Here is a 115343-nt window from a genome sequence, read left to right on the forward strand (position 1 = left end):
ACCGGGTTGGGCCGCAGGGAATATCATCAATCCAGATTTAACCTGGGAGAAGTCACGAACCTTTGATGTCGGGTTAGATTTCGCCTTATTCCGTTCACGTTTATCAGGATCCTTTGATTGGTATACCAGAACGAGTAGCAATTTGTTGTTAAATGTTCCTACGATGTGGGCAACAGGATTTGGTTCCTTATTGGACAATGCCGGCGAAGTGCAAAGCCGCGGTTGGGAACTGGAGATCAACTCGCGCAATATACAGCGAGACCATTTTACCTGGTCTACTTCTCTTAATCTGAGTCATAATACCAATAAGGTGACGAAGTTAATAGGCAACCAGCAAGAAATTCTCATACCATCTTCTTTTGATATAGAGCACTCTATCTTACGGGTCGGTCAACCCATGTATAGCATATATGTGGTACAACAAGACGGTATTCTCTCGCAGCAAGATATCGATAATGGCGCTGCGCTTTATGGTACACAGGTCGCCGGTGATCCTCGTTATGTAGATGCGAATGGGGATAACGTAATCGATGCAGATGACCGTGTCATCGTGGGGCATCCGAATCCAGATTATGTATGGGGTATTACCAATAACTTTAAGTACAAAAATTTCGATCTAAGCTTCTTAATCCAAGGCCAGAATGGCGGACACCTGTACTCCCTCTTGGGACGTGCTTTGGGCCGTACAGGGCAGGGTGCGAGCGATAACGCTTTAGGTTTTTATCGAGACAGATGGCGTTCTGCTGAAGATCCGGGCGCAGGTGAGGTCGGAAAAGCATATTCTACATTTGGTCGGATTAAAAATACCGATTGGTTGTACTCATCCGACTATTGGCGTCTGCGTAATGTAACGCTAGGATACAATTTTAAAGATTTACGTTTGGCAGGACAGTCGTGGTTAAATTCGGGTCGTATCTACATGACGTTAGAGAACTTTTGGGGTAACGACAAATACGATGGTGGATTGAACCCGGAATCGGCGAATACCAACCTGAGCGGCAGCAGTACGTTTGCAGAACCAGGGGACTATGGAGGGCTGGCTTTGCCGAAGACAATTACTTTTGGTGTAAACTTGACTTTTTAAGACAATGAAAAAGATATTATATTTTGTAATAAGTTTGGGACTATTGTCATCCTGCGATATGGATTTAGGGCAACAACCGATATCGGACCCGGCAACAGAAACCTATTTTCAAACGTTAGACGATTTTAATCAAGGCTTAAATGCCGTGTATAGTTCGGCGAGGGGATATCCTGATCGTTTGATGAATTTATCCGAAACGAGATCCGATAATTTATATGCAGTTTCCGATGGAGGGGTGCGTGATTGGGAAGGAATTAATAGCTTTCATCAAAACATTGTAGCTAATCCCTACATAGTAGAGGCTTGGCAAGCGAATTTTACCGGCATCTTTCGCGCTAATAACTATTTAGAACAGTTAGCGAGCAAAGGAGAGTCGGTAATTTTAGACGAGGTAGTACGCCGACGTATGGAAGGACAAGCACGTTTTTTTCGGGCGTTTTACTATTTCGACTTAATCCGTTATTTCGGAAAAGTGCCGTTAATCGATCGGGTGGTAGATGCGCCAGAAGCTAAAACTATTCCACGTAGCCCGGTGAGTGAGGTATACAACTTAATTATCGACGATTTAAACAAAGCAATCGATTATTTGCCCGCTCCAAGTGAGTACGCTGCTGCGGAACGAGGCCGGGTAAATAAATATAGTGCAAAAATGTTACTGGGCTTAGTGTACATGACACGATCAGGACCAGATTTGGGTATAGCGGGTGCTGGCTTAAATACCAATGAATGGGCGGAAGCAGTCAAGCAATTTAATGACATTATTGCGAGTAATGCATTTGAATTTTTGCCGTCTTATGCCAGTATTTTCGATTATGCAAACGAAAATAATGAAGAGGTTATTTTCAACATTGAGTATGCTACGGGTAGCAATCCGGCGGTAGGCTCTACTTTTCCCTGGGTGTTGGTGCCCGATACCTGGTTTCGTTCTTTGGGTTTTGGAGCACAGGGCGGATTGACGATACGACCGGTTTCGATGGAACTCATGGACAAATACGAAGCAGATGATTTGCGCCGTAGTTTTAGTATTCAAGAAGGTTATAAAGATGGAGACAATGTAGAAACCAGGCCGTTTGTTAAGAAGTTCGTGGATATTAGCAGAGTTCCCACAACTAGTAGAACGGATTGGCCGATCAATTATATTGTTTTCCGGTATACGGACCTCCTGATGCTAAAAGCGGAGTGTGTCCTGAATGGAGCTCCAGGTTCGCGAGAGACGGATGTCGATGCCGTCATCAACCAAGTGAGAGCTCGTGCGGGGGTAGGTTCTACACCGCTGACTAATGTAACCAAAGCGCAATTGCTGGAGGAGCGTCGTCGTGAATTTATTGGCGAAGGCGTACGTTGGTTTGACCTCATCCGTTCAGGAACAGTAGAAAATACGATGAAAGCATGGATCGAAGCAGAAGATGGGGGAGGACAAATGCGCGAGTTTAAGAAGGAATATGTGTTGTATCCGATTCCTCAATCGGAAATGAATACCACCCCTGGTCTTTACGATCAAAATGACGGATATTAGTTTTTATTAGGTGTATCGTGTAAAGCTGCTTCATTTCGATGAAGTAGCTTTTTTTGATAATGGTGCAGGATAGTCCATGACAGCACGACGAAAATATTTTTGTATATTGCACGTAGCTAATACATTATAAAATACCTTATAGACCTATCCTATGGCTAGAAGTGCAGTTAATCCGATACTCATCGACCGTCTTCGTCAAGGTGATGAAGCCGCTTTTGAAGAGATATTCCGACTTTGCCATCGGCAATTATTTCACTTTGCCCACACGTTTTGTAAGGAGAAAGAGCTGGCTCAGGAAATTGCCCATGAAGCCTTTGTGCAGTTGTGGGTCAACAGAGAAAAATTATCGCCGGATCTTCCGCTATATCCCTATTTATTTACGCAGGTTCGCCGGATGACGATTGACGCTTTTCGCAAAAAGATGCATGCGTATAAATTCCAAAATGAACAGCAACAGTTGCAAGCTCATTTAGGTGTAGAAGAAACGGCGAATACCGTAGCATGGAGGGAGCTGCAAGCGATCGCTGAAGCAGCCATCCGGCGTCTGCCGGAACATCAACAATCTGTTTTCGAAATGAGCCGTGTACAGGGGCTCTCTTACGAAGAAATCGCGGAGCGGCTTCATATTTCCAAAAATACGGTGAAGTATCACTTAGTAAATGCCTTGAAAAATCTTCGTAAAGCATTAGGACATTACGAGTTATCGTCGATTTTACTTTTTGCACTACCCATTTTACTCCGTTAGCCGTTACTATTTTAATACATCGATATGCTGAACGGGATGGAAGAACAACGAATTAATTATTTATTAAAGAGCTATGTAAACGATACCCTCTCCGCTCCGGAAAAGGAAGAACTTTCACATTTGTTACGCTGTAGTACGGATGACCGAAAGCTCGGTGAAGATATGCAAAAAGTCGTCGATGAATTGTTGGAACAAGGCAAGATGAATGACGTCCCCACTGAGCAGTTATGGGCGTCCATTTTAGAAGATTCCCGCATGGACTGGCAGGCATCCCCTCCCGAGTCTGGGAGACGATCGCGGCTTCTTGTATATTATGCAGCTGTAGCGGCTGTTTTTATAGCTGTTATCGGGTTCTATTATTTTTCAACCCCACGTAATCCGCAGGATGTAGGTCAGGCAGATGCTGCGTTGGTTTCAACGGCGGAGCAAACGGAGGAGGTGATTCATCCGGGAACGCAACAAGCCACACTTACCTTACCGGATGGAAAAGTGATTGCACTGGACGATTTGACAGAAGGCCGTCTGATAGATGGTGAAGATTATGCGTTACGACTCGTAGACGGTGTACTCCAATGCACCGGCGAAGAGGCACAAGCTGTACCGCTAATGGCTACGCTTAATACCCCACGTGGTGGAGAGTACCAGATGGAATTACCGGACGGTACACAGGTATGGTTAAATGCGAGTTCATCCATTCGCTATCCGATAAGTTTTACTGGAAATCAGCGTGAGGTATATATAGCAGGCGAGGTATATTTTGATGTGAAAAAGGATGTTAATCGTCCTTTTGTCGTCCATGCAGCGGAAACTAAAATTACCGTATTGGGCACGGCGTTCAATGTGTCCGCTTATGCCGATGCATCGCAAATACAAACCACTTTGATAGAAGGTAGTGTCCGTTTAGAAAAAGGATCAGCTGTGCGGAAGCTGCGTCCGGGCCAGCAAGCGAGCACTTCAAGAGGAAAAAATTCTCAAATCGCCGTTAGAACCGTTGATGTAGAGGAAATGGTGGCTTGGAAAAATGGATATTTCTATTTTCACAACGAACATATAAAAAGTGCGATGGAGAAGATTGCACGTTGGTATGACGTAGATGTGGTATACGTGGGTGCGATGTCAAAGAAAGGTTTGGACGGTACGATCTCCAGGATGGAAAATCTGAATCAATTACTTGGAGCCTTAGCGTTAACCGGCGCCGCCAAATTCACTCTGAAAGGACGTCAGATTATCGTGCAGGAATAATAAAATGAAACCGGCTTGACCGGTTTCATTTTATTATTATATAGGATTTGTTAATCAGTGTTGGTCGCGTTTTTACTACTTAACTTATATACTTTTCCTTTCTCGGTTGGAAAAGAATACAAATAGTGAATACCGTCACGTTTTTCCTGTACATTTTTTACCGCGCTCACATCTAACGGTGTTTGCGTGCGAACAGTACACCAACCGCCTTGGATCGACAGTACCGTGGCTTTTTCCAGCTGACTATCTTTCCAATTGATATCGACTTCAAAATTTCCACGGGCTTTCAATCCTTTCACACTGCCTGAAGGCCAGGCTGCAGGCAATGCCGGCAGCAAGTGCAATTCTTTAAGATGACTTTGCAATAGCATTTCTATAAAACCCGCTGTAGCCCCAAAATTTCCATCAATCTGAAAAGGTGGGTGTGCATCGAAAAAATTCGGATAAGTGCCACCGGTCTGATGGCCCGTTGGTTCGCAGTAACGTAATATTTCCCGTATCATTTTATAGGCATGGTCACCGTTATGCAGTCGGGCAGCGAAATTTATTTTCCATCCTTTGCTCCATCCTGTTCCTTCATCTCCGCGAAGTGCGAATGTTTGCTCGGCCGCTTTCGCTAGTTCAGGTGTCGTTAGGGGAGAAATATCTTTACCGGGATGCAACCCGAATAAATGCGAGAGATGCCTGTGGTGAGGATCCACTTCTTCATAATCGTCCTTCCACTCCTGGAGTTGGCCCTTGCTGCCTATTTTATAGGGATAAAGTTTAGCTGACGTGATTTCAAGCTGTCTACGTAGTTTTTTATCTTTACCCAATATTTCACTTGCCGCTATTACATTCCGGAAAAGATCTCGAATAATCGCCATGTCCATTGTGGTTGCTTCCGACACAGAAATTTGTTTGCCGTTATGCCAAAATAGATTTTCCGGGGTCGTGGATGGTGATGTAAGGAGATAGCCGTCCCGCTCTATCAACCAGTCCAAGCAGAATAGAGCAGCGTCTTTCATGATCGGATACGCTTCTTCTTCTAGAAATTGTAAATCTCGATTAAAGTCATAGTGTTCCCAAAGATGTTGGGAGAGCCAAGCACCGCCCATGTACCAATTGGCCCAAAGCGGGTCTCCGTCGCCGACATTCCCTACCGCGTTGCTGAGCGCCCATATATCGGAATTGTGATGGGCGACCCATCCATTCGCTTTATAATATTCGGTTGCGGTCTTACGTCCGGTCTTTGACAGATCCTGAATAAAAGCTAACAATGGTGCATGTAGCTCGGAAAGGTTGCCGCTTTCCGCCGGCCAGTAGTTCATCTGTGTGTTGATGTTGATCGTATAATTGGAGCTCCAAGGTGGGCGCATTTCCTTATTCCAAATGCCTTGCAGGTTGGCGGGGGCACCTCCTGCTCTTGAGGAAGAAATCAGTAGGTAGCGCCCATATTGGAAAAAGAACTGTTCCAATGCCAGATCTTTATTTCCAAAAGCGTACAATTTTAGCCGCAGATCCGACGGAATTTTGGCATTTATCGGATTAGGGTTGCGATCTTCGAGATCTAAAGATACGCGATCAAACAACGCTTTATAGCGCTGAACATGGCGGGCTTTGAGTTCTTTATAACTCTTTTGAGCAATGCCGGCAAGCGTTGCTTCAGACAATGCTTTCTCATCTTTACCATCTTTGTCCGGGCATTTGTCAAAGCCATTAAAGCTCGTCGCAGAACCGAGATAAAAGATAACTTCACTGGCATCACGGACATGTAGCCCGTCTTGATCCGCCGTTACCGCGCCGTCGGAGACCACTCGTAGAATCGTTTGTACGCGCATCCCGTTACAGCCCGAAACGTCTTCCCATTCAATGGGTTCACGTTCTTTTTTGTTATAATACGAAGGGTCTACGCGAGCTGGCACTTTGCCGTTCATATAAAGCCGATCATTCCCGAGAGGAGCAATCGAGGTGCGAAGTTGGCTGGAGAGGTTCGCGTGCAAAGTCAACGCGCCGGGCTGATCGGCCGAGACTCGTACGACTAAAACATTGTCCGATGCGGATGTGAAAATCTCCCGTTGATATTTCGTGCCGCCCTGTTCGTAGCGGATGGATGCGATAGCGTTGCTTATATTGAGGTCTCTGTAATAATTGTTCGCTTGCCCTCCTGATTTGAATGTCTGTTTAATTTTGAGGTCACCTAGCGGCAAGAAACTTTCGCTGTAGTGTCCTTGCATCTTTTTTGTCAATTCTTGAGCCTTTTCAAATTCTTTATTTGCCAAAGCTTGACGGATAGGCGATAGGTAGGTATAAGCTTCTGGATTGACATCATGTTTCCGCGGTCCGCCAGACCAAAGGGTAGATTCATTCAGCTGAATAAGCTCTTCATCTACCTTCCCAAATATCATGGCGCCTAGTTGCCCATTGCCTATAGGCAATGCTTCTACCCATTCCTTCGCAGGTTTGTCATACCAGATCGTTAAATTATCCTGCGCCTGTACTACCGTATAGGCGTAGATGAAAGCCATCCCTAAAATTAATCGTCGTAACATAGTTTATATCGTTGTGTTTACCGTTTCTGATTTTCTGACTACTGGTTTATAATAGCGACGCTAAAATAGTAAATTTTATTTTCTCACTACCCATCTTCCTTCCTGACGCGTTAACCCTTTCAATAAACCTTAAATCACAATAAATATGGAAGGAGGCATACGGTGAGCGACTAACTGATGACAATAGTAGGAGCTTGTAAAAAATATTGGAGGTGCGGGAACACCTCCAAAAAATAAAGCTCATTTTATTAATTTGTGTTTAACCAATTTAAAGCTTCGTTTAAATGTATAAAAAAATACTAGAAAAGACAACTTTGGTGTATAACCGAGGGCTGTTACAATGCATATTAATTATGAAACTAATTTTGTTTCTGACTTTGTTGAATCTCCACGCTGCCGTCGCTATTGGCTACGGACAAAGGATTACGATCGACAAAAAACAGATCTCTCTTCAGGACGCATTTCGCGAAATCCGAAAGCAAAGCGGCTATAATATCATTGCGAATACACATCTGCTTCAGCATGCATCAAAAATCGATTTGAATTTGCGACATGCCACCGTAGAGGAGGCCATTGCTACCTGTCTCGCCGGCCAACCGTTGGGTTATGAGATGATCGCTAAAAATATTGTGGTGACACCACTGAAAGAGAACGAAACGCCCCAGCAGCGTGTGGTGACGGGTGCGGTGCGCGATGCGAGCGGTGCGCCTATTATCGGCGCCTCGGTAACGGTGAAAGGTAATGCGGCCATCGGCACGAAAACAGATGCGCAAGGTCGTTTTTCCCTGGAAATTCCGAATGACGCGACCTTGGTCATAAGCTTTGTGGGTATGGAAAGCCGTGAAATAGCTGTAGGAAACCAAAGCAATTTGACGATAGCGCTTCAACAAGTCGATACGGGATTGGATGAGGTCGTGGTAGTTGGGTATGGAACGGCTAAAAAAAGTGATGTCACGGGCGCTATTATCCGTATCAGTGAAGAGGATTTAAAAGATAGACCGGTAGCGAATGCGTTCGAAGCGATGCAAGGTAAAGCGGCAGGTGTGGATATTACATCTAGTGAGCGGCCGGGAGAAATCGGCGAAATAAATATTCGCGGTGTCCGTTCGTTGACGGCCAGCAATACCCCTTTGTACGTGGTGGATGGCGTGCCTTTGATGTCCTCGTCGGGTATCGAAACCTTGAACCCTGCGGATATCGCGACGATTGATGTGCTAAAAGATGCCTCCGCTACCGCCATTTACGGTTCTCGTGGAGCCAATGGCGTTATTATCGTAACCACAAAAAAAGGTACAGCTGGTAAAACAACGCTAAATTATGCGGGAAACCTCATCACCGAGAGCTTGCAAAACCATATGCAAATGATGGGCGCAGATGAGTACCTCACGTGGCGTCGCTGGGCTTATTATTATGCGGATCCGACTAAGTATCCACGGGGAGATCAACCTACAAAAGAAAACGACCATCAGATATTTTTAGGGGCAAACGATCCTACGGCCTGGAATAATATTCTAAAGGGCTGGGAAGGCGGCACATGGGACGGGTCAAAAGTGACTTCCACCAATTGGACCGATATGGTCACCCGTACCGCATTTACCAACGAACATAACCTTAGTGTGAGCGGTGGCTCGGAAAAAAGTACAGCTTTCGCGTCATTTGGATATTGGAATAATCAAGGAACGCTAAAGGGGCAAGGCTATCGCCGATTCTCGTCGAAGATCAACGTGGATGTCAAACCCTATGCTTGGTTTGAGATGGGCGCGAGTATTAATGCCACGTTTAGTAATCAACAATATGGCATGTCGACCGTAGGCGGGCAGACCTCGGGTCCAGGCGATATCTATGCCGCATCGCGCGGTGTTTTTACATATGCCCTACCTTATGACGAAGCGGGTAACCGGATTGTTAATCCGGGTGGAGACGATGTCGTACGGACGGTGGCAGAAGAATGGAACTTTACAGACAACGAGCGTAAGATGTTCCGCGCACTGGGCAGTTTCTATACGCAGTTTAATATCTTGCCCGGCCTGCGGTACCGAGTTAATTTTGGACCTGACTTCCGGAACTTTAAAAACGGCGTATTTGTGGATGATAAATCTGTTGCTCGCGTAGGTTCACCGAATTTCGCTTCCTTGCAGAACCAAAATGATTTTTCATGGACGCTAGACAACCTTATTTTCTATGATAAAACATTTGATAAACATAGTCTGGGTGTAACGTTATTACAAACAGCATCATCGTGGAATATTAACTCTTCGTACATGCAGGCAATTGGTATACCGTTGGCTAGTCAAAAATGGAATGCGTTGAATAAAGCCAATATTGCCTCGTTGAACGACTGGGATTCTGGTCTTATCGAGCGTCAATTAATGTCCTATATGGGGCGGATAAATTACGGTTATGCCGATAAATATTTAGTTACCCTATCGGGGCGGTGGGATGGAGCCTCGCAATTAGCGGAAGGACATAAATGGGCATTTTTCCCTTCGGCGGCAGTAGCTTGGCGCATGGAGCAAGAAGATTTCTTAAAAGAAACCGCATGGGTAAACCAGATGAAAGTACGATTTGGTGTGGGAACGACGGGGAACTCGGCGATAGATCCTTATCAGACCAAAGGCGGTATCGTATCGTTGTTTTACCCATTTGGGGGTTCAGCTAATAGTGGTTATGTACCGTTTGAGTATCAAATGGCAGATGGACAGGTGCCGATGGCGAATCCGGCCTTAGGTTGGGAACGGACCACCCAATACAATCTAGGCGTAGACTTCGGTTTGTGGAATAACCGCGTATCGGGTGTGGTGGATGTATATGCGTCGCACACCAAAGACTTACTCATGGAGATGACGATACCCTCATTGACCGGTTATACACTTACCTATGCGAACGTAGGAGAAACCAAAAATAAAGGCGTGGATCTTAGCTTGACGACCGTCAATATTCGGAAGGATAAATTTTCTTGGGAAACCACTTTAAATGCTGGTTGGCAGAAAGAAGAGATCGTTGCCTTATCGAACGGCAAGGAAGACGATATCGCCAATACTTGGTTTATTGGTGCGCCTATAGGGGTCATCTATGGTTACGATTCGAATGGCCTGTGGAAAGAAGAAGATGCGGCGGAAATGGCAAAATTTAATGCCAATGGTTTGCATTTTCAAGCAGGAATGGCGCGACCAGTGGATCAAAACGGAGATTATCGTATTAACCCGAATGATGATCGTATTATCGTAGGACATACCCGTCCACGTTGGACGGTGGGCATGAACAATAATTTTTCCTTTGGGAATTTTGACTTCAGCTTCTTCATTTATGGTCGCTTAGGCTATACATACAATACGGATGGCGAATGGCAAGGAGGTCGTTATATGCAACGCAGTATCAGTTATTATAATGAGAATAATAAGAATGCCGAATACCAGAAACCTATTTACAACGTAGCAGGAGGAGATCCGTATTATAATATTTTAGGATATAGAAGTGGGTCTTTTTTGAAACTCCGGAATGTAAACCTAGGTTACCGCTTGCCAAGTTCGCTCACCCAACGATGGGGTATCGAGAACATGAAGGTATACGTACAGGCTCGGAATCCAGCTATTCTCTATTCCAAAATCGATTGGATAGATATGGATATGGTAAACAATTTCTCCAATCGAGGATTTGTGTTTGGAGCGGCAATAGGGTTTTAATTAGGGCTTGTTTTAATAAAAAAGGAAACGATGAAAATCTATCATAAATTGAGCATAAAGATTATTGTCATCTTATTGACAATACCGGCGTTCTTCGGATGTACGAAATTTTTGGATGAAGAACTGACAACGCAACGCGATACGGAATATTTTAAAACGCCGGAAGGTATTGAAGACCTGGCAACAGGTTTGTATTATAACTTACGGATACACTTCGCGTCGGAATGGGGATTTGCCACCACGAATTACGGGACGGATGAGTTTCGGGTCGGTGGCGATGCATCCAATGGGATGTGGGATAGCTATGCGGGGAGTTTTAGTTCACTTATCACGGCTGTCAACGTTAATACGGTTATGGCCAACACCTTGTGGGATAACATGTACGTAGGGATCAACGCCGCAAATTTGCTTATCGAAAATGCACAGGCATATTTACCCGATGGTGCACAAAAGGATCGGTATTTAGGCGAAGCGTATTTCATGCGGGCATTTAACTATCAAAAACTGGTTCGGCAGTATGGAGGAGTTCCACTCAAAGTCAGCGCTAGCACATCCGTAGAGCGGGAGTTTAGCCGCAATACGGCGGAGGAGGTCATGGCGCAAGTCATTACCGATTTTACAGCAGCTTACGGATTGTTGCAACCGACCGCTTCTGAAACCGGACGTATTACGAAAGATGCCGCTGCCCATTTTTTAGCGAAGGCCTATCTGTTTAGGGCAAGTGAGATCAATGATAATTGGAACGGCGCAACGAAACAGGCTGATTTGACGGAAGGATTGCGGTATGCTGATGAGGTCATTGGGGGCCGACAGCTAGCAAATAATTTCTCGGATTTGTGGAATTACACGAAGGTGGATGGACCTAATGAGACGCTGAACGAGATCATTCTTTCGGCTCAGTTTACGTTCGACCGTTCGACACGAGGAAGCTATGGTAATCAAATGCATTTGTTTTATCTCTCGCAATACCTCAATCTCCCGCAGATGGAACGGGATATTGCCGGCGGAAGAGAATATCAGCGATTGCGTACCAATTATTATGCGTACGATGTCTATGATCGCGTAAACGATTCGCGGTTCTGGAAAAGTTTTAAGACGAAATATGCGGTGAATAAACCAGCAGCCGGATCGGACTATGTTTTGGGCGACCTGTCTATCCTATATATTATCAACGGGAAAAATGACACGCGCTTTCCCGATGCACAAGCGTTGCAAAACGTACGGGATTACAAGACAAATAAGGTTATTCCGTCAGTATTTGCGGCTCGCGTAGGCGGTAACGATTATTTAGATTCGGATGGCTTCCAAAATCGCTTTCCGCCGCTTAATAAGTTTATTGATGGCTCGCGCGAAGCGGTGGCTGATGTAATCGGGTATAGAGACGGTATTTTAGCGCGCCTAGCCGATACGTATTTAACGGCGGCAGAGATTTGTATCCGGCAAGAACAGTATGCAAAGGCGTTAACTTACATCAATGCCGTACGGGAAAGGGCTAGTTATAAGCAGGGTGAAAATCGCCGGGCATATACGGATGGCGGAGCGGCTTATAACGCGGAAGCGAATCCGGCTGGTTACGCGCGTTTCGGTGATCGGAATTCTTTTTATCCCGAAAATTCCTATTATGAATCGAACAATATTGCAGAAACTACGGCGGAAACAGACCTGACGATTACTAGTTTCGCATCGCTGCCAGCCGAAGACGAAGCGATAATACAAAAACTGGGCTACGCTAGCAGTTATGACCGTGCGCTCTGCTTTTTGTTAAACGAGCGATCCCGCGAACTGATGGGAGAATTCTACCGCTGGGAAGATCTATCGCGGACCAAAACGTTAGTCGCACGAGCGAAAGCATATAGTAAAACTGCCGCACCTAATATTCAAGATCGACACCTGTTACGTCCTATACCGCAAAGCCATTTGGATGCCATTCAAAAGGATGGGCGGGCGTTAACACCGCAAGAAAAGCAGGCAGAACAAAACCCTGGATATTAATATAGAAGATGGGATACTTCAGCACAGGATGCGGCATGACGCCATTATGGGATGCTTTTCCTACATTGCAACATCAACTGTGTTATAAATTGAAAACATGAGAAAGACGTATTTATCTTGGGGGATCATCTCCATATTGGGCATGACGGCCTGCCAGGAAGCTAGCAAACCAGAAACGAAGATCAATGATTCGAATACGCCGCTACATCTGTTAACACCGGAGTATACGACGCCCTATAGGGGCTGGACAGCGGAAGAGATCAAACAGGATCTCGATCGGATATTCGTGTATTTAGACGAAGAAACGCCAACACGTGTGCTGGATACACTCACCGGGAAGGAAATTACGGATTATTCGCAACTGAATGCACATGCGCAATTGGAGAAAGGTGATTTCCGTCTAGCAAGCTACGAATGGGGCGTAACGTATACCGGCATGTTGGAAGCTGCAGAAGCTACCGCGGATTCAAAATATCGGGAATACGTAGCGAGACGCTTTGATTTTCTATCCGAAGTAGCGCCGCATTTTCGTAAGTTATATGAGGAGCATCGCACGGTAGATGCGCAAATCCGCCAAGTTATCATGCCGGGTGCGCTTGATGATGCGGGGGCGATGTGTGCGGCGATGGTAAAGTTTAGTAAGTCTGCCTCTGGCGTAGATTACAAGGGTTTGATCGATAATTATATGGATTTTATCGAGCATAAAGAACACCGATTAGCAGATGGTACATTTGCGCGTATGCGTCCGCAAGCGAATAGTTTATGGCTCGATGATATGTATATGGGTATCCCCGCGCTTGCCTATATGGGTAGCTACACGGGCGAGCAGCGTTATTTTGATGAAGCGGTGCGCCAGATCAAGCAATTTACGGATCGGATGTTCGTTCCGGAAAAAAACTTATACATGCACGGTTGGATAGAAAGTTCGGATACCCATCCGGCCTTCCATTGGGCGCGCGCTAACGGCTGGGCTTTGCTGACCCTCACCGAAGTGCTGGATGTGTTACCATCCGATCACCCGGAACGTGCAGATCTTCTAAAAATTTATAAGCAACATGTACAGGGTATCACGGCTTACCAATCGGGTAGCGGCTTCTGGCATCAATTACTTGATAAAAATGATTCTTACTTAGAGACATCCGCAACGGCTATTTATGTGTATTGTATTGCACGGGGCGTTAATAAAGGCTGGTTAGATGCGATAGCTTACGGGCCGGTTGCCCACTTAGGATGGAGTGCGGTATCCACTCAAATAAATGAAAAAGGGCAGGTCGAAGGCACCTGTGTAGGTACCGGCATGGGCTTTGATCCCGCATTTTATTACCACCGCCCGGTGAACCCCTATGCAGCACATGGTTATGGACCAACCTTGTTGGCTGGGGCGGAGATGATTCGCTTAATTCAAAAAAGTTATCCAAAAATGAATGACAGTGCCATTCAGTACTATGAAACGGATCCTAAAACGGATGCAGCCATTTTCGGCGTCGACGGACAAACGTATTAAACGGATAAACTGATTACATAACAGGTGCCCCAAAAGGCACCTGTTTCTTTTAACTACCCTCCCTTCGGGCAGGATGCGGCAGGTTGCCATCCTTGTATGCTTTGCCTAACTTGCCCCTATAAACGCTAAGAAAATAGTAAAAAAGAAAATGATTTGGTTTTCCCCGCTCTGGAGACGGGATGAAAAGTGGGTCATGACATGTTAACTAATTAGTAAAATGCACATAGAAAAAATGATGAAAAAGAAGAGAATGGATCTGTCGAACAGGTGTCTTCTGGTGATCTGTATGATCTGTTTGTGGACGTTCCCTGCATGGGCGCAGACAACAGTGACGGGAACCGTAAATGATGCCGCAGGAAATGCGTTACCCGGTGTAACAGTCCAATTAAAGGGGACGACGGTGGCGACGACGACGAGTGGTAATGGTACATTTCAAATCAATGCGCCGTCAACAGGAACCATAACATTTTCCATGATTGGTTATGGTACGCAGGAGGTAAATATAAATAACCGAACGTCACTGTTCGTCATTCTAGAAAGTGAAAGCGAATTAGTGGAAGAGGTGGTCGTTGTAGGTTATAACGTGGTGAAAAAAAGTGATCTAACAGGCTCTGTAGTATCGGTGAGTAGCGAAGATATTACTGCGATGCCCGTACAAAACCCGTTACAGGCGTTACAAGGACGTGCAGCCGGACTGGATGTAACATCGAATGAACGACCAGGTGAAATGGGATCTATACGCGTTCGTGGTGAGCGTTCTCTATTAGCATCAAATTCTCCGTTATATGTGGTCGACGGTGTGCCACTAAGTTCAGGTGGTATTGAGTTTTTAAATCCCAAAGATATTGAAGCAATAGATGTGTTAAAAGATGCATCTGCGACAGCTATCTACGGATCTAGGGGAGCTAACGGTGTGATTATTGTCACCACGAAACGTGGCGTGGCAGGGCGTACGACACTCAACTATTCCGTAACTTCCACGGTCGAGAACTTAACCGATCGAACGAAAATGATGGACGCAGATCAGTATATTGATTTCCGTCGGGATGCTTATCGCTTTATTGGGCAGTATCCCGATGCGCCGAATAAGGAACGTGACGAGGAGATCTTTGGGGGAGACCCTTATGCTTGGGAAAACGTCGAGAAAGGCTGGGCAAACGGCCAATGGGATGGTAGCTTGGTGCCTACAACGGATTGGAGTAGTTATGTTACAAAAACCGGTGTCACACATGATCATATATTATCGGCGAGCGGAGGTACAGAAAAATTACAAGCCTATGGTTCGGTTGGTTACTTAAAGCAAGACGGTACACAAAAAGGACAGGACTACGAACGTTTTTCCGGTAAGTTGACCATTGATATAAAACCTAAGGACTGGTTTAAAATGGGAGCTGTATTGAATACTACGTTGGGTGATCAGAACTATGGCTATCAAACATCGAACGCGACAGGTCCGGGTAATCTATATGCGGCAGCCCGAGGTATGTTGCCGTATGCTGTACCTTATGATAATGACGGGAATCGCATCAATCTGCCAGGAGGAGATGTAAATATTCTGAACCCTGTAGAAGAGCCATATTTTAATGTGAATGAACGAAGAGTCTGGCGGAATTTCGGTAATATCTATGCGGAAGTGGAACCGATCAAAGGGTTGCGCTATCGTGTTAATTTCGGCCCTGATTACTACCATAATAGAAACGGACGTTTTGCCGGAGCGAACTCGGTAAACAGAGGGGGTGGAGAACCCGGATCAACGAGCGAGGCACGGCTAGATCAAACTACGCGTTTTTCCTGGACATTGGACAATCTGATTTATTACGACCGCTCGTTTGATAAGCATAACATGGGATTAACCCTATTGCAGAGTGCTACCTACAACCGGACGGAGACACAGGGCATGACAGCAAATGATCTGCCTTGGGAAAGTCAAAAGTGGTACCAGATGAACTCGGTAGATCAACTTCAGGGATTTAACTCAAACTTGGTAGAAACACAACTGACGTCTTATATGGTCCGAGGCAATTATGATTTTGATGGTAAATACCTGTTTACCGGCTCCCTGCGTTGGGATGGCGCTTCCCAATTGGCGGATGGAAACAAATGGGATTTGTTCCCTTCGGCAGCGGTAGCATGGCGTTTGGATCGAGAGAGCTTTCTGGAGGATCTGGGTTGGATCAATAGTCTGAAAGCCCGCGTTGGATTTGGTGTGACAGGAAATTCCGCTGTCGATCCGTACATGACTTTGGGGATATTGACGCCGTTGTATTATAGCTGGGGAAATATAGTAGAAGATGGCTATGTACTTAGTGATCCATCATTGCGTGACCCCCTTCCAATGCCCAATAGAGCGTTGGGCTGGGAAAAGACTGCACAAATAAACTATGGGGTAGATTTTGCTTTATTCAATAACCGTCTGTCCGGATCAATTGATTACTTTACATCCCGTACAACGGATCTGTTGATGAACCGAGCGATACCTTCTGTATTGGGATACGTGTCAACATGGGATAATATAGGTATATCTGCAAACCGAGGTATTGACGTCACGCTAAATACCGTGAATATCTCAAATGAAAACTTCTCTTGGGAATCAACGGTTAACTTTACGCACAGCATTGATCGGATAGTCGAATTACAAAATGGAAAATTAGACGATGTGGGGAATTCTTTTTTTATAGGAAGAAGGATTGGAGTTTATTACGATTTCGTGAAAGAAGGTATCTGGCAAGACACGCCAGAGGATCTGGCAGAAATAGCAAAGTTTAATGAAAATGGACATGAATTTAGACCTGGTACGATTCGGGTAAAGGATGTGAACGGAGACTATAGGATCAATGCGAATGATGACCGGGAAATCCGCGGGCATTCTGCGCCGAATTGGAACTTCGGATTCAATAACTCCTTTTCATATAAAAATTTTGATCTCAATTTCTTCATTTATGGTCGGATGGGATTCACGATTGAAAGTGGTGCAGAATCTTTGCAAGGACGTTACGCACAGCGTGTACTGGATTACTGGATGCCGGATAATCCGACAAATGACTATCCTGCACCTAATTATAATAGTGCTTCAGGAGATCCTTACAGAAGTGCGATGAATTATCAAGACGGTAGTTTCATAAAACTTAGAAATGTATCGTTAGGCTACACACTGCCACAACATTATACAGATCGGATCAAGTTGGCTAATCTACGGATCTACGCACAGGTAATGAATCCGGGGCTGTTGTATTCTAAAGTGGATTGGGTAGACCCTGATACCAATAACTCCTTCTTTAACAGAGGTTTTGTTTTTGGTTTAAATGTTGGATTTTAAATTTACAATGATGAAGATTGTCAAAAATAAGTATACATATTTATTACTTGCTGCTGTTCCGTTCATGGGTTTGCAGGGCTGTAAAAAAGATTTTCTGAACGAAGAAATGATTACGGCGAGAAATACGCAGGATTTTGAAACAACGGAAGGACTGGATGGTTTGGTAACGGGAATGTACCAAACCCTAAAATTTCACTTCAATTATGAATGGGCTTACGCGTCGACTAATTACGGGACAGATGAATTTTGGGTAGGGGGAGACCGGGCAAAAGAAATGTGGGGGACTTATAGTGCGAATTTTAATAGTTTTGACGGCGATGTGACAGCAATATGGGACAATATGTACGGCGCGATCAACTCGGCAAATACAGTTATCGCGAATGTGCCTGAATTTTATCAGAATGAGGAGACCAAAGATACCCGGTTAGGGGAAGGATATTTCATTCGTGCGTTTAATTATTTTAAACTCGTGAAACAGTTTGGTGGCGTTCCTGTTAAGTTGGAGCCTTCCTATACCGTTGAATTGGAGTTTTCTCGAGCATCCTCCGAAGAAGTGTACAAGCAGGTGATTGAAGATTTCACACAGGCCTACGAGCTATTGCCTACTACGGGTGCACAAACGGGACGTATTACGAAATGGGCCGCAGCACACTTTTTGGCAAAAGTCTATTTGACCCGTGCGAGTGAACTATATGCAGATTGGAATGGAAGTACTCGGGAGGCCGATCTGGAGCAGGCTATAAAATATGGCCGGGAAGTGATTGAACAGAGTTCGCATAGCTTGGCTCAAAACTTTAGGGACTTGTGGAATTATACGGAACCCAATAGTGTCAATGAGACTTTGCCGGAAATTATCTTGGCAGCACAGTTCTCGAACAATGATGCCACGATAGGCCGGTATGGAAACCAACTGCATTTGCATTACCCGTCGGTATACCAAAATCTGCCGGGTATGCAACGGGACATTCCCGGGGGGCGTGAATTTCAACGCCTCCGTACTTCCGATTACGCGGTAGACGTTTATGACCGGGTAAATGATTCCCGTTTTTGGAAGAGCTTTAAGACAGAATATCGGAGTAACAATCCCGGATCAGCCCCGCTGTGGGAAACAAGTAATGCGCCAAGCCCTGATCTGGTGGGACGGCCGAAATTCCAAGGAGGAGAAGTTTCTATTAAATATATAGTGAACGACGCTGGTGATGATCGGTACACAACGGCGAATATTCGAAATCGTGCGCCACATATGTTTGTACGCTACTTCGCGGGCAATACGCAGAATTACAAAGGAGATCACGGAAATTATGATGCTAGCCGATACGTAACCATGTCTAAATTTGCCGATGGATCCCGGAACTCTGTGGCATCTCAATTTGGCTATCGGGATGGTATTTTGGCGCGTTTGGCGGAAACCTATCTTATTGTAGCCGAAGCGTACGGTCGCCAAGAAAAATATGATCAGGCCTTACCTTACATCAATGAAATTCGTAAACGTGCAGCTTATAAAGAGGGTGAGGATCGTTCGGATTACGTAGATGGGGGTGTCGCATATAAAAATAATTCAGTTGTTCCTCCAACTGCGTTTGTATCCTATTCGGATAAAAACACCTACTACGAATCTAATAATATAGCGGAAACGACGGCAGCTACGGAAAATGCGATGGTACTGAGTTCAGTGGCAGATATTTTGGATGCAACCGATCAATTCTATGATGTGTTAGGCGCAAGTTCCAGTAAAGATAAATTCTTAGCGTTTATTCTAAATGAGCGATCGCGTGAACTTATGGGCGAACTGATGCGTTGGGAAGACTTAGCTCGTACCAAAACATTGGTTAAACGAAATGAAGTATTCCACAACGAAGCTCGACCACAGGAAAACAAACACTACGTTCGTCCTATTCCGCAGAGCTTTTTGGATAATATCCACGTAGACGGTAGACCGTTGACAGCACCTGAAAAAACAGCCATGCAAAACCCAGGTTATTAATACTAGATTCATAGTAAGTAGATTGATTTATAACCCTACAGGCTGCACAGAAATGTGCAGCCTGTTTTTGTTAGGTATCTCCGAGCAGGATAGCACATGATGGGTAGTGTCGGGTAATGATTTATATTTAGAAATTGTAAACCACGATGACAACAGCATTGGAGCCGATATAAATGACTGCAAAAATTAAAAGAGCTTGGGGAGCAGTGATATTGATACTGTTTATCCATGTGTTTTATATGTCGGGAACAGCGCGTGAGCCTCGATTTAAACGCTATTCGACCGAAAATGGACTATCTCACGATGGTGTTTCCTGTATTTTAGAAGATAGGGAGGGTTTTATATGGTTCGGAACATGGGATGGCCTAAATCGGTATGACGGCAATAAATTTGTTGTGTATAAATCTAGGCCCGGAGACCAGTCCACCTTAAAAAACAATAAAATAAGGGACATCATTGAAGACCAACAAGGATATTTATGGATAAAAACATACGATAAGAAAGTATATCGATTTGACAAGCGTAAAGAAGAGTTTCTGCCCATTACAAAAACAGATAAAGGCGGAAGCTTGGAGCATGCTTTTATTTCCGATATAATTCCCCTGTCGAATGGAGACGTGTGGTTAACGACCGAAGACAGTAGCGCGATATGCATTTCGGCGCTGGCTGATGGAAAGGTTCAGGTTGTGAACTATAGTATGGAAACGGCCTATCTGGGAAGTAACGTTAATTTCATACACGAAGACTCAACGCACCGGGTCTGGTTTGGTACGAAACGCGGTTTAATCTGTTTAGCTAAAAACAAGGAAGGATACGTCCCAGCTCCCTACCTAAAATCGCAAAGTCACGTTTACAGTCCCGCATATAACTTTACGGGCCTGGCAAGCGACACGACAGGCAATATCTTCTTTTCGACTGCACAAGGCATTCTAGTGTCGTATGACTCCAAATTAGAGGTGTTTTTACAAACACGGATCGGAGAAGAAGAGATTACGGACATGTTGGTTTCCCGGAAAGGTAGCGTCTATTTAACGATGCCCGGTCAGGGGTTGAAAATTTATGACCCCAAAAATACAACGCTACAGCAAAAAAATGGTCAAGCAACCTACTTAACGATGTATGAAGACCAGATAGGTAATATTTGGTTAGAGCCGGAAAAAGATGGCGCAGTTTTATATAGCCCAGCCGCGGACAAATTCCGTGTCTTCGTACATAAAAAAGAACATAATTTACCCTTTCTGGCACGAGAAGGGTTTATAAACGACCGGAGTTTTAAAATAGTCGAGGATATTAAGGGAACAGTATGGGTTAGTTTAAAAGGGGGCGGCTTTGGTTCTTACGAAAAAAATACAAATAACATAGCCTATTTCTATAATGATCCCGATGATGCGAATAGATTGTTTTCCAACAATGTTGTTGCGGTATATTCAGATAAAAAAGGCGTATTGTGGTTCTGCACCAGAAATGGAGGCGTAAATAAAGCTACCTTTTTTTCTGATAACTTCCGACATACGCGCTTAGTGGATGCTGCTCCAGATCGCTTCGATAATGAAATACGCGCTTTATTACAGGATTCCGACGGTAAGATATGGATAACGAATAAGCGAGGCGAAGTGTATTTTCATAAGGATGGCGATGTTAGAGTTTTCACAAGTAAACAGGTGCCCGGCAGTATCTATTGTATCACAGAGGATCGGCATAAAAACATCTGGATGGGCACCAAAGGTTACGGATTGATTAAGCTCGAGCCGGAAAACGAACAGCGAACAAAATATAAGATTGTTCGATATGAGCACGACCCCGAGGACCTAACAAGTCTGAGTAGCAATCAAATCTATAATATTACCGAGGATTACAAAGGGAGATTATGGATATGTACGTTTCAGAAAGGTCCCAATCTCTTGGTCGAAAAAGAGGGGCATATTCATTTCAAAAACATCAATAATTCTTTTAAACATTATCCCAAGCGTGCTTTTCAGGTCATACGACATGCTATGGAGGGGCCGGATAAGAAAATATGGCTAGGAACTACGGATGGTCTACTGCGTTTTGATCCCGATGAAGATCCCGACAACATGACCTTTATACCCACCGTGAAGATATCGGGAGATAAAAGCAGCTTGGGCAACAACGATATTACTTATCTTTTTAAATCGAGCGATGATCAAGTTTGGGTAGGCACTTTTGGGGGAGGTTTGAATAAAGTCCTGAATAAGCCAGGTCAATTTCATGAGGAACTCCGGTTTAAAGCATTTACCAAAGAGCAGGGCTTGCCCAATGATATCATATTAAGTATCATTGAAGATAATCAGCAAAACCTATGGATGGCAACGGAGAATGGTATTGCAGTAATGGATATCGCTACAGCAGATCTTCGAAACTACAACACGTACAACGGTCTCCCTAGAATAGGTTTTTCGGAGGCAGCCTGCCTCAAGACAAATAGTGGTGCGATTCTTTTTGGAGGAATAGACGGTTATATATCCTTTAACCCCGATCAGATTGTGAGTGAGAAGTTTCCCGGGAATATGGTTTTCACCGGTAGTCAGTTATACAATGCTGAGATCGACATTAAGGATCCCGACTCACCGTTGAAAATAGCCATTAATTATGCCCAAGAAATCATACTGGAGCATGATCAGGACGTGATTACCATCGAATATACGGTGTTGGATTATCGAGCGCCCGATGATATCTCCTACGCTTATATCCTGGAAGGGTATGACAAAGACTGGCATTTCGTGAAAAACCAAAAAAAAGCCACCTATACGAAAATTCCGCCGGGGCGTTACACCTTTCGGGTAAAAGCGACCAATAATGGACACTTTTCTAACGTGCCGGAAAAAAGTATTGCCATCATCGTAAACAAACCTTGGTGGTTAAGTGGTTGGGCCATATTTTTTTATGTGGTTTTGATTTTTGCAGGGTTGGAGGTTGTAAGACGCATCGCTTTTACGATGATAAGATTGAAACATAAAGTGGCTCTCGAAAAGAAAATAGCGGAGTTGAAAATACAATTTTTTACCAATATTTCCCATGAATTGCGGACACCTTTAACGTTGATTGTTAATCCCTTGCTGAAATTAAAGCAAACCGAGACGTTATCGAAAAAAGGTCTCCGGTACTTGGATGTCGCCAATAAAAACACCAGTCGTATGGTGCGGTTCGTTAACCAATTACTTGACTTCCGTAAGATTCAAGAGCAAAAGGCGGAGCTGCATGTAAAAGAAGTAGAATTGGTGAGTTTTCTAACACAGATGTTAGATAATTTTGCAGACATCGTAGGAGATAAAGATCTATCCGTTGGGCTGAGCGCCGATACCCCCGAAATTCAGGTCTGGTGTGATGAAGAAAAGATGGATATTGTGTTTTTCAATATACTATCCAATGCGGTTAAGTTTTCTCCAGCCGGAGGGCGGGTCGAGATCCGGATCTCGCGGGAAGCCAACCACGTCATGGTGCAAGTATGTGATGAAGGAGACGGCGTCCCGTCAGATCAACTCGAAGTCATTTTTGAACCGTATTATGAAGGCGGAAAAGGACAAGATAAGGCCTTCAAAGGCACGGGGATAGGGTTGGCCTTGTCGAAAGACATTATGAAGTTGCACAAGGGCACCATAGCGGCAAGCATAAATGAAACAAAGGGAATGACTTTCACGATTACGCTTTTAGCAGGTAATACCCATTTCGGGGAGGATAGTTTTGTCCCGAAACATTTCGTGGAGCGTGATAAAAACGAAGAGGTCGTGGCGTCTACCGAAATGTCGCCCGAGGAAATTGAATCGGGAACACAACTTCCGAAATTGCTGTTGGTGGAAGATAACCCAGAGTTAAGACGTTTTATAACAGAAGAATTCCAAACGACCTATACGGTGGCAGAAGCAACCAATGGGCGAGAAGGATATGAGAAAGCACGAGCATGGATGCCAGATATCATTATCTCGGACGTCATGATGCCGGAAACGGACGGTATTCAAATGCTGGAGATGATAAAAGATGATGTAGAAACGAGCCATATTCCATTTGTTTTATTAACCGCAAAATCAGCAGTCGAGGATCAAATAAAGGGCTTATCTTACGGAGCAGATTTTTATATCACTAAGCCCTTTCATATCGATTATGTTAGACATTTGTTAAAGAACCTTTTAAAAAGCCGGCAACAAATGGTTGCCGCTATGGTAGATAAGCAAACGATCCTTAAATTGGAGCCCACGGAAGTGGTTATCACCTCTAAAGACGAAACATTTTTGCGGGAGGTTATTCAAATTGTTGAAACTCAAATGTCAGACACGTCCTTCACGATTGATGTTGCGGTGAGTGCCATGGCCATGGGAAGGACCACTTTCTACAAGAAGCTAAAAAGTCTAACGAACATGTCTCCGGTGGAATTCATTCGGGACATTCGATTAAAAAGAGCTAAACAGTTGCTCGACACTGGTGAATTAACCGTAACAGAAGTCGCTTACAAAGTAGGGTTCAACAGTTCCGGTTATTTTAGTACGTGCTTTAGAGAGATGTACCAAGTTTCTCCTTCAGATTATTTGAAAAAAATGGGATGATTGCTGGTGTATCGTTTCATAATACACCAGCGCTTTAGCAGCAATTTTCGGTTAAGTCATTAAAAAAAAGCGTTTTGTCAATTTTTAGATAGATTTTGTCAATTTTTGAATGTAAAAAAAATGTACTCCCCCTACATTTGACAATGTGTAGTAACACATACATCGTTTTATAGAAAACAGATGTAACCATTAAACGCCAAAACATAAACAATAAAATATGGACTTTTTTAAGTCCATCTTAAACTAACTACTAAGATGAGGAGAGATATAAACCTAATCAGAGGATTATTTGTTGGTGTCTTGTTCACCTTAAGTTCCGTGTTACAGGCGCAATCATTGCTGTCTTTTCCGGGAGCCGAAGGGTTTGGACGTTTCGCAAAAGGAGCGAGAGGATACGGCGAACCGCGCGTTTATGCCGTTACTACGCTTGCGGATGACGGGCCGGGCTCCTTCCGAGATGCAGTAAGTCAGCCGGGACGTTTTGTTATTTTTAAAGTGGATGGGATCATACGTTTAAAAAGCAGTATAACCGTCGCGCCTTACACAACGATAGCGGGACACACTGCCCCAGGAGATGGAATTGTGTTGTACGGTAGGAAAGTTTCCTTTTCGGGCGCTAACGAAACCATAGCGCGTTTTTTGCGCATTCGCTTAGGGACCAACGCCGGGGCGGGAAAAAATGATGACGCATCAGGCATCGCAAATGGTAAGAATATAATCTTGGATCACATGTCGTTTTCATGGGGGCTAGATGAAGTTTTCTCCGTCAGTTGGGATAAGAAGGGAGTAGAACCTGATAGTATAACCCTCCAGAACTGCATTATCGCGCAGGGGCTTCATCGGTATAATCACTCCGCAGGCGGGTTGATGCAAACAGGCGGTAGACTCTCTATATTGAAATCACTTTACATAAGTAATAAGACCCGTAACCCGAAAGTAAAAGGAGCCAACGAGTTTGTAAATAATGTCGTTTACAATTTTGGTAATGCCAATAAAACACAGGATGAACATCAGCTGTCTGCAGACGCATATATTCTTGGTGGCGGTTCAGAGATGGTGTCTAACGCCCTGATATCAAATAACTATTTTATTGGCGGTCCTGCCACCCCCAAGGACAAACAAAGCCCGTTTTCAAGAGGGAATGAAAACTTTAATCTGTATCAAACAGGCAATTATTATGATAACAATCAGAATGGGCAGTTAGACGGGGTTGCTATCCAAGGTAACGCCCAGTGGTATCCCGGGTTGCAGCCTGAAAATTTCAGAACCCGAACCGATTATGCCAATTATCCTTCCATATCTTCCTGGTTGTCGGCAGAAGAACTTGTTCCGTACTTGATCGCGCGGGTGGGTGCAACAAGGCCAAAGCGAGATCAGGTAGATGAGCTCTTGATCCAAGAACTCAAAAGCCTGGGCAAGTCCGGACGTTACGTATACGAGGAAACTGACCTACCATTAAGTAATGGAGGATTAGGCGATATCGCGACAGCGGTAGCACCGACGGACGCGGACCAAGATGGTATCCCTGACGAGTGGGAAGTTCGTTTAGGATTAGATAAAGATAATGCTACCGATGCGCTTCAAAAAAGTACAGATGAACGGTATCAAGGATATTTGAATATAGAAGTTTATTTGCATCAGCTCGCGGCTGACTAAGATATACGAGAATAAGTACAATAATCACTAACAATTTAGTAAACCGATTAATCAATGAGAAAACTGTTATTATACACGTTAAGTGTGTTTGTAGCCTGTTTTGTAGCTTGTTCTAAAAAAGAACTAGTTTCGCATTACGAGCGTCCCGATTGGCTCAAGGGCAATAGTTGGGAAGTGTTGGAGGATAGGGGGCAATTTTCCTTGTTTTTGGAAGGAGCGCAGCGAGCAGGATTTAAAGAAGTCCTCGACGGAAAAACCATTGCAACTGTATTCGCGCCCTCTGATGACGCGTTTCAGCGGTATCTGGCAGAAAACAATTGGTCGTCTATCGCTCAAGTCCCTCAGAAAGAACTAAAAAAGCTAATTGGCTACCATTTGGTCTATTACGCCTATAGCCGAGACATGTTGGTCAACTATCAACCCAATGGTAGCGAAGCAAGAGAGCTCAATATGGCAGGTCTTTACTATAAACACCGTACGCGAAGTTCAGACTCTATAAGCGTTGAATTAGATCCCATTACGGGCAAGCAACAGAAGGTATTCAACAAAGACCGATTCTTACCCGTTTTGTCACAGACCCATTTTCAAACCAAAGGAATTGATGCCGCGAGCAATTATGAATATTTCTTCGGTGCCGGAACATGGCAAGGAGACGGCGGCTTTAACGTAGCCAATGCCCGCGTGGCAGAATATGCCATTCCAACCGATAACGGGTACATCTACATTGTCGACGAAGTTTTGAAACCGTTGAAAACTATACACGCTACCATAGCAGAGTTGCCCGACTATGCAGACTTTTTAACCGTATATGATAGATACCGCACCTTCACCTATGATGAGGAAACAAGTCGAGACTACGCGATGGCGGGCGATTCACTTTATAACGTGTCCCACGGCCTGTTGCCGTCCATTGCATCGGAATGGACCACTTATGGTTTATCTGATGCAGTAGCCTATTTTGACCTAGCTGGTCTAACCTATAGGGGTTTCAATGTGTTTGCGCCTAGTAACCAAGCCTTTCAAAGCTTTTTTAACACCTACCTGTCGGCCCATTACGCCTCCTTAGACCAGGTGGATCTACTACCGCTGTTATTAGTTTTATATAATCACGTATACGAAGGTAATGTGGTGTTCCCGTCTGAAATTGGGAAGAACCCCGATATTAAAACAGCTTTTGGTACCCCCATCATGTTTAATCCAAATAGCGATGTGAAGCAAAAAGCAATCGCTTCGAATGGTGCATTTTATGGTCTGGATAAAGTGCTGGTGCCAGACATGTTCAATAGCGTCACGGGGGCAGCATTCCGGAATCCAGACTACCGGATTTTCATGTATATGCTATTTAGAACGGGCCTAAATCAAACCCTGGCGAGCAAGGACATTGACTTTACCCTTTTCATCCCCAGCAACGAAGTTCTATTAGAAACATTTATTGGAGATAGCCAGCTATTCTGGACCGAGGGACACCCCGATGCGTTCGGCGATGAGAACATTCTCGTCGAGAACTCGGACGGCGTGCTGGTGCCATTGTCCGAAAACCAGATGGCGAACTTTGTTTCAGACCATATCGTTTACGATAGAATAACATCCCTTCAAGGAAAACAAGTGTACCGCACCCGGAACTCTTTTAACTATGTCTATGTAATCGATGGCAAAGTACACTCCACGTCGACCTATAATGGTGTAGAAGATGTTGCCGCAGAATTTATACCAGGTACCTGGTATAACGGAGCGAGCATGGAAACACAGGTCGCGATGACCGGAGAAACACGAACTATCAAATTTACCTTGATCGGTGCAGAATCTTCGGCAAACGTGTTGCATCCATATGCCGAATTTTCCAAACTACTTGCTCGGGCAGGCTTGATGGAAGTAGGGAATTCCCTATCCTTTCTATTCGGAAATCGCTTCTTGCTTTTCGCTCCCGATAACGCGACGGTATTGGCAGGACTGAACGATGGGACCATCCCGACTGAAAAAGCAGCGCTTGCCGATTACTTGAAATCATACTTTGTATCTGTACCCGACAACGCGTTAGGAGATTATCCATTTGCTGGGTTAGGCATACAGGGCACATGGGATACTGCGAAGCGACTCGGGGCCACCCAGTATCGGCAAATCAGTCTGGCCGACCGGGGAAATAAGCTCGAACTAATTGATGCAGATGGAACGATTATTCCCGTTTTGGGGGATTTCCCACAAGTATTCAGTGACGGCGCTGTTTACCGGATAAACAAGTTGTTAAAAAGATAAGCGATTGAATTTTAGGTTTAGCATTTAAATAAAGATAAATGAGGCGATATATATTAACCTTAATAACATGTTTCAGCGTTATCTCCCTCGTCGTAGGACAGTCTTCCCGGGTATTAACCGGGAATATAAAAGGCCAGGGAAATGCAGCGCTACAAGGAGCTTCGATTTTTGTCGAAAACAAAGATAACAGAAATCTACGCGGAGCTTCCACGGATGCTCAAGGGCAGTACAGTGTCGAAGTGCCTGTCGAGAATGATTTGACGATAGTAGTAGCTTGTATAGGCTACATATCACAACGTATTCCTTACACCGGGCAGTCGGAAATCAATGTCACCCTACAAATAGACGACAAGTCGATTGAAGAAGTGGTCGTGACCGGAGCAGGAGATCAGCAGCGCAACGCGATGGGCATTTCTTACCGCAATCAAGTATCTGCAACCGAGAGCATCGATATGAAAGCATTAGAGACCATGCCCTTTGCTTCTATTGAAAGCGGATTGCAAGGTCGCTTAGCGAACGTCGACATCATCTCCAGTGCGGATCCGGGGGCCCGCAGTTCTATCCGTATACGCGGAACCTCATCGCTTAATGGAAATTCCGAACCCTTGATTGTCGTCGACGGCGTACCCTATCCCACAGAGATTTCGACCGATTTCAATTTTTCTACGGCCAACGATGAGGATTTCGGAGCGCTGATTAATATTTCACCGATGGATATCGAGTCAATCGAGGTATTGAAAGATGCCGCTGCAACCGCTATATGGGGTTCCCGTGGCGCTAATGGTGTTCTTCTTTTCACGACGAAAAAAGGCCGTCAGGGTAAAACCCGGTTTGCATTTTCAAGTAAAGTTGATGTTAAACGTGAGGCAGAAACCATCCCTATGCTGGACGGGGGTCAGTACGTGGCGATGATCCAGGACGCGATCTGGAATTCGGTGAACGACCGCGGCTATCAACAGGCCCTTCCCTACTTGTCTTTGTTATACAATACCCAAGAGATTAATTACGATCCATCGTGGGTGTACTTCAAAGAATACAATCAAAATACCAACTGGTTGGACCAGGTTACCCAGGTCGGACACTTTGTCGATAATTCCCTGTCGATCAGTGGAGGAGGAGATAAAGCCACGTACCGCGTTTCGTTAGGGTATCTTAATGATGTTGGAACGACGAAGGGCACCGCGCTAAACCGTTATAACACGTTGGTGAGTGTCAACTACAAGTTCTCCAATAAATTCAATATCAACGCTGATATGTCCTATTCGCTGAGTAACCGGGACAATTTTTGGACGGGTAGAATACAAACGCCGCGAGGCATGGCTATGACTAAGATGCCGAACATGAGCCCCTATTTTATCGACGAATATGGTAATTACACGGACGAGTATTTTACACCGCGGCTCAATTTTCAAGGAAGTTTCATTGGAGATGAAAAAGGAAGTACCTATAATCCCGTGGCGATGGTTAACGAATCCGTTAACAAAACAGCGGGTGAACAGGCCCGCGTCATTTTTAGGGCACAATACCAAGTGTTGCCCGAGTTGCAATATACCGGTACAGTAGGTTTTGACACGCGGTCCACGAAAAACACGAAATACTTACCGCAGTCGGTGACCGGCGTCATCTGGACAGATCCATTTTTCAACCGGGGCACCGATGCGTTAACTGATAACCTGTACATCTCGACAGAGAACAAATTTATATACAACAAAACCTTTCAAGAGAAGCACAGTATCGTAGGTGCCGCTTTAGTACAGACCCGCGAATCCCGAAACTTTAGCTATGCCAGCGAGACTTCTGGAAACGCATCTTCCTCCCTAAGCGATCCTACATCGGGCGGCGCCGTTGCCAAAATGGGATCCGGTAATTCGATGGGGCGGGATATCGGTGTGATATCGAGTTTGCATTACGGTTTCAAGAATAAATATCTCATCAATGGTACCTACCGTTGGGAAGCGAGCACGGCCGTATCCGCACAGCATCGGTGGAAAGGCTTCCCCGCACTCGGCGTTGCGTACCATTTAGGAGAGGAAGAGTTTATTAAAAAGCTCGGTATTGCCGATATGGTCAAGCTTCGTTATAGCTGGGGTAAAACCGGTAACTCACCTAGGGGTAACTATACTTATCTTGGCGTATTCGAACCCATTACCCCTGGTTATGTCGATATGGCGGCGATCCGCCCCGTGTCCATGCAATTGGATAACCTCAAATGGGAGACCGTTACGCAAACAGACTTTGGGGTTGATTTGGCTTTCTTTAAAAACAGGCTCACCATTACGGGGGAACTATACAACCGGGTAACGACCGATCTGCTTCAGAAGGACGTGAAGCTTCCCTCGTCTACCGGCTTTGCAGAGATGAGTTTCTATAATTCCGGAAAGATGGAAAATAAAGGGTGGGAGCTTATCATGAACGTCGAAGCCATTCGTAGCAAAGACTTTGGTCTGAGCTTTAGCCACCTGAATATTTCCAGAAATAGAAATACCGTACTCGAACTACCGGACAATATGGAGTTTGAACGCTACGATTTCGATAACGAAAACTATGCACATAAAATCGTAGAAGGGAATCCCTTAGGCTCGTTCTACGGCTATCGGTACCTTGGCGTATACCAGAACATCGAAGATACCTATGCCCGTGATCTGAATGGCGAAATTATCCGGGATTTAGCCGGAGAAGCAGTATACGCACGCAATGGAGATCGACGGGTTTTTGCCGGTGATGCGAAATATCAGGATATCGACGGCAATGGCGTGATCAATCAATATGACATTGTTTACTTAGGAAATGCTATGCCCCTCTTTACAGCCGGTGGTGGTATCGACGTCCATTACAAAGGATTCCGCTTGAGCACCTTCTTCCACGGGAGGTTTGGGCAAAAGGTGGTGAACAAAGTGCGGATGAGTACAGAAAGCATGCGCGGAACAGGCAATCAGAGCACCGCCGTGTTAGGAAGATGGCGGAATGAAGGGGACGCTAGCATGATTCCGAGAGCGCTGTATGGCGAAGGTTATAATTACCTCGGATCAGATCGTTTTGTGGAAGATGCTTCCTTCCTAAGGCTTAAAATGGTTTCGTTGCGCTATTCGCTTCCTAAACCGCTGATCGAGCGCTTCGGACTCACCCGATTTGACGTATTTGCAACGCTTCAGGATGTTTACACGTGGACCAAATACTCTGGACAGGATCCGGAAGTCTCGCTTTCCAGTGATGTATACATGTTGAGTCAAGATAATGCTAACACACCTCGCCCACGGCGATTTGCGTTGGGAATTAATGTTAACTTTTAATAAAGAGATTATGAAAATATGGTATAGCGTTCTAATGGTCTCGGTACTGTTTCTGAGCAGCTCCTGCCAAAAATGGCTGGAATTGAAACCAGAGAACCAACAGGTGACGGATGACTATTGGGCCAATAAAGAAGAAGCAGAAGCCGTTTTGGGAGCAGCTTACGTCGGGCTACAAAAAGCCGTTCCGGATATCCTCAACTTTGGGGAGGCACGCGGGAACACGTTGAGCTTAGCCGGTTTGGTCGATGTAGATCTTGTGCGATTGAAAGGCTTTTCTATTTTACCGTCCAATAAGCTGGTAAAATGGAGCAACTTTTATCAAATTATCAATTATGCTAACATGGTTATAAAATACGCACCCGACGTGGTGGAACGAGACCCATCCTTTAACCAGGCCGTCATGCAGTCTTATTTGTCGGAAGCGTATTTTCTTCGAGCGTTGAGCTACTTCTATATCGTTCGGACCTTTGGAGATGCCCCCCTCATCCTAGAACCGTATATGAACGATCATGAAGCGTATGAAATAGCAAAATCATCGAAAGCGCAGTTGCTCCTACAGATCGAACACGATTTGACAACAGCATTAACGAACAGCAAAGAAATATGGCCTACCGTATGGGAAACAAAAGGTCGTGCGACCAAATGGGCGATCCACGCGGCGTTGGCCGATGTATACCTATGGATGGAAGAATACGACAAAGCCATTATATCCTGCAATGCTGTGTTGGAGTCGGGACGAGTGGGCCTAATCCAAGGACGCGTAAATACGACAAACAACTGGTTTACTATTTTTAGCGAAGGAAATACCAACGAGGGCATCTTTGAAATACAGTTTGATAATTCGAAAGCCCAAAACAATAAATTGATGGATCTATTCGGAGCTTCCTACAATTGGATTATCTCGAATTATGCGTTGACACTCTTTGCACAAGATGCCGAAGACCTTCGTGGACAGGGTGCATCCTACGCGAATGACCTTAAAATTTGGAAGTATCTCGGCGCAGAAGCGGGAACGGGAATAGCTCGCTCCTTTAGTGATCAGAATTGGATTGTATACCGTATGGCCGACATTTATCTAATGAAAGCAGAAGCTTTGATCATGAAGGGCGAAAGCTTCTACCCAGCCGCCATAGAGCTTATCACGGCGGTGCGTTCCCGCGCGGGCGTATCGAGGCCCCTAGATGCCGGGAATACCGAGCTACAGTTACTGCATGCCCTGCTCGAAGAAAGAGGTAAAGAATTCGTGGCAGAAGGGAAACGCTGGTTTGATCTTTTACGTATCGCGCAGCGGAACGATTACCGGTATAAAGACTATTTTATCGAACAGGTGTTGGCCGGAAATGCGGGTGCTTCCGCACCGGTCATCCGTGCCCAGTTGATGGACGAGAATGCCCATTACCTGCCAATTCACATCGACGAGTTGCGGTACAATAGGCTGTTAGTTCAAAACCCTTATTACGAACATTTAAATTAATCGAAAGATGAAAACAAAAAGACAATATTGGAACTGGGGGCTCCTGATCTTTATGGGTTGGGTGCTGACTTTGGTAAGCTCCTGTAAAGACGCTTTCGAAGAAAATACGTACACCGCTTTTGAAGAAACACCTATCGGACTCTACTTGAAAAATAATGAAGAACAGTACGGTCTTTGGGTAGAAATCCTTCAAAAAGCAGATCTATACAATACATTAAATCTGGATGCGATTTATACCCACTTCGTGCCAACAAATGAGGGGGTGAAAAGGTATTTAGCCGCTTCGGACCTGACCGCTGTTTCAGATATAACCCAAGAAGAGGCCGCTCTTTTAGTCAAATATCATTTAATTGCAGGAGCGGAAGTGGGTTTTGCACAATTTCAAAGTGGTGCGATAAGCCAATTAAACGCGACGGACGATAATCTTTTCGTCGAATTTAGAGACGGCGGAACGGACGCTATCTATTTGAACGGCGTGTCCCGGTTCAATAGCTACGATATCAAAGCAACCAACGGTATTATTCATACCATAGATGATGTGCTCGTGCCGCTGGTCGAGACGATCTACGACCGATTGGAAGAGGAAGAACGGTGGAGTCTGTTTGCTCAGCTGGTCGAACTTACGGGGTATCAGGAAAGGTTGGCAACCGTCTATACCGAGACGACCGATCCACTCGGTAATCCCATTCAACAAAGGTTTAAATATACGGCCTTCGTGGTCAGCAACGAAACCTACACGAAAGAAGGGATAAACGGGCTGCCGGACCTATTGGAGAAACTCGGCGTCGTAGCGGGAACAGATTATACAGACCCATCGAACGGACTAAACAAATACGTCGCTTACCATTTGCTAGCGCAACAGCGTTCGTATAGCGATTTAGGCCAATTCCCCGAAGGCATAACCAAAATGAATCTACAAACGATGGCGCCGAATGAACTACTCAAAGTATCTGAAAGTGGCGTAGGCTTGGTGCTTAATAAGAACGAGGAGACGGGAGAGTCCGTTGCGCTTGTTGAAACCAATATCGCCTGTAAAAACGGAGTCATTCATGAGGTAGACAATTGGATGCCCTTGTTTCTGCCCGAACAGGTGCAGGTAATTTGGGAACTGACCGATTATCCGGACATCGAAGCGAATGTGAGTCAGTATCGCAATAATAACTTAGGTTCACAATATAACAAGACGTTTACCGCCAATGAGCTGACCAACATCACCTGGTCCGCGCGGCCGGAATACAAACAGAATGTGGTCACTTATCGGAATAACAGGCCTTCAGAAGGGAACTGGTATAACCTCCTGAACCACGATCATCTGCGTGCGGAATTGGGTGAGTCGGGCTGGATAGAGTTCAAAGGGCCTACGATCGTAAAAGGGAAGTATAAAGTGTCGTTTGTTTGGCCGAGCCCTAAGCATTCGTCACATACGGGGATTGCGGCATTTATTTTGGATAATGAAATGATCCATGCCCGTCTGGTGATATCGAACTCTCGGCAAGAACGCAATTTAACCCAAGCGATGGGTACCGTAGAATTTACAGAAACGACAGATCATACCTTGCGGATATTATCGTTAGATGGCCGTCTGATTACCATGGACTATCTGCAATTTGATCCGGTAGAATAATTTAAACCTCATTGTTATGAAAAAGATAATTTATGCGGCAGTATGTTTAATGACCATACTTGCTGGTTGCAGCAAAAATTGGGACACCCATTACGGGGAAGAAGAAGGAACCGTATCGCCCCTGAATCTGCTGGACTATTTGAAATCCCAGCCACAGTATTCCGACTTCGTCGCTAAGCTGGAACAGTATGATTTGGCTGAGGAACTGGAGCGCGACCAAAACTTGACCATTTGGGCCGTTTCTAACGAGAAAATGAGCGCACTGGAAGCTTTGGGCGAGGATACGAAGTTTGTCCTCCGCTATCATATCAACAGTTTAATGTATGACAATACCAAGCTTAAGAGTGGGTTGCGCGTGATGACCTTCAACGGCAAGTACTTGTCCATTGACAAGGAGGGAGAGGCTATACGCGTCGGTGATGCAACCGTCGTGAAAGGTAACCAGATCTGTCAGAATGGAGTCGTGCACGAGATCGATCAGCTATTGACGCCCGATTTGAGTATTTACGAATACCTAGCGTCGCTGGGTAATGAGTACTCCATTATCCGGGACACCATACTCGCCATGAACGATACCATTTTCGATCTCGAAAACAGTATTCCGATCGGCGTAGATCCGACGGGTAATACACTTTACGACTCGGTCTACGTCATCACAAATCCGATATTTGAACGCGTTAATATCCGTTCGGAATTTGCGAATGTAACCATGTTTCTACCGAATAATCAAGTGTTAGAAAAGTGCTTTGATAATTTGGGAACGCTTTACGACCAATTTGGAAAAGACTTTTTGTATACGGATTCACTGAAAGCTTATACCTGGATTAAAGAAGCCATATTCTATAACAACGTACTGGATGATGTGACGGAAGCGGATATTACCTCGGCTTTCGGGAGGTTATGGAAACCGAGCGTTCAGAAAGTCGACGCAGATTTTAAACGAATGAGTAACGGACGGATTTATGAAGTGACCCATCTCAAAATTCCGAATAATGTCCATATCGACATGATCAAACAATTGTTTCATTATTGGGAGTTCGTTCCGGACGACGAAAAAGATGCATTATTTAAGCTGAATAATGTTACGAATATCGAGCCGAAAGACGAGGATAAAGTGACGTTCCCTACCATAGGGGTAGAGTTACAGTATCGTGTACTAAGGGTTGAGGGTGATCTGAACGATGACAAACCCGCCTCTATTGAGTATACGCCGATAATGTTAGAGCGAAACGAAGACGGATCGACTGGATATAAGGCAGTCGAAGTACCGCCAGGAGAGTATAACCTGTATATGGGGGTTAAGCACTCGAATCATCCCTTTGTCAACGTATATATCAACGATGCACCCGTCGCGCAGAACCTCAATGTGGAACCTTCGAACCCTTGGCATTACGATCGTTCAACCAATACTGTACCGGGAACCAAATATAATGGTTGGGGCGGATTAGTCGGCCCAGTGATGATCGAAGGAGCAGATGTAACTTCATTTAAAATCAAAGTAGAGTTTGCCGGATTGGGTAAGGGGAATGTAGAACGCTTAGATCTGTACCACTGGGCATTGATCCCGACACAAAATAACTATTAATGAACCGAATATTAGCTGAATATATGACGAATATAATGAAGAGGAGGATGTGGCGCTCGCTATTGATTACAGTTTTAGCCTGTGGAGTGGGACAGGCAGTCGCACAAACGACGATTACGGGAAAGGTCGTGAGCAATTATGACAAGAGCCCAGTGTCGGATGCGGTGGTGACTGTGCTCAATACCACGTCCAATATCCGCACAAAGAAAGATGGATCTTTTACGTTAAAGGACGTAGAGGACGGTGCTACCACCATTCGGGTATGGAGCCCCGGCTATTATGAATCACATGTCGAAATATTAGGACGTACTACCTTCGAGATCACGTTGATCGGTGAAGGTAGAACCAACTACGTCAATGTCGTAGAAGGGACATTTTCCGATAAAAACACCAGTGTGCTGTCCGACAATGACTACCGTGTCGGTGCGGCGGATATCGAACAGGTGCTGACGGGCGAGATGCCGGGGTTACGGGTGTTGAACAAAAGCGGCATGGTCACCGAGGGCGGAATGTTGAACTTTCGAGGCGTACGTTCGTTCGATGCAGAAAACACCCCCTTGATCGTTGTTGATGGAATCCCTTATTTGCCGGATTTAGGGAATTCGCCTATTATAGGCGGGTATTCCCGGGGGATGTTTGCACCATTTGCCTTACAGGATATTAAACATATCCGTTTATTAAAAGGAGCAGAGACTGCACGGTACGGATCCCTAGGCTCCAACGGTGTCCTCTTGCTGGAAACTTCCTCGTCGGACGACCTGGAAACCGTGGTAGAATTTAAAGGTAATTATGGAATTGCCCATAATTACAATACGATTCCGCTATTGGGGGGTAGTGACTATAAAAGCTTATTGGGAACCGTAGGAATGACGCAATACGAAGATATGGGCGACTTACTAACACGGTTTCCTTTCCTCCGCGACGATCCGGATTACTATTATAATTTCCGCTATAACAATGCGACGGATTGGCAAGATGTGATCTACAGGAACGCGTTTGTTACCGATAATCATTTGCGTATTAAGGGCGGTGATGCGGTGGCGAAATACGATCTATCTTTGGGCGTACTGAGCCAACAAGGGACATTGGATCAAACAGCGACTACGCGTTACAGCACCCGTCTGAATTCCAGCATTAACCTGGGCGGTAAGTTCGATTTAAAAGCGATCACGGCACTGACGTACAGTACCTCCAAGATGCAAGAGCAGGGCATCCTACCCGCAACAAGTCCGTTAATGTCGGCACTTTACCGGGCGCCGATTCTAAGTCCCTTTCTAAAGGATGCAGACAATAATATTTTGCCAGAGCTCGATGGTGTCGGTCAGTTTGGGGTTTCCAATCCGCTCGCCCTTTTGCAAACGGGAGATTTTAAGTCGGATATCTACGATGTCTTCGTACAGGCCAACTTGGGTTACCAAGCTACCGATCGCTTTCGACTTAACGCTGTCTTAGGTCTTTTCTCCAATTACACGCGGCAGAACACTTTCATCCCGGGATTATCAAGTGGCACCATCTTGCCATTAGAAAATGGAATAGCGTTGAACACGGCGAGAGCAGGAGCCGGACAAACTTCCAATATTTCTTGGAATGTTTATGGAACGTATCACAAGAACTGGAACCGCGATGAAGCTTACTTTGGCGGTGGGGTACAAGGTCTTTTGACCTCGCAGGAGTATGATGCCGGAAGTGGACGAAATACAAGTTCAGATTTTTACCGAACCCTCAATTATGTGAATAATGCTGGTCGCCTGTTTTGGGGATACAACGAACAGTGGAATTGGATGAACGTGTATGGGTATACCCAGTATAACTGGCGTAGTCTCGCCAAATTAGACGTCAGCCTGAGTGTCGATGGCACCTCTGTATCTGGTGTAAACGCGAATCGTTTTGGTGTTTTTCCTGCGGCCGACTTATCGCTACTACTGTCGAATACGGCACTTTTAAAAGACATCAACAGCATAGATAATTTGGTGTTTAAGATTGGATATGCTAAGACTGGGAATAGCCGTTTTTCGTCGAAGATTGGACAGGCATATTATGGAAGCCAGCTCTACCGGCAGCTAGCGGGAATTGTGGTAGGGAATATCCCGAACCAAGGAATCCGCTGGGAGGACAACGAAAACTGGCAGGCCAATTTGATTTTTTCTGGTATTAATCAACGGCTGAATGTGAATGTAGGCTATTATTTTAACCGGGCAAGTAACCTATTGAATGCCTTCCCGGTCTCTCCGATCGGTGGCATCGACCGGATTTATATGAACGGTGGAGCGATACATAACCAAGGCCTCGAAGTCGACATGAATGTTGCCGTAATCGATAACCGCAACTGGTCGCTTACCTGGCGGGGTAACCTATCCACACTGGATAGCAAAGTAAAAAGGCTAGTCGGCGGTGCGGACATGCTACATCAGCAAGCCGATGGTGTCACGCGTATTAACCGCGTGGGCGAATCCCCCTTCTCTTATTATGGCGCTCGTTTTCTAGGTGTTATTTCCAGCGAGGCGGAGGCAAACGCTTTAGGTCTGCAAGACTACAAAAATCGTTTTTTTGGTGCGGGAGATGCCCGTTTTAACGATACCAATAGCGACGGTGTAATTGACACCGAAGACCAAGAACTGCTTGGCAATAGCTTGCCAAACCTTTTCGGAGGGACCTCACTGGCGATCCGTTACAAAAATATCCACCTGCAAGGGTTGCTCAGTTTCAGCAAAGGAAACCGCATGTACAACGGTTTGCGTCGCGGTTTGGAGCGTATGGACAGTTATGCGAATCAATCTGAGGCGACACTACGCCGCTGGCAAACGGACGGACAACAGACCAACATTCCCCAAGCAGCTTACGGCGATCCGATGGAAAATGCGCGTTTTTCTAGCCGCTGGATAGAAGACGCTTCGTTCCTTCGGATAGAAAATATCACGCTGTCCTATAAATTCGGACAACACCGGCTGAATGTACTTTCTAACTCCGAGTGGTATATCGCAGGTGAAAACCTCTTTACCTGGAGTGATTATCTAGGATTGGATCCCGTGACGGCCTATAGCAATTCGATTAGCTATTTGGGAGCAGACTATGGTAAGATTCCATTGCCACGTACATTTAAATTTGGTGTTAACATTAAGCTGTAATGAAGAATATGAGTATGAGAAGGACTTTTTTCGTATGTGGAATTGCCACGATGGCCCTTACCTTTGGGGGGTGTTCCGATTATTTTGAAGTGGATACGAACGATATTTTATTGGATAAAGATTATGTAAAGGAATCTAATGAACTTTACTCGGGCTATATGGGGGTGGCCTCCAAGATGCAGGCCATCGCGGATCAGACCGTGTTTCTGAGTGATCTGCGTACGGATTTGCTCGAGCCTACGGTAAATGCCCCACAAGATCTTTGGGATCTCTACAATTTTAAAGAAAAGCCAGGCAATAGCTTTGCTAACCCTCGGCCGTATTACGATTTAATCGTTAACGCAAATGCTTACCTGAGTAAGATTATCGCGTACAGAAAAAACAACCCCACCGCCATTGAGGAGGCGCATTATCAAGCTTTGATCTCCGGAACAATACGTTTTAAGGTGTGGACGTATCTGACGCTTGGCAAGCTGTATGGACAAGTAGCGTACTTCGATGATCCAGATCTCAATCTGGACAAGATCGGTGAGATTCCCGTGATCGGGTTCGATGAATTAATTCCACGCTTGATCGCTTTGATGGAAAGCGGTGTGGACGGCGTAAATGGTTTGTATGAAACCAACTGGGGGAATATTCTATATCCGGGTGTGCCGGCCAACGAGCAAGATTTGGTGTGGAATATGATCTGTCCGTCACCTGCACCTCTCCGTATGGAATTATACCTGTGGAACAAAGACTATCAGCGTGTCGTGGATGTTGGTATTCCGTTTATATATGACAACGGCGGCCGGCGTTATAAAGTAGATAACCAAGATTATAACGGCGAATGGATACAGGTCTTTACGCGGGATCCCATTACGAAAACCCGTGTGCTTATCAATATCGTACCGTACGATTTTGAAAGAAACCAAACGAATCGCTTGATCAGCTTTTTTTCCAACCAGGAACCATCGCTCTACTATTTAAAGCCTACGGAAGTAGCCATGCAACGGCATGCGTCCCAGTTACGCTATGACGGGCATACCTTAGGTGACCAATATCGCGGAGAGAATTATACCTATTTTTTCCAGAATGGACAGTGGGTGATCCGGAAGTTCTCCAGAGATCGGGAGAGTGCTTCGGAAATTTATAAAAACAATGTGCATATCGTCATCTATCGCGATTCGGATGTCCATTTTTTCCTGATCGAAGCGTTGAACAACCTCGGGAAATTCAGCCAAGCAGAGGCTCTATTGAACGATGGTATCGAGCAATATGTCATTCGTAATGTAGGAAATCTACAAGCGCCTTTTGATGATGAAGTGATGAACGCTGAATTAAAGCGGAATTGGGGTATCCGCCGTCGAGTCAATCTCGGTCCGGTTTTTCCGCAGGGCTTGTCTAAAGAGGATATTGATACCGAAGCGGAAAAGCTGGAGTATATGGAGGCCTTAGACCGCTTAGTAGCAGAAGAAACCCTGATGGAAAGTGCTGGTGAAGCAAAAGCTTATTTCGCATTGATGCGTATTGCGAAGCGATGGAATGATCCGTCGATCTTGGCCGATATCGTTTCTGCCAAATACCCAGACGGGCAAAAGCAACAGGTTCGCGGGCATCTGATGAACGAACAGAACTGGTTTGTGCAATATCCGTTATGATAAGTCTGCATTTGCTCGCCGCCGTAACTGCCGGGAGGATCTGACTGTCGCGTTGAAAAAAGCGTTAGCACAGGATTTTATCAATAAAACGGTGTTTCAATAACCGTTGACTAGCTTCCCACGAGATTTATAGCCTCGTGGGAAGCTCTTTTTCTAAGGCAAACAATATGCTCTCGCATACCACGAGCCGCACAGCACACGAAAATCCATCATTTTTCTGGCGAAAATATACCCCATTCCGAAAGTTGAATTTAACAGAAAAAACAGCCTCCAATGCCACTTAAACGAAGTTTTTTGCCTTGTTTTTTCGAAATAAGAAAAGTCTTTTTCACTAACAAATAGTTTTAAATCCAGAAATAAAGTTCAAAAGCACTAACCGATGATCTTTATTCACTAACAAATAGTTTTAAATCCAGAAATAAAGTTCAAAAGCACTAACCGATGATCTTTATTCACTAACAAATAGTTTTAAATCTAGAAATAAAGTTCAAAAGCACTAACGGATGATCTTCATTCACTAACAAATGGTTCTTAATCTGGAAATAAGGTTCAAAAGCATTAACCGATGATCTTTATTCACCAACGGATCATTCTCAATCCGGAGATAAAATTCAAAAGCATGAACCGATTACCATCGTCGATGAAGCTGGCAATAGGGCCGAGGGTGTGAGGAATATCGACTGTTTGATGCTGTTCATCTTCTATGGTATAAACGGGAAAAAGCATTTCGAGCATTAGTTCTTACAACGTATAGCCCGTTATTTCGCGACGACTGTCAATTTTTAAACAGATTCCGTCAATTTTTAAAAGTCTAAACCCTTGTGCTATTCTACTTTTGGCAAAGTTGAATAACATCTACCTTCGTTGTTAACAAAAGTTTATAGCGAGCCAGCCGCCTCTAAAATATAATCTTCGAGGAATAACATTTTTTTGCGGGGGGAAGTAGATGTTCAGTTTAAGCGCTAATTAAAATTATATGCCAGTAAAGATGTCAAAATGGAATGCAGTCCGGAATAGTAACTTAAAAAGGTTATTTGTTTTGCTGTTTTGTTGTGTAATGGTGCCCACTGTTTGGGCCCAAGAATTTTCATTGTCAGGCCGCGTTACGGATGCCGCTAACCGAGCGATCAGTGGAGCGAGTGTACAAGTGAAAGGAAAGAATGCGAGCACCCTAACGGGTGAAAGTGGTACCTTCTCGCTATCGCTTAATGTGGGCGATATCTTGCAAGTAAGTTATGTAGGATATACGCCGGAAGAGCTGACCGTAACGAATCAGAATCCCGTTACGATCTTATTGATGGAAGCGAATAACGATCTGGATGAAGTTGTCGTGATCGGCTACGGTACGGCGCGGAAAAGAGACCTCACCGGTGCGGTCGGATCCGTAAAAGGAGACGACATTCGTCAAGTACCGGTGACGACTGCGGCACAGGCATTGACCGGTAAAGTCGCCGGTGTAAATGTCGTGACCCAGAGTGGTGCGCCCGGTGCGGACGTCAATATCACGGTGCGTGGAGGAACGTCTATCACGGGTTCAACAGCGCCACTATATGTGGTTGATGGATTTGTGATGGAAGATGCGTTAATGAAGATCGATGCCAATGACATCGAAAACATTGATATCTTAAAAGATGCCTCGGCAACCGCTATTTATGGCGCACGAGGTGCGAATGGCGTGGTATTGATCACCACGAAATCGGCGAAATCCGGTCGTACGGCGATCGATTATAATGCTTACTTGAGTTTCGAGCGATTGAGTCGGAAACTCGACCTGCTTGGTGTAGAAGATTATGTAAAATACCAATACGAATTCCAGACGCTTTCCGGTAATACATCCAGATTTGCGGATATGTATGGCGGAGATGTAGACGATCCTGGTTTTGCATCGGGTGCATATGCACGCATACACAGTGATTATGGGACGCGCGCAGGTATCGACTGGCAAGACGAAGTATTCGGTGGTAGTGCTTTATTGCAAAATCACAACGTGAATATTTCCGGTGGGAACGAGAAAACCAAATTGATGTTATCGTACAACAATACCAATCAAGATGGTATTTTAGCGAAGTCGGGTTACCGCAGAAATAGTGTGCGTGCGAAGGTGGATCACCAATTATTTAAAGGAGTAAACATAGATTTCAACTCCTTGTTCCAAGATGCCAATCGGCAAGGTGGCGGATCGTTGGGCGGGATGCTCAAGATGTCAGCTTTGCAGCCTGCTACAGGTGGCGTCCGTTTTACCAACGAAGAAATGTTGTATACGGATATTGGCGACGAGATGCAATTACTCGATTCGCAGTACGATATTTCCAATCCCATTATTATGAACGACGCCCGCACCCGCGAGCGAGCTTCCCGTCTAGCGAATGTTAACGTCGGTTTGACCGCTAAATTCTTAAACGATTTTACGTTTCGTACACAAGGATCCTATCAATGGGGACAGACACGGACCAATTTTTGGGACGATGGCCGGACGCGGGACGCACGGAATAACGGCGGGCCGTATGGGGATATCGAGAATGCGGAAGGTTTTGAATGGCAATGGACGAATACCTTATCTTGGATGAAGGATCTAGGAAATCACCATATCAATTTGATGGGAGGGCACGAAATGCGGTACGAGGAGAGCCAGGGGCTTAAACACAAGTATTTCGAATTCCCAGCCAGTAATTTCGGGCTCAAAGATGTCAGCTTAGCCGGACGGACAGAGCGTGGCGAAGCCGAAGCTCGTCGTTATGGTCTGGTATCGGGTTTCTTCCGTGGTATCTACAACTACGATGACCGCTATTTGGTCACGGCAACGGTGCGTGCCGATGGTGTGTCAACCTTTCGTCAAGGCAACAAGTGGGGGGCTTTCCCATCGGCGTCGGCCGCTTGGAATATCCATAACGAGAGTTTTATGGAAGACAATGGCATTTTTGATCAGTTGAAATTGCGTGTCGGCTATGGTACAACCGGGAATGATCGGATCGGAAGTACGCGGTATGCGACTTTGTATGGATCGACCGTTGTTGCGGTAGATAATAAGACGGTGGTGGGCGTCAAGCCGAGCAACACCTTAGGAAATCCGGGCCTAGTTTGGGAAAAGACGCAAACAGCCAATGTTGGACTAGATATCGCCTTGTTAAATAATCGGGTAAACCTGACCGCTGATTTTTACAACAATGAGTCAAAAAATCTATTGTTAGAAGCGGATATTCCAACCTCAACAGGTTATAGTAAACAATACCAAAATATTGCTACGTTACGGAATAGAGGAGTCGAGTTTTCCTTGAATACGTTAAATATCCGTAAGGAGAATTTCCAATGGCGATCGGCCTTCAATATGACGTTCAACCGCTCCAAAGTAGGGCAACTCTTCGGAAGTGCGGGTAATGACTACATGATCACCAATTACGAGTCTCGGATCAATTTTTATACCAGCGTAGGTGGCCCGATCAGTACGTTCTACGGCTATAAGTATGATGGCGTCTATACCACTGATGATTTCGTGCAGAACGGGGATAGCTATACGTTGAAAGATGGTGTGGCTTCGCTAAAAGGTAAAAACCGTTCTTCCGTGAAGCCGGGTGATGTGAAATACCTTCCTGTGGCTGGCCAAACCGACGCGGATGGCAATCCGGTATGGTCTGCGGACGACCGTACGGAACTGGGAAGCCCAGAACCTAAGTTTTTCGGAGGCTTTAATAACGAATTTATTTATAAAGGTTTCGATCTTAGTGTGTTCTTGAACTTTGCCTACGGCAATAAGGTGTTTAACATGAATAGCCAGCGTTTTATGGGTCCCTATTTGCCTAACCAAAACTCGCTTGGCTACATGGCGGATCGCTTTACTTTAATCGATCCGAATACAGGATTGGAGACAAATGATTTGAATCGATTGGCAGAACTAAATCCGAACCAACAGGCGTCTGATCAGATATGGAGCTTAAATGCAAGCAACAACATCGCCATATCCGATCCACTGGATTATTATTTGGAAGATGCTTCCTTTTTACGGATAAACAACATCACCTTCGGATACACCCTGCCGGGAGAAGTTTCCAAAAAGGCATTTATCCAGCGGTTGCGGTTTTATGTTACCTTAAACAATATCCATACGTTTACAAATTATTCCGGATTTGATCCGGAGGTTTCGGCGAGTGCAGAAATCCTCACGCGCGGGGTAGACAACTCGGCTTACCCACGGGTAAAAAGCTTTGTAACCGGAATTAACTTAACGTTCTAAACCTAAGAAACATGAGAAAACATAGATATATCTATATAGCATTGGCAGGTCTTTTACTCAGCACATCGGGTTGTAAAGACTTTTTGGAGCTGCCGTCAGAAAAGGATTTTGACAGTTCCACGATATTTGAAGATGCCGGAAAAGTGGAAATGGCCGTGTTGGGAGCCTATACGAGTACCTTCAACGCGGAGCTATTTTACCAGTTTGGTATGGGTAACGACGAGATTTTTTCGACGGAAGGAGAAACCAACTCCAAAAACCAAGTTTCAAACTATGTGTATAGCCCAGCTATCAGCCCTACAAGTACCTATACGACGATGTATGCCGGGGTAGAACAGGCTAACGTATTGATTCGAAATATACCCTTGATGACGAGCGGCAGCGAGGCGGAGCAGCATCAATTGAATACGTTATTGGGCGAAGCTTATGCGATCCGTGCGATGAACATGTTGCATGTCGTCCGTCATTTTGGGGATGTGCCTTATCCGACCGTTCCTGTCGTGGAGATGCCGGATTTCGCATCGTCCCGCGTAAGCAGAGATACGATATTGGATGGTTGCGTACAGGATCTGCAACGCGCTATCGAATTGCTGCCATGGAAAGGCGAGTCGGGAATGCCGGTAGAGCGGGTTACGCGGAATGCCGCTTATGGTCTACTAGCACGTACCGCACTTTATGCAGCAGGCTATTCGCTGCGGTGGGATTTAGCTAGCTATGCGCCAGGTAGTGTGCAACTCGCTCGACGTTCCGATACGCAACGCATTCAAGCGTTATACGAAATTGCCCGAGATGCTTGCAAGGCCGTTGTGGATCGCGGGGAAAACGAGCTGGTCGACTATGAATCGATCTTTCGTGATCTAGTCAACGGGAAATATAACAAAGAGTCGATGTTCGAATATGGACAGAAAGGTGCCGATCGTAACGAGGCGCGCCTAGGGTACACCAACGGTATATTTGCGCATACCCAATCGTTTTATAACAAATCGCAGCCCGCGATGGCCGCACTTCCTACCTACTATTTTGAGTTTGAAGAGGGAGACGTCCGTCGTGACGTAACGATTTCAAACTATGCGATAACAGCCGAAAGTACGCATCAGATGAATACGTACGCGAACCATACGATTGGCAAATTTAGAGTCAACTGGAAAGCGGACGAAGGTGTTTCTGCGGCTCAACGAGACATCAACTGGATCCATTTACGGTATGCCGATGTGTTGTTGATGTATGCAGAAGCGGAAAATGAACTGAACAATGGGCCGACGTCCGTGGCTAAAGAAATGTATGAGAAGGTCCGTCTGCGCGCTTTTCAGAACGATCGTTCACAAATCGGCGAAACGCCAAGTACTTACGCAGCATTCCGCGATGCCATTATCCAGGAGCGTAAGTTGGAGCTTGGTTTTGAAGGTTGGCGTCGTACAGATCTTATCCGTTGGGGGATTCTATACGAAAAACTTACCGAGACGAAGCAGGAAGTCCTTGATCTAGCCAATCGCACCGGTAGATATGCAGCCGTTCCGCGGTACCGCGCCTACAAGATCACCGATGCGAAAGCATTCAACGATCCTACGGTAGCCTTAGCATTTATACCGTTTGCCAATGAGCCGACCGCTACGGAAAGAGAGGAGCTACAGAACCAAGGCTACACGATCTTGGACATGTATGGCAACACGGCAGCTTTTTTCAATAATAAGTTGGCAGCCAATGAAGTCTGGGTAAGAAATATCTACCGGGGCTTAGAGAAGAATAAAGTAGAATTATTCCCACTGTCCACCAACACCATCGATGCAAACACAGGATTGCGCGGACAGCAACACCCTTTATACTAATTTAGATATGTCAACTAGAAAAATAGCGCTTTCGGGTTTAATCTTGTTGCTCTGCTCGGTAGGGTTCTCGTCTAAAGCCTTAGCGCAAAAGCTATACATGCAGTTTGCAGAATCGGAACTTAAACGTTTCCCCGAGGCTTGGCAGATTGATCACGGCAAACGGCTGTATTTTGGCTACGGCCAAGGTCTAGGCTGTTTAGCCATGCTCAAGATGTGGGAGAAAACGGGTGACCAGAAATATTTCGATTATGTCGAAGCTTGGGCGGATACCATCATCAACGAAGCAGGAGAGATATACCTGTACAAACGGGATACCTATAATTTGGACTATATCAATCCGGGTAAAATTCTTTTCCCGCTTTACGAGAAGACTGGAAAGGAAAAATATAAGCTGGCTATAGAGCGGTTGATGGACCAATTGAAAGTCCACCCCCGTACACTGGAAGGAGCCTATTGGCATAAGCTGATTTATCCGCATCAAATCTGGTTAGACGGTGTGTATATGGCCGATCCTTTTATCGCGGCATATGGACAGTTTACGCAGGATAGCGCCCGCTATGAGGATGTGATCAACCATATACTCGTTACGGCAAAGCATACCTTTGACGCCCAGACGGGGCTCTATTATCACGCTTGGGACGAAAGTAAAAAGCAGCTTTGGGCCAATGACGTTACCGGGCAATCCCCTAATTTTTGGGGACGTAGTATCGGTTGGTGGTTTATGGCCTTAGTGGATGTGCTGGATTTTATCCCCACAGATTATCCCAAGCGAGACGAGATTGTAGCTATCATCAATGGTTTAGCGAAAACATTGCCTAAATATCAGGACGAAGAAGGCTTGTGGTGGCAAGTGATGGATAAGATCGGTCAGGATAAAAATTATCAGGAAGCGTCTGTCAACGCGATGTTTATGTATGGCTTCGCCAAAGCAGCGAATAAAGGATATATTCCTGCTTCCTATAAAGCGGTAGCCGAGAAGACACTAGCAGGCATCCAGAAGCGGTTGTTGAAAACGGAGGCCGATGGTACGCTTACCTTGATTCAATGTAATGCGGTGGCGGGTCTGGGCGGACATCCTTATCGGGACGGTAGTTATGATTATTACGTCAACGAACGTATCCGGGAAAACGATGCCAAAGCGACCGGTCCATTTATCATGGGTTTGTTGGAGTTGGATCGTTAGTCGGATATACAGGACAGCCCATGATACGGACAACGATACTTTTCTTTATTTTAGAGCTATAAACCTGAATCACTGCGTTAAAGGTAATAAACATGACAGAAAAACCAGGAGGACCAGACCGGCATTCCAGAAGAGATTTTATAAAGTCTGGATTATTTTTAATAACCGGGGCGGTCCTCGCACCGCCTCTGTTTGCGTTTCGCCCGGAAAATACGCCGGCTTTTACCTTGAAACCTATAGGACGGTCGTTGGCTTTGGATGATTACTATATCTGGTGTTCATCTCCGATATGGGGCGACGACGGGAAAGTACATCTTTTTTATTCGCGATGGAAGAAGGAAAAAGGGATGAGTGGCTGGCTGCGGGGTTCGGAAATTGCGCATGCCGTTGCGGAGCGACCTGATGCGCCCTTTACAGATCTTGGCGTTGTACTCCGTCCGCGGGAAGGATATTGGGACGGTACCACTTGTCATAATCCCCTCATTCAGCAAGTAGGGGATACCTATTACTTGTTTTACATGGGCAATTCGAATGGAAAAACTGATACCAAACGCATTGGCGTGGCGGTTTCCAAAAGTTTAGACGGTCCTTGGCAACGTTCGGATGAACCGACTTTAATGCCCGGGGCGGACGGCGCCTGGGACGACCATTGTACTACGAACCCTGCCTTTGTGAAGGGGAACGACGGTAAATATTGGTTGTTCTATAAATCGTGGAATACCGCGGAATACCAAAATCAGTCAGGAGCAGTTCGGGGAAACCGCAAGTATGGACTGGCAAAGGCTAATCATCCCCTGGGTCCCTATATAAAAGTATCAGACAGTCCGATCATCGACTTTTCGGGCCGTCCAAACAATGCGCAGCTAGAGGATGCTTTTGTTTGGAAAGAAAAAAGCAGATATTATATGATCGCACGGGACATGGGTTTTTACAACCACGAATATGGTCTTATACTCTCTTCCGCAGATGGTATCCATTGGTCAGAGCCACAGATTTCCTACCTCGATATGAAGAGCTATGTCCAAGAGGGCAAGCCGCCGGGACATCTAAAGCGTTTTGGGCGTTTGGAGCGACCCATGCTTTTGCTCGACAAAACTAAGGGAACCCCTCGGTATTTGTTTGGTGCAACACAGGGCGGAAAGGCAGAGACATCGACGACTTTTGTCTTTCAGATCGAATCGTATAAACTTTCGTAGACAGGGTAAAGCTTTAAAAGCTACGGGGTTTAGTCAGTTTTTAGATGAAATAGGTCAATTTTTAAATATATGAAAAGGACGTTTATGTTATTTTTGGATATGCTCGAATATAGGATAAGCATCCTTTTTTTAGCAAAGCTGTGCTAATCATAATAGAGAAAGACTATTCACTTATAAACACTTATTCGAAATGAAGAGTAACCCTTTTTTTAGAAAAACGCTTGCCCTCCTGCTTTTTGCGGGAATAGGAACCGCTGGCTGTAGCAAAGCGGATCTCGACGGAATACGCATTTATACGAAACCCGGTCAGGGACCATTCCCCGACTATGGTGAAGTCGTCGCGTTTCCCGGAGCTGAAGGCTTCGGTCGTTTCGCAACCGGCGGACGCGGGGGAGATGTGTACCGTGTTACTACGCTGGAAGATAGCGGAGAAGGTTCGCTGCGGGATGCGGTCAGCAAACCCGGGAGAATTATTGTGTTTGACGTGGCCGGGGTTATCCATCTCAGTAGTGTACTGGTACTTAGTTCTGATCTCACCATCTTAGGGCAGACTGCGCCCGGAGATGGTATTGTGCTATATGGGGATCGGATGTCTGCTTCAGGTGCTTCCAATGTTATTTGCCGTTATATCCGTGTCCGAATGGGGAAAAATGGTCCGAGCGGCCAAGACGCTATGGGGATTGCGTCTGGAGAAAATATGATCTTTGACCACATGTCGGCTACTTGGGGGAGGGACGAGAACTTTTCCATAAACAGTAATACGACGCGGAACATTACCATTCAGAATTCTTTTATTGGCCAAGGGTTGCAAAACCATTCCTGTGGCGGTTTGATGCAAACGACGGAAGAAAACGGTATTACCTTGTACCGTAACTTGTATATCGATAACAAAACGCGTAATCCGAAAGTGAAGGGTTTAAACCAATTTGTTAATAATGTGGTGTACAATTGGGGTAACGGCACGGCTTATGATATGGGCGGTGAGTCTGCTGGACTTTCGATTACGAGTATAGAAGATAATTATTTCATTAAGGGACCTGTGGTCAACTGGCAGGAGGTTAGACTGGATGACGGTAGTTTAGAACTGCAATTGGTGCCGATGAACCCTGCTCGTCCTTTTACGGGTGGAAATGAAAACTTTAGTGCATTTTTTGCCGGAAATCTTTACGATCACGACAAAGACGGTGCACTGAATGGTGTGGAGATTATACCTAGCTCCAATTGGGAAGAATATTGCTCGGGAAATCCGGTATTCCTCTCCGCTCGACCAAATATATTTCCGGAAATAGGGCAACAAACAAATGCAGCAGACGCATATGCATGGATTGTAGAACACGGGGGTGCGAGTTTACCAGCGCGCGATCAGGTGGATAGCTATCTGATTGAAGAATTAACTTCATTAGGTACTAAAGGGACAATTATCCAAAACGAACGGGATACGCAGCAGTTTCCTTTGGGAGGGCTCGGTGAAATCAAGACCGGCGAGAAACCTTTGGATAGCGACGGCGATGGTATGCCGGATAGTTTTGAAGATCAGTATGACCTAGATAAGAACGATCCGACTGATGCAACGAAACTTGCAAATAATGGTTACATGAACATCGAAAACTACGCGTTTTCTATTGGTTCTTCTAAATAAATATCCCTATGAAATCCATGATAAAAAGTCTGCAAATATTGTTTATCGCTGTTCTATTTGCAAATTGTTCTAAAGATGATCTACAACAAATCATCGTCGAACAGCCTAATTCCTTTGTTTTGTCGATCAGTGAAGCGAGTGAGTTGCGCTATCAGATTAAAGCGAACGACAAAGTTGGTATCAACGGAGAAGCTTATCCCGTGCTTTATAACGGTTTAGTCAGTCTTTATGATGTGCCGGTTAAACCCAAATATCTGGTCTATTACCCGGCGAGTGCGGAGTTTTCCAAACAAAATGTCAAATTTACTTTACCCCAAACCCAAAAATATGTAAAAGGAAGTGTCGATCCGGCTGCTTTTCCATTATATAGCCTAACGGACAACGAACGGCTAGACAGCATGACGATGGATGTGGTCTCCGGCGCGCTGAAACTAGTTATTCCGAGCAACGATATGTTCGCCGCTATCACGTCTGTAACCGTGTCTTCGGAAAGCGACTTTCTGGCCGGGACGATAAACGTTGATGCCGAAGACGGGGAGATCGAACTTCTCGAAGAACAGGCCTCAAAGAAAGTGACACTCAAAGGGGATATCGATATATCCAATGGTCAAGAAGTGTTTATCGCACTACCTCCTGGAACCTTTAGCGAAGCGTTGCAGATCAAATTTGCTACTCTTAAGGGGGTAGGAAGCTGCACCGTCAACCTCACGGGAGAGCGTATTGAAAGCGGGAAAGTTTTGGCTGTAGCGTTGGATGATATCGAATGGATGGCCAAAACGGATTATTATGGGAAAGCGAACAGTGTGATCGTTGCTCCTGGCGCTACCTCGGTTACCGTGGACTGTACGCCTTATTACACCACGAGTCTACGCTATACCTACGAAAATCATCCGAATGATGATGAAGACAAATTACCGCGTTCCGCCAAAATGTTATGGAACGATGTGTCTACGGATTTTGTGGGTGAGGTCGTGCTCGCCGTAGATGGTAAATCTTTTACGGCACAGCTCAACGGACAGCCCGGAAATGCGCTGATCGCTATTTACGATAAGGAGGATCCCGACGCTGCGGATGCGAAGATCCTTTGGTCGTATCATATCTGGGTTACCGAGACCCAGGAGATATCGCTTGGTGTGAACGGTAAAGGTAATGCGTACACCGTTTTAGACCGTAACTTAGGCGCGGTGTCGGCAACGGCAGGTGATTGGCGATCCATCGGCATGCTCTATCAATGGGGGCGCAAGGATCCTTTCGTTAGTACAGGTACGTTGGGCCAAAACTCAAATGCTACGATGTATGGCAGCAACGGGACGGTAAGTCTGCCTGTTGTCGCCGGTGGGGCGTCCACAGGGTCGATCGAATACGCCAACCAAAATCCTACACGTTTTATACGTTCGTCGCAGACGGGCAGTAGCACCGGATCGCGTCCGTTCCGCTACGCGCACGACTGGTTGTACTATGCGGACGATGCGTTGTGGGGGAATCCGGAAGGTTATAATTATCCGGCGTTCTCTACTTTGCGTAAATCTATCTACGACCCCTCACCGGAAGGGTATATGGTCGCGCCGGCAGATGTATGGCTAAAGGCTGCTTCGGGGACCGACAAGGCTGCCAGCATATTTGCCGACGCGACGTGGGATGCCACGAATTTGGGGTACCTGGTGCAGACGACTACTGGCGAAACTTGGTATACCATAGGTGGATGGCGTAGCCGGAGCAATGGTAATCTGAGCAATGCGAATTCCACGGGGTATTATTGGAGTAGCAGCGTATCCGGTGCGGTCAATGCGAATGCTTGGTACATGAGTATAAACTCGGGGGGAGCTACGCTTAAAGGAGCAAATAGCCGCGCAAATTCGGCATCGATTCGATCCGTAAAGATTATCGATTAAAATTAAATGAATAAAAATACAATCATGAGAAAAATGTTTTGTCGCTTAAAAACCATGTTAGTCGCGCTGGTATGCTTCGGTAGCTTATCCGTACAAAGCCAAGATTCCAGACCGACCGATTACGGTTATTTATATGCCGATCTACCGTTTGAGATGCCCCTGCTTTCTAAACCTGTGTTTCCTGACAACGAAGTGTCTATTCGCGACTTTGGAGGAGTCGGTGACGGTACAACGTTAAACACGAAGGCGTTTGCTGACGCGATGGAGTCGCTTTCCCAGAAGGGTGGGGGCCGCTTAGTAGTCCCTGCCGGCGTATGGTTTACAGGGCCTATTGTTTTCAGAAGCCATATCAACCTACACCTGGAAGATCGGGCGATCATCTTGTTTTCTCCTGATAAAGATTTGTATCCGCTGGTGGAAACCTCGTTTGAAGGCTTGGATACCCGTCGGTGCCAGTCGCCTATTTCGGGAAGAAACCTGGAAAATATTGCGATCACGGGCAACGGAGCCATCGATGGAAATGGACATTACTGGCGCCCGTTAAAGAAAGAGAAAGTGACGGAAAGCTATTGGAAACGGGCGACCGCATCCGGCGGAGCGTTTAAACGGGATAATTATTGGATGCCGTCTGCGCAATACCTCCACGGTGATACCATCAGCGATATGAATGTGCCACGCCATTTAAAAACGGAAGAAGAGTGGATGTCGGTAAGAGACTTTCTACGGCCGGTAATGGTGAGTTTTATCGAATGTCGGAACGTTTTCTTACAGGGGGTGATTTTCCAAAACTCCCCGGCCTGGAACATCCACCCATTGATGTGCGAAAATGTGATCTTGGATGGCGTGCAGGTGCGGAACCCATCCTATGCACAGAATGGCGATGGATTGGATCTGGAATCCTGTAAAAATGCGATTATCGTCAATAGCACCTTTGATGTGGGTGATGATGGGATCTGTATAAAATCCGGCAAAGATGAGGATGGTCGGAAGCGTAATCTCGCGACTGAAAACGTCATTATCGACAATTGTACCGTATTTAAAGGGCACGGTGGTTTTGTCGTCGGTAGTGAGATGTCTGGCGGTGTTAAAAACATTCTTGTGTCTAATTGTCAGTTCCTGGGTACAGATGTTGGGTTGCGGTTTAAAAGCCGTAGAGGTCGTGGGGGCGTAGTGGAGAATATTTTTATTCGTCATATTAGTATGTTTGATATCGCTACTGAGCCGCTTCACTTCAACCTCTATTATGGTGGCAAATCGGTGGTGGAAACCTTGGAAGATGGCGATGAATCCAAGATCATAGAAGAGATTCCACCGGTGGATGAAACGACGCCAACATTTAAAAATATTTATATCAATGATGTGGTGTGTGCAAGTGCTCGAAGAGCACTCTATTTTTACGGGCTGCCGGAACACATGATTGATAACATCAATGTAGAGAACTTTGTTGTCCATTCAAAAGTGGGGGGTGAATTGCTAGAATCGAAGAAAATCAACTTCCGAAATGTCGCCATTTATCCGGAAGCAGGACCGGCACTTATCCTGCGAAATGTACAAGATGTACGCATTGAAGGATTAAAAACAGACGTTCCTTCGACGGTGTTTCAGGTGTCCGGGCGTCGATCGGCCGATATCCATATTCATGGAGCGCATACCGACGCGCAGATAGAGAAAGGGCGCGACCTGCGGACCGATGTTTTGAATTTGCAAAAGAGTAATTGATTAAAAACTATAGGTGTTAATAAGAAAAATAGAAATAAACAGGAAAGTAGATAATTCTTTCGAGTAATTATGGTGAAGAGATTTGTAGCGGTACTCCTGCTGAGTGGAGTTTGTACGTTGGCTGGCATGGCACAGTCTAAGCATTGGCAAAATAATAATCGTCATTTGCATTATACGGAAGACCAGGGTGATTTTTTACTGGTTAACGGTAAGTATCGTTTTAATCGGGCGCTCTATGGGACGCATAAACCCTCGCGTGTAGAAGCGGGCGACCTACCGGAGTTTGCGCTCTACATGCCGGGCATGGCTGGGAACCTACAATTTGTGTTAGAGAGCAACGGAAAGTTTAAGAAACTGATTGATGCAGCCCATATTGAAACACGCTATCGTTCCGGATCGATGCTGTATCAAATACAGGATCCTTTGATTGGCAGTGGGCAAATCCGTATCACGGTATTGGCACAAGCGGAGGAAGAGGGAATGATCGTCAAGCTGGAAGCAAATGGGATGCCTAGCGACGCGAAGATACACACCGTTTTTGGCGGTGCTAGCGGACGTAAATTTAGTCGGGGCGGCGACATTGGCGCGGATCCCGAATCTGGCTTTTATCTATTGCCGGAATATGCAGTCAATAACCGCTATCAATTAGCAGGCAATAATTTTGAGCTGACCTATTTGGATGGAAAGGGGAACCCAGAGTTTGTATACGGAACCTTTTCCGATACGGATCAAATCCGACTGTCTGACGCTAAAGTGCTGGATGATTTGACTAAATTGACGGAAACGGGAGCGCAGGGTAGTCCTATCGTTTACAACACCTATGGTTTGGGAAGCCAGCCGGTATATATCCAAGTAGCGAAGGGGCAGCTAGCGGGACGGAAATATAACAAGAAAGACCTGTCTGAGCGATATGACGCTGCCGAGCAGAGGCGTTTAACGTTGGCAAAACGTGTAAAATTAAAAACGCCCGATCGATACTTAAATACGTTTGGAGGGGCTTTAGCCGTAGCAGCTGACGGGGTGTGGGAGAGTCCGACCTTTTTGCACGGAGCGGTAGCCTGGCGCATGCGTTTAAATGCTTGGCGAGGAGCCTATTCCGCCGATGCTTTGGGATGGCATGATCGGGCCAAAGAACATTTCTCCAGCTATGCAAACTCCCAGGTATTGGAACCGGCTAAGGCAAAAGTGGTGATGGATACGGCGTTACATTTAGCCCGGCATATCGAGGAAATGGGAACGTCCATGTTTTCGAGTGGATATATCTCCCGCAATCCCAATAATAATACCGTAGCGCATCACTACGATATGAACCTCGTGTTTTTTGACCAGATATTTAGTCATTTCGATTACACGGGTGACCTGACGTATGCCCGGGAAATGTGGCCTACGATCGAGCGTCATTTGGATTGGGAGCGTCGTAACTTCAAAAGAGGTGGACTTTATGATGCGTACTGTGCCATATGGGCAAGTGATGGATTACAATATTCGGGAGGAGGAGTAGCGCATACCTCTGCCTATAATTATCGGGCGAACAAAGCAGCAGCTAAACTCGCAAAACTGCTCGGCAAAGATCCTTCGCTTTATGAAAAAGAAGCAGCGGAGATTGGTAAGGCGTTACGGGAACGACTTTGGCTAGAAGAGAAAGGCTATTTTGCCGAATATCAGGATGCTTTGGGACAGCAGTTGGTGCACGATAAGCCGGGGCTATGGACGATTTATCATATAGCAGATGCTTATTTGTTGGATGAATTCGACAGTTATCAAAACACCCGCTATATCGATAATCACCTGCCCCATATTCCCGTTCAGGTCGAGGGACAAGAGCAGGAAGGGCTTTATACTTTAGCCACAACAACTTGGCAACCCTATACGTGGTCAGTCAACAACGTGGCGCTAGCCGAGAATCTGCAGGGCGCTTTAGCCTATTGGCAATCGGGACGGCGAGATGATGCCTTCCGTCTGTGGAAGAGTAATATCATGGAAAGTATGTATCATGGGATTAGTCCAGGTAACTTTCAACAATTGTCACATTATGACGCCTTCCGGGGTGAATTATACCGAGATTTTGCAGATCCTATTGGGGTAGCTTCACGGACATTAACGGAAGGGCTGTTTGGTTTTTATCCTAAATTGTTAGATAAAAGGATTTTAGTAAAACCGGGCTTCCCGTCAGATTGGGATTTTGCGGAGATCGAACTTCCAGAGTGGAGTTATGCGTTTCGACGAGATGCTGAAAATCTATATTATACGATCCAAACCCAATACGAACAACCGGTGGTTTTAAGCATGGAAGTGCCGCTAAACTTTGCCTACATGAATTCGGTTGAGGTGAATGGAGAATCGATAGATTGGAGGGTGAAAAGATCATCGATCAATAAACCTGTTCTGACGTTTGAAGCACCTGCCGCGACAGAATTTGTCGTGAAGATAAACGGTGTAGGTCAATTGGATTTTCCCGAAAATGCGTTGGTCGAACAATCTTACACGGAAGCGTTTACCCTCGCCTTACCATCCAGTGTGAAACTCATCGAGGTTTACGATCCGCAAAAGCTCCTCACGGGGCAATCTGACAATACGTTTTCCTTTGTACAGCAAAGCCGTAAAGGTAGCTTCTTCGTGAAGCTGAAACAGGGAAACCTGACTTGGTGGCATGCTGTGGATGTATCGCTGCTGGATCCGGTGGGAATTGATGTTCAGGCGAAGGGGGATGTAAATTACTTGCATTTACGAAATTATACGGATAAGCAGTTGGCCGGCCGGATAGAAAGTGTAGGTTTTGACGAAAACGTGTCGTTTTCGCCCGCAACTGTTACGGCAATTGAACTATCCGACCAATTGTTGACGAAAGGGACTAATATTTTTCAAATCGATGTCGCCGGGACACAGGTACCCGTGAAACAGGTGCAATGGGAAATACAAAATAAGGGTACATACCACACCCAAGATCTTTCTGCCCACTATAACGCGCGGGTAGGAGACATCTTTGAGCAGCGTTACTTATCGCCACGTACCGATGTGCCAACGTTACAACTACCGTGGCAAGGTATCGGAAACTGGTGTTATCCTTTGATCGAGGCGAATATTGATGATAGTGGTTTGATGGCAGCACGTAAGCAGGAGGTGGTCAATTACCTGGATATTCCCTTCTTGATTAAGGGCACGTCTAAAAACGTATTGTTTGTCAGCCAATGGGATAATTATCCAACGGTACAGGAGATACCGCTGTCGGGTCAGGCGGACAAGGTATATTTATTGATGACTGGATCAACCAATCCCATGCAGTCACAGATGGTTAACGCACGTGTCAAAGTGGTCTACGAAGATGGGGAAGAAGCTGTTTTAGCATTAAAAAACCCGACAAATTGGTGGCCGATCGAACAAGATTATCTCGATGATAACTTTGCATTCGAAATTCCCGATGCGGATATCCCTTACCGGGTAGCACTAAAAACTGGTGAATTATACCGCGGTGGCGAAAAAAAGCAGTACACCGAGATTAAAGGGTATACAACCCGAGCCGTGGACGGTGGTGCCGCGACGATTCTGGACTTACCGCTGGATGGCTCCAAAAAATTGAAGTCGTTACAGCTTGTTGCAGAAACTAACGATGTGGTAGTCGGCCTTATTGCGGCTACACTCTTACAAAATGAGAAATAGATTGCTAAATATAAATAGATATAAATGAGTAGAAGTTTGATAACAGGGCTTGGCGCAGCCCTCTTGATTTTCGCCTCTTGCCAGACGCCAGAGCGTGAAAAAATTGATCGAAAAGCGGTTGTGCAGCGACACAATATCGTTAATCAATCGGCCGATACCTTAGCCTCCCTGACTGTCGGTAACGGTGTTTTTGCGTATACCGTAGATGTCACGGGTATGCAGTCCTTTCCGGTATATTACAAAAAGGGTGTGTCGTTGGGAACCCAGTCGGAATGGGGTTGGAACACCTTCGATAACGATGACAATTACCGGTTTGAAGAGACCCTCAAATCATACGATTTTAATAATGAGGGCAGGGACGCAAAATACAGTGTTCAACATAAAGAAGGGGGGCGGAATACCGAAGCGACAGAATATTACCGGGTGAATCCGCATCGTCTGCAGCTGGGGAACGTGGGCCTACAATTCACGTTGAAAAATGGCGAACAAGCCACAGTCGATGATATCCAGCAAGCGGAACAGACACTGGATCTTTGGACCGGACTTATCCACAGTAAATTTACGGTAGAAGGTGAATCGGTAGAGGTGTGGACAGCCGCGGCGCAGTCAGCAGATAAAATTGCGGTAAAAGTTTCTTCTCCATTGATCGCGGATGAGCGTCTACAAGTATTTGTGCGCTACCCCTTCCCGAGCGGACAGTTTCTAGATGAAGCCGCCTATTATGAAAAGGAAGATCAACACGAAAGTAAGCTTATTCGCCATGACGAGCAGTCGGCCGTATTGGAGCATGTTCTTTCGGGAACAAATTACTTCACGGGTTTAGATTACACCAAGGGAGAAGTTGCAGAAGCCGGTAAGCATTATTTCGTCTATACACCTTCATCCTCGTTGGAAACATTTGAGTTTTCATTCGCTTTTGCACAGCAGAACAATTTTTCGGCTAGCGCACCAGCCTATGATAAGGTCGCGGGAGAAAGTCAGGAAGGTTGGCAAGCTTATTGGGAAAGTGGTGCAGCGGTAGATTTTGATGGTAGTACAGATCCGCGCGCGCATGAATTGGAGCGTCGTCTTGTACTTTCTCAATATTTAACGAAGGTGCAGTGTGGCGGTGATTTTCCACCGCAGGAAACCGGTCTGACCTTTAACAGTTGGTATGGTAAACCGCACACGGAGATGCATTGGTGGCATGGGGTACATTTCGCACTTTGGGGACGTCCGGAGATTATGGAAAAAACGCTGAATTATTATTTCCATACGTTTGAGAAAGCAAAAGCTTTGGCCGAACGACAAGGGTATAAGGGTGTACGTTGGATCAAAATGTCCGACAACGACGGCAACGAGAGTCCATCTTCCGTAGCGGCTTTCCTAATTTGGCAGCAACCGCATATCATTTATATGACGGAATTGGCCTATCGCGATAAGCAAGATAGCAAGGTGTTGGAAAAATATAAAGATTTAGTTTTTGCTTCGGCAGAGTTTATGGCAGACTACGCCTACTATGACGCAGAAAAAGATCGCTATAACCTCGGATTGGGTGTGATCCCGGCACAGGAGGTTTTCCGCGCTGCCGAAACTATCAATCCTACCTATGAGGTGGCTTACTGGGACTGGGCATTGCGCATTGCACAAGAATGGAAAGAGCGTTTAGGTGAACCTCGGGTTGCCGAATGGGATGACGTAATTAACAAACTGGCGCCATTACCGGTACAGGGCGACGTTTATCTCGCTACTGAAACCGCAACGGATTCGTATACCTTTCCGAAATGGATGACGGATCATCCGGCGGTTTTGGGCGCATTGGGTATGGTTCCGGAATCTCCGAAGTTGGACAAAGCTATTATGAAAAATACTTTGGATACCGTCTGGGAAAAATGGTTTTGGGAAAAAACTTGGGGATGGGATTTTCCGATGACGGCTATGAATGCTGCGCGCCTGAATTTACCGGAGAAAGCTTTAGATGCGTTATTTATGGATATCCAGACAAATACCTATCTTAAGAACGGACATAATTACCAAGATGGAAGATTGCGGATCTATCTGCCGGGCAATGGAGGTACATTGACTGCAGTAGCGATGATGTTAGAAGGTTGGGATGCTTCGGAAGGTGATTTCCCAGGCTTCCCGAAAGATGGTTCATGGAAAATTAAGAAAGAAGGATTTAAAAAGATGCCGTAGGCGATATGAAAAAACTATTTTTATTTATGTTATTAGGCTGTGGAAGTGTTGCTTCCATGGCCCAAGACTTCACGACAAAGCAAGAAGTTGTGAAGCAAATGCGCTTAGCGAATGATTACTTCATGGAGAAGTGGCCTGATCCGGGAAAAACCATTATTACCAATAAAGAGCGCCGCGGAAATATCTGGACACGTGGCGTCTATTACGAAGGATTAATGGCGTTCTATAAGATCGATCCGACAAAAAGGTATTACGATTATGCGGTAGAATGGGGCGAGAAGCACGATTGGAAGCCGGTACGCGGCGAAGTGTATACACGCCACGCCGACAACCAAAATTGTGGGATGACCTACATTGATCTCTACCGTATCGATCCACAGCCTGTACGCTTGGAAGCGATTAAAGCGAACATTGATTCGGTAATCAGTAGTGGCCGTTACAACGATTGGACCTGGATCGATGCGATCCAGATGGCTATGCCGATCTTTGTGAAGTTGGGTGTAACGCTCAACGATACCAAGTATTTTGATTATATGTACAAGATGTACCATCATATCAAATATGTGGAGGGAGGAAATGGTCTATACAATCCGGAAGATAAATTATGGTGGCGTGATAAAGATTTTGTTCCACCGTATACAGAGCCTAATGGCGAAGACTGCTATTGGTCGCGGGGTAACGGTTGGGTATTAGCGGCGTTGGCGCTTGTTTTGCAGGAGTTGCCGACCAGCGATCCGCATTATGCGGAATATCTAGCAGATTTTAAAAATCTTGCCGAAGGTGTGGCTCCTTTACAGCGCCCGGATGGCTTCTGGAATGTAAGCTTGCATGATCCGAATCATTTTGGCGGGAAAGAAACGTCGGGTACGGCTCTGTTTGTGTATGGCATGTCCTGGGGTATAAACAACGGTATCCTAGATAAAGCAACTTACTTGCCGATCGTAGAAAAGGGCTGGACAGCTATTACGAGCGAAGCCTTGCAACCAAACGGTTTCTTAGGCTATGTACAATCTACTGGTAAAGAACCGAAAGACGGCCAGCCCGTAACGGTAGATAAAATGCCGGACTTTGAAGATTACGGCTTGGGATGTGTATTGCTTGCCGGAACCGAGATCTATAAAATGGTGGAGTAAACTTGTTGGTGCCGACTACAAAGTCGGCACCACTTTTTTAATCGTTCCGTCCGCGTTGAATTGTAGGCGGTCTATACACACCTCGCGATGGTATCCAGCGGCGCGCCCCATATCAATGCCGTTGGGACGGCTAAAGCGGTGATAAACGATGTGCCACTCGTCTGTTTTGGGGATTTGTAAAACCGAATTATGCCCCGTGCCGTAGATTCCTTTCTCCACATCCTTCACCAAAATAAGGTTGTCTTCTGGGATCTCCATCGGCCCTGTCGGTGATTTAGACATGGCGTAGCGCACGCGATAATCCTCGCTACGCGTATCGTTTTCCGAATATAGAAAATAGTAGATGCCGTTGCGGTAGAAGACTTCGACGGCTTCCCGGAAGTGGGGTAACGAAAAGGTCTGAAGCGTCTCTTTCTTCATCGACACCATGTCGTCGTTTAGTTCGACGACAGCTACATAACCATTTCCCCAATAGAGATAATCTTTGCCGGATACTGGATCGTGAAATATATCGGGGTCTATTTCGGCACCTCTGTTGATACCTTCCGGTTTCCAGTCGACCAATGGCGCGCCCGAATCGACAAATGGGCCGGTTGGCTCGTCAGATACAGCCACACCGATTTTCCCTGCTCCGGTGTAATAATAGTAATATTTATAGGCACCGTCTTCCTCCTTCTCGATGATACAAGGTGCCCAAGCCTTCTCACGCGCCCAAGGGACATCTTTCGCTAAATCGAGGATAATACCTTCATCTTTCCAATTCACCAGATTCTCGGAAGAGAACGTTTTAAAATAATGACCACTCCATTCCAAGAATCCGTCACTGGTAGGGTAGAGGTAATATTTTTTGTCGCGTTGCGAATAAATAATCTCCGGGTCGGCGTAATAGCCCGTTATAATCGGGTTTTTGTTGATGTCTGGGAGACCTGCTGGTTTTCCCCATTTGTCGATCAGCCTTCGTAGCTCTTCGTTGGTCACGGAAACAATAGATCCATGACGCGGTTTGAAATCCATTGATATTTCCTGATCAATGGTTGTGAAATTTTCTAAATCGTCACTTTTTGTAAAGTGAAACTCTTTCTTGCGATAAACATCGTACATCAGGATATAGGTGTCCGAATTGTTCAACTTAAATACGCTGGAGCCCTCGACAGACTCTCGGGTTTGTTGTTTATATCCTTCCTTTTCGTTCCATTGGCCGGAAGTAAGCGAGGTAGTGGTCGCGAGCTTAATGCCATCCCCGTGTCCCTCGGTTTTATAAAACATATAGTAAAGGCTATCCTGATAATGGATAATGTCGCCATCAATGCACGGTTTGCCATCTTTCGGGAAAAATAGTTGTTTGGGCTCAGTTTCCAGATCGGTAAAGTCCTTGTTGGCATAAGCATAATAAATAATATCCGGGCCGTCTCCGTGTTTCATTGACCAATAAATCATGTATTTATCCGCCTCTTTATCATAGATCGTTTGAGGAGCCCATACGCGTTTTAGGTCTTCTTGTCCGCGATATTTCTGCTGGATATTGACGATATTGGAACTCCAATTGACTAGATCGGTCGATTTCAGCAATACCATGGCTCGGTTGGAATCCCAGCCTTTGGAAGCCATCATATCCGTAGCGACCATATAAAAAGTTTTGCCGTCTTCTGCACGAAGAATATGTGGATCGCGTAGTCCGCCCGCAGAACTGATCTGTTTGCTGTCAAAAACGGGTTCATTATCGTTGAGTGCAAAATAGTTATAACCATCCAAGCTGATAGCAAAACGAATGGCTTCCCCATTTTCTCCTCCGCCGAAATAGGTGAAAAGGTACCCGGTTAGGTCTTTCTCGAGAACTTTGTGGTCTTGAGCGGATAGCTGCGTTCCACATAATAACAGCATGAAGAGCAAGCATAGGGTGTTGATTTTTTTCATAGCGATTTAATATATACGATCTAGCAAATACAATACTAAGCTATTTTTTGTGGACGGGCAACCTGTGGTATCCTAGTCTATTTGTAGGGTATCGGTTAAGGCTGTTGGACGTTTTCTACATATCTGAAAGAACGGAAGGAAAAACAGTAACTATTTCTGAGATTTACCGAATGGTCTACGATCTTTTGGTGCCCCTTTTTCATAAAAAGGGAATGGTGTATCGCGCGAAGTGTTCCCTTTTTCCAATAGAGTGTTCCCTTTTTGGTGTAGAGGGAATGATGTATCCCGCCAAGCGTTCCCTTTTTCCCATAATGTGTTCCCTTTTTGCTGAAAAGCGTTTGGTAAACATCGCAAACCGTACGGTGTATGGGGCATATCTCCGTAGTATCCCACGAAGTGTGTAAACGTACGGCATTGTCCCATTTTGTCATCGACTATTTATAGGATAACAGGATAGGGCAGGATGCTGTAGCGAACGGAAATTATTAACTTGTACACACCATGTATAAAATAAACCTCTTCCTATGCGCTATTACCAAATCTTCTACAGCACTTTATTGATTTTTTTGACAGGTACATGGGCGTTTTCTCAAGACACCAGAGAACGCCACTATATGTACGAGATACTCAAGCCCAACCACGCACCCAAGCCGGATGTCAATGGATTTGCAAAAAAAAGAGTTGAAGAGCCGTTGGATCGTGGATTGACGGTTGCTTATAATCATGAAAAGCAGGCTGCCCATGTTAGTTGGCGGTTGTTAAAAGCGGATGATGAAGGTGTTGGATTTAATGTGTATCGGAGCGTGGGGAAGGAGACAAAGAAACTAAACCAAAAACCAATAACCGCCACGACGGATTTTGTAGATACATCCATCAAAGATAAACAAGCTACCTATTGGGTGGAGGCGATCAACGACCAAGAAAGAACAACTAGTGAGAAGGTGTCTTTCGGACCTGTGGGGGGCGACGGAGCAAACTACCATCGTGTCAAACTTAAAGATCCAAATGTAACTGCGGGCAGAGTAGCGGTAGCAGATCTCAATGGTGACGGTAAATATGATTACATCATTCGGCATCCAAATAGTAACGTAGATCCGGGCGTGCGAACGCCCGATGATGGAACAACGTATAAAATAGAAGCTTACTTACATGATGGTACTTATCTATGGACAATGGATTTAGGTTTAGGTATCGAACCGGGGGTTTGGTATTCGCCTTTTATCGTCTACGATTTTGATGGTGATGGAAAAGCTGAGGTGGCATTGAAAACTGCAGCGGATGACTATCTGAAAAATGAAGCCGGTCGAATATATGGAGGGAGTGAATATCTATCTATATTGGATGGTATGACAGGGAAAGAGATTGCGCGTGTCGACTGGCCGGAACGGAATAATCGGTATGGAGATGTAAACCGGCAAAACCGAAATCAGATCGGTATGGCCTATTTAGATGGAAAGACACCGTGTATCCTCGCGATGCGAGGCACCTATAGATTGATGGTGGTGGATGCATGGCAGCTAAATAATGGGAAATTGGAAAAATTATGGCGATGGGATGGTGACGAGGAAAATCCGGTTGTCCGAAGCCAAGGTGCACATAACATGGTTAGCGGGGATGTAGACGGCGATGGAAAAGATGAAATCTTGTTGGGATCTTGCATGCTGAATAGCAATGGAACGTTGCGTTGGTCGACAGGATTGGGGCATTCGGATAAAGCGTATTTGACGGACATTGATCCGAATCGGGAGGGAATGGAGGTATTCTTGGCTATTGAGCCTTGGATTGATAATGGTTATGGGGTGAGTACGGTGGATGCGAATACGGGGGAACGTATTTGGGGTGTGGGGCATAAAACTTTCCACGTAGGAGATGGTATGGTAGCGGATATCGATCCGAGTAGTCCGGGGCTAGAGTGTTTTGCATCAGAAGATAGAAAAGGTGGCTCTACCGATAAATATATGTTGAGCGCCGACGGAAGAAAACTGGCCTCCAATGCTGACGTGCCGCCTTGTCGAAATTGGATATGGTGGGATGCAGGAAATGTTAGACAACTTTTTTTTGGCGATGATAACCGCTGGGGCGCAGAATCGATGTCAGGAGGCAGGAGTCAGTCCATCGGTTACTGGAAAGGCGAGAAAATTGCAAAGGGTATCTATGGTGATATTATTATGATTGCCGATCTTTTCGGAGATTGGAGGGAAGAGGTGATTACCGCATTACCGGGCGAACTGCGTATTTACCATACGGCTATTCCGGCAAAAGATCGGAAGATCACTTTAATGCAGGATCCAATTTATCGAAGCTATGTATTGCAGCGTTCGCAGGGGTACCCACAAGCCCCGGTGCCATCCTATTATTTGGGAGAGTGATGGCTGGAGTTTTTAACTTCGTTGTAATTTTTCATCATTGTTGTAAAAGTTAAGGATTACATGTAACTTAAACAATTCATAGCGCACTATGCAACCGATTTCATTTAGGGGGTTGCGGTATGTATAATGGATGTATAGTACCTATAGAAATTAAAAACTTATATATGATGAAAAGAAAAAGTTTTATTAAAAGTGCTGCGGTGCTAGCCGCTTCTACCATGTTCTATAAAGCAAATGCTTTTGCCGCCCAAAACAAGACGCTAAAAGTGGGCGTTATCGGCGTGAAAGGGATGGGCTGGTCTAACTTAATGGCATTGTTGAAACAACCTAATGTGCAGTGCACGGCGCTATGCGATGTCGATGAACGTGTTTTAGATCAGCGGATAGCAGAACTTCGGGAGAGAGATATTGAGGTTAAACGCTTTATTGATTATAAAGAATTACTGCAAGGAGATTTAGTGGATACGGTTATTATCGGGACGCCCGACCATTGGCACTGCTTACAAATGATCGATGCGGTAAAAGCAGGTAAACATGTGTATGTAGAGAAACCGATCGGAAATTCTATCGCTGAATGTGAACTCATGGTAGCAGCAGCGCTAAAATACAATAGTATTGTGCAGGTGGGGCAGTGGCAGCGTAGCCAGCAGCATTTTAGAGATGCTGTTAATTTTGTGCACTCGGGTAAACTTGGAGAGATTAGGTTAGTAAAGGCATGGGCGTATCAGGGTTGGATGAAGAGCATCCCGGTAAAGCCTAATGAACCTGTACCAGCTGGGGTGCATTACGATAAATGGTTAGGTCCGGCCGAGAAACGTCCGTTTAACCCAAACCGTTTCCATTTTGAATTTCGTTGGTTTTGGGATTATGCCGGTGGATTAATGACGGATTGGGGGGTGCATATGTTAGACTATGCCCTGTTGGGTATGCAGGTTTCCGATCCGAAATCGGTAATGGCTGCGGGAGGTAAATTTGCCTATCCCGATGATGCCGCGGAAACCCCCGATACCTTGACGGCCGTGTTTGAGTTTGATGGGTTTAATATACAATGGGAGCAGGCTACGGGAATTAATCTTGGACCTTATGGCAAGGACCATGGTATTGCTTTTATCGGTAATAATGGCACACTGGTGCTGAACAGAAAGGGGTGGGAAGTTATTCCAGAAGGCGAGCGAATGGCGGCTGTACCGTTTCAAGCGAGCCAAGACCGCGGTCTGGATAATCACATGGCCAATTTTGTACAGGCTATAGCGCGTAAAGATCGTACAATGCTGCATGCGCCGATCGAAGCCGGAGCACATATAGCAATTTTTTCGCAAATGGGGAATATTGCTTACCGAACCGGAAAGAAACTATATTGGAATAAAGAAAGTCGAAAATTTACAGATCCCGAAGCTAACCGTTACCTAGCATCGGCATACCATAACGGTTACCATTTACCGCAAATTTCTTAACCTTTTATTTAATGTGGAATATGAAAAATAAGAAACTAAAGATGGGCATGGTCGGTGGTGGGTTGACCGGCTTTATCGGTGCGATCCATTTGCGGGCAGCGCTGATGGAAAATAAGATTGAATTGGTTTGTGGGTGTTTTAGTTCAAAGCCCGAGGTTTCGCTAGACTCCGGAAGGTATTATAATCTTCCGGACGACCGCATATACCGTTCGTATCAGGAGATGTTTGAAAAAGAAATGGTCTTGCCGGAAGAGGAACGAATGGATTTTGTCGTCATCGTAACGCCGAACAAACATCATTTCGAACCGGCAATGCTTGCCTTGAACAATGGGATACACGTGGTGTTGGATAAACCCATGACGTTTTCTTTGGAAGAAGCGAAAATTTTACAGCAGAAAGTGGCGGAAACGGGATTGGTTTTGGCCGTGACGCACGTCTACTCCGGCTATCCGGCGGTTAAGGAAATGAAGACGCGGATAGCGGCAGGCGAATTAGGTAAACTCCGCCGTATTTATGTAGAGTATCCGCAAGGCTGGCTGGCGGAGCGCATTGAAATTGAAAGTGGAAATAACGCGGGGTGGCGAACCGACCCTAGTTTGTCGGGAAAGGCCGGATGTATGGGTGATATTGGAACGCATGCCTGGCATTTATGCGAATATGTTTCCGGCCTGCAGGTGCAAGAAATGTGTGCCGAGCTGAATACATTTGTACCCGGGCGCCCTATTGATGATGATGGGACGGCCATGATGCGTATGGAGGACGATGTGAAAGCTTTGCTAGCGGCTAGTCAGATCGCAATTGGCAATGCGAATCATATTAATATCCGTGTTTACGGCGAGAAAGGTAGTTTGAAATGGGTGCAAGAAGATCCCAATAAGCTATTTCTCAATACGATTCATAAACCCGAACAGACGATTTATATCGGTGGAGACTATCCTTATTTAAGTCAGCGCGCGCAATGGAATATACGAACGCCGGGAGGTCATCCCGAAGGGTTTATCGAAGCTTTCGCTAATATCTACCGTAATTTCGCGCTTACTGTGGCAGCGTATAAAGCAGGTGAACAACCCACGCCGGAAATGTTGGATTTTCCAGATGTGCACGATGGTGTGAGAGGTATGCAATTTATTGAAACGATCGTAAAAGCGGGCTGGAATGATGATACGAAATGGGTTAAATGGGTGGAATAGACATGCGCTCTCGTGGGCAACACTTACTAAGGAGGAAGAACAGGTGACGGCAGGTTGCAACCTGACCAGCAAAACAATAACTTCGTGTATATCTTTAGTAGAAATAAACTTAACACCTAATCGACATGATTAATTTACGCCGTATCGCCTTAAATGCGATATGCCTGTTTAGCGCACTGGCGCTATCCGCTCAAATTAAGCCACAAGAGTTTAACTTTGGAAAAGCTTATAACGATGAAGCTGTTGTCGTAAAAACGGCGATCCCTTACCATGCCAATGGACAATATGGTTTCGAATTTGGTTCCGAAAAGCATGTCCGCATTGGCGAAGGGAGTGATGCCCTTTTTAGTAACCAACCTTTTTATTTCTCTGTCAACTTGCCCGAGGGAAACTATAAGGTCACAATTGGGTATCAAGGTCTACTCGATAGTACTTTTAAGAGTACCGTACGCTCCGAATCGCGGAGATTGCACCTGGAGCAAGTTAAGATTCAACCGCATACGGTCGCCGAACACAGCTTTATTGTGAACAGAAAAGATGCACTTATTCGTGAGGGGGAATATGTGCAATTAAAAAAGCCTCGGGAAATCGAAAAGTTAGATTGGGATGATAAGCTTACTTTAGAGTTTCAACATACTAACCATATCCGTTTTCTACGGATCGAGCAGGTGACGGATGTCCCGACCATCTTTTTAGCGGGTAACTCGACGGTGGTGAATCAGGAACATGAGCCTTGGGCATCGTGGGGGCAGATGATCCCGCGGTTTTTCGATGATCAGGTAGCGGTTGCTAATCATGCAGAATCCGGCTTAGCCTTAAGTTCTTTTTTGGCATCTAAACGATTGGATAAAATACTGTCTGTTGCCAAACCCGGTGATTACCTTTTTATTGAATTTGGTCATAACGATCAAAAAGAGAAAGGTGATAAAGCCGGTGCTTATAACGGATATACCGAGCGGATGCGACATTTTGTTGAAGCTTTCCGTGCGGTAGGGGGGCAGCCTGTTATTGTGACGTCTACTGCGCGACGCGCTTTCGATTCGGATGGGCAGTTACAGTATACCTTGGGTGATTATCCTGATGCCGCGCGAAAAGTGGCTCAAGAACTGCAAGTTCCGCTGATTGATTTGAATAAAATGACGCGGACATTTTACGAGTCCTTAGGGGTGGAAGGTTCCAAGCAAGCATTGGTACATTATGCCGCTAATACATTTCCAGGACAACCCGAACCCTTGCAAGATAATACACATTTTAATACTTATGGTGCTTACCAAATAGCAAAAATGGTTTTGCAGGGAATGATAGCGAACCAGTTGCCAATGGTTGATCATGTTATTGATTTTGAAGGGTATAATCCTGCAAAACCGGATGCTGTTCAGGCTTGGGAATGGCCGTTGAGTGTGAAGAATAGTGATTTGAAGCCAGACGGGAACTAAGTGGTGAAACATAGGCTTGCTTTCTTATTTGTTTTTGTCGTTATGCTGTTGTTTGGCCAGTTGCAAGAGACCGCACACCTAGCGAGGGAAGGTACCTCCAGTTGATCCCAAACAGCTGCGTCATATTTGACGGGGCCAATGCATGTAGGTGCAGGACGGCACAGGTTGCTGTCCATGGTACAAAAGAATAACTTAGTTTAATTGTTAAGCCGATAAATACGTACGTTATCAATCGCTTGACGGGAATAGGTGGAACGTAATCCGAAATAACCGGAAGTTAAAGGGTCTGGATCATTATGGCGAAACAGTTCTTGGCCGTCCACGGTAAAGGTTGTCACGCCGTCTACGACTTCGGTGCGGACATGATAAGTGTGATTAGCTTCCAGTTTACGGTCGTGCTCATAAAGTAAGGGCTTGGTACCGTCGCCTACATATTTCCGAAAACGGGTCGTCGTATTGGTGTTACCACCCATACCTACATAATATAATGATAAGGAGTCATAACTTTCAAATACACCGGATCTGGAAAATAGCTTTTCATGACGTGGATCGCTGGCCATCCAAAATTGATTTAGATCAGAGAGCCGATCATTGGCACCTGTATCTACCACTACCGTCCGTTCGTACTCAATGGCAAAATTTCCGTCCAGTACCTTATTTAACCATACCGTTACGCCTCCATAAGTGTCTAGCCAAAGTTTACCGTCGGCTACATAGACGCGTGACCCTGGCTCTGGCGCTATTTCTGCGATCCATAATGTGCTGTCCAATCCCTGTTCAAACGAGTCTTCGAATAAAAGTCCAGCCTCATTGGAACGGTCCGGATTAGACTGGCAAGAGTAAAACATTGTGATAATGCCAATTGACGAGAGTATCGAATATATCCATTTCATAAGCCAAAAATAAACAAACAAACGCCAAAAACCAGCATGCGTAGATCAGAAAATAAAACGAGTAGGGATTCGAGACGAGCGTTTCTAAAGCAGTCGACGCTCTTGTTATCGAGTGCACCATTATATGGGAATGCCTCATTTGCATCATTCCCTCTCAAGGCAAAGTCACAAACAGAAACCAAACTGCATTGGTTGGGAAGTCAAGCCCCGGCGGCTGATCGCGGTGTAACCTGGGGTGTGCCGTGGCGCAAAGGGGCGCTGCAGGATACCGAAAAGCTGCTATTGACGGCGGGGGGGAAATCCAACTCCGACGTGCAACATTGGGTGACGGCGCGATGGCCGGATGGATCCGTTAAATGGTCGGCGCATGCCGCGGTATGGGGACAGGAAGGTGCCGGATCGGATCTAACTTTGCGTGCAACGGACGGAGTCGTTAATCCAGGAGATCGGTCGATAGGTGTGGTAGAAAACGATGATAGCGTACATGTAGATACCGGCGCCATGCAGTGCGTGTTCGCTAAAAACGGGAGTCAACTGATTCGGTCTATTCAAGTGGGGGAAAGAACGACGGCTACGGATGGGGAATTGATACTCCATTGGCAGAATCTGCCGGAACCTACCGTGGGAGAAGCATTGTTGAGTGAAGCGTTAAAAAGCGAAATTCGGGATACCGTGGTGGAACATGCCGGCCCTATCCGCGTGGTTATCAAAATTACGGGTATACATCGTTCGGATACCGGACGCGAGTTATTGCCTTTTACGGTGCGTTGTTATTGTTATCTTCATACGACATCGATACGTATGGTGCATACCTTAGTGTATGATGCCGATGAATATAAAGATTTTATCCGCGGAGTGGGCGTTCGCTTTGCCGTACCGATGAGCGACGCCTTGTATGATCGGCACATCCGATTTTGCGGGGACAATGGCGGCGTATTCGGAGAAGCGGTAAAGGGATTGACCGGACTAAGACGTGATCCGGGGCAAGAAGTTCGGGAGGCACAGATCGCCGGACGGGCGACACCGCCCATTGCTGACTTCCACCCGAGTGTGGCTAACGGGCTACCTTATATACCGTCTTTTGGTGATTACTCGCTGACGCAGCTATCACCAGATGGTTTTGAAATCCGGAAACGTACAACGGCAGGTCATGGCTGGCTAGCTTCGGCGCACGGACAGCGGGCCGCAGGAGGAGGCTATATTGGAGGTGCCAGCGGGGGATTAGTATTTGGTATCCGAAATTTCTGGCAAAGTTTCCCGGCACAGATAGATGTTCGGCACGCCCATACGGAGTCGGCCGAGCTGACCTTGTGGCTGTGGGCGCCCGATGCACCGGCTATGGATCTTCGATTTTACCACGACGGCATGGGACAGGATACGTATAAAGAACAACTAGCAGGCTTGGATATTACTTACGAGGATTACGAGCCAGAATTTGGTACGCCTTATGGGGTTGCCCGGACAAGCGAACTAGAGATCTGCGCCCTGGATCATACACCCACACATGCGGAACTGGCCGATAGGATGAAAGATATACAGGATCCTCCATTGTTGGTATGTCGTCCAGCGGATTATGAAACAAGCGGTGTTTTTGGCGGTGCCTTTACCGCTGCGTCTTCCCAACGTGCAGGCGAACAGGCGATAGAAACACAGTTGGCCTTTTATATAGACTATTACAATAAGCAGATCGAACAGCACCGCTGGTACGGGTTTTGGAATTACGGGGATGTTATGCACGCGTACGACTACGACCGCCATATGTGGCGGTATGACGTAGGCGGTTTCGCATGGGATAATTCAGAGTTGTCTACCGACCTTTGGTTATGGTATTATTTCTTGCGTTCGGGCCGGCGCGATGTATTCCGCATGGCGGAAGCCATGACCAGGCATACCGGTGAAGTAGACGTTCATCATATCGGTCGCTTTGCGCCGCTCGGATCACGTCACAATGTAATGCACTGGGGCTGTAGCGCCAAACAGTTGCGTATTAGTACCGTTATCAATCGTCGTTTTTTGTATTATCTCACGGCCGATGAGCGCATAAGTGATCTGATGCGCGAACAGATCGACGCGGCTCATGCGCTCCAGCGCATTGTGCCTGGTCGGAAAGTCGGGCAAATAGCCGCTACGGACGCAAATAAAGTGAGTATGTCGTTCGGTACGGATTGGGGAGCTTTGGCATCGGCTTGGTTTACGGAATGGGAGCGGACCGGCGATGAACGTATCAAACAAAGGCTGTTAAATAGTATGAAAAGTATTGGGGAGCAGCCTTATGGTTTTTTGACGGGTTCGGCAAATATGGACCTAAATACAGGGCGTTTTGATCAGGTCGGACATCGTAACATACGTGTATCGCACCTCAACGCTGCTTTCGGCTTGTCTGAAATATGTACCGAGCTTATTGACGCATTTGATGTTCCGGCGTTTACAAAAGCCTGGATGCAATATTGTGAAGCTTATAATGCCGACGCGGCCTGGCAGAAGAGACATCTCGGTCAGATCTTTAAAACACCTAACTTAGGGCAAGGACACAGCCGGCTTACGGCCTATGCCGGATGGTTTTTAAAAGATGAAGCGCTTAAGCGGCGCGCTTGGAGAGAATTTTACGCGGGCGCAGCAGGCATGAAATTAGGCATACCGCCAACAATTCATTTGGTGCCACCGGCGGTACTCAGCGAGCGGGATGAGGCGCCTTTATCTACCAATGCCGTGGCGCAATGGAGTTTAGCGGCGATGCAATGCTTGGCATTTGCAGGTAATCCACCCGAGGTGGGGAAATAAAAAGGCAGGATGCCGCAGGTTGCCGCATTGTTTGTTTTGTAATATATTTGACATATAAACACAATTAACCCAATAAACTAATACTAATCTAACACTAACACGAAACGATTAATTAAACAGTAAACTTTAAATTTTTATAAACCTATAAAACTATGGTATGCATTTTTACAAATTAACCTTATTAGTAGGGCTGTTGACGGTATTTTGCCTGAGTTGTCGTAAAGAAGCTTTCGACGAGTACTACAGCCGGCCGGATGACTTGGAGTCTCCGATATACACGCGCTTAGAAGAGGAAGGGAGGTTCTCCAAATTCCTGCAGTTAATTGAAAAAGCCGGTTATATGGAAACCCTGAATCAAGCTGGTTATTGGACCTTATTTGCGCCGAACGACGAGGCCGTGAATCAATTTCTCCAGGAACATAATTATGCTTCTGTCGATCAAGTTCCGGATGCAGTCGCCGAACAGATCGTGCGCTATGCATTGGTGTACAATGCTTTTCAAACCAACCACATTTCGGACTACCAATCCAATGTCGGTTGGGAAGAAGGTATGGGGTTTCGCAGACGCACCGCCTATTACGATGGCTTCCAAAAGGAAAAAGTGAAGATCGACGGTGTTGAAAAGGAAATTATTGTGGGGGCGTCGAACCGAAATAACCGGACGGTGAATTTCGGGACACCTTATTATGTGGAGGGCGACAACAACAATAAGTATGTGACCTATTTCCACGAATTGTATCGACAAATGAATGGTCTATCCGTGGATGATTATCAGTTCTTTTATCCGACTTTAGGAGCTTCCAATTTTTACTTTATGGGTGGAACGGTTGCCAAAGCCGATATCATCGCAGAGAATGGTGTCATTCATGAGGTAGATGCCGTAACCTTGCCGCGTCCGAGTTTAGATCAATATTTACAGGAACATGATGAATACAGCTTTTTCAGGGATTCCATCTTGCAGCAGTTTTTCGTGACCTATGAATATAGTCCTACGGCGAGTAAGACTTATGAATACCGCACCGGACAAGTGGCAGAAGTGTACATCAAAGCCTATGATCCTATGTTAACTTTTTCACCGAATAATGAGAATTTTCTAAAAGAAGAAGATAACGATGGGCAGAAGGACGGCTATAGTATGTTTATACCCAAAAATGAGGTTATCGAGCCTTGGGTGCGGACCGTCTTTTTGGAACATTATAAAACTTTGAATCGGGTGCCTAAAGAAGTGATGGCTGATTTTGTTAATACGATGCTGTGGCAAAGTATGGTGTGGCCTAGTCAATTTGATACAAAAACGAACTCTCACGAAGAATCTGCTCGTTTTACCAAAACCGATATTACCGATAAACAAATGCTAAGCAACGGATTCTTTTATGGGACCAACAAAATCCAGGAGTCAGATTTATTTAATACGGTATATAAGCACGTGATTTTAGACCCGGATTACTCCTTGATGCGTATGCTGTTAGAACAAGAGCATAAAAGGCTCGTGATCAATCCCGGGACTAAATTCACCTTATTTTTATTCTCGAACAGCTTGCTTAATAGTTTAGGTTATTCGTACAACGAACGCTTGAACGAGTGGTCTTGGATAGACCGGAATGGGAATACAATGGCACATGGGCAAACACAAACGCGTCTGACACGTTTGCTGTACACACATTTAATCGAAACGCCAAATGATGAATTAGCGAATATAAATAATACGACGGGCTTTATTCAAACGGGGGATCGGGCGATACCCGGTGAGTTTATCAAATGGAATAATGGTGATATTTATGCAGCGGGTAATGAGCGTTTGCAGGAGCCTGTAAACATTGTGGGTGCGGCGAAGTTCGGAAATAACGGACGTGTCTATTATGTAGACAAGCTTTTGGAGTTCTCAGGCGAAACGGCTGGGGAAGCAATGCTACGCGTGGCAACAGAAAATCCGAATGTCAGCCTCTTTTGGGAATATGTTTCCAAATCTCCGCTCTATGTAGCGAATGATCGGGTAATTACAGGGGTAGCTGGGGGAAGTTCCTACACTTTATTGATGCCCAATAATGCGGCCGTGCAACAAGCCATAAATGATGGGGTTTTACCGGCAAATCCGTCGACAGGTGATTTGGTAGGTAAGGTTCAGATCGAAAACTTTATCAAATATCACATCTTAACCAATGTGAATGTCGCTGCAGATGGTAACCAGGATATTTTATCGGCTATTACCTTGATGAAAGACGAAAATGATGAAGCGTTGACCGTCAATGTTTCGAACGCGGTCGGTAATCTACGATTTGTGGATAGAAAAGGCAGGACGATACCAACCGTTTACACGCCGGATATATACCTGGGCGACCGTACTGTAATACATGAACTGAATGGGTATTTAAACTACAACAATTAGATCCAGATTATGAGACAATTAACCTATAGTTTTACACTTTTACTGTTTTGGCTGTGCTGTGTAGGGCATACGGCTGTCGCACAGCATATTGTGCGCGGAAAAGTAGTCGATGCAACATCCAAACAGCCTTTAGCGGGCGTGACGGTATCGGAGCTTAGTGCCGATAACCGGACCGTAGCCGCGACAACAACGGATATAGAAGGTAACTACGCTTTAGCGGTTACTACGCCGTTGAACCGATTGAATTTTTCTTTTATTAGTTATAATGCCCAAGTGGTGCGAATCAATAGCCGTAATCAGATTAACATCGCCTTGAGCACGAGCGATAGTCAAATCGAAGAGGTTGTTATTACCGGTGTTGGCGGTACACAGCCAAATACAGGTTTGTTAAATATTTCCGCGCGTGATTTAACCACGGCGACGGCGACGATTAATGCAAGTGTATTGCAGGATATGCAATCAAGTTCGATTGACGAAGCCTTGCAAGGACGCTTGCCGGGGGTTGATATCGCGGCTAATTCCGGTGATCCGGGATCGGGTATGCAGATTCGTATTCGGGGTACGTCCACGTTGAGCGGTAGTGCTGAGCCTTTGATTGTCGTGGATGGTATGCCGTATGAAACGGAGGTTCCCAGCGATTTCAATTTTGGATCAGCGGATGAAGATGCCTATGCGCAATTATTGAATGTGGCTCCGGCGGACATCGAAACAATCTCCGTATTAAAGGACGCAGCGGCCACAGCCATGTGGGGTTCTAAAGGTTCCAATGGGGTACTGTTGATTACGACCAAACGGGGGACCATGTCCAAACCTCGAGTCGGTTATTCGTTTCGGGGGACACTTTCCTCGGTGCCGAGTGCCATTCCTTTGCTCAGTGGCGATCAATACTCTTCATTGATTCCCGAGATGTATATGAATCGTACGGGCTTACCGCTGAACACCTTGGCTAGTAAAGAGTTTCAATATGATCCAGGAGACGTCTATTATTACAATAATTATAGCCAGAATACGGATTGGATAGATGCAATTAACCAGACAGGATTGTCCAATGACCACACCTTTTCCATACAAGGAGGAGGCGAGAAAGCGCGCTATTATTCTTCCGTCGCTTACTTGGGGCAGCGGGGGGTAACCGTTGGTTCCGGCTTAAATCGGATCTCGGCACGCTTGAATCTCGATTATGATATCTCCGAGCGGATTAAATTCCGAACCGACATCGCGTATACCCATACAATAACGGACCGTAATTATGTCAATTCCAAAGATGATCAGGATAATATCCGGGGTGCAGCCTATGTCAAAATGCCCAATATGAGTTTATGGGAATATGATCCCTATGGCAATTTGATGCCAGTTTACTTTTCCCCTGACCGAAACATTCAAGGAGTGTATCCAGGCACCTATAACCCGGCGGCAATGGCCGAATATGCTTATAATAAACACATGGGCGAGCGGATTACTCCGACGTTTAACTTGCGCTATGAGCTGATAAAAGGGATCTTGTTTTCTGATTTTAGCGTGATGTTCGATATGAACAACACGCGCGTAAACAATTTTTTACCACAATTGGCAACAGGAAGACCCTATACAGAAACCGTGGTCAATCGGGCGGGTGAATCAGATCGGGATGATTTTCGGATACAAACGAAATCGAATTTCATTTATACGCCGAATCTCGGTGATAAAATGAAGCATGATCTGCAGATGTTATTTTCTTGGCAAACGGACGATTTCCGAGGGTTAAGCTATGAGTCAATGATCTCGAATACGGCTTCTACATTATTGACAGACCCGTCCAATCCGGGTCGTACACAAAACAATGAATTGGTTTTAAAAGGAGGCGAAGGACAGTCCCGTTCTATCGGGGGAGTTTTCAGCACGCAGTATAAGTTTTTAGACCGTTATATCGTGAATGTGGGTGTACGTGGAGATGGAAACTCTAAGTTTGGATCCAATTACCGTTATGGTTATTTCCCGTCGATTTCCACCCGTTGGCGTGTTTCCGGCGAACGTTTTATGGAGCATCTGCCGTTTATTGATGAATTCAGCTTACGGGCCAGTTACGGTCATTCGGGAAAGGCACCACGTTATGATTACCTTTTTTACAGTAATATTGTTAGCTATGACCAAACGTATTTGGGAGAGGCGGGTACCGCGCCGGCAAATATGGCGTATAGAAACTTAAAATTCGAACGGGTAAAAGAAGGAAATATCGGACTAAACTTAGAAATGTGGAAACGCCGTGTACGATTGGATATGGAATTCTATCATAAACGTACGACGGATATGTTATTTGACGACCTCGGCGTACCGAATACCTCTGGGTTTGAGAGTATTTGGTTGAATTATGGCGTTATGGAAAATAAAGGCTGGGAGCTGAACCTGCATGCAACACCTTACCGTTCGAAGGATTTGATGGTGGATTTTTCTTTCAATATTGCACGTAACTTAAATGTGGTCAAGGAAGTGCCGGAATTCTTTGTGAATGAAGCGGGTACAGGAACGAATAATGGTGATTACAAACGTTATCTGCAAATCAATAACCCCATTGGTTCGTTCTACGGTTATCGGTATGAAGGCGTGTATTCGACTTTGGACGAGACGATTGCCAAAGATGCCAACGGTCAAGCTATTTATGGGCCGGATGGCGAACCCGTGTATATGCGTTTTAACTACCCTTATACCGATTATGTATTCCAACCGGGGGATGCCAAATATGCGGATATGAATCACGATGGGAGTATTGACGAACGAGATATTGTGTATCTCGGTAATTCAAGTCCGAAGTTTACAGGTGGTTTTGGTCCATCCATAACGATTAAGAATAGCTTACGAATTAACTTGTTTTTCAACTTCCGCAGCGGCTATGAAGTAGCGAACGATGCGCTGATGCACACCACGAAGATGACAAACTATGATAACCAATCGACCGCTGTTTTACGCCGCTGGCGGAAAGAAGGTGATGTTACGGATGTGCCGCGTGCGCTGATGGGTTCAGGCTATAACTGGTTGGGTTCTGATCGGTATGTGGAAGATGCATCATTTCTACGTTTTCGCTCGGCTACGGTGAGTTATACCTTTAACCGCGGTAGTGTAATCGATAGATTGGGGATGAGTAATCTACGATTATATGTGACGGGCGAAAATTTCTATACCTGGACACGGTATCTCGGCCAAGATCCCGAGGTGAATATAAAAGGCGGAATCTTTGGGATGGCGAGAGACAATTCACGCACGCCACCGACGATGCGTTTTACATTCGGTTTATCGACAAGTTTTTAACCTAGAAGAAGATAGTAATGATACATATATTCAAAAAAACCATCCCTGCCTTGGCACTTGCGTTATTGAGTTTCAGTTCTTGTGATAAATGGTTGGAGCTAAAGCCGCAGGAAGGTGTGGTCGCAGAGGATTATTGGAATACAAAAGAACAGGTCAGAGCGGCAGTCAATGGACTTTATATCTCGTTAATTACGAGTCCCTTGACACGGGAACTGTTTATGCATGGAGAGATCCGCACCGATATGGTAGAAATCAGTACGTTTGCCTCACAGAGTTATGAAGAATACCGGTTTGCGAACATGCTGCCGACGAATAGTTTTAGCAACTGGGGGACGTTTTACCGGATTATTAACTATTGCAATAATGTGATAGAAAATGCACCTGTGGTCAAAGAGGTGGATCCTACACTCAGACAAGAGGAGCTAGACGCCTATATCGGCGAAGCACTCGCCATCCGCGCTTGGATGTACCTTAATCTCGCTCGCATTTGGGGTGACGTGCCGATTAAACTAGATTATACGGCCTCAGATGAGGACTTGATGTCCGCCGCGAAATCGCCGCAAAGCGAGGTGCTGAAAGCCGTTGTAGCAGACTTGGTTCGTGCCGAACCGATGGTACTCGAAACATTCGGGAGTACCGCCGCAGATAAAGGTAAAGTTACCCGGTATACCGTCAATGCGCTATTGGCGGATGCCTATCTTTGGCAGGATGAATACCAGAAAGCCGCGGATGCCTGTGATAAGATTATCGATGCCGAGGTGTTTGAACTGGTATCAGGAGATCCATCGACTTGGATAAACGAACTATTCGGACAAGGGAATTCTGTTGAAGGGATTTTTGAGTTGCAGTACGACCGGCAGCAGCTGAATCCATTTTATGCTTTGTTTCGACAAAACCCACTTTATACCGCGGGTGCAAATGTGTATGAGGATTTATACCAATTTGATGCCACTGATCCGGAGAACTTTGACGTCCGTGGTGACCGAGGCGCTTTATCGACTGCGACTAATATGATCTATAAATACCATGCTTTTAGCCGTACGCAAACCAAATCGCTGGAAGATTCGTATACGCATTGGATCGTTTACCGCTACGCGGATGTGTTATTGATGAAAGCCGAAGCACTAAATGGGCTGAACCGTGGACAAGAAGCCTTAGATTTGATTTATCTTATACGAGAGCGAGGAAATGCTATGCTGGGTACTGATTTGAATCCAGACGCGGATGATCAGCAGGGTATCACCGCATTTATCGTAGAAGAACGCGCGCGGGAGTTTGCTTATGAAGGGAAGCGCTGGTTTGATGTCCTGCGTAATGCCCGCCGAAACAATTATCAATATATGGACTTGATTACAAATATGATTGTGAATTATGCGCCAGCGGACCGACAACAGGCCATGTTGGGTAAATATCGGGATGTGGATAGCCATTACCTGCCGATTTACTACATAGAAATTCAGCGTAGTGGCGGTGTATTAACGCAGAACCCTTTTTATGGAAATTAAAGAGAACATAGCAATGAAAACGAAGAACATATATGCTGTAATACTGCTGTTAGCCACAGTGTTATGGTTGCCTTTTTCCTGTACGAAAGAGAATTTTACAGAAACGACCGATACGAGTCCTAATATCAATAGCTTTCTTGCGGAACATGAAGATTATAGCCTTTTTGCCGAGGCGCTTAAAAATTCAGGTGCAGCCTCATATTTAGATGCTTGGGGAACCTATACGGTATTTGCGCCGGATAACGATGCGATGCAGACCTTTTTGCAAAGTGAGGGAAAAAATAAGGTAGGCGATCTCTCCGAGAGCGAAGTAAAAGATTTAGTTAATCTACATATTGTACAAGATACGGTATCTACCGGTCAGTTTCGGGATGGTAAAATCCAACGGAATTCTGTCTTTGGGATGTTTATTACCACAGGCGTGCAGAATATAGAAGGAGAGTCTTATTTCGTACTCAATAAAGAATCAAAAATTGTAATGCCAAATATTCGGACAGGGAATGGGGTGATTCATGGCGTAGATAAGGTGTTTACCAAAGTAACAAACACGGTGATGGAAGAAATAGAGGCCGACCCGAATCTGAGTTTGTTTGCAGAGGCGTTGCGATTGACAGGGGTGGATGCGTTGTTGAATAAAAAGGAAAATGAACAGTTTTTCTCCGTATTGGCGGTAAGCAATACGGCTTTTGCACAGCGCGGTTTCAATAATATACAGGATTTGGTTGATAAGTATAATCATACCGGCAATCCGAAAAGTCCAGAAGATAGTTTGTATATGCATATCGCATACCACGTCTTACCCGACCTGAAATATGTTTCGGACTTGGCTTTCTCCAGTTCACATAGCACGCAGGTTCCGCGAGAGGTGCTATTAGTAAAAGTAGATCGGGAAAAAATATTGTTGAATGAAGAAGAATGGCTAGGAAACCTTGAAGAGGGTGCAGAAATAGACCGGCAAGCGAGTGATAACACAACGGTTAACGGCGTACTGCACTATATCAAAGACGATATTTATATCAAGCAACGGCAACCTTTCCGGGTAGATTGGGATCCGGCCGATCAACCGGAGCTTGAGTTAGCTGGAGTATATCGTCGGGGAAATCTACCTGTTCCAAAAGGTTTTCTAAAGGACGTGACGTGGGGAGGAGCAGAATCGGCAAGTTTGAATTACGTTGGAGTGGCAGGAGGAAGTAGTGCAGGTTCAGCTTTTGGAGATTATTTAGATATCTATTTGAGAGCTGCGGTCATCCCTTGGATTGAATTTAAGACGCCAGTAGTTGTGCGTGGACGTTATAAGGTTTGGATAGGATGGCGAACCGTGGCTCGTAACGGTGTTGAAGGTGCGGGAAATATTATTGATACTTATATTAATGGGGTGAAGCTTTCTCGTTCTCTAAATCATGGAGAATATAGGATACGAAGCATTCCTGAACGAGAGTTAGAGGCACTGGGCTATAAAAAACATGTATCTGCCAATGCAAATAATTATAACTGTAAAATGGTAGGGATTGTGGATATTGATATTACCGATAGACAGACGTTACGATTAGAATCAAAGACTAATCAAGGTGCGCAGTTCTGGCTGGATTTTATTCAATTTATTCCAATAGATCAAGAGCAGATTTATCCACAGTTTGATACGGAAGGCAATGCCGTTTATCCATAAACCTTAATGATGAAGATAATGAAAAAACACGATATACTAACACCTGTAATAGGATTAATTTGTATCCTATTACTATCGGTAAGTTGTTCTGATCCTTGGGATGAGCATGCCCGGGATAATGAAGGGCTAGCCAACGAACCCTTGTTAGAAAGATTGGATAAAGACCCAGAATCTAGCGAATTTATGAAGTTACTGCGTTCTTCGGGCGTGGATAAGCTATTAGATGGTAATAACGCCTATACGGTTTTTGTTCCGGAAAATAGCCGTGTACAAGCAGCACTCGCCAGCTTGCCGGATGACGCGGAGAGTTTAGCCAACTTTGTGAAAAACCATATTGCCGTGTCGACCCATCGCGTGAATGCCTCGGCAGATACAGTTCGCTTGAACATGTTGAGTGGAAAGACCTTGGATTTCGTAAACGGCCAAATTGATGGCGCTGCCTTTAGCAAGTCGAACCAAGCCGGCGCTGATGGTATCTATCATATCATAACAGCCGCATTGACGCCAAGACAAAGCTTATGGGAATATATAAATGACCATAATGATGATTTGCAAAATGCTTTTATTTTGAGCTTGAATGCCTATAACTTGTACGATACCTCGGTAGTGGAAGATCCGGCAGATCTTTATTTAAACAATGAGTTCCTTCGCCAGGTTGGCGATGTGCGGGATGAAAACCAAAAATTCACGTATTTTATATTGAAAGATGCCGATTTTACCGCAGAAGCGCAGCAAATTTTACCGTATGTAAATTACCGGAACCATGCGGATTCGTCCTATGCGATTAGTCAGTATGAAATAGTAAAAGATCTGCTCTTTAACCAGGCCTATAGCAAGGAGAATCTACCGGCGATGTTAGTGAGTGCATCAAATGTGTCATTTCCGGTGGATAAATCCGCCATCAGCCAGTCGGTGCGTTTAAGTAACGGCTGGGTACATGTGTTGGATAGAGCGACGTTGCCGCTTGTTAATAAATTGGTTGATACTTATGTGCAGGGAGAAGAACCTTGGGGATTTTCGGCATCGGTTACTGCAAGTACTTTCCATCGGATACGCAAGGATCCGTTCGGGGAGTTCTTTACCGATATTATGGTGCAGAATCACGGCGTTTCGAGTCTGGAAATACGATACCGGACGCCTCGGATGTATAGTACAACCTATGATGTGTATTGGCGTGCGTTGAATGATATACAGAGTAACGTATTCCAGCAGCAGGTGGGTATTTTTGAATTTGATACGCGTCCGAGTGAAGCGGATCCTGATCTACTAGTGAGAGCGCAAATCCATCAATTTCCGTATACGAACGTGGAACGGAATGATTACAACGAAGTTTATTTAGGGGAATTCAATTTAGCGGATTACAATCGGATTGTTCCGGTATTACGTGCTATGGGAACGACGGCAAATGGAAACAATACGCTCGTGCTGGATTATCTGCGTTTTGTACCAAAACTAAAAACCAACTAAACCAATTAGATGATGCAATTGATATATAAAACATTTATAGGCGGTGCGGCATTAGCTACTTGCATGTCGGTAGGGGCGTTGCAGGCGCGAGCGATCGCTCCGGCCGTTACATTTGAAATCAGGACGGATGCTGTACAGGAAAATACGGTATCGGGAACGGTGCGCGCAGCGGATACAGGGGCACCGGTAGTAGGAGCCAATGTACAGGTGGTCGGATTCTCCGCCGCTATTACGGAAGATGATGGAACTTTCTCGCTTAAACTGCCGTCGGCGAACGCCAAGATTACGGTCAGTGCGGTTGGGTATCAGGAGAAGATCATATTCGCGAAGAGTGGAGAGTCTGATTTGGCCGTCTGGCTCTATGAAGAAGGGTATAACCCCATCCGTCAGGAAGCGATCATGTTTAATGAAAAACAAAGTGTACTGTCTCAGGTCGCTGCCGTGCAGACGGTAGATTTAGGTAAATACCAGTGGAAGACTACCTCTAACGATAACACCGCACAATTTCTGCAAGGGAAAATCGCAGGTTTAAATGTGGTGCGAAGTTCGGGAACGACCAATACCGGTGCACAACTGAGCCTTCGAGGAATTAATTCGTTTTACGGGACATCGAAGCCGCTTTTGGTGGTAGACGGTGTACTTTATGATGACGAGGATTATAGCGCGGAGTTGCTGGCGAATTACAGCGAGTCGGGACTGGCAAATATCGACGTCAAGGACATTGATAATATCTCGGTATTAAAGGATGGGTCGGCATTGTATGGAACTAAAGGAAGCAACGGGGTTATCTTTATTACCACAGCCCGTGCAAAGGAACTGGCCACGCGGATTGATTTTTTGGCAACAACCGGTTTTAACAACAAGCCGAAAAACTTGCCTTTGATGGATAGCAGGGGGTATCGCAGTTACCTGTCGGAATTGTTGAGTACGCAGGGATTGAGTGCTGATTCTATTGGACGCTTGCCTTATTACAGGTTGGATGCGGAAAATACGGAACGCTATAGCTACACGAATGAAACGGATTGGCAATCAGAAGTGATGGATCATAGCATCAATCAAAACTACTACCTGAAAGTAGCGGGGGGCGATAACATTGCCCAGTATGCACTGTCCGCTGGTTATACCAATGACAAAGGCGTGTTAAAGTATGATAACCTAACCCGTTATAACATGCGTCTGAACGGCGATTTGACCTTGTCAGAAAAATTTACGATGCAGAGTAATCTGTCATTTTTCTATAACCGACAGGATATCCGCAATCAAGGTGTAGATTCCTATTCCAGTCCGCTTTTTCAAGCACATACGAAAGCACCGTTCTTAGCGCCATACGGTTTTGATGAGCAAGGGAATATGTCGCCGGTTTTTGCGGACATTGATGTTTTTAATCAGAGTAATCCAGCCGTATTGGTGAGTGATAAAACAATCGGGGAAAACCAGAGTTATCGTTTTGTTGGAAATTTACATTTCAATTATCAGTTTAATGATCGGTATGCCTTACGTACTATTGCGGGATTGGTTTACGACAAAGGGCGGGAGAGTTTCTTTTTGCCGGAGCTGGGCGTGTTTTCGGAAGACCAGCCCACGGCTGAAATCCGCAATGAAGCGGGTATCCAGAATCGGAAGCTCTTTAACTTATTTAACGAAACCTATTTCAGTGCGCATAATAGATTCGGGACGGATCACCGTTTGGACAATCGGATTGGTTTCCGGGTGCAACAGCGCAACGCAGAGTATGATTATGGTTTAGCATTCAATACGGCCAACGATAATTACGTGAACGTGACGGGAGGAAGTAATCTCTTGCGTCAGATTCGGGGTGGATTCGGGAATGCAAATTGGGTGAACGCCTACTGGAGTAATAATTATGCGTACAAAGAGCGATACCTGTTGCGTTGGGATTTGGCCGTTGATGGTTCCTCACGTTTCGGACAGCAAGCACAGCATGGTGCGCTGAAATTGGGTAAGGATGCTTATGCGTTGAACACCGCGCTGCACGGAGCTTGGCTCGTATCCGCGGAAGATTTTTTCCGTTCGGACGCGATCAACCTCTTTAAGTTGCGAGCATCTTATGGCATTTCGGGAAATGATGATATCGGCGACTATGCGGCGCGTACCTATTATATCTCTCAAAACTTTCTAGGAGTGCAAGGTCTTATTCGGGGCAATATCGGTAATCCGGCTTTACAATGGGAACGCGCTTTCAAAACCAATGTGGGTTTGGACGTATCTTTCGCCAAAGAGCGGGTGAATCTATCCTTGGATGTATATAATCATCAGTTTAAAGATGTGATTACCTATCAGGCTTTATCGGCACAAACCGGAATGGATCTAGCTTTTACCAATGGGGCCACCATGAAAAACCAAGGATTGGATTTGAACATAACCGCTCGCCTGATTAATAAGCCAGATACCAAATGGGACATGGGTGTGCAAGTAGCGACTTCCCGGAATAAAGTCGGGACACTGCCGGGTGGAGCCTTTGAAGCGACCTATTATGGCGCACGCATGATTACCCAAGAAGGGAGCGCGGCGAACCAGTTTTATGGTTTGCAGACCTATGGGATATTCGCAACAGCGGCTGACGCCGCCAACACTGAACTAAGTCGCCGCTTGACGGATGGCAGTTCGTTGCCTTTTGAAGCAGGAGATGTACATTTTGTGGATCAAAATGGGGATGATGTTATTGATGAAAAGGATCGGGTAGCAATCGGGAACCCAAATCCAGACTGGTTCGGATCGTTTCACACGACGCTGCGCTACAAACGTTTTTCGATGCATGCACTATTCACCTATTCCTTGGGTAACGATGTGTACAATGCGACCCGCCATCGTTTGGAAAGTGTGTCTTCTTATCATAACCAAAGTATCGCGGCGAATTACCGTTGGAAAGAAGAAGGACAGCAGACAAATATGCCACGGGCAAATTGGGGCGATCCGCTAAACAATGCAGAATTCTCCGACCGTTGGATAGAAGATGGTTCGTACCTGCGCTTAAGGACGATCAATTTTGCTTACCATGTGCCGGTCAACCATGACATTCTGAAATCATTTGATGCATTTCTAACGGTCAATAATTTGTTTACGGTGTCTAAATATTTGGGATACGATCCGGAATTTAGTGCGAATAGTTCGATTTATGCACAAGGTATAGATATCGGTATGACGCCACAATTCAGAACGATACAGGTGGGGATTAAAGCTGGATTTTAGGAAAATAGCTAGAAGAATTAACATGAAAACGAGAAAAATGAAACGTACCACGATATATGGCTTATATGCGGCATTAGCATGTTTGGCTTTCCCTTCCTGTAGCAAATTTCTGGAAGTGGAACCCGAGGAGGTATTGGTCAAGGAGCAGATGTACCGGAATATTTACGATGCAGATGCCGCCGTGATCGGTATTTATGGAAAACTTTTGTCGCTTGCTGAGCAACATGTTCTCTGGAACGAGTTGCGCGCGGATCTATTAACGGTGACCAATCGGGCAAATCCCTATCTAAAAGAGATTAACACGAACGATGTAGGAGCGATTAGTGTGGATAACCCTTACGCCAATCCGCGTAAGTTTTACGAGGTTATCCTGAATTGTAACGACGTATTGGCTAATTTTCAGGTGATGCGCGCAGAGAATAAGTTTACACCGGAAGAGTATAACCAACGTTATTCCGATATCATGGCTGTACGGAGTTGGGTATACCTGCAATTGGGGATACATTTTGGCCGGGTGCCTTATATCACGGATCCACTGGAAGACACCGATGCGGTATTGGATAAAAATAAATATCCGCTATTGGAGTTTGAACAGCTCTTGACCAAACTTATTGCTGATATGGAAGCAGTACCTTACAAACAATTGTATGCAGATACCGAGTCCTTGATGTACACAGTAGACGGCTACATCATGGAACGTTTTTATATCAATAAGCAGGCCTTATTAGGAGATTTGCATTTGTGGAACAACGATTACCAAAAAGCGGCCGAATACTATAAGTTGGTGATGACTAGTTATGATAATTTGGGGAACGATAACTACCGATATGATCGGTATAAAATTAAATGGTCGGAAGTTGCGTCCAATGATGATATTGCTGTAGGATATCTACGTTATCGGGAGCAGGATGTACGCACACTAATTAATAGCAAAACACAAGGCTGGCGCTCCATGTTCTCTCGCTCTCAAGATGCATTGTGGCACACAGAATGGGTATGGTCTTTACCTTTTAGTAGTAGTTTTAGCCCACAGAATCCGTTCATCGGTTTATTTTCGGCCAGTGTCGGAGAGCACTTGCTGAAGCCTAGCCAAGAGTCGTTCGATTTATGGAATAACCAGACCCAACGCAACGGCGTGCCTTATGATGCGCGACGGGATCTATCGGTCTCCATGGTCGGAGAGGAAGGTGTAGTAACGAAGTATACCGATGAATTTTCGGATATCGAAACTATGTTGCCTATTGATCAATTTCAACGTGGGGGTAAATGGCATCTGTATCGGGCGGCAAAACTGCATTTGCGTTTTGCCGAAGCCGCTAATCGGGATGGACACCATAAACTTGCAGCAGCTTTCTTAAACGGCTCGATAGGTAGTGCTTACGATGATCCAAATGTGACGGATAAGACGGATGTCATGCAAACGCATCTACCGTTTCCATACGATTTTGACGCACGGAATGGTAATAATCCACGCTTTCGGGCAACTTGGCACCGGCATGCTGGTGTCCGGGGAAGAGCGTATGTGACAGAACGGGAGATTAATCCAGCAGATAGCTTGCTACAGGTGGAAGACTATTTGGTAGAAGAAGCAGCTTTGGAAATGGCATTCGAAGGTAGCCGGTGGGAAGATTTGGTACGGATTGCTATGCGGCGTAATGATCCTTCTTTCTTAGCCGATAAAATTTATGAAAAGCTGAGTAAAGAAGGAAATCCACTAGCCGATGAGGTACGGAGCAAATTGATGAATCGGGAAAATTGGTACTTGCCATTTGATTGGGAAGTAGGAGAATAATTTTTCAAACCTTAAACGATGAAGAAAAACGTTTTTTTATTTTATTAACACTGTGTTTGATGGGGTTTTCCTTATCGGCACGTACGTACTACATTGCTGTTGACGGGGATGACAGCAATGCCGGTACGTTATCGGATCCGTTTGCGACGCTGAACAAAGCGCAATCCTTAGTTCTGCCAGGTGATACGGTTTATTTCCGGGGTGGAACATACCGCATTCAGCCGGAACAGATCATGACGCCAACCAGCGGGATTTGGGCACATGTATTTGATATGAGCAAAAGTGGCACCAGCGAAAACCAGCGAATCCATTATTTTGGCTACGAAGGCGAACGTCCCATATTTGATATGTCGGCGGTAAAACCTGCCGATCGGCGAGTGATTGTTTTTTACGTGAGTGGTTCTAATCTGCACTTTAAAAACTTTGAAGTGATCGGCACACAAGTGACTATTGTAGGACATACGCAGTCGGAATGTTTTCGGAACGATGGCGGAAATAACAATATTTACGAAAACCTCGCCATGCATGACGGTATGGCGATCGGCTTTTATTTGGTGAGAGGCTCGAATAACCTTGTTTTAAACTGTGACGCGTACAACAACTGGGATTATATCTCGGACGGTGGTCGCGGCGGAAACGTGGATGGTTTTGGTGGACACCCCACCAACACGACGAGTACGGGAAATGTGTTCCGCGGCTGCCGGGCATGGTGGAACAGTGACGACGGTTTTGATCTTATTAGTGCCTATGCTGCGTATACCATTGAAAACTGTTGGGCGTTTTACAACGGGTATAAGCCCGGGACATTTGAAACAGCGGGAGATGGAACAGGGATAAAAGCAGGGGGGTATGGTATGGGGGAAAATGCCGACGCACCTACCACGATACCCATGCATGTTGTCCGAAATAATATTGCTTTCCAAAACCGTAATCAAGGTTTATATGCGAACCATCATTTAGGGGGGATCTTATGGGAGAATAATACGGGATATCGGAATCCGTCTAATTTTAATATGTTGACTCGGAAGTCCAGAGAGGAAGCGGTAGATGTGAATGGGTATGGACATATTATCCGCCATAACTTATCTTATAGTCCGCGTACTGCTGGCCAACATATCGTCAATGTTAATTAGGCGCTATCTCAGCTAAGCAATAACTCCTTTTTACCGGTGAATATAGAGGTAACGGCGAACGATTTCTTGAGTTTGGATGAGGCCCAGCTTTTGAGGCCGAGATTGTCGGATGGTAGTTTGCCGGATATAGACTTCCTAAAACTCAAGACGAGCAGTGTGTTTTATGCAGCGGGAATGGGTTATTTCTATACGCCGTTGGGTAGTATTGTTTCTTACGATTGGATCGAAGAGCCCACTATCATTGTTGAACATAAGATAGTCCCATTCAAGGCGTGCAGTTTATCGATTGCCATATCGAAGCAAAAAAAGGATTCACCATTCAATATGCCAATAATGTGGATCTTTCGGGATTAAATATCACAGGCGTAACCGGTGAGGCCGTGATTCGGAAAAGTGTGGAAGAAAATTGATACATGATGGCGTGTTTTTGAATTCACGAAAAACACACCATCATTAAGTTGTATCGGGGATGATCAATCTGCCTTTATAAAAGACACATCATCAATCAGGCAACTCGCACCGGCAATCCCATCCGCCAAGAACCCGATCTCTACCTTGCCGTTTTTTACGGCTATTTTTTCAAGTTTAATAGGCACCCATGCTGGATTTTCCGCTGTGATTTTTAACCGATCTACCTTTCCTGCACTTTCAGCATACATTTCCAGTTTTTCGAAACCGTTGTTGTTTTTTATTTTTGCGGATAATGTGTATGTCCCGTCTGCCAATTTCACGTATGGGCTAGATTCGATGATTTGATAGACCTTTCTTTTGAATTTAACCTTGTCACTGATGTGAAGGCTTTTTTCTCCCACGACAGCTTTCCTGTCGTCCTGTGTGTTGAAATAATTGAGAACGGGAGACGCCGCGGCACTAATAACAATGGCATTGCCTTCGTACACTTTCGTTACCCAGCCCAGTAACTGCTCCTGTATGGGCTTTTCGCTGCTGGGAATGTAACGACGATCGGCTTCAAAACTACCATTCTTAACGTAGTCGTTGTCTGCAGCAACTTCCCACTCACCAGTGACAGCATTCAGATCCCACGAGTTTAGCGAATTGAAATATGGCGTTTCGCCATCGAACGAAAGTGGACACCATTGGTTATATCCCAGGCCATTTCCGGCAAAGTTAGCCCAACGATCGCCGCAAAAAACAACCGTCTCTTGCTTACTTCCTTTTACGTTAACAAAAAAGCCGGTTTGCGATACGTGCGCGTAATCATCCATACTGCCGGGCGCTATCAGCATCTCATTGGTCGGTAAATAAGGGCCTCTTATATCATCCGCTACTAGATAATAAGCGTAAGACGAATCCCAACCGTAAAGATTGGAGGCGAATAAGTAATATTTGCCCTTGTACTTGAACATGCAATTCCCTTCACGCCCTTCTCCCTTGAAAACCTGTGTGCAGTCCAATAATCCGATTTTTCCATCTTTAACGCCTATTTCTGATATATAAATTTTACTCCGTCCTCGTCCGAGAGAGTACACGAGATAAGATATCCCCGTATCCTCATCTGTAAATACGGTCTGGTCACCGGTGTTGGATGTTCCGATCATGCTCTCCATGTTTATCCGCTGATGCCAAGTGAATGGCCCGTTCGGACGGTCAGAAACAGTGACCAATAATTCTGAATTATGCTGTATAAACATCGCATATTTATTGATCTCCTGGAGATAAGCGACACCCAAGCGTCCTGCCCAACTGGTGTTGCCATGATGCTTATTGAGCTCATCTACGGTAAGCACATCTCCTTCTGATTTCCAATTCACGAGATCGGTCGATGTATAACAGGTTACGGAAACAAAATTATCATTGGGTTGTGTTACAGATGGATCATGACGATATAATTCAGATTCTTCGTATTGAGCACCATACCAGTAGTATTTCTCCACCCCGGTTTTAGGATCTGTAAATCTAAAGATACCGCCCCCTTGGCTATAAAGCGGCTCTCCGTCTGCTGTATTCCAAAAGATATCATTTTTTATATTGTGAGACTGCGCCTTACTGTTTGCTGTGTTGCAAGAAACAAGAAAGCCCAGCATGATCGCAAATAGGATGGAAGAACAAGATTTTTTGATTTTCATGTGTCTGTATTTTAATGGTTTGATTTTCATTTAGGCTTGCGCTATTCTTTCGTACTCCTTTAATATTAAATGGCAATCCGTGTGGTTTATATCGAGTTGCAGTACTTTTTCGAGATATTTTTTCCCCTCTTCGACATTTCCCAGTCCCAGTTCTCCCAGTCCTATTACATAATAGCAATGTATTCGGTTACGTACATCCAAATCGTCTTCCCAAATGGCTAAATCAGGTAGGGACACCGCAAAATAATCGATACGGCAGGTGTCGAAGAGATGTTTTTTACCATGGGCGATCAATTTGTTAAATCGACTCTTGGCTTTATCTTCTAAACCCAATGCTTGATAAGCCAATCCCTGATAGTAAATCTTATCTGGTTGTTGATCATTGTAGAAAAAAGCTTGCTGAGGTTCTTGCGAGCCTACGGTTGCCAAATGAAGAAAATATACCGATTGCTCTTGATCACCTAGACCCGCATAGGCAATGCCTTTATAATATTGGATGTCGTTCTCTTCGGCATTGGCTAGCTTCCCCTCGCCAAGATGATGTGGGTAGCTGTCGATTTCGTGTAATAGCTGAAGTGCTTCCCGATAGTTTTCTTTTTTGATTTCTTGTTTTGCCAGTTCAACCCGACAGATGGTATATTGTTTGGTAATCTTGCCTTCGCCACCTTCCCATGGATGAAAAGTGTGACGGTCTATCATCTCCTTCGCGGACGCATACTGGCCCGTCTGATTGTAGAGGGTAATTTGCTCTATTAAAAGATCGTCCCGTTGTTCAACCAATTCGGGATATTTATGAAACAAAGCGAGCCTTGATTCGTGAGAAGCATTTAATTTCTTGTAAAGCTGATCGAGCTCCATGAAAATACGGGAATCTGTTGGATCCAGCGAAAATGCTTTTTCCAATAATTCCTTCGCTTCATTTTTTTTGTCAAATTTATTGTAATAGGCCAATGCGAGATTTCGTAATGCTGTTGGAAATAGGCCGTTTAATTGAATAGATCTTTCCCAGGATGTTCGTGCTTCATCGTATTGACGATTGGCATACCAAAAATTGCCTAAATAGTAAGGCGCAAAAGAATCTTCTGGATTGGTCTGTGCGGCATCTGTAAGCATATTAATTTCCTCCAGCTTATTCGGGAAACATTTTTCGGGAGACATAGAGGAAGCCTTTTTGTAGTATTCTTTGGCTTTGATACCATCCTTGAGTTGCTTGTAGAAGTAACCTATCGCATAGTAAACAATAGGATAGACATTGTTTTCGTCTTCGATACTATGTTGTAACAAAGCAATGGCTTCATCATACAATCCGGCGTTGGCGTAATCCAATGCATATTCAATATAGGTATGTATGGATTGAGACAATAGACGCTGAAAGGCATGCAAATCGCTCGTGTCATGGGTGATCAAGTATTTTTCAACGAGACAGCCTATATTGAACTTGTCGAGCACTAAGGAGTCTGATATCCATTGTAATGCTTCGTCCGTTCTGCTTAATTTTCGGAGGATACTTGTTTTTAGTTGACGCGCTTTATGGTTATGCCAATTCTTGACCAATGCATGGTCTATGTTTTCTAAAGCAACGTCCCAGTTTTGCTGTATCGCGTCGATCTGTGCTAAGGAGAAATAAGCAGAACCTTGGGAGGCAGCGTTCCAAGTCGCTTTGAACAAGGATGAATAGGCATCGTCAAGTCGTCCTTGGAATTTGAGCGAAATGCCAAGATTGTAATAAGCTTCTCCGTCGTAGGGATTAGGATTTCGTTCTGTTAGGGTTTTTATAGCTGTTCGAAAGTAGGGTTCAGATTTGGCAAATTGCCCTCGGCGTAGCAACAGCAAACCAATGGCATTATTACATCGCGTGTCGTCAGGCTCTCGTTGGAGTGCTTCGTTGTAATAATCAAGTGGATTATACGTGGCATGTCGGTACTGTTCCAGATGCTGCCCGGTCAAGAACAGCTGCTCGATAGAAGCAATTTCTTTCGGATCCTTAGCTGCTTTAGCCGGCTCAGGTATCGGTTCGATCCGTGAGGCCTCTGCTTGGTAACAAACCAACGTTTTTCCGGCAGATGATATCACCTCGAGAATGAGGTTCTCTATCTTATCTTCATGAACGAGAACGTTCTTTTGAAAACTTTTTAGCGGGCTGGTAGATGTCGTTTCTTCTAGTAATACCGTGCCGTCGCTTGAACGAAGTAGGACACGCAGGTTTTCAAATCTAGACGTCGTATAAAGGGTAATTTGTGCTGTTTTCCCTTCTAATTCGAGGTTGACAATGGCATCTTTGGAAGCATTTTTTACATATCCAACTTCCGCATACGGCATGAAGTATTGCACCCAAGATTTTTCCTCATTAGGTTGTATCCAGGTAAAATCTGGTTGATTATCGGTATACACGCCCGTCATCAATTCGATGTAGGGGCCGTCTTCATCGGTCAGGTTTCTATCCCATGCTTGTCCAAAATCCCCATTACCCCATGTCCATTGTTTTTTACCGGGCGATACATGATGATTGGCGACATGCAGGAGTCCGGCCTGTTGATCGTCTTGATAGCCGCCTACGAAATCATATTTAGACTGGATGGCCATGTACGAAGTAGGAACTGGAATGTTTTTGTATTTTGAAATATCTACGCCACTGGAGTAATCCTGCTTGTAGTATATGCCTGTAGCGATGGGAAAGCTGGATACATCCCGTTTGCCATGATCGAATACCGCGTGTACGTCGGGCGGAAATACGGATTTATACGAATCATTAACCACAACCGCCGGATTTGCCCACCACAAAAATGTCTGTGGCAAAACGGTGCGGTTATAAACCTTGACTTTGATCTCGAGGTAGGCCTTGTCCGGATAAACGGTAAACCCTTGCATCCCTTTCATGCGGAATAAACGTTCTACCTCATTACACCAAACGGTTACACTCCCATCGGCGTTTTGTTCGATATAGGAATCTGTCGGCAGGAAAGTGCTCGGACGGTGATGTTGTGGCCAGTTAAATTCGATGCCTCCGGATATCCATGGTCCAGTTAAACCGACTAACGCAGGTTTGACGACTTGATTGTAATAAACAAAATGCCGCTGTTTAACCTTATCGTAAGCCATGTGTACGCGCCCGCCCAGTTCGGGTAGGATCATGATTTTTATGTATTCGTTCTCGATAAAAATAGCGTGATAGGCTTTATCCTTTTTTTCTTCGGAAACTTTTTCCACGACAGCGTATGGATATACGACGCCTGAGCTTCCTTGATACACGCGTTTTTCCAAAAACATGGGGTTCTTTTCTTCTTCGCCTATTTGGTACGTGGGGAGCAGAACATCTTCTTCCCATGCTTTGACTACATTTGATTCGTTCACGGTAGAACGAATCAGATATGCTGTAATAGTTTCCATGTATTTTATATGTTTGAAATACTAAGTATTATTGTGTCAGTTCTTGTTCAATTTGCTCCAAGCTTTTGCCCTTCGTCTCGGTTAAGTTTTTCTTGATAAACCAAAAGCCTAGAACGCAGATCACACCGTATAACCAAAATGTCCCATAGGCACCCAACGATGCATTTAAAAGTGGAAAAGTATAGGTCAAGATAAAGCAAGCCGTCCAGAGTGAAAACGTCGAAATCGCCATGGCGGCTCCCCGGATCTTCGTGGGGAATATTTCTGAAATCACCACCCATGTGATGGGTGCCAAGGTCATCGCATAACAGCCTATTGCCAACATAACCAGTACGAGTACGGCAATACCCGAAAACTGGTAATAATAACATGCCCCCAAAAGCGTATATATACTTGCTAAACCTAGCGAACCGAAAATTAATAAAGCTCTCCGGCCGAGTTTGTCAACCGTATACATGCCGATTATGGTGAATATTAAATTGGTAATGCCCGTAATAATGATATTGAAAAGAATATCCGAAACACCATATCCAGCAGCGGAGAAAATTTCTTCGGCATAGTTGAAAATTACATTAATACCACACCATTGTTGAAAAGCGGCGATCACCATACCGATTAATAAAATTTTAGGCATTTTTCCTTTAAACAATGCCGCATAGTTATTTTTTGGTTGTACGGCCTGATTTACTTGATTTAATGCCTGCAATTCGGCCTTTACATATTCTTCGTCTCCAATTTTTACTAATGTTTTAGCCGCATCCTTCATTCTGCCCCGTGACATGAGCCACTTAGGACTCTCCGGTAATGTAAAAAGCAGTATAAAGAAAAGGATAGCCGGAAACCCTTCGGACCAAAACATCCACCGCCATCCGCTTTGGCCGTTCCAGGTATCGATCAGCTGTTCGCCCGGGCCGACAGGTTCCGCGATGAGGTAGTTCACCACCTGGGCCAGTAATATGCCAATCACGATAGTTAACTGGTTAATAGACACCAGTTTTCCGCGAATATTTGCTGGAGCAACCTCTGCAATGTACATCGGTGATAAGTTGGAAGCAATACCGATGCCGATACCGCCGATTACGCGGAAAATAATAAATAGGGTCAAATCCTCCACGGCTCCGGTTCCGTATGCAGAAATAATGAATATGAGTGCCGAAATAAACAAGAGGGGCTTTCGTCCAAACTTATCGGCTAGAAACCCCGTCATGAAAACGCCGATCAGACAACCTATTATAGCAGACCCCATCACCCAACCTTGCATATTAGGGAAGTCGACAATCTCGAAATATGCTTCATAAAAGGGCTTCGCACCACCAATTACGACCCAGTCATAGCCGAATAACAGCCCGCCCATGGCCGATATAAAGGTAATCATGTATAAAAAGCTTTTTTTTATTTTTTTTTCTGCTGCCATAAAGATTCACATAGATTTATAATCAACTCAAATGTATGACTATAATTTGTGCTAAAGATGCAAGATAAAATGTAAAACATGTAAAAAAAGCCTAATTTTAAATTTTATGGAAAAAATAATATGGACAAGAGCAAAGCAGATGGATTCAAAGGGGAAAAAGCGATTATCACACCGTATGTGATTCGAGACATACAAGCTGCGAATCCGATAACCAAACAACTATACGTGACCCACATCGGGTATTATCCCAATGCCCGATATCACTATCGAGAGCGCCGTGAGGGAACGACTGAGTATGTATTGATTTATTGCGAGAAGGGAAGTGGTTGGATCGACTATAACGGCGAGCAATTTCTTCTGCATGAGCATCAGGCTTTTATCATTCCAGCCGAACAGCGACATGCTTATGGAGCGGATGTGAATGACCCTTGGAGCATTTATTGGCTGCATTTCAAAGGAGAGAATGCCGTGATGTTTACTTCTATATTTGGAAAAGTACTTAGCATATCGGATACAACGACCAATAGATTTACCGATAGAATCCAACTTTTTGAAGAGGTTTACAAAAATTTGGAAATGGGTTATAGCCAGGAGAACATGGAATATATTACGTTTTGTTTTATGTATTTTCTTGCTTCATTTAAGTATATGCCACAATTTCAGGAAACCAATAAATTTGAGCGGGATGATGTGATTCAAAATTGTATATACTATATGCGGGATAATTTGGAGCATAAGATCAGCTTAAAAGATATAGCCGATGCTGTTGGGTATTCGACTTCCCATTTAAATGCACTCTTTGTGCAGGGAACATCCTTCTCGCCTATTGAATATTATAATCAGTTAAAAATCCAACGGGTCTGTTATTATTTGCAATTTTCCGATTTAAAGATTAAGCAAATCGCGTTTAAACTTGGCTTTTATGATCCCTTTCATTTATCAAAAGCTTTTTTTAAAGAAATGGGACTAAGCCCTCGAGAATATCGAAATCGCTATAACGAAATTGATCCATCCAATAAGTAGGAGGGAATCATAGGATATTACATTCTTTTCAATATATTATCCATTTCTATTCTGTAGCGTTCTCTATACTTTTGTCTAAGAGCGTTTATTTTCCATTTTTGTGGCTAACCGCAATAAACAATGAAATCCGTCTTATTTAAAAAAAACATCGCTATGAAGAAGCTTATGATCTCCTGTTTGTATTTATTCTGTCTCTGCATATCTTATGGTTATGGAAATGATGTGATCTCCTTAGCAGGTAATTGGCGTTTTGAAATCGATCGGCATGACGTAGGCATAACGGAGCAGTGGTATAACCGAAACCTTTCTGCTGTTATAAAGCTACCGGGATCTATGGCTGAAAGCTTAATGGGCGACGAAATAACATTAGAAACGAAATGGACAGGATCGATTTATGACAGTTCCTTCTACTACAACCCTAAATTGGAAAAATTTCGACAACCGGGGAATATCCATATTCCCTTTTGGCTTACACCAGCTAAACATTACGTGGGAGCCGCCTGGTACCAAAAAGAAGTGCATATTCCCAAAAATTGGGAAGGACGACGCATCGTCCTCCATTTAGAAAGAGCACATACGGAAACCAGGGTATGGATTAACGATCAGGAAGTGGGTCTGCGGAATTCTTTAGTCGCTCCCCATATATACGATCTTAGTTCATTCCTCACTTCGGGCGAAAATCGTATCTCTATACGCGTCGACAATAGCATTAAAGAGATCAACGTGGGGCCCGATTCGCATAGTATTAGTGATCATACCCAAGGGAACTGGAATGGTATCATTGGGAAAATTGCTTTAGCATCATATGTTCCTGTATACATCGAAGAGATAGACATCTTTCCTGACATTAACAATCGTAAAGCCCGTGTGCAAATGAAGTTAAATAATACCACAGCCAAGGAGGTAGCGGGCAAAGTGACAATATCCGCACAAAGCTTCAATACAAGCCGTTCGGACAAAACGAAAGCAATCACCGCGAAGACCAAGATATCGGGATCCGATACCCTGGAGATGGAACTGGCTTTTGGGCCGGGCATGCTTACCTGGGATGAGTTTGATCCCGCATTGTACAAATTATCCGTCAAGCTTTCCACCAATGTCGGAGAAACTACAAAAGAAGTTCAATTTGGTATGCGTGAGTTTCGTATTGAGGGAAAGCAATTTCTGATCAATGGCAGGCCGGTATTCCTACGCGGTACACTCAACAACTGCGAATTCCCGCTCACAGGTTACCCGGCAACAACCGTGGATGCTTGGGAAAAGATCTTCCGGACAATCAAAGCGCACGGTTTAAACCATGTGCGCTTTCATTCTTGGTGTCCTCCGGAAGCTGCCTTTATCGCTGCGGACAGAATTGGGCTTTATCTGCAACCGGAAGCACCAAGCTGGCCCAACCATGGTCCCAAAATCGGACTGGGCGAGCCGGTAGACCAATTTTTGTACGATGAAAGTATGAGAATAGTTAAACATTATGGCAATTATGCGTCCTTTACGATGCTGGCTGCCGGGAATGAACCCGCAGGCAACCAAGTGGAATACCTGAATGATTTTGTTGACTTTTGGAAGGCGCGCGACGACAGGCGGGTGTACACGGGTATGTCCGTAGGGGGGAGTTGGCCGGTAGTGCCGAATGCTGAATTTCAGGTAAGAGGAGGTGTTCGCGGATTAGCATGGAATAGAATGCCTGAATCCCATTCCGATTTCAGTGCAGGAATCTCGCCATTTGACGTTCCTTTTATAGCACATGAAAATGGACAATACTGTGTATACCCCAATTTTGAGGAAATCAAAAAATACAAAGGTGTTTATAAAGCCAAAAACATGGAGATGTTTCGTCAAATCTTGGCGGATCAGCACATGGGCGATCAGGCCAATGACTTTTTAAACGCTTCAGGGATGTTGCAGGCGCTTGCTTATAAGCACGAAATTGAAAAAATGCTGCGAACACCGGAGTATGCCGGATTCCAATTGTTAGGATTGCAGGATTTTCCCGGGCAAGGGACGGCATTGGTCGGCGTGCTGGATGCCTTCTGGGAGGAAAAGGGCTATATATCTGCGCAGGAATATGCGCGCTTCTGTAATGAAACGGTGCCTTTAGCGAAAGTCCAGAAGTTCGTGTTTACGAATGAAGAGACGTTCGAGGCCGACATCGCACTTTTCCATGCGGGTAAGGCGCCCTTGACAGATGCGGTGGTCAGTTGGATAATCCGGGATGCCGATGCGCAGACATTCGAAGAGGGGCGTTTTGAGGCACAAACTTTTGCACAGGGAAATGGTTTGTCGGTTGGCCATATAACGATTCCTTTAAACAAGATCAAAAATCCGGCTAAATTAAATCTAGAAGTACAGGTGGATGGTACATCTTTCGCTAATGACTGGAATTTTTGGGTGTATCCCAACGAGCGGCAGGAAAGAGCATCGTCTGTATATTATACGACAACATTGGATGAACAAGCCGAAACCGTATTGAAAAATGGCGGGAAAGTATTCTTAAATGCCTCGGGAAAGATCGTGAAAGGGAAAGAAATCGAAATGCATTTTCTTCCTGTGTTTTGGAATACCTCCTGGTTTAAAATGCGCCCCCCACATGTTACGGGTATGTTGATTCAGGACGAAAGTCTGGCCTTTGCCGATTTTCCGACAAGTTTTCACAGTGATTTGCAATGGTGGGATATACAGCATCGTGCCGAGGTGATGAATATCGAAGACTTCCCTGCCGATTTTCGTCCGTTGATCCAACCTATTGACACCTGGTTTTTAAACCGCCGACTAGCGTTAGTCTACGAAGCAAAAGTGGGCAATGGAAAGATTGTCGTGAGCAGCGCAGACCTTGGTCCCGATGTTCAAAACAAACCGGCCTCCAGACAATTGTTTCTTTCCTTACAGCGTTATATGGAATCTGATGAATTCAATCCGAAAGATGAACTTAGTATGCAAATTATCAAGGATGTGTTTTTGACACCATCTCGCGAAATATTTGATACGTACACCAAAGATAGTCCCGATGAATTAAAGCCTGATTCGGAGAAAAATAAGCTGAATTAAATGTATGACGAATTTAGTAGCCGCTGCGTTGCTCAGGTTCGTTTTAATCGTAAGAATTGGTTATTAAAGGATGTTGGTAGTGATGGAGACGAGTATTTTCGGCCGTTTAACAGGTGTGGCGAGGAGAATTGCTGGTGCTGACAAAGGGTAAGGGTGTTTTGCGTTGGGAAAAGTACAATTTGGTTGGGGATGTAACCTTAAACTCCGAGTTAAATTAAATCTCATTCCCGTATTATTATGATAGTTAACGATTGCAATCCTGAATTATTATGATTATTCGGTATTGTATTTATGTTTAATTTCCAATATCTCTATAGATTCTTCCCTTCTAATCGATGATAAATCCCCCATTTTGTACATGTACATAGCCTCGCCGTCCATGTACATAGCGTTTCCCGCAATGTAGTTAACGTCTATGTACAGTGACATAATCAACAAGTCAATGTAGTTGTCGGCTATGTCACGTTACATACCGTATTTGTTGCGTGACATCACCGGCATGTCACTGTACAAAATAGACTTGTAGCGTGCATGCATTGTAAAGAGACAGTACTTAGTCCAATAGGCAGCGAACATACGCGCAATCTACCCTGACAAAATGAACAACGCACCGGACATAGTCGCTTTGTCAAGGAACAAAATCTAATTGTCCCGTGCGGGTAGCCACATGTACATGTACATAGCGACAAAGCGACGATTGTTTGTTGTTTTCCCGTAAGCCGATGTCATGTCGTCGTACGGCTTGAACAGTTCGTCAGGCAACGACATAATGTCGTTGCACGGAAATGTGGTCAATCCGTTCGGGGAAGTAATAAAGATGGTCTTTCTGCTTATTTCTCTGTGCAGGGAAACTCTTCTTCTATGCATAGTTAGGATACTTTCGTCCTTCTTGCGAATGTCCCCGTACGCTGGGAAGCAACTTCTGTACATCAAAACGTTCACGGTATACGGCAATACATACATGTTGGGCACTGGAATGGTCATCCCGTACACCGATGTAAACAAGATGGCTGGAAATTTCATCAGGTAAGGCAACGAAACGATGTCGGCGGACGACGACGTGACACTTCCGTCCGCCGATGCTACACTTTCGTTCGCCGACATTGCATTTCCGTATGGGTTTGTGATATATAGGATTAAAGGTTTATATCAAAAATTCAAAGTTTATGTTCAGAAATTTCAAAATATAGGGTGTGAAATTTCAAAATTTGTGTTCGGAAATTTCAAAATTGTATATATCTTTATTATATATTTAGAGGAATATGGAAGAATGGATAGCCAGGACATTAACGATGGAGGTTGGGAAATTAGCGCAGCAATTTCCCATTATCGCGATAACAGGACCACGTCAGTCCGGTAAAACAACTTTGTTAAAGATACTTTTTTCGGAGTATACTTATGTTTCTCTAGAAAATCCTGATAACCGGGCATTTGCTGCCGAAGATCCGAATGGATTTCTTCGTCTGTATAAAGGAAAAGTCATATTGGATGAAGTACAACATGTGCCGGAGTTGTTTTCTTATCTGCAAACGATAGTAGATGATTCTGGTATGATGGGACAATACATATTGTCGGGCTCACAGAACTTCCACCTCATGAAACATATAACGCAGTCGCTTGCGGGACGGGTAGCACTATTTCGCCTTCTTCCATTGGATACGGAAGAAATGGTGGAAGCCAATATTCTATCCGACAATTATGCGCAAGCTTGTATTTCCGGAGGGTATCCGGCTATTTATCATCGTGGAATTTCCCCTACAAATTTTTATACGAATTACGTCCAGACTTATGTGGAAAAAGATGTTACCCAACTGATTAATATCAGAGATATGAATGGTTTTCGAACCTTTCTGAGACTATGTGCGACACGTGCCGGTCAGCTTTTGAATTTAAATGCATTGGCAAATGAATGCAACATTTCTCAACCTACTGCAAAAGCTTGGTTATCTATTTTGGAGAGTAGTTATATCGTTTTTTTACTATATCCCTATCATGAAAACTTTAGCAAGCGTTTAGTAAAAACACCGAAGTTATTTTTCTACGATACAGGTTTATTAACACATTTATTGGAGATTAGAGAGCCGGAAGAACTTCTGCTGAATAGATTAAAAGGTAATATTTTTGAAAATTTTGTCGTAGCTAATTTTCAGAAAATAAATGAACATCGTTATAGGCACCTGCATTATTATTTTTGGCAGGATCATAATGGACTGGAAATAGATCTCCTCCTTAAATCTGCTCAAGAATTTGATATTTATGAGATTAAATCAACGCAAACACTGAGTAGCGAACTGTTTAAAAATCTAAAACATTTTTCTACGATAGCTTCTCCCCATATTGTCAATCAACATTTGGTCTATGCAGGTGATCAAGAGTTGGAACGAAGTGGTACACGGGTGTTACCTTGGTACAAGGTGATATAATATCTATTCCAATACGCTATCAAAAAGCCTCTCCGTTAAAAATATAAAGGTTAGCTCCTTCGTTCGTAAGAGACTTGTACAGGTAGAGAAATATTCGTATTATAGCGTATCAATCGCAACAGCTATGTCACATAGATTTTATTTACCGGGAAGAGATAAGGAGGCGCAAACCAGAAGAAATATTTTGGCTGTCGACATTGGTGGGACGAAAACGAGTTTTGGTGTTTTCGAGGTAAACGGTAATAAGTTGACGCTAATACGGGAAGAAACGTTTGGGTCGCGTTCGCTGGGTACGTTTGAGGAGATTTTGCAAAAATTTCTAGCTGGGGGTAATCTGGATATCCCGGAGGTTTTGTCGATCGGTGTTGCGGGTCCCGTCTTGGAGAATAGGGTATCCCTAACCAATCTCTCTTGGGAACTGGACGCGGTGTCTTTACAGGCAGCATTTAATATCGAAAAAGTCTCGATTATCAATGATCTGGAAGCGACGGCCTATGGTTTGGTAGGATTAAGTGCGGAAGATACAGTATCCTTGTTTGAAAGTTCAGCGACGATCTCAGGTAATATGGCGGTGTTGGCACCCGGAACAGGATTGGGCGAAGCGGGAATATTTTGGGATGGAGCTTACCATCGCCCTTTTGCAACGGAAGGTGGTCATAGTGAATTTGCCCCGCGTACAGATCTCGATGTGGAATTATTGAAGTATTTACAGCAAGAAGATGAAATTATCAGCTGGGAGCATGTGGTATCGGGACCAGGAATATACCGGATCTATAAATTCCTTCGAGATGCCAAAGGCCATAAGGAGCCTGCTTGGTTGAAGGAGAATTTTAAAAATAGCGATAATCCGGCCGCAGTGATCAGCCATGCGGCTATGCGGGAGTTGGATGCTACTTGTAGTTTAGCGATGGATTTGTTCGTAAGCTATATGGCGCGTGAATCTGCTAGCTTGGTGCTGAAGCATAAAGCGGTAGGCGGGCTTTGGCTAGGAGGCGGGATTCCGCCAAGAATATTTCCGTTATTGAAAAAAGATCTTTTCCGAAAGCAGTTTATCCAAAATGCGCGTATGGGGCATTTGCTAGAGAAAGTACCTGTTCGCGTTATCTTGAATAGCCAGGCCGCATTAATCGGCGCTGGCTACTACGGAGCTTTTGGAGCTTAACCGACTTTATTCGCAAGTATACTCAATTCTTGCGCTGCACGGCCTGCTATTTCTTTATAGGCGTGGACAACAGGTTCATCTTCATCCAAAAGAACCGGGAAGCCATTGTCACCCGCATCGGCAACCGCTTTTACTAAAGGTATTTCGCCTAAAAACGGAACGTTATTGTCTGCTGCTAAACGTTTCCCGCCATCTTTGCCAAAGATATAATATTTATTGTCCGGTAATTCTGCCGGCGTGAAATAGGCCATATTCTCCACAATACCGATAATAGGGATATTGATACCTTCCATACGGAACATCGCCATACCTTTCATCGTATCCGCCAAGGCTACTTGTTGCGGGGTGGTAACGATAACCGCGCCGGAAATAGGATAGGACTGGGCTACAGTAATATGGATATCACCCGTTCCCGGCGGCATGTCCACAACTAAGTAATCTAGCTCACCCCAGTGGGCATCGCCAAAGAGTTGCTTGATAGCGGATGTGGCCATAGGGCCCCGCCACGGTATGGGCTGGTTGGGATCGGTAAAAAAGCCGATGGACAATAGCTTTAATCCAAATTTTTCTACCGGTGCAATTTTCTGTTTCCCATTAACTTGAATAGAATCTGGACGTGTGCCCTCTAATCCGAACATCAGCGGGAGCGATGGACCATAGATATCCGCATCTAATAATCCGGTTTTGGCACCACTCTCCGCCAAAGCTAAAGCGAGGTTGCTGGCAACGGTAGACTTACCGACTCCGCCTTTGCCAGAAGAAACTAGGATGATATTTTTAATGCCTTCTAGCTGGGCAGATTCTACACCTACAACGCGAGAAGTCATGTTAATATCTACGTCCACTTCTTTGCTGACAAATAGAGCAATCGCATTCCGACAGGCATGTTCGATCGGCCCTTTCATGGGGCATGCGGGCGTAGTCAATACCACATCGAACTTGATTTTGTCGGGCAGAATTTCGATGTTTTGAATCATGTTGAGCGTGACCAGATCTTTCTTGAGGTCGGGGTCGTCGACATGACTCAAAGCGTGTAATATTTGTTCTTTTGTAATCATGACCATGGTTTGTTATGGTGCAAATTTACGCATTGAGGGAGACAATCTTGTCATGGTTTTGTTGTTAAGCTAAAACACCGCTACGCTTTCAGAAAAATATTCTATTTTTAAGTCGAAATAGATTGCTATGAAGATATTCGAAAAGTTGCCTTCCCTAACACGGAAACAGAAAAATATAGCCTGGATAGTGGGAGGTACTTTTGTTTTTTTATTGCTCATGGGATTTATCGGTGCGCTGTCCGTGCGCACAAGAATGTTGGATGAAGCGATGACCAATGTGCGGAATGCGCTGCGGGAGCGCTATCAGACGGACTTTAACGTGCGAACGTATGCGTTTACCGGTTTAACCACCGTAACATTCCAAGATATTGAAGTTATACCTCATCAGCGCGATACGTTGGCGAAAATAGCGCAGATGGCCGTTTCGGTTCGGTTGTTTCCTTTGTTGTTTAAGGAGGTGAAAATTGGCCATTTGCTGTTACAAAATGCGGATCTCGCCTTGGTGAAGCGGGATTCTGTAAGCAACTACGATTTTCTCTTTAAAAAGCAGGAAAAAGATACGGTAACGCTGCAGAAGAGTGAGGGTGAAAGGAACTATGCTGCGCTGATTGATGGGGTGATCAAGCAGGTGTTTTTTAAAATTCCGCGGGATATGGAATTAAAAAACTTCCAGCTTTCTTACCAAGATGATAGTGTTCAGCAAAGGATCCGGTTGCCCGAAGCGGTGGTAGATGATGGTGATTTTGAGACGAGTCTTTTTCTAAATGAACACGACGCACAATGGAACTTGAGCGGACGGGTGAACCCCGATAAGCAGCAATTGCGGGTGGAAGTATCCGCAGAGGAAGAAAATGTAGAATTGCCTTTTCTACGTCGAAAATTTGGCTTAGGCGTGAGTTTCGATAAGATTATGTTTGAGTTGGCACAAGTGAAACGTGTTACACCGGACTCTTTAACACTAGCGGGTAAATGGTCTTTTGATAATCTGCATGTGAAGCATAGCCGGCTTTCGGAAGAGGACATTATTCTTCCGGATGCCATTGGCGAAGGACAGCTCAACATTGGTAAAGCGGCGTTAGAACTGGATCCGGCGAGTAAGGTTCGGGTAAAGGAATTCGAGTTCCGGCCCTATGTGCAGTTGATCCCCAAGCCGGATAAAGTGCTGCGGTTATCCATTCACACCGACAAGTTTGAAGCACAAAAGTTTTTTGACGCGATTCCGCGTGGCTTGTTCGAGACCTTGGACGGCATCCAAGTGGAAGGGCAAATAGCCTATGACCTTGATTTTTCCATCAATTTTGCCCAGCCGGACAGCTTGTTTTTTAACTCAAAAATTGATGATCAGGAACTGAAAATCGTCAAATGGGGAAAAGCTGATGTGAGCCAGCTGAATGCCCCGTTTACTTATAAGGCGTATGAGGATACGGTCTTGATGCGGGAGATCGTAGTCGGCGCGTCCAACCCCAAGTTTACACCGCTCAATCAAGTGGCTTCTATTCTGAAAAAAACAGTGCTGAACACCGAAGATCCCTATTTTTACCAGCATAAGGGGTTTGAAGAAGAGGCATTTAAACTATCAATAGCAACGAATGTCAAGGAAAAGGCCTTTAAACGCGGGGCGAGTACGATCTCCATGCAATTGGTTAAAAATGTTTTTTTGAACCGTAATAAAACCATGATGCGGAAATTGGAGGAGATTTTGTTGGTGTGGTTGATCGAGCATTCGGGGCAGGTCAGCAAAGATCGGATGTTTGAGGTATATCTCAATGTGATTGAATGGGGTAGAAACGTGTATGGGATTCACGAAGCATCTTCCTATTATTTTGGCAAAACTCCGGCGGAGCTGAACGTGGGCGAGAGTTTATTCCTTTCCAGTATTATCCCTCGCCCGAAGACAGGGCTGTCTTCTTTTGATTATACCGGCCACCTAAAGCCTTGGGTACAGCGGCATTTTAACACCTATGGTTATATTATGAATAGGCTGGGGCAACTGCAAGATGAGCAGGTGCCGGAGGCCTACGGGTTTTATAGCGTGGTGTTGGAGCCGGGATTACGACCGGCGAGACCAAAGGGAATAGTTGACACTGCCTTTAGGGAGATCGATCCAGATCAGGAAGCTATGATGCAAGAGATGGAACGTGACGAAGCCCGACGTAAAATATTGCTCGATAAGCTGTTTGGTAGTGAACCATCAGATGTCGCCGATGATAACTAGGCCGCATTACACACATTTACCCCAAAATTACTCTTCTGCATCGGCTACGGCATTGCGATAAAATAGCGTGTAGGGATCGGAGGGGTACACCAGGCTAGCTGGATTATGTTTGAACGGTACGTCCGGATTAAATATTTCCGAGAGGGTGCTACGAAGAAAAGTCTCAAAATCTGCTTTCGCGGTATGCAACTTTTCGGCTGTTAATAGATCGTTCCGTTCCCGGAATAAGGTGCCTTCTTCCCGCATCCGGCGTGCGACGTATAGGTGCGGTTCCAATTGTTTCCGACCTGTGACTTGTTCAAACACATAGGCATAAAATAAGGTCTGAACCAGTGCTTTGTTTTCGGTGTTGGTAGCAAATACTTTTTCGATGTTTTTAAACTCGACACTGTCACCACCGGTTTTGTAGTCGACGATACGGGTGGTGACCTGATTGTCGGCCGTAAGGACTTCGTCTACGCGGTCGATGATACCGAATAACCGGATGGTTTCTTCTTTTCCGTTAACGAGAATTGGGAAGTCGAAGGTGTAATCCTCGGTGTTTTCGAGCTCGATGATGCGGAAAGCCTTATAATGGTTAATGTCATACTGTATATACACCCGGATGTATGCCGAAGCGATGCGGTGCATAATACGCTGCATGCTGTTCAATGCATCAATCGTTGTGATTTCTGTATGGTATTGCGTGCCGATCTCCCGGGTTACCAGCTCTTCTATATCGGATAGTGTTTCGGCTAAAGCGCTCGTCGGCGTAAAAGTCGCCAACCCTTTATAGGGTTTTAGAATTATTTCCATGACGTTATGAACCACGGTACCTAGTCGGTTCATCTCGAATTCGTGAGAAATACTGGGCGGCTCCTTTATTTCCGCAACATATTTTAAGAAAAACTGGAGCGGAGATTGCAAATAGGTGGTCAGTGCGGTGGCAGCCAGTTTTTTCTTTTGCACGATATACATGTGCCAAAGTTGATCCCATATGGCACCTTCTTTGGGTATGATGAGTTCATCGCTTCTTTCGGGAAGGCGTACGGACTGCTGCTGGGTATGCACCACGAAGCGGAAATTACTTTCGAACTGCAATTGTTTGATAAAGCGGCTTTCTTCGCCGGTGCTGCTTTCGTCTACCAAACTATTGTAGAATACATGGAGCCCACCGCTGTACTGAAAATGGCGGTAAAACAGATAAGCGGATAGGGCATCTTGGTTCTCCAATACGGGCAGATCATATGCGCGACGTAAGCTGTTTGGAAGAAAGGTAGGGGAGGCGGCTGTTTTGGGTAAAATGCCTTCGTTTGCCCCGAGTATATAGACCTGATCAAAATTTAAACAGCGGCTTTCCAGTAGCCCCATGATTTGTAAGCCGTTTAGTGGATCGCCCTCGATCGCTGAATTGATCGGTGCGATGGCTTTCCGAATGAGTCCTATTTGAAAGGCAATGGAAGTTGGTGCGATGTGCTCGATCCCCTGTTTAAGCTGATGGAGCACCTTTTTTGTTTCTATAATCAAGTTGCTATCGATTTGACGGATGCGATCTTGGGCAGAAATGGCGGTTAGCAGGTTGTCTAGCAGTTGTATTAAAGTAGGGATGAGCGCGGACGGGGTAGTTAGCGGTTTGAAAAACTGCGGAAATATGCTGCTCGCAATAGTTACGGTGCGAATATCAACGTCTACCAATTGCTTATCCGTTATTTCTTGTAACAAGTTATCGCGTTCCACGGAAGAAACACCTGTTAAGGGATGGTTGACAAAGGTTTCTATATATTGAAAGGGTACCTTAAGCCTATGGTGATGCGAAATTTCTTCTTGGGTATCCATCCAGAGGTTTAATAACCCATAGATCGGCGATTGTGCAAGCGGATACCCGGTCGTGATATTGGGTTTGACGTCTGGTAAACTTTGTAGCAAGGGAACCAACAAACTTTCGTCGGCAAGTAAGATCGCTGCACTTTGTTCGGATTGTGCGGACGCATTTAATACCTCGTGCAAAATCTTCGTTTGGCTGTTTTTACCGTTGCAGGCATAGAGGTTTACCGCGGTATGACGGTTTCCAATAATATGGGGGTGTTCACCGAGTGCATTGACCAATCCATAATCTTTGATGTTGCGTCGGATGAATAGGCCTGCTTCCTGTTGCACATCCTCGATATAGTAGGCATCGGTATCGAAATAGAATAGTGCACGTCCGGCTTCCTGCCATTGTTGAAATAAAAGAGCTTCCGCTTTACTAAGAGCATTAAAACCTACAAATAATACTTTTTTAAAGCGATTTATAAAATCGGGATGGGGGACTTGCCGTTCCGCCAGTGCCCGATATAAGGTGGGGTAATTGAGCTGTTTTTCCTGTTCTAGTTTTTGTTTGAAAGCTTTGTATAGTACGGGGAGCCGTTTCCAAAGCCGAAGGAAGCGTTGTTGTAAACCGCTGTGGCCTGCTATACTGAAGGATTGCCAAAACTGACGGATGAAATGCTGTTGTTCTGCGGTAAAGTGTTGAAAGGCGATATCGATTTTAGTGGTGTCATACAATTCCATATAAATGTGGTCGATATCCACGAGCTCGTAATCCAATTGTCCAAAATCGCTTAAGAGAATTTCGGCTATTGGATAAAATTCTTCCAATGTTTCGGGTTCGGAACCTTCCGCTGCCAATAATTCATTGTGCAATTGAAAAAGGTAAAAGAACTGTGTAAGTGGTGAGGCCTCCGTGGCGTCCGATGCTTGTTTGAAAAACTGTTGAATCGTGAAAAACTGGGGAGACCATATCGCTTTTCCATATACGTCTGCCAGGTGTTTTTTGAGATAGGTGATCGGCCGCTTATTATTGAATATAATGGCGACGTCGGCTAATTCATTTCCAAAGCGCTGACAGATGTCTTCTGCCACGGTATATAAGAAAGGTTTATTCATATCACTTCTACTAATTCTTTGATTTTTGCGTAATAAAGATACCCCTTCACGTTCGAGTATCCGAGGTTGCGGAGCGCTTTTTTGTAGCTTTCGATTTGCCATTGATGGTCTGCGTAGTCGCCTTTTGTAAATTTGAAATCGAGCACGATGGTTTCTGCGGCATTGGTAAAAACTTTATCCGGACGGATTGTTTCCCCATTTTCTAAGATGATACTGGCTTCATTCCAGATTTTATAGGGGCCTGTTAACCATTGATGTATCGTGGGATGGTGCCATATCTCGTGAATTTCTTGCAACAAAAAAGGACGATCTTCGGCTGTTAGGATGCCATTTTCTATGTACGCTTCTACTTGTTTAGAGATCGCCTGTTCGTCGGTAATCTCCGACATGATTTCGTGTGCGAGTATACCATATTGAGCGGCTTTTTCCATCATGAGGATATTGTTGATGCTGCGTTTGTTGGATTTATCAAATGCTTTTTGCAGCTCGGACGAAATAGGGTAGGTGGACAGGCTGATCGGACGGAAGCTAATTTTAGGAGCTTCCGTTAGGTCTTTTTCGGGACTTGATAAATCGTTGTCTGTTTCTTGAGGAAGGGGATGGTCAACGCGTAGTTGGTTTTCGTCAAACGGAAAGGGCGAGCTGCTGTCGGTTAAGGCCTGATAGAGTAGGTCACTGATATATTCATTCTTGCTATCGATCCCTAATACTTCGCCCGTTTTCTTGTCGATATTTTCTTTAAAGGAAGGCGCTAATAGATATAGGTGTTGAACGGCTCGTGTGGTGGCGACATAAAAGGTGTTTAGGGCGTCCATGTAGTTAAACAACATTTCTTCAAAATATTGTTTGTAGAAAATAGACTTCCCGACTGTACTGTTGTATTTAATCGGTATTTTTCCGAGTACCTGGAACGGTGAATCCCCCGTATCAATCCAGAAATCACCATTCGTCATGCCATCCAAATCCCAGGAGCAAAAGGGAAGCATCACTACATCGTAGGCGAGTCCTTTGGATTTGTGTATCGTCGTGACTTCAATGGCATCCATTTTTCCGCCTGCGGGTAGAACGGTGTTAGAACCATCTTCTTCCCAGTATTGTAGAAATTGGGTGATGCCGCGTTCGCCCGAGGTAGAGAAATTAGACACAAGGTCTTTAAAAGCTAGGAGGAAAGGGATATGGATGTTGTCGGTTTCATGGAACCCATATATTTCGATCAGTTGTTCAATGAGGTGTATCAGCGGCGATTGTTGGAGCTGAAGCCATTGGGCGGATAATTGCTGGGGTAAAAGGGCTTCTATATCTGCGAAATTATTCTTTTTAAAGGCTAACCAATAGGCTTCGTCGAATGTTTGCCCATTACGGATAATCTGGTAAAGGTAAGTCATTTTTGCCCGGTGGATAACATGTTTATCTGTTGTGTATACGAGGGCTTTGAGGGTCTCGATGAGTAATAAAATGGCATCATTGGATGATAGTTGCAATGCATCGCCCGATATGATGTCGAAGGTTAGCCCCGTCTGGTTTTTGTGTAGCATCAGGGCTTCGATGACTTGACGGGCTTGACCATTGCTTCTGACGAGGATACCAATTTGTTTGGCTGTGTATCGACCGGTGGATAGCCAAGTATGGATTTTATCGCAGAGGCGTTTCAGGGCCTCTTCCATGACCTGGTTCCGACGATAGCGTCCGTCTTGTACGGGTAGATATTGAATTTCTATCGAACCGAGTTTGTGGGGGTCGCTCTGGCGATGCGGAGGAATTTGCTGGGTGCTATTTTGATAGGCCTTGACCAACATTTCGGCATTACCAGAAGCTGTCCACCAGGCGTGACCTTCTTCATCTAAATTTTCTAAAACTTTTGTGTTGAGGGTTGCCTGTAGTTTTTGTGGGATCGTTGCATATAGGTGATTGTTTAAGGTAATGATATGGGGATAGCTTCGAAAATTTGTTTCCAAGGTGCCATTTTCAATAAAACCAGCGCGTTGCTGCGCTGATAAATGGAAGGTATGGCTGATTTGATCTTCTACCTGCTGTAATAAAATTCGCCAATCCCCATTTCGCCAGCGATAAATGCTCTGCTTGACATCCCCAACGATGAGGTGTTCATTGATTTCTTGTTTGGCGTTTCCCAGGGCATTGATCAGTAGTGGGCTGTAATTCTTCCATTGAATACGGGAGGTGTCCTGAAATTCGTCGAATAGAAAATAGTTGTATCGATTACCAATCTTCTCCCATATAAAGGTGGGGTCGTTTTGTTCGTCTAATCCCAATCGATTGAGTAAGATTTGCGCATCTGAAATCAGCTGCGCGCTGTTTTCCTTACGCCATTGGCTTAGCAAATCGCTCATTTCTTTGAGTAATCGAAGATAGTACAGGTTATTCTGTACCGCTTGATAAGCAATGAACGTGGGAAATAGGTTATGTAACTCTGCCAGTTGCCGTATAATAGGTTGCAGTGCCTGTTGGATATCGTAACGGATGTGCTTGTCAGCCGTGGTATAGACTTCTTCATTATCCAGCAAGGCTAGGAAACGGTCGAAGATCTTTTGAAGATCGGTAGGTGATGTTTTGTAAATATGTTCGCTGATTTTGCTGGCTGCGATCAGTTTATTGCGAGATTTTCCTTTCAGTTCATCCGCATCGATATCAAAGGATCGAAATGTTGTTTTGAATGTAGCGATGGTTTCGCTCAAGGTGTCTAGAAAAAATTTTGTTTTCTCCTGGACTTCCTTGTTGAGAAGGGCGAATACGTCGTCGGCTTTGGCAGCAGCTAAATAGGCATTAAATTCTTGAAAGTTTTCGGTGAAAATAAGGCTGGCTAAGTTTAGCAATTGTTGCCGGTAGTTCCAGTTTTCGTTGTTCGCTATTTTTTGTTCGGCGTATTCGATGATCCATTCCAACAAATCGGGACGTTCGTCTAGTAGCTGGTTGAGCATTACGGACAAATCTTGTTTTACTTTAGCCGTGTTCAGCTCGATTTTATAGGCCGCATCCAAGTTAAGCTCATAGGTGAAGCTACGGATAACCTTTTGGGAAAAGCCGTCAATGGTGCTGACGGTGAAGCGGCTGTAATCGTGCAGTATTTTGCGATAGACAAGATGGGCCTTTTGTTGTAATTGAGTTTCCCCTTCTTGGGGGAATTGCGCCAACAACAGCTGTCGGAAAGCTGCGGTTTTTTGGCTTTTATCACCTGTTGCTAGTCCTTGTAGAACACGGAGGATGCGTTCCTTCATCTCTGCTGTGGCTTTATTGGTAAACGTGACGGCGAGAATCTCTCGATAGCTGTTTTCGTTGGACAGCAGTAGGGTAAGATAATGAAGTGTAAGGCTGAAGGTTTTTCCGGAGCCAGCCGAAGCTTTCAATATTTTTAACGGAGCGACAGTGTTCATGTTACAAAGTAAGAAGTAAAATTGAAAAAGGCAAAATCTCATCCTCTCCAGCTTGCTGAGGTCGTTGTGGACGGGGATGGTAGAATGCAAAAGTTTCTAATTAGCTAAGTAATCTTTAAGAAGCTGATTGTTAGATAAATTTTAGTTTTCCCTTTTTAGTTTTTATCTTTGCGTCCCCTCTTGCGCGAAGCACGGGGGATATGTTGAATACATAAACAATTTAAAAAAATGGCAACTAAAATCAGATTGCAAAGACACGGTAAAAAAGGTAAGCCTTTTTACCACGTAGTAGTAGCAGATTCACGTGCTCCGCGTGATGGTAGATTCATTGAGCGTTTAGGTTCTTACAACCCAAACACTAATCCAGCAACTATCGTTTTAGATTTTGACAGGGCTTTGTACTGGATGAACGTAGGTGCACAACCTACCGACACCGCTCGTGCTATTCTTTCTTACCAAGGTGTTCTTTTTAAGAAACACTTAGAAGGTGGTGTGAAAAAAGGAGCTTTTGATGAAGCACAAGCAGAAGAGAAATTTGCGAAATGGTTGGAAGACAAAACTGCAAAGATCGAAGGTAAGAAAACAGGTTTAGTTGAATCGAAAGAAGAAGCTAAGAAAGCTGCTCTTGCTGCGGAAGCAAAGAAAAATGCAGAAAAAGCTGCTGCTTTAGCTGCTAAAAATGCACCAGTTGCAGAAGAAACTGAAGCTGCAGAAGGTGAAGAAGCAGCTGTTGAAGCTCCAGAAGCATCAGCAGAAGGCGCTGAAAACGCAGAAGAAACTGAAGGATAATTATTATTCGAACAGATGAAAGAAAGCCGAGTTTATGAAATTCGGCTTTTTTCTTTTTCCCGTGAAAAAGAAACAAAAACCTCGTCGCTGAAAAATTTTGATGGGATGGACTGTGCTTAAATAGAATTTATACAGATTTCAAAATTTTTGATGCGACCTTTTTTGGATAAAGAGGGGAGGTGCAATTGCGTAACTGAGTGAAGTGAGCTCATGGACACTAAAATAAATGCTTGTGCATAACAATCCTCGCTTAGGATGTTTAATTTTAGGGTTGGTACTAAGGATGAATTTGCGCAATTGTAAAACATCCGGATGCGACCTTTTTTGGATAAAGAGGGGAGGTGCAATTGCGTAACTGAGTGAAGTGAGCTGATGGATACTAAAATAAATACTTGTGCATAACAATCCTCGCTTAGGATGTTTAATTTTAGGGTTGGTACTAAGGATGAATTTGTGCAATTGTAAAACATCCGGATGCGACCTTTTTTGGATAAAGAGGGGAGGTGCAATTGCGTAAC

General features: G+C 45.0%; 58 protein-coding genes and 1 pseudogene (1 of these 59 running past the window's edge). 48 read left to right on the plus strand and 11 right to left on the minus strand.

Annotation, left to right across the window (positions count from 1 at the left end; all coding sequences use genetic code 11):
- From LKO28_RS05680 to LKO28_RS05695, 4 genes are all read left to right on the plus strand, one after another.
- Positions 1-1084, plus strand: partial view of a SusC/RagA family TonB-linked outer membrane protein gene (locus LKO28_RS05680; protein WP_227693739.1) — the end only. Its footprint begins 2096 nt before the window's first position; 1084 of the gene's 3180 nt are visible here — the last part of the coding sequence; its start codon lies beyond the left edge, outside the window; it ends in the stop codon at positions 1082-1084.
- Between the two features lie 4 nt (positions 1085-1088).
- Positions 1089-2600, plus strand: coding sequence for a RagB/SusD family nutrient uptake outer membrane protein (locus LKO28_RS05685; protein ID WP_227693740.1), 1512 nt, complete (start codon positions 1089-1091; stop codon positions 2598-2600).
- Positions 2601-2751: 151 nt separating this feature from the next.
- Positions 2752-3345, plus strand: a complete 594-nt coding sequence (locus LKO28_RS05690) for an RNA polymerase sigma-70 factor (RefSeq protein ID WP_227693741.1) — start codon at positions 2752-2754, stop codon at positions 3343-3345.
- A 24-nt stretch (positions 3346-3369) separates the two neighbouring features.
- Complete coding sequence (locus LKO28_RS05695) at positions 3370-4587, plus strand: FecR family protein (RefSeq protein WP_227693742.1); 1218 nt, start codon at positions 3370-3372, stop codon at positions 4585-4587.
- A gap of 50 nt (positions 4588-4637) precedes the next feature.
- On the opposite strand, the gene LKO28_RS05700 is transcribed toward LKO28_RS05695, so the two are convergent.
- Positions 4638-7118, minus strand: coding sequence for a glycosyl hydrolase family 95 catalytic domain-containing protein (locus LKO28_RS05700; RefSeq protein WP_227693743.1), 2481 nt, complete (start codon positions 7116-7118; stop codon positions 4638-4640).
- 353 nt (positions 7119-7471) lie between these two features.
- Between LKO28_RS05700 and LKO28_RS05705 the strand changes: the two genes are divergently transcribed.
- From LKO28_RS05705 to LKO28_RS05820, 24 genes are all read left to right on the plus strand, one after another.
- Positions 7472-10801 carry a TonB-dependent receptor gene (locus LKO28_RS05705; RefSeq protein WP_227693744.1) on the plus strand — a complete coding sequence of 1110 codons (3330 nt, stop codon included), beginning with the start codon at positions 7472-7474 and terminating at the stop codon, positions 10799-10801.
- A gap of 30 nt (positions 10802-10831) precedes the next feature.
- Positions 10832-12793 (plus strand): RagB/SusD family nutrient uptake outer membrane protein, encoded by a 1962-nt coding sequence (locus LKO28_RS05710; protein WP_227693745.1) that lies wholly within the window; start codon positions 10832-10834, stop codon positions 12791-12793.
- A 97-nt stretch (positions 12794-12890) separates the two neighbouring features.
- Entirely contained in the window at positions 12891-14297 is a 1407-nt protein-coding gene (locus LKO28_RS05715) for a glycoside hydrolase family 105 protein (protein WP_227693746.1), read from the plus strand.
- A gap of 232 nt (positions 14298-14529) precedes the next feature.
- Positions 14530-17613, plus strand: a complete 3084-nt coding sequence (locus tag LKO28_RS05720) for a SusC/RagA family TonB-linked outer membrane protein (RefSeq protein WP_227693747.1) — start codon at positions 14530-14532, stop codon at positions 17611-17613.
- A 7-nt stretch (positions 17614-17620) separates the two neighbouring features.
- Positions 17621-19597: a RagB/SusD family nutrient uptake outer membrane protein gene (locus LKO28_RS05725; protein WP_227693748.1), complete on the plus strand. Its 1977-nt coding sequence runs from the start codon at positions 17621-17623 to the stop codon at positions 19595-19597.
- A 173-nt stretch (positions 19598-19770) separates the two neighbouring features.
- Entirely contained in the window at positions 19771-24156 is a 4386-nt protein-coding gene (locus tag LKO28_RS05730; protein ID WP_227693749.1) for a two-component regulator propeller domain-containing protein, read from the plus strand.
- 255 nt (positions 24157-24411) lie between these two features.
- Complete coding sequence (locus LKO28_RS05735; protein WP_227693750.1) at positions 24412-25812, plus strand: polysaccharide lyase family 1 protein; 1401 nt, start codon at positions 24412-24414, stop codon at positions 25810-25812.
- A gap of 54 nt (positions 25813-25866) precedes the next feature.
- Positions 25867-28065 (plus strand): fasciclin domain-containing protein, encoded by a 2199-nt coding sequence (locus LKO28_RS05740; protein WP_227693751.1) that lies wholly within the window; start codon positions 25867-25869, stop codon positions 28063-28065.
- Between the two features lie 38 nt (positions 28066-28103).
- On the plus strand, positions 28104-31355 hold the full coding sequence (locus LKO28_RS05745) for a SusC/RagA family TonB-linked outer membrane protein (protein WP_227693752.1): 3252 nt from the start codon (positions 28104-28106) through the stop codon (positions 31353-31355).
- Between the two features lie 10 nt (positions 31356-31365).
- Positions 31366-32829, plus strand: coding sequence for a RagB/SusD family nutrient uptake outer membrane protein (locus LKO28_RS05750; RefSeq protein WP_227693753.1), 1464 nt, complete (start codon positions 31366-31368; stop codon positions 32827-32829).
- A 7-nt stretch (positions 32830-32836) separates the two neighbouring features.
- Positions 32837-34453 (plus strand): fasciclin domain-containing protein, encoded by a 1617-nt coding sequence (locus LKO28_RS05755; RefSeq protein WP_227693754.1) that lies wholly within the window; start codon positions 32837-32839, stop codon positions 34451-34453.
- A 16-nt stretch (positions 34454-34469) separates the two neighbouring features.
- A complete protein-coding gene (locus tag LKO28_RS05760) occupies positions 34470-36038 on the plus strand; it encodes a fasciclin domain-containing protein (protein ID WP_227693755.1) in 1569 nt (522 codons plus the stop codon).
- Positions 36038-39163: a SusC/RagA family TonB-linked outer membrane protein gene (locus LKO28_RS05765; protein ID WP_227693756.1), complete on the plus strand. Its 3126-nt coding sequence runs from the start codon at positions 36038-36040 to the stop codon at positions 39161-39163. Before LKO28_RS05760 ends, LKO28_RS05765 begins: the two co-directional genes overlap by 1 nt.
- A 14-nt stretch (positions 39164-39177) precedes the next feature.
- Positions 39178-40803 carry a RagB/SusD family nutrient uptake outer membrane protein gene (locus LKO28_RS05770; RefSeq protein ID WP_227693757.1) on the plus strand — a complete coding sequence of 542 codons (1626 nt, stop codon included), beginning with the start codon at positions 39178-39180 and terminating at the stop codon, positions 40801-40803.
- Between the two features lie 988 nt (positions 40804-41791).
- Positions 41792-45031, plus strand: a complete 3240-nt coding sequence (locus tag LKO28_RS05775; RefSeq protein ID WP_227693758.1) for a SusC/RagA family TonB-linked outer membrane protein — start codon at positions 41792-41794, stop codon at positions 45029-45031.
- An 11-nt stretch (positions 45032-45042) separates the two neighbouring features.
- Positions 45043-46857, plus strand: a complete 1815-nt coding sequence (locus tag LKO28_RS05780; protein WP_227693759.1) for a RagB/SusD family nutrient uptake outer membrane protein — start codon at positions 45043-45045, stop codon at positions 46855-46857.
- 7 nt (positions 46858-46864) lie between these two features.
- Positions 46865-48040 (plus strand): glycoside hydrolase family 105 protein, encoded by a 1176-nt coding sequence (locus LKO28_RS05785; protein WP_227693760.1) that lies wholly within the window; start codon positions 46865-46867, stop codon positions 48038-48040.
- A gap of 92 nt (positions 48041-48132) precedes the next feature.
- Entirely contained in the window at positions 48133-49236 is a 1104-nt protein-coding gene (locus LKO28_RS05790) for a glycoside hydrolase family protein (RefSeq protein WP_227693761.1), read from the plus strand.
- 190 nt (positions 49237-49426) lie between these two features.
- A complete protein-coding gene (locus tag LKO28_RS05795) occupies positions 49427-50875 on the plus strand; it encodes a polysaccharide lyase family 1 protein (RefSeq protein ID WP_227693762.1) in 1449 nt (482 codons plus the stop codon).
- Positions 50876-50883: 8 nt separating this feature from the next.
- Positions 50884-52767, plus strand: a complete 1884-nt coding sequence (locus LKO28_RS05800) for a hypothetical protein (RefSeq protein ID WP_227693763.1) — start codon at positions 50884-50886, stop codon at positions 52765-52767.
- Between the two features lie 24 nt (positions 52768-52791).
- Complete coding sequence (locus tag LKO28_RS05805) at positions 52792-54486, plus strand: glycoside hydrolase family 28 protein (RefSeq protein WP_227693764.1); 1695 nt, start codon at positions 52792-52794, stop codon at positions 54484-54486.
- 69 nt (positions 54487-54555) lie between these two features.
- On the plus strand, positions 54556-58143 hold the full coding sequence (locus tag LKO28_RS05810; RefSeq protein ID WP_227693765.1) for a DUF4450 domain-containing protein: 3588 nt from the start codon (positions 54556-54558) through the stop codon (positions 58141-58143).
- Positions 58144-58167: 24 nt separating this feature from the next.
- Complete coding sequence (locus LKO28_RS05815; protein ID WP_227693766.1) at positions 58168-60318, plus strand: hypothetical protein; 2151 nt, start codon at positions 58168-58170, stop codon at positions 60316-60318.
- Between the two features lie 5 nt (positions 60319-60323).
- Positions 60324-61451 (plus strand): glycoside hydrolase family 88 protein, encoded by a 1128-nt coding sequence (locus tag LKO28_RS05820; RefSeq protein WP_227693767.1) that lies wholly within the window; start codon positions 60324-60326, stop codon positions 61449-61451.
- A gap of 15 nt (positions 61452-61466) precedes the next feature.
- Here LKO28_RS05820 and LKO28_RS05825 read toward each other — a convergent pair whose 3' ends face one another.
- Both LKO28_RS05825 and LKO28_RS05830 read right to left on the minus strand, forming a co-directional pair.
- On the minus strand, positions 61467-63365 hold the full coding sequence (locus LKO28_RS05825; protein ID WP_227693768.1) for a family 43 glycosylhydrolase: 1899 nt from the start codon (positions 63363-63365) through the stop codon (positions 61467-61469).
- 95 nt (positions 63366-63460) lie between these two features.
- The gene (locus LKO28_RS05830; protein ID WP_227693769.1) at positions 63461-63796 is read right to left on the minus strand and encodes a hypothetical protein; all 336 of its coding nucleotides are present in this window, start codon (positions 63794-63796) and stop codon (positions 63461-63463) included.
- A 93-nt stretch (positions 63797-63889) separates the two neighbouring features.
- Here LKO28_RS05830 and LKO28_RS05835 point away from each other — a divergent pair, with 93 nt between their 5' ends.
- The 4 genes from LKO28_RS05835 (at position 63890) to LKO28_RS05850 (ending at position 69814) form a co-directional block, all read left to right on the plus strand.
- Complete coding sequence (locus LKO28_RS05835; protein ID WP_227693770.1) at positions 63890-65734, plus strand: hypothetical protein; 1845 nt, start codon at positions 63890-63892, stop codon at positions 65732-65734.
- 164 nt (positions 65735-65898) lie between these two features.
- On the plus strand, positions 65899-67188 hold the full coding sequence (locus LKO28_RS05840) for a Gfo/Idh/MocA family protein (RefSeq protein ID WP_227693771.1): 1290 nt from the start codon (positions 65899-65901) through the stop codon (positions 67186-67188).
- Between the two features lie 20 nt (positions 67189-67208).
- On the plus strand, positions 67209-68378 hold the full coding sequence (locus LKO28_RS05845) for a Gfo/Idh/MocA family protein (RefSeq protein ID WP_227693772.1): 1170 nt from the start codon (positions 67209-67211) through the stop codon (positions 68376-68378).
- 125 nt (positions 68379-68503) lie between these two features.
- Positions 68504-69814: a rhamnogalacturonan acetylesterase gene (locus tag LKO28_RS05850; protein ID WP_227693773.1), complete on the plus strand. Its 1311-nt coding sequence runs from the start codon at positions 68504-68506 to the stop codon at positions 69812-69814.
- A 197-nt stretch (positions 69815-70011) separates the two neighbouring features.
- Here the strand turns inward: LKO28_RS05850 and LKO28_RS05855 are convergent, their stop codons facing one another.
- Positions 70012-70707 (minus strand): DUF6250 domain-containing protein, encoded by a 696-nt coding sequence (locus tag LKO28_RS05855; protein ID WP_227693774.1) that lies wholly within the window; start codon positions 70705-70707, stop codon positions 70012-70014.
- A 36-nt stretch (positions 70708-70743) separates the two neighbouring features.
- Here LKO28_RS05855 and LKO28_RS05860 point away from each other — a divergent pair, with 36 nt between their 5' ends.
- The 10 genes and pseudogenes from LKO28_RS05860 to LKO28_RS05905 all read left to right on the plus strand — a co-directional run.
- Positions 70744-73488, plus strand: a complete 2745-nt coding sequence (locus LKO28_RS05860) for a hypothetical protein (protein WP_227693775.1) — start codon at positions 70744-70746, stop codon at positions 73486-73488.
- A gap of 157 nt (positions 73489-73645) precedes the next feature.
- A complete protein-coding gene (locus LKO28_RS05865; protein WP_227693776.1) occupies positions 73646-75874 on the plus strand; it encodes a fasciclin domain-containing protein in 2229 nt (742 codons plus the stop codon).
- Positions 75875-75883: 9 nt separating this feature from the next.
- Positions 75884-79156 carry a SusC/RagA family TonB-linked outer membrane protein gene (locus LKO28_RS05870; RefSeq protein WP_227693777.1) on the plus strand — a complete coding sequence of 1091 codons (3273 nt, stop codon included), beginning with the start codon at positions 75884-75886 and terminating at the stop codon, positions 79154-79156.
- Between the two features lie 17 nt (positions 79157-79173).
- Positions 79174-80661, plus strand: a complete 1488-nt coding sequence (locus tag LKO28_RS05875) for a RagB/SusD family nutrient uptake outer membrane protein (protein WP_227693778.1) — start codon at positions 79174-79176, stop codon at positions 80659-80661.
- Between the two features lie 13 nt (positions 80662-80674).
- Entirely contained in the window at positions 80675-82327 is a 1653-nt protein-coding gene (locus LKO28_RS05880) for a fasciclin domain-containing protein (protein ID WP_227693779.1), read from the plus strand.
- Between the two features lie 18 nt (positions 82328-82345).
- Positions 82346-83794: a fasciclin domain-containing protein gene (locus LKO28_RS05885; RefSeq protein WP_227693780.1), complete on the plus strand. Its 1449-nt coding sequence runs from the start codon at positions 82346-82348 to the stop codon at positions 83792-83794.
- A 9-nt stretch (positions 83795-83803) separates the two neighbouring features.
- A complete protein-coding gene (locus tag LKO28_RS05890; protein WP_227693781.1) occupies positions 83804-87004 on the plus strand; it encodes a SusC/RagA family TonB-linked outer membrane protein in 3201 nt (1066 codons plus the stop codon).
- Positions 87005-87026: 22 nt separating this feature from the next.
- On the plus strand, positions 87027-88796 hold the full coding sequence (locus LKO28_RS05895; RefSeq protein WP_227693782.1) for a RagB/SusD family nutrient uptake outer membrane protein: 1770 nt from the start codon (positions 87027-87029) through the stop codon (positions 88794-88796).
- Between the two features lie 59 nt (positions 88797-88855).
- On the plus strand, positions 88856-89929 hold the full coding sequence (locus LKO28_RS05900; protein WP_227693783.1) for a right-handed parallel beta-helix repeat-containing protein: 1074 nt from the start codon (positions 88856-88858) through the stop codon (positions 89927-89929).
- 15 nt (positions 89930-89944) lie between these two features.
- Positions 89945-90283: pseudogene (locus tag LKO28_RS05905) on the plus strand (rhamnogalacturonan lyase domain-containing protein); the annotation flags it as partial.
- A 119-nt stretch (positions 90284-90402) separates the two neighbouring features.
- Here LKO28_RS05905 and LKO28_RS05910 read toward each other — a convergent pair.
- The 3 genes from LKO28_RS05910 to LKO28_RS05920 are packed head-to-tail and all read right to left on the minus strand — an operon-like array spanning position 90403 to position 96817.
- Positions 90403-92016 carry a family 43 glycosylhydrolase gene (locus tag LKO28_RS05910; protein WP_227693785.1) on the minus strand — a complete coding sequence of 538 codons (1614 nt, stop codon included), beginning with the start codon at positions 92014-92016 and terminating at the stop codon, positions 90403-90405.
- A gap of 30 nt (positions 92017-92046) precedes the next feature.
- Entirely contained in the window at positions 92047-95403 is a 3357-nt protein-coding gene (locus LKO28_RS05915) for a DUF5107 domain-containing protein (protein WP_227693786.1), read from the minus strand.
- 28 nt (positions 95404-95431) lie between these two features.
- Positions 95432-96817, minus strand: a complete 1386-nt coding sequence (locus tag LKO28_RS05920) for a sugar porter family MFS transporter (protein WP_227693787.1) — start codon at positions 96815-96817, stop codon at positions 95432-95434.
- Between the two features lie 120 nt (positions 96818-96937).
- On the opposite strand from LKO28_RS05920, the gene LKO28_RS05925 reads away from it, so the two are divergent.
- Together LKO28_RS05925 and LKO28_RS05930 are read left to right on the plus strand one after the other, a co-directional pair.
- Positions 96938-97840, plus strand: a complete 903-nt coding sequence (locus LKO28_RS05925) for an AraC family transcriptional regulator (RefSeq protein ID WP_227693788.1) — start codon at positions 96938-96940, stop codon at positions 97838-97840.
- A gap of 153 nt (positions 97841-97993) precedes the next feature.
- Entirely contained in the window at positions 97994-100885 is a 2892-nt protein-coding gene (locus LKO28_RS05930) for a sugar-binding domain-containing protein (RefSeq protein WP_227693789.1), read from the plus strand.
- Between the two features lie 642 nt (positions 100886-101527).
- Here the strand turns inward: LKO28_RS05930 and LKO28_RS05935 are convergent.
- Entirely contained in the window at positions 101528-101989 is a 462-nt protein-coding gene (locus LKO28_RS05935; RefSeq protein ID WP_227693790.1) for a hypothetical protein, read from the minus strand.
- 158 nt (positions 101990-102147) lie between these two features.
- On the opposite strand from LKO28_RS05935, the gene LKO28_RS05940 reads away from it, so the two are divergent.
- Both LKO28_RS05940 and glk read left to right on the plus strand, forming a co-directional pair.
- Positions 102148-103308 (plus strand): ATP-binding protein, encoded by a 1161-nt coding sequence (locus LKO28_RS05940; RefSeq protein WP_227693791.1) that lies wholly within the window; start codon positions 102148-102150, stop codon positions 103306-103308.
- Positions 103309-103432: 124 nt separating this feature from the next.
- Complete coding sequence (glk, locus tag LKO28_RS05945; RefSeq protein WP_227693792.1) at positions 103433-104470, plus strand: glucokinase; 1038 nt, start codon at positions 103433-103435, stop codon at positions 104468-104470.
- Here the strand turns inward: glk and LKO28_RS05950 are convergent.
- Positions 104467-105528 (minus strand): Mrp/NBP35 family ATP-binding protein, encoded by a 1062-nt coding sequence (locus tag LKO28_RS05950; protein ID WP_227693793.1) that lies wholly within the window; start codon positions 105526-105528, stop codon positions 104467-104469. The genes glk and LKO28_RS05950 overlap by 4 nt on opposite strands.
- 127 nt (positions 105529-105655) lie before the next feature.
- Here LKO28_RS05950 and LKO28_RS05955 point away from each other — a divergent pair, with 127 nt between their 5' ends.
- Positions 105656-107743: a transglycosylase domain-containing protein gene (locus LKO28_RS05955; RefSeq protein ID WP_227693794.1), complete on the plus strand. Its 2088-nt coding sequence runs from the start codon at positions 105656-105658 to the stop codon at positions 107741-107743.
- A 27-nt stretch (positions 107744-107770) separates the two neighbouring features.
- Here the strand turns inward: LKO28_RS05955 and LKO28_RS05960 are convergent, their stop codons facing one another.
- Positions 107771-110647, minus strand: coding sequence for a PD-(D/E)XK nuclease family protein (locus tag LKO28_RS05960; RefSeq protein WP_227693795.1), 2877 nt, complete (start codon positions 110645-110647; stop codon positions 107771-107773).
- Positions 110644-114036 (minus strand): UvrD-helicase domain-containing protein, encoded by a 3393-nt coding sequence (locus tag LKO28_RS05965; RefSeq protein ID WP_227693796.1) that lies wholly within the window; start codon positions 114034-114036, stop codon positions 110644-110646. The genes LKO28_RS05960 and LKO28_RS05965 overlap by 4 nt, the downstream gene beginning before the upstream one ends.
- A gap of 228 nt (positions 114037-114264) precedes the next feature.
- Between LKO28_RS05965 and LKO28_RS05970 the strand changes: the two genes are divergently transcribed.
- A complete protein-coding gene (locus LKO28_RS05970) occupies positions 114265-114825 on the plus strand; it encodes a 30S ribosomal protein S16 (RefSeq protein WP_227693797.1) in 561 nt (186 codons plus the stop codon).
- The last annotated feature ends 518 nt before the right edge of the window (positions 114826-115343 follow it).

The sequence above is a fragment of the Sphingobacterium sp. FBM7-1 genome (genome assembly GCF_020687765.1).
In the GTDB taxonomy this organism is placed as follows: Bacteria; Bacteroidota; Bacteroidia; order Sphingobacteriales; family Sphingobacteriaceae; genus Sphingobacterium.

Bases quoted from the DNA above. Each gene is read 5' to 3' on its own strand.
- LKO28_RS05685 (WP_227693740.1), top strand. From the start codon at position 1,089: ATGAAAAAGATATTATATTTTGTAATAAGTTTGGGACTATTGTCATCC.
- LKO28_RS05690 (WP_227693741.1), top strand. From the start codon at position 2,752: ATGGCTAGAAGTGCAGTTAATCCGATACTCATCGACCGTCTTCGTCAA.
- LKO28_RS05695 (WP_227693742.1), top strand. From the start codon at position 3,370: ATGCTGAACGGGATGGAAGAACAACGAATTAATTATTTATTAAAGAGC.
- LKO28_RS05700 (WP_227693743.1), bottom strand. From the start codon at position 7,118: ATGTTACGACGATTAATTTTAGGGATGGCTTTCATCTACGCCTATACG.
- LKO28_RS05705 (WP_227693744.1), top strand. From the start codon at position 7,472: ATGAAACTAATTTTGTTTCTGACTTTGTTGAATCTCCACGCTGCCGTC.
- LKO28_RS05710 (WP_227693745.1), top strand. From the start codon at position 10,832: ATGAAAATCTATCATAAATTGAGCATAAAGATTATTGTCATCTTATTG.
- LKO28_RS05715 (WP_227693746.1), top strand. From the start codon at position 12,891: ATGAGAAAGACGTATTTATCTTGGGGGATCATCTCCATATTGGGCATG.
- LKO28_RS05720 (WP_227693747.1), top strand. From the start codon at position 14,530: ATGATGAAAAAGAAGAGAATGGATCTGTCGAACAGGTGTCTTCTGGTG.
- LKO28_RS05725 (WP_227693748.1), top strand. From the start codon at position 17,621: ATGATGAAGATTGTCAAAAATAAGTATACATATTTATTACTTGCTGCT.
- LKO28_RS05730 (WP_227693749.1), top strand. From the start codon at position 19,771: ATGACTGCAAAAATTAAAAGAGCTTGGGGAGCAGTGATATTGATACTG.
- LKO28_RS05735 (WP_227693750.1), top strand. From the start codon at position 24,412: ATGAGGAGAGATATAAACCTAATCAGAGGATTATTTGTTGGTGTCTTG.
- LKO28_RS05740 (WP_227693751.1), top strand. From the start codon at position 25,867: ATGAGAAAACTGTTATTATACACGTTAAGTGTGTTTGTAGCCTGTTTT.
- LKO28_RS05745 (WP_227693752.1), top strand. From the start codon at position 28,104: ATGAGGCGATATATATTAACCTTAATAACATGTTTCAGCGTTATCTCC.
- LKO28_RS05750 (WP_227693753.1), top strand. From the start codon at position 31,366: ATGAAAATATGGTATAGCGTTCTAATGGTCTCGGTACTGTTTCTGAGC.
- LKO28_RS05755 (WP_227693754.1), top strand. From the start codon at position 32,837: ATGAAAACAAAAAGACAATATTGGAACTGGGGGCTCCTGATCTTTATG.
- LKO28_RS05760 (WP_227693755.1), top strand. From the start codon at position 34,470: ATGAAAAAGATAATTTATGCGGCAGTATGTTTAATGACCATACTTGCT.
- LKO28_RS05765 (WP_227693756.1), top strand. From the start codon at position 36,038: ATGAACCGAATATTAGCTGAATATATGACGAATATAATGAAGAGGAGG.
- LKO28_RS05770 (WP_227693757.1), top strand. From the start codon at position 39,178: ATGAGAAGGACTTTTTTCGTATGTGGAATTGCCACGATGGCCCTTACC.
- LKO28_RS05775 (WP_227693758.1), top strand. From the start codon at position 41,792: ATGTCAAAATGGAATGCAGTCCGGAATAGTAACTTAAAAAGGTTATTT.
- LKO28_RS05780 (WP_227693759.1), top strand. From the start codon at position 45,043: ATGAGAAAACATAGATATATCTATATAGCATTGGCAGGTCTTTTACTC.
- LKO28_RS05785 (WP_227693760.1), top strand. From the start codon at position 46,865: ATGTCAACTAGAAAAATAGCGCTTTCGGGTTTAATCTTGTTGCTCTGC.
- LKO28_RS05790 (WP_227693761.1), top strand. From the start codon at position 48,133: ATGACAGAAAAACCAGGAGGACCAGACCGGCATTCCAGAAGAGATTTT.
- LKO28_RS05795 (WP_227693762.1), top strand. From the start codon at position 49,427: ATGAAGAGTAACCCTTTTTTTAGAAAAACGCTTGCCCTCCTGCTTTTT.
- LKO28_RS05800 (WP_227693763.1), top strand. From the start codon at position 50,884: ATGAAATCCATGATAAAAAGTCTGCAAATATTGTTTATCGCTGTTCTA.
- LKO28_RS05805 (WP_227693764.1), top strand. From the start codon at position 52,792: ATGAGAAAAATGTTTTGTCGCTTAAAAACCATGTTAGTCGCGCTGGTA.
- LKO28_RS05810 (WP_227693765.1), top strand. From the start codon at position 54,556: ATGGTGAAGAGATTTGTAGCGGTACTCCTGCTGAGTGGAGTTTGTACG.
- LKO28_RS05815 (WP_227693766.1), top strand. From the start codon at position 58,168: ATGAGTAGAAGTTTGATAACAGGGCTTGGCGCAGCCCTCTTGATTTTC.
- LKO28_RS05820 (WP_227693767.1), top strand. From the start codon at position 60,324: ATGAAAAAACTATTTTTATTTATGTTATTAGGCTGTGGAAGTGTTGCT.
- LKO28_RS05825 (WP_227693768.1), bottom strand. From the start codon at position 63,365: ATGAAAAAAATCAACACCCTATGCTTGCTCTTCATGCTGTTATTATGT.
- LKO28_RS05830 (WP_227693769.1), bottom strand. From the start codon at position 63,796: ATGACAAAATGGGACAATGCCGTACGTTTACACACTTCGTGGGATACT.
- LKO28_RS05835 (WP_227693770.1), top strand. From the start codon at position 63,890: ATGCGCTATTACCAAATCTTCTACAGCACTTTATTGATTTTTTTGACA.
- LKO28_RS05840 (WP_227693771.1), top strand. From the start codon at position 65,899: ATGATGAAAAGAAAAAGTTTTATTAAAAGTGCTGCGGTGCTAGCCGCT.
- LKO28_RS05845 (WP_227693772.1), top strand. From the start codon at position 67,209: ATGAAAAATAAGAAACTAAAGATGGGCATGGTCGGTGGTGGGTTGACC.
- LKO28_RS05850 (WP_227693773.1), top strand. From the start codon at position 68,504: ATGATTAATTTACGCCGTATCGCCTTAAATGCGATATGCCTGTTTAGC.
- LKO28_RS05855 (WP_227693774.1), bottom strand. From the start codon at position 70,707: ATGAAATGGATATATTCGATACTCTCGTCAATTGGCATTATCACAATG.
- LKO28_RS05860 (WP_227693775.1), top strand. From the start codon at position 70,744: ATGCGTAGATCAGAAAATAAAACGAGTAGGGATTCGAGACGAGCGTTT.
- LKO28_RS05865 (WP_227693776.1), top strand. From the start codon at position 73,646: ATGCATTTTTACAAATTAACCTTATTAGTAGGGCTGTTGACGGTATTT.
- LKO28_RS05870 (WP_227693777.1), top strand. From the start codon at position 75,884: ATGAGACAATTAACCTATAGTTTTACACTTTTACTGTTTTGGCTGTGC.
- LKO28_RS05875 (WP_227693778.1), top strand. From the start codon at position 79,174: ATGATACATATATTCAAAAAAACCATCCCTGCCTTGGCACTTGCGTTA.
- LKO28_RS05880 (WP_227693779.1), top strand. From the start codon at position 80,675: ATGAAAACGAAGAACATATATGCTGTAATACTGCTGTTAGCCACAGTG.
- LKO28_RS05885 (WP_227693780.1), top strand. From the start codon at position 82,346: ATGAAAAAACACGATATACTAACACCTGTAATAGGATTAATTTGTATC.
- LKO28_RS05890 (WP_227693781.1), top strand. From the start codon at position 83,804: ATGATGCAATTGATATATAAAACATTTATAGGCGGTGCGGCATTAGCT.
- LKO28_RS05895 (WP_227693782.1), top strand. From the start codon at position 87,027: ATGAAAACGAGAAAAATGAAACGTACCACGATATATGGCTTATATGCG.
- LKO28_RS05900 (WP_227693783.1), top strand. From the start codon at position 88,856: ATGGGGTTTTCCTTATCGGCACGTACGTACTACATTGCTGTTGACGGG.
- LKO28_RS05910 (WP_227693785.1), bottom strand. From the start codon at position 92,016: ATGAAAATCAAAAAATCTTGTTCTTCCATCCTATTTGCGATCATGCTG.
- LKO28_RS05915 (WP_227693786.1), bottom strand. From the start codon at position 95,403: ATGGAAACTATTACAGCATATCTGATTCGTTCTACCGTGAACGAATCA.
- LKO28_RS05920 (WP_227693787.1), bottom strand. From the start codon at position 96,817: ATGGCAGCAGAAAAAAAAATAAAAAAAAGCTTTTTATACATGATTACC.
- LKO28_RS05925 (WP_227693788.1), top strand. From the start codon at position 96,938: ATGGACAAGAGCAAAGCAGATGGATTCAAAGGGGAAAAAGCGATTATC.
- LKO28_RS05930 (WP_227693789.1), top strand. From the start codon at position 97,994: ATGAAGAAGCTTATGATCTCCTGTTTGTATTTATTCTGTCTCTGCATA.
- LKO28_RS05935 (WP_227693790.1), bottom strand. From the start codon at position 101,989: ATGTCGGCGAACGAAAGTGTAGCATCGGCGGACGGAAGTGTCACGTCG.
- LKO28_RS05940 (WP_227693791.1), top strand. From the start codon at position 102,148: ATGGAAGAATGGATAGCCAGGACATTAACGATGGAGGTTGGGAAATTA.
- glk (WP_227693792.1), top strand. From the start codon at position 103,433: ATGTCACATAGATTTTATTTACCGGGAAGAGATAAGGAGGCGCAAACC.
- LKO28_RS05950 (WP_227693793.1), bottom strand. From the start codon at position 105,528: ATGATTACAAAAGAACAAATATTACACGCTTTGAGTCATGTCGACGAC.
- LKO28_RS05955 (WP_227693794.1), top strand. From the start codon at position 105,656: ATGAAGATATTCGAAAAGTTGCCTTCCCTAACACGGAAACAGAAAAAT.
- LKO28_RS05960 (WP_227693795.1), bottom strand. From the start codon at position 110,647: ATGAATAAACCTTTCTTATATACCGTGGCAGAAGACATCTGTCAGCGC.
- LKO28_RS05965 (WP_227693796.1), bottom strand. From the start codon at position 114,036: ATGAACACTGTCGCTCCGTTAAAAATATTGAAAGCTTCGGCTGGCTCC.
- LKO28_RS05970 (WP_227693797.1), top strand. From the start codon at position 114,265: ATGGCAACTAAAATCAGATTGCAAAGACACGGTAAAAAAGGTAAGCCT.